We start from the raw sequence: 115,343 nt of genomic DNA on the forward strand, positions 1-115,343 counted from the left end.
TAAGACTAACTCATCGTCAGGATTCCACTTGGTGCCTTCAACCACAAAGATCACCATCGAAACATCACCCAGCGAACTGGTAGCCGCTCGGTTCATTAGGCGGTTAATTGCCCGTTGCTCTTCAATGTGCAAACCCGGCGTATCCACAAAGATAGTTTGATAAATATCATCGGTATCGATGCCCAAAATACGGTGGCGCGTAGTTTGAGGCTTTTTAGAGGTAATGCTTACCTTTTGGCCTAAAATGGAATTTAGTAGGGTTGACTTACCCACATTTGGGCGACCAACAATGGCGACAAAGCCACACCGTGTATCATAGTTCATACTAAACGCTCCAAGACCAATTCAGCCGCCACTTGCTCGGCCTTACGACGGCTAGTGCTAATACCAATAACTGGCTTATCTAAGCCTTCTACTACGCAGCTTACGGTGAATTGCTGATTATGTGCTTCGCCTTTAATTTCAACGACTTGATAGTCTGGTAAAGCTTGCTTTCTAGATTGCAGTATTTCCTGCAATCTAGTTTTAGGATCTTTTTGGCTAAGGCCCGGCTCGATAGTGTTTAGGCGATCTTTATACCAACGCAATAACAATTCTTTTGCGCTATCGTTACCGCTATCTAAATACACCGCGCCAATAATTGCTTCTACGGCATCGGCCAAAATTGACTCTCGGCGAAAACCACCGCTTTTCAATTCACCTGGTCCAAGCTTGATGTACTCGCCTAATTCAAAACTGCGGGCTAATTCAGCCAGGGTTTTACCTTTTACTAAAGTTGAGCGCATCGGGCTTAAATCGCCTTCCGATACATTAGGAAAGCGGTGATACAATTCGTCGGCAATTACCCAACTAAGCACTGCATCACCCAAAAACTCTAGACGCTCATTGTGCACACCACCGGCACTGCGGTGAGTAAGCGCTAGGTGCAATAAACTGTCGTCTTTAAATGTATACCCTATGGCACGCTGTAAGCGTTCTGGGTTTGAGCTAATCATCATCTACCTACTTGATCGCGCCAATGCGATTAAAGCGAACACCTGTGGGTATCCATCCCGGTAATATTGAATCCTCAGCACGCTCAAATTCAAAGCTAATCCATATTGCTACAGCTTTACCGACTAAGTGATCTTCAGACACAAACCCCCAGTAGCGACTATCGGTACTGTTATCACGGTTGTCACCGAAGGCTAAATAGTGGCCTTCTGGTACAATCCACTCATCTTTAGCCGTGCCCGGCTGTTGATAAAAGTATTGCACACGATCTGGTGCAGCAGGATTTATCAAAATCTCGTGTTCAACTTCTGCTAGGCTCTCTCTATAATTCTCTAGAGCCATTGGACCTTGTTTAAAGCGTCCAGACACTTCAAAGTCTAGCGGTACCGGTTTTAGCTCAGGACAAGGTTTTGCTTCACACTTCGGCTGAATAAACAGCTGCTTACCGCGATAAATCACTCGGTCACCAGGTAAGCCAACAATGCGCTTAATATAATCAATACGGGTATCTTGAGGGTATTTAAATACCGCAATATCACCACGTTTAGGTGAACCAGTTTCCACGATAGTGCTGCGAGTCACTGGGTCTTTTAGGCCGTAAGCGAACTTCTCTACCAAGATAAAGTCACCCACTAACAAAGTTGGCATCATAGAGCCAGATGGGATTTGGAAAGGCTCATAAATAAACGAGCGTAATACCATTACAATGGCGATGACCGGAAATACCGAGCGACCATTCTCAATCCAGCTTGGCGGCGTTGTGATTTTCTCTTCGGCGTCATTAGGCAATTCGCCGCCCGCAGCAGTACGGGCGCTTTGCAGTTTAAGTTCGCGTTGCTTTTCCCAATGAAACTTGTCTAAGGCCCAAATTATGCCCGTGACAAAGGTAGCAATAACCAGGATTAGCGGAAATATAGTGGCCATGTTAATCCTTACCAATATGAAGTACGGCTAAGAAGGCTTCTTGAGGCACTTCCACGTTACCTACTTGCTTCATGCGTTTTTTACCTTCTTTCTGCTTAGCTAACAGCTTTTTCTTACGGCTCACATCACCGCCGTAACACTTGGCAATAACGTTTTTACGCAACTGTTTAACCGTAGAACGGGCAATAATATGCATGCCAATTGAGGCTTGAATCGCAATATCAAACATTTGGCGAGGGATCAGCTCTTTCATCTTATCAACCACCTGACGCCCACGAGATTCAGAATGATCTTTGTGAGTAATCAAGGCTAGAGCATCAACTCTATCGCCGTTAATCATGATATCTACACGCACCATGTTAGCAGCATTAAAGTATTTGAAGTTGTAATCCAAAGACGCATAGCCACGGCTAGTAGACTTAAGCTTATCGAAGAAATCTAATACTACTTCGGCCATTGGAATTTCGTAAGTTAAGGCAACTTGCTTACCGTGATAAGCCATGTTCTTTTGCAAGCCACGTTTCTCAACACACAGGGTAATTACATTACCCAAGTATTCTTGAGGTACTAAAATATTTACCTCGGCGATAGGCTCACGAATTTCAGCAATATTGTTGGTAGGCGGCAGTTTGGCTGGGCTATCAACATAAATAACCTCACCTTTGTTCATCTCTACTTCGTAGATTACGGTAGGTGCAGTGGTAATTAAATCAAGGTCGTATTCACGCTCTAAACGCTCTTGAATAATTTCCATGTGCAACATGCCTAAGAAGCCACAGCGGAAGCCAAAGCCCAGTGCAGTAGAGTTCTCTGGCTCATAAAACAATGATGAATCGTTAAGGCTTAGCTTAGCAAGTGCATCACGGAAGTTTTCATACTCATCAGAGCTGGTTGGGAACAAGCCCGCATAAACCTGTGGTTTTACCTTCTTAAAGCCCGGCAGCGCCTCGGTAGCACCGTTTTTCTGGGTAGTTAGCGTATCGCCTACTGGCGCACCTAAAATTTCTTTAATACCGGCGATAACGTAACCTACTTCACCGGTTTTTAGCACGCCTGTACTGGTTTGTTTAGGTGTAAAGATACCCACTTCGTTAATCACGTGAGCTTGCCCTGTGGACATTACCATCATACGTTCGCCAGCTTTTAACTCGCCACTTTTAATACGTACTAAAGACACAACGCCTTGGTAGTTATCAAACCATGAATCAATAATTAGCGCTTGAACTGGCGCAGTATCGTCACCTTCAGGCGGCGGAACATCACGCACAATGGTTTCTAGAACATCTTCAATACCAAGGCCTGTTTTAGCTGAACAAACCGTTGCATCGGTGGCATCAATACCTACGATATCTTCGATTTCTTCTGCTACGCGATCAGGATCGGCCTGTGGCAAGTCAATTTTGTTTAGCACTGGAATAACTTCTAGATCCATTTCCATAGCGGTATAACAGTTCGCTAGGGTCTGTGCTTCTACGCCTTGCGCTGCGTCAACAACCAGTAAAGCACCTTCACATGCCGCCAATGAACGTGATACTTCATAAGTGAAGTCCACGTGTCCTGGGGTATCAATAAAGTTAAGCTGATAGGTTTCACCGTCTTTCGCGGTGTAATCCAAAGTTACACTTTGTGCTTTAATGGTAATTCCGCGTTCACGCTCTAAATCCATAGAGTCTAGAACTTGCGCTTCCATTTCGCGCGAGCTCAATCCACCACAGTGTTGAATCAGGCGATCAGATAAGGTCGATTTGCCATGGTCGATATGGGCAATAATCGAAAAGTTACGAATATTCTTATTTATCAAGAGCTTACCTATAAAAAATCATCTACAAGCGAATTGGGATTCACTTTTCTTAAAAATGCAGCAATCGCGCATTATATCGTTGACGCGGATACTACCACAATCCACTCAGAACCAAAAAAAATGCAGGCTTAAATTAGCAATTGTTTTGCGTCGCCCAAAATCAAAAAACGCCCATTACAGGGCGTTTTCGAAAAGAAGTTTATTGCTTAGCATGCATTTTGGGCCGATATCGTGCCTGCCGAGAAAAATAACGAGTAAGGCCACGAACAAATAAAAAACCTAGGGCTAAACCCAATAAGGTGCTTAACGCAATAACCCATTCACCAGCAATACCTTTCATAGTGATGAACTTGCCTAGGGCCGCACCAATCATCAACATAGCGATGGGTACGAGATAAACAAGCACCGCACTTTGCAGCATGTTTTTGGCGTTCAAGGCTAATTCTATCTGATCCCCCACTTCAACAGCCTCGGTAAGCTTTACCTGAAGCTGATGAACCCGGGTCGGAAACGCTTTAGCTATGGCGCTATTGCCGCAATTATCGGCACTGGCGCAACTACCACAGGCGCTTTTACTTACGCATTCAACTTTTGCGTAACCGTCACCCACCTCAACAACCTTTGCTGTTTCAATGATTAAAGCGGGATTACTGTACCGGCTCAACGGACTTCTCAAAGTAAGGACCAATAGTCACTGAATCAGCCATTTTTGAGGCAGTTTCTGGCGGAATTTCACCAACAACGGTGATTTCTATACCTTTGCGTACCACTGTATGTAAGCTGGTAGCACCTTGGCGAACCAGTTGCTCGCGTAAGGGGTTAGTTTTACCAACGGCATTGGCATAAACCGAAATATCAAACAAGCCATCGCTAAGTTTTATGTAATCAACTGATTCTGATATCGCTGCTAAAGAATGCTGTTCTTTTTGAGCCACTTTCATACCTTTGGGTGACCACCCCAAACGCCAGTTAATTTGGTGCTCTTGTTTCTCCGCCGACTCTTTGCCCATCACCGTACTGGGTAACTCTAAGCTGGCAAGCTCTGTCATCCACTCACTGGGCTTTTCATATTCAGCCAAGGTCACGGCCATATGCTGTTCAATTAATTCACCGTTTTGATCAACTACATCTAGACGCAAAGGTAAGTGAGAAGAGTAATCAATCCAAAGATACAAACCGTATAAATCGGAAGACTTTGGCACTATACGCATCACCTGTGCGGGTCGACCTGCAACCCGGCTTTTACCGGCAATCACTAAGTCAAAATTGCTTTGTAAGTCTTCCAGTTTTACTGCCGCTAAATTGCCAAACATGCCGGGTAAGCGACTTGAAGCCAAACTGTAAGGTGATTGCCCAGGTTCAAAAAAGGCTACCGTACCGTCACGGTACACCGCTTCGTTAGCAGGGCCATTTAAGTAAACGCGGTGGGCAACTTCCACACCGTTAACTACACCGTGAATTAAGCGCACAGGCTCTATGTGCCCTTGGCGAACCACAATGTAGGAAAGCTCGTATTGGCGTTGATGAAAAGCCTGTTGGTAATTTTGTAATAAACTCACCGCTGGGCTAGTTTGGCTAACTGAGGTAGCCGAGGCATCAGAGGTGGTTACGGGGGACTCTGCTGAAACAGAAAAAGATGCCAGTAATAAGATTACTGGCATCGAGATAGTCTTTAAGCGCATAGGCTAATTATTTACTCTACAATTCGTTGCTGGAAACGATGGTCCTGTAGGTAAGCGCTAATACGCTTACGCTGTTCCATAATTTCAGCTTCACTTAGCTCACGAGGCTGAGGATTAGACTGCAAGCTAACTGGTGCTACAGATCCACCCACCGGTACTGTATTAAATACTGGTAAAGGTTGGTCAGCATCGTTGGCTTGGAATGAGTATTGCTGAACACCAATAATAGCGGCTACCGCTACCGATGCTGCAATTGCATATTGCCCAGCATATTTGAAGAATCGAACTACACGTACAGACGATTCTTTTTGTTCGGCCGCCTGAGGTTTAGGGGCTACAATCGCTGGCTCTTGTTCCAAGGCAGCAGCTACACCACTGGCAATATCTATATCGATTTGCTTGGGTGTTTCTCCGCGAAGTACATCACCAATTAGGTGATAATTACTCCACTGCTCTGCGTGCTCCGGCTCATTGGCTAACAGATCTAACAGTGCTGCGTCGGTTAATTCGTTATCAACCAGTGCGGATAACTGTTCTTTATTTGCCATAATTAGTCATCAATCCCCAAAGTTACCTACTTAAAAGCGGTTGTATTCGCTTTTCAATTGCATCCCTTGCTCGGAAAATCCGTGATCTCACGGTACCGACAGGACAATCCATTACATTGGCAATCTCTTCGTAGCTTAAACCATCTATCTCACGAAGAGTAATTGCAGTGCGCAAATCATCAGGTAGTCCTTCCATTGTAGCAAAAACTACCTCTTTTATTTCTTCGGATAACAACAAAGTTTCTGGAGTGTCTGCTTCTTTCAAAGCATCTGCGCCATCATAGAACTCTGCTTCATCAGCATCCACATCATTTGCAGGGGGTCTTCGACCTTGAGCTACAATGTGATTTTTAGCAGTATTTACTGCAATTCGGTATAACCATGTATAAAACGCACTTTCTCCTCGAAAGTTTGGTAGTGCGCGGTAAGCTTTAATAAACGCATCTTGCGTTACATCGGCTACGTCCCCGTGATTCACTATATAGCGTGATATAAGGTTTGCTACCTTATGCTGATACTTTTGTACCAACAAATTAAATGCCGCCTTATCGCCACGTTGCGTCCTTTCGACCAACGTTTGATCTGTCCACTGTTCTGACATTTGTAACTACCGTCCCCCTAATGTTTGAGATTCGGTAGCTTTTTTGGCGGCACATCTCTTCAGACTGCTTGTTTTCAAAAAAGTTCTCTTCCAACCAAATAAAATTTTTGCGCCTCTGTGAGACACTGCAAACTTGCGTAAGTTTCAGTTAAACTAGCTTATACTCCAATTTTTCTTTTAACTACGTATAAGAGCGCATCTAATGGAATACACTAGCGATGTTCTAATAATAGGCAGTGGCGCTGCAGGCTTAACTATGGCCTTAAACTTGGCTGATTATGCCAAAGTCCACGTACTGAGCAAAGGTCCTCTCAAAGAAGGTTCCACTTATTATGCTCAAGGAGGCATCGCTGCTGTATTTGATAAGAATGACAGCGTAGAAGAACATGTCAATGACACCTTGATCGCGGGTGATGGCTTATGTGACGAAGACGCGGTTAAATTTACCGCAGAAAACAGCAAGCAATGCATTGACTGGCTAATTAACTTGGGTGTTCCGTTCGACCAAGAAACCGCCACCAATGGCGAAGCCAAGTACCACCTAACCCGTGAAGGCGGGCACAGCCGCCGCCGTATTTTGCATGCCGCGGATGCCACCGGTAAAGCGGTACAAAAAACGTTAGTACGTGCGGTACTAAGCCACCCTAACATCACTTTGCTAGAGCGTTTCAACGCCGTTGATTTAATTACCGAAACAGACAATGAGCAGAAAAAAGTAGTTGGAGCTTATGTTTGGAACCGCAATAAAGAGCGAGTAGAAGTGGTTAAAGCCAAGTTTGTGGCTATGGCCACTGGCGGTGCAAGTAAGGTTTACCAATATACCAGTAACCCAGATGTAAGTAGTGGTGATGGCATTGCCATGGCTTGGCGCGCGGGCTGCCGGGTAGGCAATATGGAATTTAACCAGTTCCACCCAACCTGTTTATTTCACCCAGAAGCGCGCAATTTTTTGCTTACCGAGGCCTTGCGTGGCGAAGGCGCTTTATTAAAACGCCCCGATGGCAGCCGCTTTATGCCAGACTTTGATTCTCGTGAAGAGTTAGCACCGCGAGATGTAGTGGCACGAGCTATCGATTATGAAATGAAGCGCTTGGGCGCAGATTGTGTTTATCTCGACATTAGCCATCGTGACGATGAGTTTATTGAACTGCACTTCCCTACCATTCTAAAACGCTGCCTAGAGCTGGGCATCGACATCCGCAAGCAAGCCATTCCGGTGGTTCCTGCTGCTCACTATACCTGTGGTGGCGTAGTCACCAACCTACAAGGCGAAACCGACTTAGCCAACTTATACGCCATTGGTGAAGTGGCTTACACCGGCCTGCATGGCGCTAACCGCATGGCCAGCAACTCCTTGTTGGAATGTGTGGTATTCGCCCACGCCGCTAGTGAGCACATCAAGCAGCACTTAAACGAGGTGCAGCTATGTGACAGCATTCAGCCTTGGGATGACAGTCAAGTAAGCGACTCCGACGAAGAAGTCATCATTAACCACAACTGGCATGAACTGCGCTTATTTATGTGGGACTACGTAGGCATTGTTCGCACTAACAAACGCTTGCAGCGCGCAATGCGCCGCATTCACTTGCTACAACAAGAGATTTTTGAGTACTACTCAAACTTTAAAGTGGGCAATAACCTGCTAGAGCTGCGTAATTTACTGCAAGTCGCCGAGTTGATAGTTGGCTGCGCGATGCGCCGTCATGAGAGCCGTGGCCTACATTACAACCTAGATTACCCAGATAAGTTGGATAAGATAAAACCCACTATTCTCGACCCCAATACCTTCTATCAAGAAGAAGATAGCGAAAGGTAATCAAAACAAGGCTTACAAGAGTAAGCCTTTTTTCTAGCTATGGGTTTGGTTGATTAGAGCCTTACTTCCGCCTTAGGATAATTAATCACAAAGCACAGCTTGCGGTAAACATGCTCCGGTAAGCTGTCGGCAAAAATTAGTTTACATTTAGGCACATCTTGCTCAAATACAACCACTAAACAACAACCCATTGCGACTCGAGAATAGTTTGACCAAGTGCATTCAAGAGGTTCGCCTTGTCCTTCAAAAACCATTTTGTCAGGGCTAAAGTAGCCGCTAGGTTGGTAATACCACCAATGAGAGACAAGCACGGCACTGGTTAACAGACAAAAAACCACGAGAGGTAATAACTTAGGAAAGAGGCTTAAAACCAAGCCTTGGAACAGCACACTAGCAGCTACTAAATACAAGTAGCTGCGTGAACGATGGGCCGAAAAGTTACACTTTGACACGCTTAAGGATATGCTCAACCATTGCAGCTAAAGGGGCATCTTCGCATTCTTTATGGCCCATAAACCAAGCAAATAAATCAGGATCGTCACAAGCAAGTAAGCGTTTAAAGGTAAGTTTTTGCTCGTCGCTTAGTTCATCGTATGCTTCATCAACAAAGGGCATAAACAAAACATCTAGCTCTAACATCCCACGACGACAAGCCCATTTTAAACGTGATTTATTTTCCTGCATGTTGTTCCTTGTAGACATGAGTTACACTGGTCAGCATCAACTTATTTCGACTAAAAGCCTTATAAGTAGTGCTGTAAAAGTATTGACGAAGATACCATTTCAACAACAAAATTACACCCTTATAAGCTTGACTTAGCTCTCAACGGAAGCCGACTATGTCTCAACAAACTTTATGTACTCTTCCTCCATTATTGGTTCAACCTTTGGATCAGTGGCACCTAGTTAGAGTAAGTGGCGAAGACGCCCAAAGCTATTTACAAGGCCAACTTAGCTGCGATGTAAATAGCCTATTACCAGGCCAACAAAGCTTGGCTGCTCACTGTGACCCTACCGGAAAAATGTGGTCGGTATTGCGTCTACTGCGCTTGGAGCAAGACTACCTTTACTTACAACCAGCATCTTTAGCAGAGTCGCAGTTAAAAGAACTGAAAAAGTATGCGGTGTTTTCGAAGGTAAATATCGAAACAGAATCCACATTACATACAGTAGCGGTAATGGGAGCCGAAGCGCCTCACTATATTGCCGAGCAATTTGGTGAAGAAATTGCCAGCCATGGCGGCCTAATTGAGCAAGGTATTTGTGTACATATTGATGGCCCGAAACGCCGCTACTTGGTGATCACAGAAGATAACAATTGGGGGGCAGATGCTCCTAACAGTGATCTTGATGCCAATGAGCTTTGGCGCGCCTTGCAGATTGTTTCTGGTTTACCCACCATTGAACAGGCAACTCAGCAGCAATTTATTCCTCAAGCGCTTAACTTGCAGCATTTAAACGCCTTAAGTTTTTCTAAGGGCTGTTATACCGGCCAAGAAACCATTGCTCGAGCCAAGTATCGCGGCGCAAATAAACGCGCTTCGTTACGTTTAGCTGGTCACGGTGCTACTTTACCTAAAGCTGGAGATAGACTAGAACAGCAAATGGGTGACAACTGGCGCGGCAAAGGAACTGTATTACAAGCAGTTCAATTAGAACCGGGTTACGTGGAGCTATTGGCAGTGCTAAACAACGATACCGATGCAGAGGCTAAGTTTCGCTTAGCAGGCGATGAGCAAAGCTTGTATACCATCGCTCAACTGCCCTACGGCTTAGTAGACTAAACTAGTATTAAGCGCATGTAGAGATTGCCTAGCCATGGAATTACACAAACTTATTGATTCGCCCTGTATCAGGCAATGCACCCTTGACGGTGATGATGTTTGTGTTGGCTGCTTTCGCCACCTCGATGAGATTTGCGCTTGGAGTAGTTCTAACAATGCATCTCGAAAAGCGATTTTGCAGCGCTGCGAACAACGCCGAAAACTAGCGCCGCAATGGCAATTTAATCCCAGTATTGTTAAGCGCTAAAAGCCGTAGATTAGATACAAAAAAGCCGCAGAACATAGCTCTGCGGCTTTTATTTATATCTAATACTTAACCAAAATCGCCATTCACGTAGCCGCGAGTACGCTCATCCACTGGCGCATTAAATACTTGGTCGGTATCGCCATGCTCAACCAACTCGCCCATCCAAAAGAAGGCGGTTTTATCTGAAATACGCTTAGCTTGAGCCATTGAGTGCGTCACAATCACAATAGTGAATTTTTTGCGCAACTCGTCCATCAACTCTTCAATCTTGTGAGTAGCAATAGGATCTAAGGCACTGGTTGGCTCATCCATTAAAATTACGTCTGGTTGAATGGCAATGGTGCGCGCAATACACAGGCGCTGTTGTTGTCCACCAGATAAACCAAAAGCAGGGCTATTTAAGCGGTCACTTACTTCATCCCATAAAGCTGCACTGCGTAGCGCTGTCTCTACTGTTTCATCAAGGATCTTTTTATTACGAATACCTTGGGCTTTCAAGCCGTAGGCTACATTTTCATAAATGCTCATTGGGAATGGGTTAGCTTTTTGAAACACCATACCCACTTTCATGCGAAGCGCCGCCACATTGCGGTCTTGATAAATGTCTTTGCCTTCTAACTTTACGTCACCTTTAATTGTCACGTTTTCAATTAAATCGTTCATACGATTTAAGGTGCGCAATAAAGTAGATTTACCGCAGCCCGAAGGGCCAATTAAAGCGGTAACTTTCTTTTCAGGGATCGGTAAGTTAATCCCTTTAAGGGCGTGAGTGTCACCGTAATGTAGGTCTAGTTGGTTAACGTCAAACTTATTCATATCAATCTCTTAGTAAGAAGCTTTGTTGAATCGGCTAGCGATCAGCTTAGTTGTTAGGTTAATAAGCAGTACTAAAACAATCAGTACTGTTGCAGTTGCATAAGCCTGATTCCATTCATGAACAGTGAACAATTCTTGAGTTAATTTGTATAAATGAACCGTTAAAGTTCGACCTGAATCCATCACTGATTCAGGGATACGAGTTACCATACCCGCGGTTAAGAATACCGGTGCAGATTCACCAATAATTCGACCGGTACTTAAGATAACTGCAGTAACAATGCCCGGCATTGCCGACGGTAGTACCACACGCCAAATTGTGTAAATACGTGAGCTTCCCAAACCATAAGAGGCTTCGCGATAAGCTTGAGGCACCGCAATTAGCGCTTCTTCGGTAGTACGAATAATCACTGGCAAAATCAAAATGGCTAGCGTTAAGGCGCCCGACAAAATAGAGAAACCCAAACCTAAGGTAACCACAAAGAAGGTCATACCAAACAAACCGTAAATGATCGACGGTATGCCCGCTAGCGACTCAGTACAGAAGCGAATAACCTTTACTAATTTACTCCCTGGCTTTGCATATTCGGTCAGGTATAAAGCGGTCATAATGCCGATAGGCGCAGCAATTGCGATAGACAGTCCAACCATGTAAATGGTGGAAACAATCATCGAGAAAATACCCGAGGTTTTGCCAACGGTTGTATAAGCAGAGCTAATAAACTCCCAGCTAACATGGCTTAAACCGTTGCTTAAAATATGCCAAAGCATCCATACCAAGAATAAAATGGTCATGCCGGCTCCGCCCCAAATCAGGCTAAGAGCAATTCTGTCTTCAATACGGCGGCGCATTACTTCACCCTCTTACGGTTTAATACCACTAAGCTGGTATTCAAAATCATCACAAATACCAATAAAACAATACCCGTTGAATACAAAGAGCTGGCATGAATGCCTGTGGCATAAGACATCTCTAAGGCGATGTTAGCGGTTAGGGAACGGGCTGAATCTAATAGCGAACCCGGCATTGCTGTTGAGTTACCCATCACCATAATAATGGCCATGGTTTCGCCTACGGCGCGAGCAACACCTAGCACCACACCTGCCAGTATTCCCGAACGGGCGGCTGGCAACATCACCTTAAAAATGGTGAACATCGGCGAAGCACCTAAGGCATAAGAGCCTTCTTTATAAGTCCGCGGAATCGCTCTAATAGACGTTTCTGCAATAGTGATTACGGTAGGTAAAATCATCACCGCCAAAACAATGATGGCTGCTAACAAAGTACTACCAGCAGGAACATTAAACGTTGATTCAATTGCCGGAACAATAATAACCAAACCAAAGAAACCATATACTACCGACGGAATGCCAGCTAGCAGCTCTACGGCAGGGCGAATGATATTTGCCAACCATTTCGGCGCAACTTCAGCTAAGAATATTGCCGTTAGTAAGGCTACTGGCACGCCAATAACTACCGCACCTAAGGCCGATACCACCGACGCAACAATCATGGCACCAATGCCATATAAAGCTGGCGGATACCAATCTACACCAAGTAAGAAGTTGGTTAATCCGGCAAACTGAATGGCCGGTAAGCCCTCAAGCACCAAGAAGTAGCCAATAGTCGCCACCGATAGCACACCAATTAGTGCACTGACCAAAAACAGCAAGTTAAAGAAACGACCAACCCAGTCGACCTTTTGGGAAGACTGGCTAAGCGCTTCTAATAGCGCAGAATTTTTCAACTCAAATTCTTGAGTTGGAGCAGCAATCGTTTGATTCATTTTAAAATTATTCCAAAATCAACGTACAACAAAGAGGCATTAAACAATGCCTCTTTTCTTCGTTCCAAATGGGAAGCTTAATTAACTTCGATGTAGCCTTCTTCAGCAACAATCGCTTGACCATCAGTACCCATAATGAAATCTAGGAACTGTTGAGCTTCAGGAGCAGGTTGGTTGTTCACCAACAATACGAATGGACGCGCAATACCGTAAGAGCCAGATTTGATGTTGTCTTTAGTCGCTGCTGCACCTTCAATAGATACTGCTGCTAAAGAGTCATCAACCGAACCTAAAGAGATGAAACCAATAGCGTAAGGGTTGTTAGCCACTAAAGTTTTAATTGCACCATTACCACTAGCAACCTGTGCACGTGGAGAGATAGCCGTAACAGTTACATCGTTGATTTTACGAGTTAGACCCATAATGTCTTCAAATGCACCACGAGTACCCGAACCTACTTCGCGAGTAACTGCAACGATAGGTTGGTCAGCGCCACCTACTTCTTTCCAGTTATTAATCTCACCCATGTAGATTTTTTTAACCTGCTCAATGCTTAAATCTTTTATTTCATTAGCATTGTTTACAGCTACTGCAATTCCGTCCATTGCCATAACAATTTCTTGAGTTACTTCATTCTTTTCAGAATCTTTAACATCACGAGAAGACATACCAATCATGCTAGTACCTTCTTTAGCAGCTCGAATACCTGCAGAAGAACCAGTACTTTGAACTTCAACAACGTCATGCTGAGTTGCTTGGTATTTTTCAGCTAATACTTCCATGATTCCTGATACCGAAGTAGAACCAGAAACGGTAACAGTGTTACTTGCAAACGCGCTAGTAGCAAACAACATAGAAGCAGCACTTAATGCCGTGATTAACTTGGTTTTCATAACATTTCTCTTTGCAATTAAAAATAACAATCAATTTGTCTAAGTCGGGATGCATTGAAACAATCAAATATGACAGATAGATTACAAAAAGAATTAATAGGATATTTTTTGGATTTATTCTGGAGTTTTTATTTGGATTTTATATTTAAAGCGGTTTTTATGACTAAAATTTAACAAAGAAAAGGGCGAACACAGCATTAGCAATTCGCCCTAAGTATTAAGACCCGCGCCAGCTGCGCACTCTTCCAGTGTCTAAATGAATAAAATCACTAGATGGGTAATAGCCTACTCCACCAAGTTTTAGCTCAAGCGCATGTTTATGAACCTTCGCAAGAGATTGCCCCTTAACGCGCAGATCCACAGCTTGACCGGTCATATGGAAGCTTTTTTTAGCTACCCCGCCACCATTTTTACGCAGCATCTCATTGGTTGCCAGTGATCGATAGCCAGATATGATATCAAAATGCACCTTTCCACCTAAACGATCTTGCAACAAGGCCATTTGCATATATAAGGCTTTATCCATCTCAGTGGCTTCATTACGTCTAAAATCACGTAACAATTGATCCAACAGCCCTACTTCCTTGTCTTGAAACTCACCACTTTTCCAAAAACATACCTCACAGCTTTCGTTGGTATGTAAATTGGTCATGCTTAGAAAGCGCTCTCCCGGCAACTCCCTCGCAATACTAGAACTCGCATAGCTTTTTGGTATTCCAAGACCGACTAACCCAGCGCCTAACCCTAACAACAACGACCGCCGTTTTATATTTCGGTCTAACATCAACACTCACTCCAAATGGATCGAAAAACAATCAATTTGGAGAAAAATACCGACAAACAGCCTAAAAAGCAAACAAAGCTCTAGATTTTAGTCATACCATTTGGAAAAGGATCGTTTACAGATACCAGCTAGTAGTTTGTTTAAACTAGATTTTCTAGCTCGCTAAAAAAGAATCCGCAGAGGCAAAATTATAAATATCTTTTCGATAATGTAGCCCGCCACTACCATCAAACCACGAGGTAAAATACACCAAGTAAACCGGTACTTTTTGTTTCAATGGAACCCATTTAGGCTCACCTTTAGCAATCAAACGCTGTTTATACTGTTCGCTATAACCCGCCTGTTTGAGCAAAGTCTCTGCTAGGTAATCAGCCGCCTCAACCCGCACGCAGCCGGAACTAAAAGCCCGATGTTGCTCAGAGAACAATTCCGGTGAAGAAGTATCATGTAAATAAACCGCAAACTGATTATCAAAATGAAACTTATAAGCACCTAGTGCGTTACCAGGCCCAGGGCGCTGGCGCATACGATAAGGAAAAGCGCCAGTGTCTTTAACTCGTGTCCAATCGATTTGCTCTCTGGGCACGGCTTGTCCCTGATAGTCAAACAACTCAAAACGTTGCTGGTCAACGTAACCAGGGTTACGACGCAGCTTAGGAATTATGTCTTTACGAACAATGGTTCTTGGCACGTTCCAATAAGGGTTTATCACCACACTACTTATTTCACTCACCAATAAAGGCGTAGCTCGTGAAGCTCTGCCAACTACCACTTTAGATTGAAAGACCTCACTGTCTTTATCTAGATAAGTCATCTGATAAGCTGGCACATTAACCATAATACGCTGCTGATTAGAACTGAGCATAAAGCGCTCAAGTAACTGCTTACGCAGTAAGTTTCTGGCCAACATTTTGGAGCGATTCACTGGCTTAAAGTTTAGCCAATACAGGGTATCGCTCCCTACTATGCCATCAGCCTTTAAACCATGCTGCGTTTGGAAACGCTTTAACGCAATTACAGTGTCTGCGTCCAAAGTATCTAATTGCAAATCAACAAACTGATTAGCGATATCAAACTCAGCAAGACGCTGGCGAATTAAGGGTACCCGCCAGTCACGACTGTTTAAGCTAATCAGCGGTCCACTTGCAATATTCACTTGTTGTTTTCGCTGCTGTTGCACATTTAACCAATGCAAAATCTGCTGACGATAACGCAAACGCTCAATGTTCAGTTCACCGCGCATACTACTTAACTGCTGATACAAATCTGCTCGGCTTAAGTGAGCCAGCCACGGTTCATCAATTAGTATCACCAAGGGCTTAGCAGTAATGTTGTTTAAGGCCATACTTTGGGCATAATCTAAACGCATTAACTGCTGGCAAAATGCCATTAAGCCCAAAAAGGCATCGGTATATAAGGCTTCCCACTGTGGGTTATCGTTGTTTATCGCATTTATTTGCGCCAGCCAATCACTTAACTGTTTTGGGCCACCAGCTAAACTAAACTCCAACAACATCCACTGTAGTTGGTCACGGGTATTTCTCGCCTGGGGGTAACCATACCAAAGTGAATCGGGATGAAAATATTGAATGGATTGTTGAAGATCTGGATAACGAACTTGGTAGTCTTCTGCCTTAAGCACCAAGGCTGACTCTCTACTCGCTTGAACTGGCCAACTTAAGCGACTTAATAAGCGCTCTCCTACACCTAATTCACTATTTGGAGAAGTATCTAAAGCCTTAATAGCCGATTGCGAAATGTCAGTATCAAGATGAGTTTGATTGGCTTGTGTAAACACATTACTGGCTTGCTCGTTAGGCCCAAGCAAGCTTACCGCTGCATGAAGATGCAAACTAAAACAACTTACAATAATGCCCAACAACAACCTGCTCACTGGCTACTCCAACACCAAACAACACCCTTTAAGCTTAGTGTCTAACGGGTATTGGCAGCACAAAAAAACATGACAATTTTATGTCACGATTTTAAGTTATTGAGATCATTTAGAAAGAAGAGTCAGGCCCCGCTAAAAAAGCGATTTCTTCAGGGCTAGACTCTCTACCAAGTATTTGATTACGGTGTGGGTAGCGTCCAAAGCGCTCAATAATCACTTTATGCTTTAGCTCAAACTGATAGTTATTTTCTAACCCTGGTGCCTTAAACAACTGCTCTGCCTGCTGGTGAATAACTAAGGATTCGCTATGCATATACGGCATATATAAAAAGCTTCGTTGGCTTAGATTAAGCTGCTGATCAAACCCTTTTGCTACTGCTTGCTGCGAAAGGCATAGTGCTAATGAATCGTTAGCAAAAGCACCAGCTTGACCACGATGAATATTTCTTGAGAACTGATCCAATATTATGATTTCAGCTAAGCTTGCTTGCGCTTGCTCGCGCCAAGTAAATAACTCACCACTGACAGCTTGTTGCAACAAAGCAAAAAACTGACTACTAATGAGTTCATCAATCTTAGCGTCTACACTAAACCACTGTTGTGGGTTTAGCTGTTCAAACCAAAAATCTAAAACGTCTTGATAAGCCATACTTGCCTCTTTATTCATTGACTAACAGCCACAGTCGCCTTGTAAGTTCCACTGGCATTGCTGGTAGTTTTCGAAAGTGGAAATTTGACTTATATACCCTACAACTTCACAGCCTTGTTCTCCCCAAGTACAGCCAGGGCGAACTTGATTTTCTACTGTTATGGCTGTCGCTTGGTAGCGAAAATTTTGAGCTAAACTCAATCCAGCTTGGGTTAACAGCGGGCTCTCTTTTGCTCCCCATAAACTCACTAGTTTGCCTTCGCGCATCATAATGGGATGAGTTCCATCAAGAGCGGTTTGCAACACAATGTCTGGACGAATCGGAAGATTGGAAGGGAAATAGTAACTACAACCACATCCCCACCGCTGCTCAGCCACTGGAATAGCTTGCAACTCACAGGAATAAGTAACACTACTTATCATTACTAATAACGCAGTGCAGAATCCAACAACAAACTTATTCATAACCATCCAAAGGCGTTAAGGTATAGGCACAACGACGCGAGCCAGCAACAATGTGTTCGGTGCGCTCTACCTCGCATTCGCTAAACAGCTTCTGCAGCATATCAAGTTCAGAGCGGCATAACCCTTGGCATTCGGTAGCAGCTATGCAAATCGGGCAATGATCTTCAACAAACAGGTAACTACCTTGCTGACGCTGCCAATTGGCCATGTAACCTTCTTGGCTGCGCTTATTGCTCAAAAGCTCTAACTTGTCGGCAATACTGGTAATGCCATCCATCGCTTGTAGGTAAGCAGTAAAACTCTGCTGCTCACGATGACTAACCAATTGTTCTAAGCCAGATTCACCGAATACCTGCTTCACCGCACCGATAAGCTGAACACTTAAATCGCTGTGGCAATCAGGAAAACGCCCATGGCCTTTGTCGGTTAATTGCCAATAACGAGTTGGTCTACCTACTTTTACTTTTTTGTCGAAGTGTTCGATTAGCTCATCGTTTTCTAAGCTTTGCAGGTGCTGACGAACGCCCATGGTAGTGATATCAAGCTGTTCGGCTAACATCTTTACCGTAAGCCCGCCCTGGCTTTTTATTCGATATAAGATGTTATCTGTGGTTTTCATGAATTTGTCCTGCGCCTTTATTAAGCACATTATTGACATTGCGCTAGGCTTTGTAAAGCTAGCACTTTATTAAGCTAACAAGCCACTTAGTGAATACTTTTAAAAACTTTAATTCTCAGAGCTTCTAATTGCTCAAGAGCTTCAGAAGCAGTAACCCTACTTTCCAAAAACTCCACCATAATATCCATGGCTGGCAAGGCAAACTGCTTGGGGCTATCCCTATCAAAAAACTGCGAGACTCCGCTTGCTTTGTTTAATAGCTGAGTGCCTGCTTGAATGAAGCGGTCTTCACTGTTGTTGCGATGAGATAAAGGATTAATTTTACCTAATTGCTGGTTTAACTCGATTAAGGCATCACCCTTTGACAAGAAATCTAAAAACCAAAAAGCAGCAATATTGGATTGAGCTTGTGGGTGCGCCACAATGACATCAATAGGTGCTTCTTCATACCGCTTCTGCCCTTCAAGCACCGGGGGAAAAGCCGCAAAACCTAAATCATTGCGCACTCTATCGGGCACCGTAGCGAGAAAGAAGTTACCCATTAAGACTGCCGCGGCTTTTTCACGATACATCGCCGGCAGCGCTTGCTTCCAACCCAGGCTGCCACTGTTTGGCACAAAACATTGGGCATCTATCGCTTGCTGCCAATAGCTGAATATCTGCTCTACCCGCTTATCTGTATAGGCAATCTCCCCAGCCAGTAACTGCTGATGGAATGCCAAACCATTGATACGCAAATTAAGGTAGTCAAACCATGCAGCCACCGGCCACGCTTCTTTACTGCCAATTGTGACTAAGTGCTGGCCTTGTTTTGCAAAGCGTTGGCAACTTAGAAGAAACTGCTGCCAGTTATCAAAGGTATTGGGTTGATAGCGAATCATCGACTGGCGATAGTAAAAGCCCCACTGGTAGTAGTTTATTGGCAAGGCGTAATAATGTTGCTGATATTGAGAGGCGTGCTGCGCAGCCTGGCTAAAGGTATTGTGCCAGCCGGCTTGCTTCCACCAGGACGAAATATCCAGAATTAAGTTATTCTTAGCTAAGCCTCTAAGGCGTTCACCGCCAAACCAAAAAAACAAATCACCTTCACTATCATTGCTCTGCAAGATGTCTTCAATATTCTTTTTATAGTATTCGTTTTCGTAAACTAAAGTGTCTACATCTACATGAGGATAAGCGCCGCTAAAGTTTGCAATAAGCTGCTTATAAGCTTGACGTTGCTTGCCGCTACTGGGCATTAAGACCAAGGTAAGCGTATATTGACTATCTGAGTCACGCTGCGCATTGACTTGCCAAGGAACTAGCAAAACAATGCTGAGGGATAAGAGCTTTAGCCACTTAGATGGATAATTCAAGACAGCAACACTCCTTCAACAAAGCAGTGAAAAAAGGTGTTATTTACGCAATATTAAGTGCTACTAATAGCTCTTGGTGAACTTAATTGTAGACTTGGAATATATTGATTTAACTATAGTTATAGCAGCTCTTAAGTCTACGACAAGCTTACTTAAGGCAATTTTGCGATTGGAGGAGCTTTGCGACTCGTTCACCTAAATAACAAGCGGTAGCAACATCACTTGGATGAAGCTCGCCGTTACTTGATTGAGCTACTACGCCAAGCTGACAACCCAAGCGATTTAACTCACGTTCATCGTAACCACTGGCAATGTCTAAACCCACCCACAACATGCCATGTTGATTAGCGAGCGTGACTAGGTATTGCAAGGTACTGGTTTGATCGCCATTTAGCGCACTGCCGCAAGTAAAACCAGCGGCCAATTTTCCTGCCCATTGTTGCTTACACCAAAGCTCACTGGTTGCGTCAGCAAAAGCCTTAAATTGTGCTGCTACTCCGCCCATGTAGGTGGGTGAACCAAAGATAATGGCATCACAATCGACAAGTTGTTTAAATACTTCAGGAGCACAAAAGCGCCCTTCTACTATTTGCTTACCTTGAATTTGAATACTGACAACTTCTATTGAATATGACTCAGCAAGACCAGCTTGTAGGGCTTTAGCTAAAGTGCCAGTTACATCGGTTTTAGTAAAATACACCACCGCAACTTTAAGTTTCTGTACTCTAGTCACAGTAGTCCTCGACCTTAGCTTCAACTTGCTGCTGGCAGGTTTGCTTATAACGAATATCTATTTCATTAATTAAGTTGGTGTAAACCTCAAAGCTTTCTTCATAGCCTTTAAAGGCTAGATCTGCATTACTTTTATTGCCTTCACTAACGCAGGCCTCATGCACCGAATACCACTGTTCTGCGGCTTTCTCGGCATTATCTAATACTGTGTTAAGAGGCACTTGGTTAATTAAAGCGAGTTGGCTTCGCTTATCAGTAAACAATTTACATACCTTGTCGCGAGGCATGTCATAGTCCCAAGAACATATTGCCACATACTGTTTACTCAAAGTTTGAATGTCTTGGTGTATACGCTGGTTGCTGCTGGAAGCTTCGGCAAAACCTTCTTTAGAACACACACTGGCAAAAGCTAATGCTGGTAAACAGCTTACGGCAATAGCAACAAGTAAATTTCTCATTTTCATCCTTAAAGCAGAGCTTCATTTCACACTTATATTTATTAGCAAAAACTAAAACTACGCAGCACTCCAATCAAAATGCCTAGGGCTGTTTGTTTTTCGCGGTTAAATTGCTGTAAAAATAAGCTCGAAAAATAAACAGCCCCTAATACACCTTTCAAAGCATTCTATACCTTTGATTTGATAATGCTTTTCTTACAAGTGCAATAATTGCTTAAGATCGCATGTTCAATCGAGAAAAACATCAGTACAGCTCCAAAAAAACACTTTTTATCAAAAATATGCGCTGTCTCTACCACTTACCTCAACACTACGATAACAAATATAAAAACTAGCTAAACTAAAAACCAAGTTCAGAGATACTAGGTTTAACGGCAGTATTTCCCGACCTTTCATGAACACCACAAGCAGAGTATTGAACTAGGTTAAAAGCATTAGTTAAAAATTATCGACCTTCCTTTGTATATTTTACAATTCATTATCTGGTCAACCAATATTACTTATGGTACTAATTAGTCATACGAACGAATCGTAATAATTATTCCTAAAAATCAGTAAATTAGTGAACCATACTAATAACTATGGCTAGCTTTGTAGTAACTGATTTGGCTTGGGAGCAGCAGGAATACTAACAGGGATCTGTATCATGAAACTCAAAGTTGTAACCCGCACACTACTTGGTTTTGCTGTGCTACTTGCGTTGTTGTTGATTGTTGCGCTAATTGGCCAACTTAATATGCGACAACTAGAAAGCCAACTTGATCAAACCGTCAGCCGCTTAGCGCCAATGGCAGAGCAAGTGAATCAACTATCGGGATTATTGCTTAACTCGGCGCGCAAAGTTGGCTTACACAGCAATAGCCAAAACCGCCAACAAGCAGAGCAACTAGAACAGGAAGTTACCAGCCTGTTTAGCAGCTACGGCCAACGTATCGAGTCCCTCTCTCAGTTAGCCCAACCTTACCCGCAAATAGTGAGCGGTTTAAGTCAATTAGACCAAGACCTCAATAGCATTAAAACCACCAGCCAAACGCAGCTAACCTTGGCCAACCAAGCGCAACAAGCTCAACAGTTATTAACCAATCAGCGCCAAAGCTTTAATCAAAAGTGGAAAAACTTTGCGGGTGATATGGAGTTTATGATTGAAATGGTAGAAGAGAATGCCGAATGGGTTGTAACCGGCATGCAAGCCGACATAGCGGCGTTTTCTGGCGCTCTCGAGAAACTGTTTTATGCTCAAAATGCCCAGCAGTTTAACTCCCAATTTAGTGTGGTATCTAGTTATTACAAATCTCTTCAGCAAAAGCAGGAACAATTGCTCAAGTTAGACCCAGCCAGTGGAGAGGAGTTAACCAGCTATTTCGAGTTACTCAAACAAGCCTTTGCTAACAATGGCTTATTTAGCAATCTAAAAAATCAGCAATTAGTTCTGAGTCGCCAAAACGAACAACTAGTAACGCTAAACCAACAAACAGACCAAGCCCTAAACTTGCTCGACAATATCTCTGAGCAACTAAGCCAAATCATTGCAGTCGCTCACCTACAAGCTCAACAAAGCTCAAGTTCTGCGCTATTGCAAACAGGGCTCGTGCTGCTTTTATCAATTGCTATAACCCTCTTTGTAGCTTGGAACGTAAGCAGGCAAATTCGCTTACCGCTAGCAAATACCCTGGCTCAAATTAAACGCATGGTAAATGGCGACTTTAGAACAGTTGAAGGCGTAAATGCCCACGACGAATTTGGTCAAATTGCCACTCACTTACATGAGCTTAGTGCCCAAATGAACCAGGTAATTAGCCAAATGAGCAATAACGCACAACAACTTGCTGCCAGCGCCAAGAGCGGCTTAGCAACCAGTGAGCATTCACATAAAGTGATTCAAGAGCAACAAGATCAAAGCCAGCTCGTTGCCGTTGCGGTAAGCCAAATGGAAGTGGGTGTTAACGAAGTATCTGAGCAAGCCCAACAAAGCCGTGACGACATTGGCCAAGTAAACCAACTTACTGGGCAAAGCCACCAAGCCGCACAATCAACCTTAGCCACAACAAATCAACTACAAACCACCGTGGTAGATGCCAGCCAACAAGTCAGCGAGCTTAAACAACAAAGTGATGACATTAACCGTATCGTTGATGTTATCCAAGGCATCGCCGAGCAAACCAACTTATTAGCCTTAAACGCCGCCATCGAAGCTGCCCGCGCAGGCGAACAAGGCAGAGGTTTTGCGGTCGTTGCCGATGAGGTTAGAGGTTTAGCGACTCGAAGCCGCGAAGCCACGCAAGAAATTCTAACAATGATAGAGCAACTACAGAGCCGCGCTCAACACGCTATGGACATGATGGTACAAGGTGAAACCATGGTGGGAAGCTGTATCAACGAAGCCGAGCAAAGCTCTCAACAGCTAGAGCAAGTTGCTCAACTGCTAAGCTCTATTCAACAGCGTAGCGAGAACATTGCCAATAACGCCCAAGATAAACACACCGTAGCGGTACAAGTAGCAAACAACGTTGAGAAAATTGTCGAACTGAGCGAGCTGGCCAACCGAGATGCTAACCAAACCCAGCAAATTAGCGATGCACTGCAGCAGCAATCTCAGCAACAGCTAAGCGAACTATCTCGGTTTAAGCTGGGATAAACTAATCAAGTTTAAAGCTCAAGGGAACCGCGCCTTTCATTAAGTGTTTTAGAGCGCCGCGAACAAGTTTAAGCTAGGTACGTTATACATACTGGCGTAACTTAAAAGGGCTAGCGGTAAAAACTGCAGGTAAACATTATCGCTATCAAGCTAATTTTACCAAGCATCGCTATGTTCTTTCGAACCAGATGATTGGTTTAAGAGCCTACCGAGATAAAAGGCTAAAGCTGGGCAAAGCACACTGGCGCGAAGCCTTAGATACACTTCAACTGCTAAGCACTAGCCCCGTAGAAAACGAAGTTGGAAACTATGAATAATTTCGTGGGGATCCCTCAGACTCTGCCCCCCATTTATTCTATTTAACTCAATAGATAAAGTAATAACAGAAAGGTAAAAATAATAAATAGACATTAAGAATTATAAGAACAATAGAGATATACTTCATCCGCTTAGAAAGTCTGGCAGACTTCCACGTAAATAAGCTAAACAAGGAGTAACCAACCCAACCTTTCAGAAAAGAGAATTTATCAACCATCTTTAGATCTTTACAATCCTCGCGTAGTAATAATTCAAATATAGCCAGAACAATCAAATAAAATAGTATCGAAATAGTAAAAAGTAATTCCATTGTCATCGTAAACCTTCATATAAAGTATGCTTCATCAACATATGGGAAACAGAAAAGCCAGCCCTTACTGACGGAGATATAGCCACAGCTGCTTCAGGTGTAGCACCTTGGATGTAGTCAAGCTCAAAGCCTGCCTCGACAATTGAAGCATTCACCCCAGATGCCCAAGAGTACCCACCGTTGTTAGATTCAGCATTGAATGGAACAAAGCTTGCTCCAATATCAGCTCCGGTCACTCGACCAAAGCCCCTTTTTTAAACCGACTCTGACCCTACTTATTATTTATTCCTTTACTATTTTTCGGCACTTTAAGAAACTGGAATAATTAACATAGCCACACAAAGCAGATAAACAATTATATAAAAAATAAATGCTATTTTCCTCGATTCCTTATTTTCATCAGTCGCTTCTAAAGATCTTCCAAACGAAATCATCAAAGCGCGATTGTTCAAATAATCGGATATATGTTTTATGATCATTCCAGAGAATGCCAGTATAAAGACATCTGCCCCAACACGAGCTAGAGACATATCAAATAGTAAGCCTAAAAAGACAGATGCTATTAGCGCTAAAACTAGCTGTTTTACTTTCATTAATCCTCAGGAGAAAAGTCTATATTCGTATTTGTCGAAATGGTATCTGCTACAACATTAGCAGCGCTACCAGCTAAAGGTTTTGCTACACCAGCACCTTGTAAAATAGTTGTGTACTTCCAGCCAAATATATAACCAGCCAAGCCAGAATAATTTTGATCATATACAGCCTGTTCTACTCCTAGCGCTAATGATGTCCCATATAAAACTGCGGAGGTAGGGAAAAAAATTGAAGCCTTAGATACGACATTCCCCAAATCGGTTATTATGTCTCTAGCCCTATCGTTGATATAATCAACAACTGCTGAGTCATTAGAATTCCAATTCGCATTGTACAAAAGACAATCTGCACTTGCGCATTTATGTACATTAATAGCATGAATTCGGCCATTTGCCGTTCGGCTAATATAGTTTTTCTTAATGGCTTCACTTACATTTGACGCTTCATTAACGACATACTGAATAGCGCTCGTCACTGCCCCATTTGCAAACTTACCGCCGGTGATTCGAGACAGCGTTCCACCTACAGCTGCTTGTATCAAAGTACTTCCCATGACATTTTGAACTTTGCTGGCATTGTACATACCAACGCCCTTCATCACGCCTGCACTCAAAAAGCCATGCCCAAAGTTTCCACCTTGCAGCTTAGACAACACCCCACCCGCAGCAGCGTGTGCACTAACATGCCCCGCACCACCTCGCTGTAGTAAGCCACTACTCCCTCTAAACGAAGCCCCAATACCACCAAATACTGCGCCAGATAGAGCACCATATGCAGCCCCTCTAAGCGTTCCGGTGGCTACGAACCCCGAAGTTGCACCTGCTATGGCACCAGCTACTACATATCCACCAAATGACATAGTGGTAGAGGTTGCCGCAATAGAGCCACTGATAATGGTTGTGGAAGTAAAGCCCCAGCTCATTGCCCAACCACTGGCATAGCCATAACTTACAACAGCCACAACAGCCGCAACAATCGACCTCCAGTATTTCTTAAAGAACTTCTTCAAGCCACTAAAGAAATAGCCACTGGGGTCGGTATAGCTCATGGGGTTATTAAGCGCATAACTATAACGGTTATAGTTTTGTGCATTGTTTGGCGCTTGAACGTGCGGGTCGGCCTGCAAAAAACGGCCAATGTCGGCATCGTAAATACGGCCATTCATATGAATAAGTCCAACGCCTGCGAGCATTTCGTGGCCAGTATATCCGCGGTTGGTATACGCGTGACTAATATCATTTACACTGCCATAACGAGCCAAAATACTGTTTTCCCCAAGGATCATAGGCAAACTGTTGTTTTACCTTTCCGTCAAAGTCAGTAACAGCTAAGCGAACTATCTCGGTTTAAGCTGGGATAAACTAATGACTTTTACATAAACCGAGTAGAACAGCGCCAAAAACAAACATACTCCAGCTGGTATCAATAAAGAGTAAAACGCCAAGTTAGCAAAGCCAAATGCCCCTAAAGTGCCGCCGAGTATAAAACCCAAAACAATGAGTGAGAACAACAGTGCGCGCCGTTTATCAAACGGGTCACCGCGGAGAACGGCCCCCAACATAATCCCCAAATCTGTAAATATACCAGTAACGTGAGTGGTGCGGACAACCGCGCCACTGTAGGTAGTTGCCAAGGCATTTTGTAAACCACAAGCGGCGGATGCTAAGTAGATCCCATAAGAGAAATCACCGATTAGAAGATAGCTAGCACCACAAAGAAACGTTGCCTCTAAGCAAAGTAGAGCGCTGTAATTACGCCCCAACTTTAACGCTTCACCCCGTAAAAAGTAGCCAGAAATTGCAGCGCCCATAACAAAGCTAAACAACACGCCAAACAAATATAACAAGTCGTTAAAGCCAGCACTCATTGCTCCCGTGCCCAGCAAAGTGGCCGTTCCAGACAAATGGGAAACCGACTGGTGCTTAAATCCCAATAAGCCTACTGCGTTAATAAAACCCGCGTTCAACGCTAACAAAAACGTTCCATACTCAACCCAGCGAGGTAACTTAGAGATCACAGCTATTCCTTGAACTAATACGCGTTTTTAATCCTTGCGAACAAAAGTTTACCAAACAACCAGGCCTTACCGAAGTAGGTAATAAGCGCCAGAGTAGTGACAACATAAGCAACACAAGCAAAACACTTCTGCTAACTAAGGGCTTGGCAAAAATAACGCTCTTAAAATCGATGAAGGTTAAAGAAACCCCTTCGCCAAATGGGCCTTAAACGATAATTCAAAGAGCCGAACAATCCAGTAGCGAACATTCATGGCTTTGATTGTTTGGACTAAAATCCAATCTTGCTCAAGCTTTCTCGCATCGTTTCACCTGATTTCTGCAGAGCAGCTAACTCATCACTTTCAAGTGGTAGCTCAATCAATTTCTCAACCCCTTTTAAGCCAATACACGCCGGTAAACTAAGGGCTACATTGCTAAGTTGGTATTCGCCACTTAAACGCACCGATACTGGCAATACGGTTTTGCTGTCATCCAATATCGCTTCGACCAAACGTGCAATCACTACTCCTATTGCCAAGTTGGTATAGCTCTTCCCTTCAATAATTTTATAAGCGGCTTGCTTAACACTCTCGGCTAGCTCTTCTAAACGGCTTGCAGAATAGCTTATGCCAAATACCGTTTGTCCTTGAATAGCTAAGCCTCCAATGCTCACCGTTGACCATGCCGCCAACTCCGAATCGCCATGCTCACCCAAAATGTAACCATGCACCGATTGCGGATCGACTTGATAGATTTCGCCCAATAACGTTTTTAAACGTGAAGTATCTAGCATAGTGCCGGTACCAATAATCCGATGTTTAGGGCGCTGACTCAGCTCCTGCAACATAAACGTTAATACATCTACCGGATTACTGGCCACCACCACTATGGCGCTAGGCGCATAGCGGTCAAGTTGTTCGGCAATGGATTTAAATACCTTGGCATTGTTTTCTAATAGCTCTAAGCGGCTCTCGCCCGATTTTTGTCCCACTCCAGCGGTAACAACAATAACTTGGCATCGGGCCAAGTCGGAGAACTCACCCGCACTCACTTGCATCCTGCCGGTTAATCCCTGCCCATGCATTAAATCTAAGGCTTCCCCTTCTGCCCTCGCCTTATTCATATCCACCAAAACCAGTTCTTCACAAGCTTCACGTAAATACAGAGCGTAAGCTCCTGCTACACCAACATTGCCTACACCTACAATGCCCACACTGCGTGTTCGATGTTCCATTAGTCATCCTTTACTTATTTTGGCGACCGCTAGCCGCATAATATGAAATGCATTAATAATGAATTAGTGATAGTGCTAAGTGTTACTTTTAGCAAGCCTTTAAACCAATCACTTGCGTGATAAAAGGTAACTGGGTAAGGTCGGCCTACGCCATGTTTGAGAGTTAGTTATGTCCACTATTTTGTATTCTTTTCGCCGCTGCCCCTATGCCATGCGAGCGCGGTTAGCTATTGCAGTTAGCCAAACACCAGTAAAACTACGCGAAATAGTCCTCAAACATAAGCCGCCAGAAATGCTGGAAATATCCCCCAAAGGCACCGTTCCTGTTTTGCAATTAGCCAATGGTCAAGTCATCGAAGAAAGCTTTGAGATAATGCTTTGGGCACTTAAACAAAACGATCCTAAGGCTTGGCTCTCCCCTAATTACCAGAAGATGCTGGATTGGGTGCAGCGCAATGATGAGCAATTTAAGCCTTTATTAGATAAGTATAAATACGCAGTGCGTTTTCCAGAGCAAAGCCCAGAAGACTACCGCCAACAAGGTGAGACATTTTTGCAAGCGCTTGAACAACAGATTAGCCGCACTCCTTACCTAATGGGCGAGCAGCAGAGCCTAGCAGATATGGCACTGCTGCCTTTTATTCGTCAATTTGCTTCGGTCGATCTAAGGTGGTTTGAGCAAGCACCCTATCCGCATTTGCAGGCGTGGTTAAAGCAGTTTATCGACTCAGCATTGTTTCGCTCAATTATGCAAAAACATCCCACTTGGCTAGAAAGCGCCAGTGAAATCGATTTTCCTTAACCACAACTAAAAGTTCGGTAATTACCCCGTGATAGGGCGCCTATACTTGAAGTAAACCTAGTTGCTGTAAACTCAGCAGTTAGCTTTTAGCAAGTGCATTTCAGCAAGTAAACTGGAGAACACACCATGTCGAATATCGTATATATCGCCCTAAGCCTTGATGGCTATATCGCCGACAAAGAGGGAGATATAGCTTGGCTAGAAAGTGTTGCGAACCCCGATGGTGGAGACTTAGGCTTCGGCGAGTTTATGGCGGGTATTGACGCTTTAGTTATGGGGCGAAATACCTTTGAAAAGGTAGTGAGCTTTGGCATTGATTGGCCCTACAACAAACCGGTAATGCTGCTGAGTAACAGCCTAAAGCAATTGCCAAAAGGCTTTACTGGCGATGTACACATTGTAAATGGCGAGCTTGAGCAGCTGGTAACATCGCTCAACCAACAGGGCTACCATAATCTATACATTGATGGCGGCATTACCATTCAACAATTTTTGGCAAAAGATCTGATTGATGAACTTATTCTTACTCGTTTCCCTATTTTGTTAGGCGGCGGAGCGCCGTTATTCGGGGAGCTACTGCAAAGCCAAAGCTTTAAACACAAGCAAACCAAGGTCTTGCTAAATGAGCTAGTACAAAGCCACTATGTGCGTGCTTAAGGCACTATGTGCGTGCTTAAGGCACCAGAAGGCATAAAACTATCAGTAAGCTGTAAAAAGACCGCAATAGCTGCTTTAATTAGAACAACACGGATGATTAAAAAACAAACAGACATGGAGTAAATGTGCGCAGCTATTTTTATTGCTTTGTTTATGTTTGCAAAACCATCATTGTGTTTGCATTGTTAGCCCAGCCTACAAAAGCTGCCGAGCTCGTTACCCTTTCTAGTGGAGAGTGGCCCCCTTTTACGTCTAAGTCTTTAGCACATCAAGGTTTCTACTCTGAAATAGTTCGTCAAGCTTTTGCCCTAGAAGATTATGAAGTGCAATATCAATTCTTACCTTGGGCTAGAGCCTATATGTATGTTGAACAGGGCAAGGTAGATGGCTCTTTAACATGGGCAAAAACCACCAGTAAAGAAAAAGCAGTGCTATTTAGTGAGCCGGTCTTTTGGCACAACAAAGTGTTTTTTCACTTAAGCCAGCAGCCCTTTAATTGGCACAATATAGACAGTTTAAAACAGCTAACAATAGGTGCAACAGAGCAATATACTTACGGCTATGCCTTTGATCTAGCAGCTGAAAAAAGTGAATTAAAAGTAGAGTATGTTTCTTCTGATTTACTAAACCTTAAGAAACTTCTCGTCGGTAGAATTGACATATTCCCTTCCGATATTCATGTTGGCTATCAATTAATCAAGCAGCACTTTCCTGCAGAAAAAGCGGCTCTATTCACCCATCATCCTCAATCGGTGCAACAAACTTATACTCATGTGATTTTTTCAAAGAACAACCAACAACGTAGTAAACAATTGTTGGCTGCTTTTAATCGTGGACTTCAGAAACTAAAGCAATCTGGTGCTTATCAACAAATTATTGATGATGCAGCCTTACTTGAGCACAACTAACACGCTAAGCAGAGCAGCCTAGTTTCAATATCGGGGCTTATGCCATTAGCATCCGCCACCACATACCCGGTAAGGTGGTAAAACCCGCGGTATAGTGTTTTAGCTCTCCATTTTTAACCACCATCAAGGTTGGCGTTACCGAAATGCCCCACTGCCCGCCCAAGTTGGCCTGCGGATCGTTAATTACTGGGAATTGGTACTCATGATGTGTTAAATAAGCCTGTACTTTGGTTTGCTCGCCAGAACGTAATGCAACTGTCACAACATTGAAGTGCTTAGCCATGGTGTTTACCGCTGGGCTCACAAAGTTACATACGCCACACCAAGATCCCCAAAAGTAAATCAATACTGGTTCATCTTTGCTTAGCTCCTTTAGATCTATTGCCTCACCGCCTAGAGTAACTGCGCTTAAGTTGGGCAACTCACCTTCTGGTAAATCTTGTGAGCGCCAGAAATCTACACCAATGCCTACCACAGTGACAAAAAGCACCATGGTGATGAGTTGCTTAAAAACAGACCATAACTTACTTAACATGAGCGTTCCTCCGCAAAAAAGGTAGGCTTGTTAACACTTAACAGCAAGCTAGATAGCGCTAGTTTTGCGACGATAAAAATTAAAGAGTTCATAAATTTAATCCTGAAAAAGAGATGCATCACCGGCAGCTTGAGCAAGTGCTTGCTCAATCACCTGATGGCTTAAGATAACGGGGAGAGCGATACCATTTGGCGCGGCAGGGCCATAGACAATATTAAACGGCACGCCAAAACGCTGGTAACGTTGTAAGAAGGCACTCACCTCACTAGAGGGCTTAGTCCAATCACCTTTAACTAAATGCACGGTGTCTAGCTTTAGCCGGCTGTATGTTGGGTCTTGAAGCAGCACCCCCACTTTATTTGCCTTACAGGTAATGCACCAATCAGCAGTCACATCAACCAACACCACTTTACCTTGCGCCACTTGCTCGGCAATGTTGCTTTGTTGGAGAGGCTGCCAAACTAAGTCACTAGGCAATACTTTTGCCCAGCGCTCACTCGTCATTGCGCCCACTAATGCAACGCCGCCACCAAGCAACATCAAGGCACTAAAACTTATCAGCAATGCTTTAGCGCCGTATTGTTTAAGCAGTAACCAAACAAAGGTCAGCACTACCACGGCAGTTACAAGTAACACCCCAACACCAGATAAAAAATTGGCCAGTAAACTTAACAGCCATAGGCAAGTTGCCAGCAACATCAGAGCAAAAACCAGCTTTACTTGCTTCATCCATTTACCGGGTTTGGGTAAAGCTTTTGCTAATCTAGGAAATGCCGCTACTAACAGCCAAGGCAAAGCCATGCCAAGCGCTAATGCGCTAAAGATGCTGATTAGAGATAAGGGTTCTGCTCCCAGAGCGAACGCCACCGCGGTTCCCAAAAATGGCGCACTACAGGGCGTCGCTAATAGAGTGGCAAACATCCCCTGTAAAAAGTGCCCGCCATAGCTATTTCCACCGCTGGTTGCTAAACGCGTTTGCCAAGAAGCCGGCAGGCTTATTTCAAACGCCCCCAACATATTTAGCGCAAACAACGCAGTTACCAGCACCATAAAGCCGATAAACCAAGGTTGTTGAAATTGAATCCCCCACCCTACAGCCTGGCCACTAACTTTAAGCAACATAACAAAGCCAGCCAAGATCCAAAATGACACAACAATGCCTGCAGCTGATGCTAAAAATTGGCAGCGAATTCGCCCTTGGTCGACACTAGCGGCAGCAATCACCGAGCTAAGCTTCATGCCTAATACAGGAAGTACACAAGGCATAATATTGAGGATTAAACCACCCAATAGTGCAAACACTAATAGCTTAGGCCAAGCGATTGCTTCTACACTTACCTGCCCAGCAACAACCTTACTTTGGTACTCAACAGCCTGCTGCTTATCAAATATAGTTAAGTGCAATACCTTGTCGGTGAGCATGGGGGGCGCTAACCAGTTTTCAGCGCTAAAAACCGCGCTTACTTGCTTAGGCTGTAGGCTCAAATTAAGCAGTTTAAATGTGGTTTCAGGGTCACCATCTACCACTAGTTGCGGCAACTGCCATTGATGTTCACCACGCAGTGTTACCTGCAATTGCTGCTTGGTTTCATCCCATACAAAGTCACTAGCGCCTGCTTCAGCGAGTAGCGGTACCGCCATTTTTGCTTTGTTGTATAAATACATCGCTTCACTGTCTGGGCGCAGCGTTGGTAAGTCCACATCAACGGTAAAAGGGTAATCGGTGAGAACACAAACATTGGTGCAAGTAGATAGGGTTAATACCCCGCTTATACGGCCAGCATGAGAGCTAGAATCAACTCTTAGCAACATTGGAAAATCGACCGCTTGTTGGTAGCCAAAGGTTTGCAAACCCAGCAATGAAAAACGCTCGGGCCTCGGCCATAACCATTCAAGTGATTGAACGCTGCTTGCCTCATCCCAACGAATACTGGGCGCAACGCCGCCTTCTCCTGGCGAGCGCCAGTAGGTTTTCCAATCGTCTTCTAACTTCACTTGCAACACAGCAGGCAAAAGCTTGGTTTGCTGATTAAACTCACCAGTAAGCATAAGCCGAACTTGCGCAGGTGGGTGTTGTTGATGAGTTAACCAGCCCGTGCTTTGGCTAAGCGCCAAGCTCGGCGTTAAGCTCAATAACAACAGCCAAGGTAATAAATTTTTCAATATCATCTCCAATAAATAAATATTAACGCAAAAGGTTGCCGTTAGTTTCTATTCTCGAAAATGACACACCGAGCGATGCATTCGCCGAGGAGGCGGAATGGTAGGTTTAAGAAAAGTTTGAAAAGCGCTTAAATGTGGCAGCATTGCCAGCGCTAAAGCTGCAAATAGCACCACTACAAATACTTGCTCTAAGCTTTGAACGTATTGCTTAAGTAAATGTTCAGTAAAGTGACAGCTTTGCTCATTTAAAACCTGGCTGGAAAAGGTTTGTTCATCCGCTAAATGCGCACTGGGGCAAGAGACACTCAAGCCAAGGTTTTTTGCTAAACAGGTAGCCAATAGCACTGCCAGCAGCAGTAAAGTAGTTTTAGCTTTAAAAGTAGTGTGCTTAAAAAACATGGCTTGGGATTAGCAAAATGATGTTCATCTTTTACTGATACTCGCGATAAATTACAAGTAATACCACCAAAAATTGATTAACAGAATGTAAGTAGGATGGGGACTAAAGTCAGAAATTATCGCAGTAGAACAAAATGTTATACAAGGGTGCAACTTAGCAAAATTTTTTAGGTCGAAGCTTAACAACAATACCTTGTAATCACTTTTATGACACCGACTACCGCTATTACTATTGTTCGCTACCCTGGCGCCTCTCAGGCCGCCATATTTGGTTTACAAGAAATGTTTTTGTTAGCCAACAGTACCTCTCAACAGCAGCAATATGCTCATCATTTTGAATGTCAGATTGTTGAACATTACGATGTAAGGGCGCAAGCATCCTGCTTGCAAGTGGTAATCGTGCCACCCAGCATTAATCATGATTATTATCTCTCGCCAACACCAGAGCTTCTGCAATGGTTAAAGCTGCAACACCAACAAGGCTGTGTAGTAAGCTCGGCCTGTGCAGGAGCATTTATATTAGCTAAGGCAAATTTATTAAACCAACGCCCAGTAACTACTCATTGGGCCTTAGCTGAAGACTTTGCTAAACGCTTCCCTGATTGCCTGCTGCGCAGTGAGAAAATTCTCATTAACGATGGCGATATTATTACTGCTGGCGGTTTAATGTCGTGGGTTGATTTGGGTTTGGAGTTGGTCGCGCAATACGCTCGGCCAAGCATCATGCGCCAATTGGGGAAAAGCCTAGTTGTAGACACAGGGCCGCGCGAACAACGTTACTACCAAAGCTTTAATCCAAACTTTGAACATGGCGACAACGACATCATTAAAGTACAGCACTTTATACAAAGCCATTACCAGCAAAACATCAACGTGGCACTACTGTGTGAACAATGCTTTCTCACAGAGCGAACCTTATTAAGGCGTTTTGTTAAAGCTACTGGCCTAAAGCCTATACAGTATTTGCAAAAACTAAGGGTTCAGAAAGCCTGTGAGTTACTTGAGACAAGCCCCCAAAGTACCGAAGTCATTGCCCAACAAGTAGGTTATGAAGACGCCGGAGCGTTTAGAAAAGTATTTATAAAAATCATCGGCTTAAGCCCAAGGGACTTTCGCCGACGATTTACCAAGTAGTGATATTAGGCTAGCTAAATTGAGCCACCTGTTGCTGCAGCTCTTGCGACAGCGTTTGCAATTGGGTGGCGCTGCTGGCTGTTTGCGCCGCAGTATTTCGGCTATCACTGGTAAGGTTACTAATTTGTGAGGCATTGGCAGCAATTTCTTGCGATACTTGCGCTTGTTGCTCGGTAGTAGCAGCAATGGTTTCCGACTGGCTAGCAATACTAGTAACTTGCTCGGTAATGCCATTTAAGGCTTCACCAGTTTGCGCTGCATGCTCGGTAAAAAACTCACCGCGTTTCTGGCTCTCGCTCATCATGCTCACCGCATTGCTAGTGCTTGATTGCAACTTGGCGATAATGGTTTCCACTTCTTTAACAGATTCTTGAGTACGTTGGGCCAGCGTTCTTACCTCATCTGCAACCACTGCAAATCCGCGCCCTTGCTCTCCGGCTCGCGCCGCTTCAATAGCTGCATTAAGTGCTAATAAGTTGGTTTGGTCGGCAATATCGTTGATCATTTTAGTGACATCTTGAATGTTGTTACTTTCTTTACCTACTAACTCAATGGCCTCGGCCGAGGATTTTAATTGGTCATTAAGTAAATCAATCTCTCCCACCATTCGAGCGACCAGTTTTGCCCCTTGCTGGGTATTACCGTCAGCAGCGCGCACACTGCTAGCAATGTCTTCAACCTGTTCCGCTACCGACGCCGCAGAGGATGACATTTCCTCAATAGCCGCAGCTACTTGATCAACCTGCGCTTGCTGATTATCCAACTGGCCTAGGCTATGCTCCGCATCTTGATAAACACCGCTGGAGCGCTCTTGCAGAGCACTACTGGTGTTTCGAATACTTCCAACCAAGTCGTTTAGTTTACTGGCCATCTCTTTCGCGCCAGCACTTAACTGCTCAACTTCGTTGCTTGATTCTGCTCGGCCATCTTGAAAACTAACGCTAATTTCACCATTACCCATGCGCTGCATGTTTTCGCTTAATACTTCTAAGGGTTTAGTCATTTGTTTTAGTAACAAGGCCAAACCCAGTAATACAACTACCGCTACCGAAACCGATACTAAAGCAATTAACACCAATAAATCGCGGCTAGCTTTAGTGATTTCACTAACAAAGGTGCCACCCAGTATTTTCCAATTCCAACCTGGTACTTCGGCAAATACCAAGTATTTTTCACCCACTACACCATTGTATTCGTAGGGATAAAACAAACGACCAGAAGGCTGCTTAAAGATTTCTTTAAATGGCTGATTACCGTCGTAGTCACGGCGATCAATAATTGATTCACCTGGTTTAATTTCTGGGTGTAATAAGTAGTTACCGAGTAAATGGCTAGCATCGTTGTCTACCACAATGGTGTAACCGGTATCGCCCCATTTAATTTGTGAAAGATTATCGAAGATTTCTTCTGTGGCTTGGTCGATAGGTACCCCAATAAAACTTAAGGCAGCTACTTTGCCCTGCTGGTTTTTTATCGGCTTATAGTAAGTGAGATAGTCTTTTCCAAATAAGGTAACTTTTGCATGAAAGGCTTGGCCACTTACCAAAGTGCTATAGCCAGGGTGATTTAAACCCAACTTAGTGCCAACCGCACGCTGAGCTTGGCTATTTTTTAATGAGGTGCTCACCCGCACAAAATCGTCGCCAGAGGCACTAAACAAAGTAGCAACCGCGCCGGTATCGGCGGTAAAACGGTCCACATAGCGACTGTTATCAATCAGTGAGGCACCACGAATATGAACATCTTTAACGCTAAACTGCTCAAATTGAACAGTGCGTTCAGCCACTTCTACACCACTCAAATAGCCATTTCGAAAGGTAGCTTCTAAATCCTGAGCTCGCTCTAAATAAGACGCAAATTGCCCTTCAACCATAGAAGCAACCGCTTTTACTTTTGATTCATGATCAGCCATCGCTTGTTCAAACAGCGCTTTAGAGGCTTTGTTGTATACCAGCGCCGCCATTAAACCCAAACCTAACAAAATGATCAGGCCAATAACTAACTGCAACTGCAATGAGATACTGCGACTTTTAAACCCACTAATCATGCCAAACTCCCTTTCTTAAAATTGACCAAAAAGTCAACAATTCACTTACTAAAGCTAATTTAAGCAAAACAACCGGTCAAGTAAATATCACAAGCGCATCACAAGAGCTTTCCTTGTTTTATATCAACAAGCGCTCTACACGGGCATTTTTTGTCAATAAGTGCAATATTTTATCGGCGAGAACGCTCACAAAAACGTTTATATGACAATTGCATAAAATAACGTTTTATTAACATATTTAGGGGGGGGTAAGAACCAAAGCAGCTGGATGCTACCTTGGCTACGTAAGATAAAAGAATTAGTTGGCTGCAGCCTTACTTATTGCGGCTAGTGCACCAGAAACTTTGCCAAACACCGGATCGCAACCAGCTACTTGATGACGCTTAGCGAGATACTGAGGATCGTTATAAGAAATCCACACTTTACCGGCTTCATCTTGCCAAATAAGTGCTTTTTGCGGCAAATCTAAGGCAATCAGCTGTTGGCACTTCATTAAAGGAGAACCAACCTTAGGGTTACCAAATATAATCAATTGAGTATCTCTAAGCTCAATACCCACTTTCTCTGCGCCATCAGAATGCTTAACTTGGTTAAACACTGTCATGCCTTTTTGCTCGAGTATACTCAACATACGCTCTGTGGTTTGATTGACATCATGCTGGCTCGCCACACTGATTACGCCATCACTAGCAGCATTTGCAGCAAATACACTGCAGTACATGATCAACAGCACGCTCATCTTACTGATAACGCTTTGCCCTACTTCCTTCATCTGCCCACATCCTAATTGATTAATAAATACTGGAAAAACAAGCTAGTGGCTGTTTTACCGTCCACCATCAAGTCTAGTGCATTATTTGTTTTGTATCGCTAAAAGCTTATGGGCATTTAAGGCTGAAGTACGCACAGCAACAAAAATGAATTTCTATAATTCTCCAATTGTTCAAAATTTCGCTCTATTCTGGCGCCATCAATAACTGGTCAGCATGCTTCGGCCAGTGTTAAAAAGTCACTACTGGAGAATATAACATGGGCAAAGTACCAAGGTTTAAACACACACTAATCGCCGTAGGTTTTGGTATAATCACAGTCAGCACAAACAGTTTTGCCAGTACGCTAAGTGCGCAACTTAGCGCTGCCATTCACCACCACAACATCCCTACTCCGGTTGGTATTTCTAGCACGCTAGAGTCAGTGATTGACAAGCGCCTTGTGGGTGAAGCAATGCCAACCACACCCGAATCTACAGAGGAATGGCTAAAGGCTGTAAAGTTCGCGAATAAAGAACCTGCCCAGCTTGCATTAAAAGCGGCTAAAGAACTCGACGTAAGCTTTGAGAAAAGCTCCATTGCAGGCGTAGAGACCTTTGTGGTGACCCCTGCAACCATCAATCCACGCTATGCCGACCACTACTTTATGCATTTGCATGGCGGAGCATTTGTCTTTGGTGGCGAAGAAGCAGCCCTACGTGAAGCAATATGGATGGCAAACGGCCTAGGTGTAAAAGTGATCTCGGTAGATTACCGTAAACCGCCTCTTCATCCCTTTCCGGCAGCCATCGACGATGCAGTTGCAGTATGGAAAGATATCACCAGTAAGCAAGAAGCCAGCAAAACCGTAATATTTGGTACCTCGGCCGGCGGTAATTTAACCCTAACCACCACTTTGCGGCTGAAAGAGCAAGGGCTACCTATGCCTGGAGCACTCTTTGCTGGCACTCCCGCTACCGATCTTGCACACACCAGCGATAGTTGGTTAACCCTAGAAGGGCTAGATCCACTAGGTCGCCGCGCAGGTCTGCTTCAAAGTACTTTCGACTTGTATGCCGCTAACAACAACTTGGAAAACCCTTTGATATCTCCCGTGTATGGAGAGCTAAACAACTTTCCACCAACGCTGCTAATTTCAGGCACTCGTGATTTACTGCTTAGCGATACCGTTCGCATGCACCGCGCGCTTCGTGCGGCCGGAGTCAGCGCCGATTTGCATATCTATGACGGGCAGTCTCACGCCGACTACTTACTCGGGCTAGCTCACAACTTGCCCGAATCAGATGATGCGTTAGCCGAACTAAACGCCTTTTTTAGTACACACCTTAACTAAATAGCTATCGAGCCCCGTAAGGGGCTCGCCATTACCTGTTACAAAGGACATTGCTTAATATGACACGCTTAATATTGGTTTTTGCTTTAATAGGCCTTTCATTTTCGGCAATGGCAACTGAACCACAGAACCCAACGCAACGTAGTATCGATTTGTCATCACCTCAGCAAACTGTAGACAGTTTTCTCAACAGCTCGAAACAAGTCATTAGCGCTTGGCGAACCGAACAGTTCAACTCACTAGAAGGGCAACTAGCCTTTTATCAAGCCAGTAAAACTCTCGACTTATCCAGCACTGCCAATCGTAATCGCAACGTGGTAGTGATGGAGAAAATCGTACTATTGAGGGAAATACTTAACCGCCTTGAATTAAATGAATCTACAAAATTTACCCCCTTGCCCGTTGATGAGGTCGGGCTAAATTCTCGCTGGCGTATTGGCGGTACTGACCTAGTCATAGAAAAACAACTTGAGGGAGTAAGAGCAGGTCAATATTTATTTTCCGCCTTGTCGGTGAACCGCTTATCACATCAGTACTACTTGTTTACCATTAGCGAACAACAAGTCTCCAATCATCACGACCTCTATGAAGAGTTCATTTTGAACCCAGGCCCACTCATATCGCGTAGTGTTATATCGGCCCTCCCTATGTGGAGCAAAGAGCTATTCGCAGGGCTTCCAGCATGGCAATGGATGATGCTGCTAGGCTTATCGTTAATTAGTATAAAAGTCACCAAACTAAGTATTTTGTTTGGCAAATGGTGGAATGCCCGATTTGATGATACAGAGCGTCATTGGCAATTTGGCAAGCAACTAGCACTAATCTTTAACATCCTGTGGATGATGCTCTTTAGTAAAATAATAGATGATGGGATTTGGCTATACGGGATAGTGTATCAGCTTAGCTCAAGCTTAATACTTATCGTTCAGTTCGTGTTTGTTGCTTGGTTTATCTTGTCTATTTTCATCTATATCGCAATCCTTATCACCACCAAAAAGTATCAAGATACGCCATTAGAATCATCCCCAGATTCTTCACTCATTTTGGTGCTAGCTAAAATTCTAGGTGGCATAACCATTGTATTGCTTGGCTTGTACGTCTTGGAGTTTATGGGCGTATCTATATCTCCACTGGTTGCTGGTTTAGGTGTCGGTGGCTTAGCCATTGCCTTAGCCATTCGCCCACTACTTGAGAACTTAATTAACGGCTTAACTCTATACGCTGATGGCGGCATTAAAATTGGCGAGCTATGTCGCTATGGAGACAAAAACCTTTACGGCGTTATCGAAAATATTGGCTTGCGAGCTACTCGAATTAGGACTTTAGAGCGCTCGGTCATTACCATACCTAACTCTGAATTTGCCAATATGGAAATCGATAACCTAGAACGTCGAGATAGGCGCCGTATGGAGCACGTACTTAGACTTCGACCCGAAATAAGTGTAGAGCAACTGCAAGTATTGCTGGTGAATTTACGGCGCGATTTTTTGCGCCACCCCAAAGTAGAAGAAGAGCCAACTCGCGTTAGATTTATGGGTTTAGGAAGCTATTCACTTAAAGTCTCGATCGTACTGTACATTCGCTGCCGCGATCACGATGAGTTTATGGCATTACAAGAAGATTTATTATTTATGTTGTACAAAGCTGTTGATCAAGTTGGCGCAAAACTGGCCTTTTCAACTCAGCACCAATATGCCGGTAAGCTTAAAACTATAGACTCTGAACAGGTACTTAAAGCTCAACAAACCGTGCAAAAGTGGCATGAAGAGGAAAGCTTCCCCTTCCCTAACTTTAGTTACAGCTACCGTTATGAAATTAAAGACACCTCTATCTTTCCTGTCCTCACATCGGCAGTAAGAAAAGACAGCCAATTCAACTAAATATGTAGGCAAAGACGAGTATATGAATTGCTGAAATACATATACTCATTGCCCCATATAGGCAAAATAGAAGTCAAATATTTATCCTTAACTTCTATTTGGAACAACACCATGACAGCTTTCTTGAAACGCGAACACATACTAATTTTTGGGATGCTACTTGTTGCTTTTCTTAAGCTAGGTGGCGACAGCTTTCTGGCCCCCACTAGCGGCATTGTTGCTTACTCGTTCACTACACTTATTCTGTTCGGTATTGTATTGGCAGCCATCTTTGCGGTCGTTCGTCACTCAGATGCCTTAGCCATAAAACTAGGTGACCCCTACGGCACCTTATTGCTGACTCTCTCGGTGATTATTCTTGAAGTTGTGATGATTTCATCGGTGATGCTAACCGGAGATGCTAACCCGGTACTCGCCAGAGACACCATGTTTGCGGTGATTATGGCGGTACTTAATGGCTTACTCGGTATTGGCTTAGTGCTAGGCGGGCTGCGTTACCATACTCAAACCTTTAGCCGAGAAGGCATTACTTCATACATGGTGGCCATTATTCCACTATCGGTTTTGTGTTTAATTTTGCCTAACTTTATTCCCACTAACAGCGCAGGCGCCATGCCACTCATTTTCACCATCGCACTGATTGTGGTGTCGGTCGCCTTGTATGCTGTTTTCCTCTACACCCAAACTAAAAGTCATAGCTACTTCTTTGTTGATGCTAAAAATGAAGACGAGCACGAAGCGCACGGCCCACTAAAGAGCAATCTCTATCACTTCTTACTACTCGTGGGTTATCTAGCGGTGATTATCTTACTGGCTAAAAACTTAGCCATGCCTATCGACCACGGCATTAGCAACCTTGGCGCGCCAGCAGCACTAGGTGGTTTAATTGTTGCGCTGTTAGTGCTTGCGCCAGAAGGCCTTGGTGGGGTTAAAGCCATTATGAAAAATCAATTACAGCGCGCCATGAACCTATTCTTTGGTTCGGTACTGGCCAGTATTGCCCTCACGGTGCCTACAGTATTAGTGATTTCAAGCTTGATGGCTGAGCCAATTACTCTTGGTTTAGGGGCAATTGATACTACCTTGCTTATTGCTACCTTGTTAGCTACTTCTGTGAGTGTGGTGAGCGCCAAAACCAATGTACTTAATGGCGTTTCTCACTTAATACTGTTCAGCATGTATTTAGTACTGATTTTTGTATAAGGAGAGGTGCTAAATGCTTGAATTATTGTCGATGATTTATAACAGCGACTTTGAATCATTACGCGATATGAGCTCAACAAACTGGTTATTGTTTTTGCTGTTCATGATCTTGTTTATTGAATCTAGCTTTGTATTTCTGCCACTACCCGGCGATAGCTTAGTGCTATTTGCTGGAACCCTTATCGGCTTAGGCATACTGGATTTTACCAGTACCTTTGCATTACTAAGTTTAGGAGCAGGTTTAGGAACCTGCATAGCTTACTTACAAGGTCGTTACTTGCAAAAAACCAAGCTAATGAGCCATGCTAAGCGAGCAGTTCCTAGCGATACCATGCAGCGGGCAAATACCTTGTTAAGGCGTTTTGGTTTTATCGCCCTGCTGGTTTCTCGCTTTATTCCTTTTGTACGCGTGGTCACTCCCATGTTGATGGGAGCAGCAAGGTTTAAATCGTCAAAAACTGTGTTGATGAGCTTTACCAGTGCCTTAATGTGGGTTTGCCTGCTGCTCCTAGTGGGCAAATGGATCACCATTAACCCACTCGTAGATGCTTACCAACATCTACTCACTCGGATCTTTATCCTCAGTAGCCTAGTGCTTATGTTAGTAGCCATAGCGGGTACACTGTATCGCCTAAGCAGCCGAGGTAAGCGGATTAAGTCTTTGTAAAAGCTATTGATAGCAAGGGATTGCTTTCCTCTTCTTCCTATTCCACTAGCATTGCTAAGCTGTCTATTCGTGTTTATTATCACCCTATTGCGCTAACATTTTTGTAACCAGCAGGGTAAACATGGATAAACAACTGGCCGATCTTGATTTAAACCTCATAAAGTTGCTCAAGGTAGTTGTAGAAACCAAGAATACCCACCAAGCAGCCAAAGTTTTAGGCATTTCTCAGCCCAGTGTCAGCCGAGGTTTAGCCAAATTAAAAGAAACCTTCGGCGAGCAATTAGTAATAAGAAAAGCCCACGGTATAGAACCCTCTGAGTTAGCCGAAAAGTTAGCTGAAGCCGCCGATGACATGCTGCTACCGATCAGTAAAGTTATACAAACTTACCAAAACTTTAATCCTTTGGAGTTTGATGAAGAGGTAAGCATAGCCCTTACCCCAACTTTGTTAGAAGTATTTGGCTCTGAGCTCTATCAGGCTTTAGAAAACGCTCTGCCTAAAGCAAAATTTAAGCTAGTTTTTATTAACTCAAATAGCTTAAATTACCTGCTCAATGGCAAACTAGACTACATTGTCCAAATCGGCGAGCTCAGCTTACCGCAAGAGGTATACTCCCATGCTTTAAAACGCGTTAAATTAGCGATTGTTGCAAGAGAAGCTCACCCTGTACTCAGCCAAAGCTCGGAACTTGCCGATATTCACCACCTGCCTGTTGTACGTATGGCTCCAGAAAATCAAGGCTCAAAGCGCTCTGCTTTACATGAGTATTACGCAGCAAAAGGCTACTCAGCTCAGGTTATCTTAGATACTCATGAAATTGAGTTAATCACCGAAAAACTGAAGCGCTCAGACGCCATAACTTACTCTAGCAGCTTTATCACTTACAATAACCCTAAGCTAAAATGCTATCCACTTCCTAGTAATACTCCTCATAGCCAACGCGAGATATCAATTGTGGGGAACTACTTGCAAACCCGACGCGGCTCACCACTTAGCCAACTAATCCATCAGATACTTAGCAGCTGTTTTAATAGTTTTGAGCAACCCGAGAGCTAAATATTTTTTCAGCAAACACCACAGCCAAGGCTTTAACTATTCACTTGCTAGATCTTGTTTTCTGACAAAAGACACCTGGTATACAAAGCTATAACTCGCCCAGCTAACTAAGGTAAATGAATCACTGTAATTCATCGCCTCCGCGCTTATCCCTCAATACACTGCTTATCAACTAAACGGGAATACTCTTTCACCTGTATCCCAATTTACCAACGCAATATAGCGGCAGTTGCTTAAGCCTTATCACTTAACGCTGCTCTTGGATATGACAACATAATCAGGTTCTAGAAAGATGAAGATAACAAAGGCTGTTAAACCAATAAGTGCCAGCTTAATCAGTTTGGCTATTGCCGGGGCAGTGTCTGCTGCACCTAATCAATACGGCATGTCTCTGCAACAAGAGCTTGTGACTACCGACAATGGCGCTATTACTGCTCGCCCACAAGCCGCGGTGAATACCGCTTGGAATGTGGCCGAGAAACAAGTAGATCAAATTAGCGAGGGCGTGTATCGCATCGCCGGTTGGGGTATTGGCAACATCATTGCTTTAGAAGGTCCTAAAGGGTGGATCATTATAGATACCGGAGACAACATTCAATATGCAAGCGAGCAACGAGCAGCACTAGAGAGAAAAGTAGGCCAGTCAATTAAGGTAGCCGGCATTCTCTACACCCACTCTCATTATGTACATGGTACTGAGGTATGGCGGGATGAAAACACCCAAATTTTTGGCCATGAGGAACTCACCACGAACTTACGAGCAGATGAGGGCATAAACATATTAAGCGGTAACTTTAAAACCAGAGCCGCTATTCAGTTTGGCATGCTTCACCCTCTTGAGGGTAAAGATGCTTTTCCCAGCGTGTTAGGTTTTAGTCCAGAGAAACTTAGTGGTGAATCCGGGTTTATTCCACCTGACATAACCTTTAAGGACGGCGCAATTGAAACTTACTCCATTGCAGGCCTTGAAGTAGAAGTATTGCCAAGCCAAACCGACGTGCTCGATTCTGTGGCATTCTATTTCCCACAGCATAAGTTGCTGGTGTCTAATGCGATGAATGATGACAGCCTATTTAATCTTTATACTCTGCGAGGCGATATCTACCGAGATCCTATGCGTTTAGTCAACGCGGCTGATTTAGCCTTAAGTCGCGATATAGAGCTACATATAGACATTCATGGAGCAGCTAACATTGGTAAAGACAAGGCCCGCCAAGCACTCGAGTATTTTAGAGACAGCATGCAACTCATCCATGACCAAACCTACCGAGGCATTGCCATGGGTAAAGATGCCCAAGAGATTGCAGAGTGGATCTATATGCCCAAGCGCTTACGTGCTAATCAAGAGACCTATGGCCAGGTAGAAAGCTACGCCAAGCAAGTATACAACGCTCGAATTGGCTGGATGGGTTGGGATGTCTACGAAATCAATCCACTGCCCAAACAGCTACAAGCGCAGAAAACCGTTGAAGCAATGGGCGGTGTAGATGCAGTTATTTCCATGGCACAACAAGCCCAGGCCAAAGGCGATATAAACAGTACACAGTGGAGCTTGTTTTTAACCACGCAGTTGCAAAACATGGGAGCATTAACAGAGCTGGCCAAACAAATCCGAGCCGATAGCGCCCGAACACTTGGCCAACATACTAGCTCAGCTAACGCTCGTGGCTTCTACATTTCCGAAGCCTTATTACAGGAAGGAAGTCTTAGATTTGGTAAACACACCATCACAGACTATCAACAACTCAGTGATAGCTTCGCAGCATTAGATGCGCAAAAGCTCGCCAGCTCCCCATTAGATGATAACGTTCACTACCTACGTTACATGCTTGATACCCGCTTAGCCGAAGATAAGGCGCTACAGTTTAATCTACATTTTGTAGATGAAGATGCGCATTATGCGATTGCGCTAAGAAATGGAGTGATTGCTATTACCCAACAAGCGAATAAAGGCAAAACCTTTGAGCTAACAAAACAAAAGTGGGATCAAATGCTACTGGGTGAGTTGACTTTCTCGCAGCTAGATAAAGAGCTAAAACTCGTTGACCAGGTTATCGGTCGCTAAGCCTTACTCGCCAATTTATACTGCCTCCTTGCCCAACCCACGCGGGCAAGGAGCTTAGCCCTCCCCGTAAGCGGAAACACTGCTTCTTTGCTACAGCTCGATTCAATCACTTAAGTTTAATGCCTTGCACTAAGCGGCTCTATCCCATCTAGCCTCGCCCTATGAAATACAGATATGAATTTTTGATATACCTGTGAGATTTATGACTTAGTTACTAAAATTCTCTTCTTTTTATTAAGAGGAGAAACCATGATAAAGCCTGTTGCGGCGGCCCTTGCCTTAACATTTAGCACCACTAGTTTTGCCGAAAGCAGTTCAAGTAATCTATTTCCCGAAGTTACCTTATTTAATGCTGCAAATGGCGAAGACCAAGAGCGTCTATGGTCACAAACTAAGTTAATGTTTGGGCTTGGAGCAGGCGTAATTGGTGCTTTATACCTAATGCCAGAGTCCGTGACCAACTGGGATAAATCAGAAATAGGCCGCGGCAACATGGCGCAGAAATGGTGGGACAATGTAAGACAAGGTCCGGTATGGGACGACGACCATTGGGCAATAAATTACATTGGCCACCCTTACTTTGGCGGGGTGTATTATCAAGTAGCCCGAAAAAGCGGTTACGACCAGTTCAACTCCTTTCTCTACACCACTCTCATGAGCACCTTTTACTGGGAATATGGCATTGAGGCCTTTGCCGAAGTACCGTCTATTCAAGATCTAATTGTTACTCCCATTGGTGGCTGGTTATATGGCGAATGGGCCTTCCAAACCGAACAGCGCATTCGCGCCAGTGGCGGTGAAGTAATGGGTTCGACTAGGTTGGGGAACGCTTCCTTGTTTTTACTGGACCCTGTAGAAAGTATTGCTAAGGGTATTAACCGAGTTACCGGGAATGACACCATAAAAACAGGCATTACTTTTAACACCAGCAATCCAGTGCAAACGCCAAGTGAGGTTCGCGCTAAAGAATCCTACTACGGCTTCACCCTACATTTTCATTACTAATTAGCACTAGCCATCTAACAGTCACGGACGACTTAAGTTCACTTTTCTCCACCTTCCTTTGGTAATAAAGCCTAAATGAACTCGGCCTCTTTGCTTGCCAATGCCATTACTTTCTCACTCATTTAAACAAGCTCGCTTTACTTTCAACTAGGCGTACTACAGCTAAGTAATACCCAACAAAAAACGACACCCAAAGGGTGCCGTTAATGAAAGAGTCTAAGCCTAGTTAAAACTAGCTTTCTTGAATTAGCTCAATGCTCAACTCATTACCTAGGCTAGGGTCAGGATTGACTAAAGAATGCGTCAGTCTTGGTAACACAATAAAAAGTAACAACATAAAGGCAATAAAATAGCTTTGTTTCATCATTTATCCTCCAATCTTTAGCCAACTCGGCCATTTCTAGTTGGCTCTATAAGCTGATAGTCAGACGCTTGCAAGCCCAATACTTTTGGCAAGGTGGCACCAATACCTACCGAGGAAAAGGTGCCAATAACAATCCCGCTAAATAAGGCGATAGCAAAAGCTTGTAGTGGAGCGCCAGCCAATAACCAAATACAAGCAACGGTTAACAAAGTAGTACCAGATGTCACCAAGGTGCGGGTCATTGTCGACGCCAAAGCACGGTTAATTTGGGTATCGAGTTCTATTTTGCTGCTGGCCCGTAAGTACTCTCTTATCCTGTCGCCAATCACTATCGAGTCATTCAGGGAGTAGCCAATCACCGCCAGAACAGCTGCCATTACCGTTAGGTCGAATTCAATCTGTAACCAGGCAAACAAACCTAATACCAGCAATACATCGTGAAAAAGCGCAATCACTGACGCTAAGGCTAGTCGCCACTCAAAGCGGAACGACAAATAGATCATCATAGCCAGCAATGAAGCAAAAATTGCCAATCCGCCCATTTCAAACAACTCGCTGCCCACCTGCGGACCAATAATCGAGCTCCCCAACAACTCTACTTGCCAAGCATCAGGTAACTGGCTGTGCCAATTGGCAGTAACCGCTTCACTCATCTCTAAACCCTGCCGAACAATCCAATGATTGGCGCCAGAACGACTCATTGAATAGCCATCTACCAATAATAGATCTAACTGCTCGGCCATTTGCTCTTGCTCCGGCGGGTAATGAGTAGCTAATTCGGTCACTACTCCGCCAGTAAAGTCGACGCCAAAGTTAATCCCTTTTGTGACCAACCCCACGACAGAAGCCAGTACCAAAACCACCGACAGGTTCAAAGCCCCTTGGCGCAAAGCCGTAAGCGAAAAACGGTTTATCCAAGCTTTCATGATGCAAGCTCCTGTAGTTGTCTTAGCGCAGCTTTTCGACGCCAAGCAAGTTGTAAATTGACCAAAGAGCGCGACACATACACGCCGGTAAACATGCTGGTTAACAAGCCAAGGCCGAAGGTAATGGCAAAGCCTTTAATCGGGCCAAAACCTACCGAAAACAAAATTGCTGCAATAATCAGTGAGGTAAAGCTGGCGTCAAAAATAGTGCTAAAAGCATTTTTGTAGCCATGATGTACCGCCATTTCTTCACTTAAACCACGGCGCCTTTCTTCTTTTATTCGCTCAAAAATGAGTACGTTGGTGTCGGTGGCCATACCAATAGTAAGCACAAGGCCCGCAATGCCCGGCAAAGTGAGTACAGCCCCCGGCACCAAAGAAAGTAAACCAATCAAACAAACTAAATTAAGCACCAAGGCGATGTTTGCAATTAAGCCAAGACCTCGATACCACACCAACATAAAAGCCAGCATTAAGCCCATACCAAGGGCGAGAGCCGCAAAGCCATTGCTAATATTTTGCTCACCTAAACTGGGGCCCAATAGCCGTTCTTCGACAATTGAAATAGGTGCCGACAAACTGCCAGCTTTAAGCAATAAGGCTAAGTCTTGGGTAGCTTGTACACTGTCCATACCGGTAATGGTAAACCTAGAGCCTAAATGCGCTTGAATGGTAGCAACACTAATTACCTTACTATGTCGCTCCAATACGCCAGCTTCATTTTCTAGGTACTCGGTATAGAGCGTGGCCATTGGCTGACCGATATTTTGGCGGCTAAAGTCAGACATTTGGTTGCCACCAGCACTGTCCAAATTAATCAACACTTCAGGCATGCCAAACTCACCAAACTGAGCGCTAGCATTAGTAATTTTTTGGCCAGTTAAAATTGGCCTAGCATCGATGCCAACGGGGTCGCCAGAAGCATGTTGATGAACATCGCCGTTAGCACTAAGTGCGTGAAAGCTAATGGTAGCAGTGGCACCGATAACGCGTTTTGCTTGCGCTGGGTCTTGTACGCCAGGCAACTCAATTCTTATAAAGTTATGGCCCTGGCGCTGCACTACTGCCTCGGTGATGCCAAGGGCTGCAACGCGATCTCTCAAGGTTTGCAAATTTTGCATCATCAGCGCTTGATGAAAATCTTGATGACCAGCTAGGTTAATGGTGAACAATCCCGCTTGCTGCTGTCTCACTTCATGCTCTGGGAAGTTACTTTGAAAGGCATTAAGTGCTGCCATAGTCTGCTCTGCCACTCTAACAGGGAAGCTTAATTCAAGTTGTTGCTGGTCATTACTTAATACTCGTGCGCCACGCGCACCTTGTTCTCGCAGTAGCGTATTTAGTTCACCTCGTTGCTGTGCTAAAGACTCATTAATCGCTTGTTGAGTATCAACTTCTAGTAAGAATTGCACACCACCACGTAAATCCAAGCCAAGCTGCAACGGTGATAAACCTAAGCGCGCTAACCATGCTGGCCCACTAGACTGCATAGCAATAACTACTTCAGCTTGCTCTCCAAGATGCTTGTTTAATACTGCTTGGGCATGCTGCTGCTCGCTGGTATTGGCCAGAGTGAGCGTGGCCTGGCTATCACTTACTTCAGCAAAACTTATCTCTATACCTTCCTCATTCAACCACTGGTAAAGCTGAGTCCCCACTAGCTCGCTAGACGCCACTTGCGGATTAGTACTGACTTTAATCACTGGCCGTTCGGCATAAATATTAGGTAAGGCATTTAGCATCAAAAAGCCAAGGCTAATTAAGATGACCAAGTAGTGCCACATCGAGTAGCGATTAAGGGCTCTTGTCTGTCTGCGCATTTAAATCTCAAAGATTAAGAAGTTGATATGCGGCCAATTTATCGCTAACAAGCCGGATTGAAGAGGTATTTCAGTGATTCATTAATGTTGCTTTTGCTGCGGAGTCCTTACCTAGAAGGTGAACAAAAACGAATCACTCAAATACATCGAGTTAAGCCAGAAATTCATCAACAATGCCTGCAACACGGTGGCTAACTCACCTAAACCTTAACGCAATCAACCCAAAGAGACTGATATGCAGATTGAAACTATTTTTACCGTAGCTGGCTTAACCATGCTGGCTTTGCTCCCCATGGTTAACCCTCCCACCTCGGCCACCCTATTGCTGGGTTTAAGTAAAGGGCATGGTAAAAGCTATCTGTCGCGCCAAGCCAAGCTGGCCAGTTTGTTTTTGTTTATCGCCTTAACCGTTACCTTTTTTATCGGTTCTTCTATCTTGGAATTATTTAGTATTTCGATGCCTAGTTTACGTTTAGGCGGTGGACTGATTATTGGTGCAATTGGCTTTAAGATGCTATTCCCAGCACCACCAGAAAAAATTGAGCTGCCCAAGCAAGACTCCATTGCATTTGTACCGCTCACCATTCCGTCTATGTGTGGCCCAGGTACCATGGCGCTAGTGATTAGTGGCGCGTCTGAAATTGCCAGCTTACCTGACGATGTAAGCAAACCTAGCGTTTACTTAGGCAGCTTAATAGGCTTCGCCGGCGTGGCCTTGGTTGCTTGGCTAGTACTTAGCATGGCTTATCCAACACTTAAATTACTAGGCAAAAATGGCATCGACGCCTTCACCCGTATTATGGGCTTCTTGTTGGTGTGTATGGGTGCTCAGTTCTTGGTTAACGGCCTCACCGAAGTTTATCAAACCATGGAGCTGGTGCTGTAAGCCTTACTCGCCCGTCAAATAAAGAGATAGCCAATGAGCATAAAAGTAATTAAAAAAACGGCCGGTGTGTATAAACAATCGGGCCTTGAGCTAGTCGCCAGCTTTAACCCAGATGTAGATGAGTTTTTGTGGATAGATATTTCGGGTGACGTATCTAAGGAGCTGCAACAACAATTGGTTCACCTTGGTTGTCATGAGCTGGCGCTTGCCAGCTACTTCCAACAAAAACAAACAGCCAGAGCTGAAGCATTTCCCGGCACTACCTTAATCTTGTTTAAAGAAGCAATTAGCCTAGCCGATGACTATGAACTACGCGCACAAAACATTGGTATAATTTGTAAAAGCCAAATAATTGTTAGCCTACACCCGCAGCCCTCGCAAGCCATTGAAATACTGCAAGCTAGCTTAAGCCAAGAGAACAGCAAAACTACCGAGCACTTGGCAGTTGCTCTGATGCAAAACGTAGTGAAAAACTACTTACATAGATTATTAGATTTTGACCAAGAAATCGAACGAGTAGAAGATGAACTGTTCGCCGGCGATAAAGTTAACAGCCTGAAAAAGCTGCTTAATTATCGATACCATTTCCGCAAACTTAATCGCGTTTTAGAGTTTAATCAAAATGTTGTAGAGCGCCTAAGCTCCGATGAACTGGTGTACTTTTCGATAAAATCAACTAAAGATCAACATGAATGGCTAAAACTATGTGAGCGCAGTAAGCGCATATATGGTTTGTCTAAAATGTATTACGAACTGTGTGGCGACTTGTTAGACGGACATATTTCCATTAGCACTCACGACCTAAACAACACCATGAAAGTACTCACCATGATTACCGCCATCTTTGTTCCCTTAGGTTTTATCGCAGGGATCTACGGCATGAACTTTGAGAACATGCCTGAGCTCGCGTTCACCTATGGTTACTACTTCACCTTAAGTGGCATGGCAGTGATTGCCGCATCATTCTTTGCCATTTTTAAAGTGAAGAAATGGATCTAAGGCGGTACTTGGTCAACAAAGTGCAGCTTAAGTCATCTGGTTTAGATTCCCCACCATCATCTTTGCTAGCTTCTCAAATTCCTCAATTTGCTGATCGCTCAGGTTTTGACACATTTGGCTTTGCACTTTGCTTTGGGTCTCTTCAATTAAGCTTGCCAGCGCTTGCCCCTCATCGGTGAGAGACAAGAGCTGGCTGCGTTTATCTTCTGGGTTGGCGGTTTTTCTCAGCCAATCTTTTTCAATCATTTCTTTTAGCAAACGGGCGATTTGCGCTTTATCGCGAGAAAAGTGATTAACAATGTCGTTAGCCGTGCAATGGTGACTCGCGGCAATAAAACTTAAACAGCTCACATGCATGGCATTTAAGCCGAGTTGTTGGGCTTTTAAGCCAGAGCGCATAGCAATTCGATATGCTTGAACCAGAGCAAAAACCGAATCAGAAATTGATTGCTGTTTCATAAGACCTCAAATAATAGTTGACTAAGTCTACCTTAAAAAATATAGTTGATTTTATCAACCTATTAAACAATGTACAAGTCATTAGGAGTAACGATGAAGCCAAAAATGTATCCCGTTCAGGTATCACAGCTTATCCCACTCTCTCCTCACCTACTGCGGATTGTAGTGAAAGGCAGCAGTCTTAAACGCTTTCCTGAATCTAAGGAAGGGGCGCACGTGAAGGTGATATTGCCAAACAGCGATAGTTCAAAACCTAAAATGCGCTCCTACACCATTCGTTGGTTTAACTCGTCGAGCCAAGAGCTTGCTTTAGATTTTGTAATAAATCGGCACAGCGGGCCAGCGACTAACTGGGCGAGCCAAGCAAAGCTAGGTGAGCATTTAAGCATTGCTGGTCCTGGGCAACTCAAGCTGACCCAGTTTAATCATCACAGTTATTTGCTACTGGGGGATATTACCTCGGTTAACGCTATTAATGGCTATGTGCCAAGGCTTAATCCACAAGCTGAATTAAGGGTAGTAATCGCCGTTCCCACTCGCGCCGACATCATAGAACTAGACTATCACGCTGCGGAGAACACCCACTGGCATGTTGAGGATGAAGCAAATATTAGCTTTGCAGAGCAAGTGCAAACAATCGCCGCAGGTATGGTTAGCGATAGTCATATATTTATGGGCTTAGAAGCCTCGCAGATCCGCACTTTACGGCCAATGTTGCAGCAAGACTTAGGTTTTGATCGCCTAAATACCTTTGCAGTAGGTTATTGGAAACAAGGCGTAGATGCTGATCGCTTTGGCGCACAAAAAAAAGCGGCTCCTTTGTAGCCGCTTCCTTTTACTCTATTGAAGTTATTCACTGAGCCTGCGAATTGATTACTAGCGCTTAGGGCGATTTACAGCTTTCTTCTAAGGTATTTGGCAAGCGGTAGATACGTGATGAATCAACGTCGAGCCCATCCCCCACTATCAGCCAGCCACTTTCAACAGTCACTAACTTCCATTGTATTTGTTGCCAACTTAACCAGCGTGGTGGCTGCGTAAGCGCTTGCTTAGCATCTTCTGGCAGGGTTTGGGCGAGTTGTAATTCCAACTGCTCAAATGAGTAAGCGCTTAGCGCTTGCTCCACACACTGCAGAACAGCATCGCTTACGCTAATAGCAACAGCATCAGACATCTCATCACTAGGTAAAGATGAAAATGTAGCTGGTTGCTCCTCAAGAGCGTAATGCTGCTCAGCAGACTTGGCAGCAATCTCTGTTTGCCTTTGTATTGTTTCAGCCTGCATAGTTGGTTTTTGCATAGCCTTCTGTTTGGCTAACTCTCTGCGCTCTCGCTCAATTGCTTGGGTATCTAGCTCTCGCTTACGCAATAGCTTTTCTGCTAGCTGCCGTTTTTGCTGGTCGAGCTCTTCGGTCGCCGGGTCATTAGCCTGTTGCGACGGGCTAATTAACTGCACATTGCTTTGATAACTTATTTCACTTGGTGGCACACTAATTTCGGTAACTAACCACCAGCCTAGCACTCCCACACAAGCCAAAGACGCAGCGCTCGCCCACCAAGGTGCAGCCGCCCAAGAGTAAGATTTAGCTTTACTATTTTGCTTTGCCTGCTGCTTAGCCAGATTTTGAATACGTTTATCTAGCAGTTCCGAGGGTTCAAATTGGTTTAGCGCTTGCTGATAAGCGTGATCAATTTGCTGATCGCTGGGCGCATTACCTTTAGGTGTATCAACCATGATGTTTCTCCCAGCACTCTCGCAATTGTTGATAAGCAACCCGTATACGACTTTTTATGGCATCAAAAGATGCATCAAGTACTTGGCTCATCTCGGCCACAGCTAGGCCCGATTGTTTTAGCATAAATACATCTTGTTGCTTACTAGGCAGTAACTCCACACAGCGTAATATCACTTGCTTATCAAGGCCTTGCTGATGCTCTTTCTCGGGGTTTGAAAGAGATTCCAATTCATCTACTTCTTGTTCGTCGTTATGGCTTTGCTTGCCTTGCGAGCGCCAGTAATCGGCAATTCGGCGGCGTGTAATGGTATAAAGATAGCCTCGAAAGTGCGCGATATTTTGCTCGTCATCACTAGGTACCTGGTATTGGCTAGCTTGACTAATTATCGATTCCCAAACTTCTTGAAATACTTCGTTACAGGCAGCCTCTGCCATCTTTTGCCGAATAAAACCAAACAAGGGTTTGCGATAGCGTTGATAAAGCTGGTCAAACGCGGCTACGTCACCACGCTGACCATAATCAAGCATCAGTTGTTCATCACTGACTAAGCTCTTCATTGTTCGCATCAATCCTTGCGGGTAAGGTTACCGGTAATGGTTGCACTGCATACTCTAACTCTGGCAATTGCTGCGGCTGTGGCATAACCGGCGATTGCAAGGCTAAGGTATTGGTTAATCGCGCTAATTTAACAAACTCTGCGCGATAACCAAACTTATCTTGACCTTTTGCAGCATTAGCCCAATCAATAATTTGCTGATAAGCAAGCTCATCCAACTGCTCATTGGCACGTAATTTTTGGCCAAAAGCTGCTACAGCAATCGCAAAGCGGTCGTCATTGTTAGCTAGCTCAAAATCAACCAAATCTTGGCTAAATACCCGCTGCACGTACTTTTCGGAAGCTTGCGATTGCGCTTTTTTGTAACGCACTCGCACTTCGGCTAGCGCTTCATTCACCTGTGGCTTAGCCATTTTGTTTTGCTTCTGCTGCTGAAATACCAAAGGGTCAATTAAACCCGGTTTACCCACTGGGGTTATCTCATAAATAGCCGTTACACTGTGCCCCGCTCCCATGTCGCCAGCATCTTTTTTGTCATTGTTAAAATCGGCGCGCTCAAGTTGGCGATTCTCGTAACCCAGTAAGCGGTATTCCGAGACCATACGAGGATTAAACTCTACTTGAAACTTCACATCATGCGCTACCGTATGCAAGCTGCTACCTAATTGATCCACCAGTAGTTTTTGCGCCTCGTGCAGAGTATCAATATAACCGGCTACACCATTGCCATTATCAGCCAATTGCTCCATTAAATGGTCATTGTAATTGCCTGTTCCAAAGCCAATGGTAGAGAACTGCACACCTGCTTTACGCTTTTGAGTAATGCGATGTTTAAGTTCATCAATGTCGGTGATGCCTACATTAAGGTCACCGTCTGACATTAAATACACATGGTTAATGCCGCCTTCAATAAAACCTTGCTGTGCTTGATTGTAGGCCAACTCTATGCCTGCAGAACCATTAGTTGAACCACCCGCTTGCAAGCCGTTAATGGCCGCTACAATTTTGTGTTTATCTTTTACGCTAGTGGCAGGTAGAGCCACACCAGTACCACTGGCATAAGTCACAATCGCCACATTATCGCTGGCTTTTAGGTTATTAAGCATCAATAACATTGATTGCTTTAACAGAGGCAGCTTTTCTTGCGATTGCATCGAGCCAGATACATCCACCAAAAACACTACATTAGCAGCTGGGCGAATATCGGTGTCGGGCTGGTAAGCACTAACACCTATTCGAATCAGTTGATTGTTGCTGTTCCAAGGAGAAGCGGTAAGTAAGGTATCAATCGCAATAGGCTGCTCAATGCTCAAAGCTGCATCGTTGCCAGTCGCGTAATCGTAAGAAAAGTAGTTAATAAGCTCCTCTACACGCACCGCATCTTTTGGTGGAAGTTGGCCATTGTTGATAAAACGGCGCATGTTGGCGTAACTAGCGCTGTCGACATCGGCACTAAAAGTAGAAACCGGTTGTTCTGCCACAGCCACTACCGATAAATCGGAAAACTTTTGGTAGTTTTCGTTGTTGCCCTGCTCGTAGTAATACGAAGAGTCGGCAAGCCCCTGCGCCGCCGCAAAGTTAGATGTTCTTGCCATTTGCATTTGGCTAACTGCGCGCTTTTCTCGCTGATGCTTAGCGATTGGGTGCACAGCCTTAATAGATTGGTCTTGCTGCGGCCGCTGGGCTGGCTTGGTTTGCTTAACAGACTCATTCTGCTGTAGTGGTTCTACTCGATCAACATTGGCCTGCTCATCAGCACTATATTGGCCACAGGCAACTAATGAAGAAAGGGTTAAGCCCACAAGCACTGCACGAGCAATAGGTGAATATGAAACATGTAACTTTTGCATTTTGAATACCTTGTTTAAATCAATCTCACACAGGTAATCGCAGCTAATAAAAAAACGAGGCTAAAAACTTGTCATTATTTTTAACTACCTAAAATCATTACCATTTCATTAAGTAAGAAACACCAATAGTTAAGTCACTCATTCAACACCCCCACAAAAGAAACATACCAGCAACACTTAAGCAACCATCTATTGACATAGTGCTTTATATTTAGCGAAGGTCACTTTTTTGAAGATCCAATTACGACCTGCTTGGTTTACTAATTTGACACAAAGAGATTCACGGATGAATAACCAACTTAGCACTCGCGGCGAGAGAATTACCTACGCAATAAAGGTTACCAATACCAGAAAATTATCGGCTTTAGCTTTAGAACTTGGGGTTGATGAAAGTGCAATTAGCCGTTGGAAAAAAAATGGCAATATTACTTTAGATAATGCGGGGTTGTTTTGTCACACTCTAGATGTATCGATGGATTGGATTGTGTTAGGTCGAGGACATTGCTTCCAACATAGAAAACAAGCCACTAATTACACTGAAACAGATTTGTTATTAACGCTTAGACTACTAAATGAAGATACGATCAAACAATTAAACGCATTTCTTAAAAACCTTATAAATCAAGATAACACTTAACTTTTGCTGCGTAGCACGCAAGTTACTCATCACTATATGCACCCCACACAATAGACTTATTTGTCAATATTGCTTTGCTATCTCATGCTCAAACCTCAGTAACAAACCAATCAATAGCTGCTTAACACTGGTAACTCTTGTTGCTAATTGTCGCTGAAAAACACCTGCGAGAAACAGCTCGCAAGAACGGATAACTCACTAGAAACCGGAGTTCAACATGATGACCTACGATGCACAAATGGCAAACTATTACCAATCTCCATATTCACCACAAGGCGTTTTTGGCAACCTATTAGGCCAAGTAGCCCAACCTGCGGGAGGCTTTATTGGCAACTACTTAGGTAACCAACAGATGGGTTCTGACATTGGTAAAGCTGTGGGCAGTGTCGCTCACTACCTCCCCTTCTCAGCGGCACCGCAATATGCACCACAAGGGGTCTTCGGCAACCTATTAGGCCAAGTAGCCCAACCTGCCGGTGGCTTTATTGGCAACTACCTAGGCAACCAACAGATGGGTTCTGACATTGGTAAAGCTGTGGGCAGTGTTGCTCACTACCTACCCTTCTCAGCGGCACCTCAATATGCACCACAAGGGGTCTTCGGCAACCTATTAGGCCAAGTAGCCCAACCTACGGGAGGCTTTATTGGTAACTACTTAGGCAACCAACAGATGGGTTCTGACATTGGTAAAGCAGTGGGCAGTGTTGCTCACTACCTACCTTTTTCAGCGGCACCTCAATATGCTCCACAAGGGATATTCGGCGACATCATAGGCGCGCTAGCGCCTGTGGCCGGCAGCGTAATTGGCGGATTAGCAGGTAACCAACAACTTGGGGCAAACATTGGCAATGTGGCAGGCCAGGTTGGCTCCTTATTGCCATTTAGCACGGCCCCACAGACAGCGCATCAATATGCTCCACAAGGGATATTCGGCGATATTCTCGGAGCTATAGCCCCTGTGGCAGGCTCAGTCATTGGCAGCGTCATTGCCCCTGGTGTAGGTACTGCTATTGGTGGTGCTATCGGAGGTGCGGCTGGGCAAGCTGCGCAACTGTTACCTTTTACGGCGACTCCACAAATCGCCCCGCAAGGCGCTTTTGGTAACCTAATTGGTCAAGTTGCTCAACCTGCTGGTGGTTTCATTGGCAACTACTTAGGCAATCAACAAATGGGTTCGGCAATTGGCAGTGCTGTTGGCAACGTCGCCCAATACTTGCCTTTCAATGCAGCGCCTTACGGCGTTGCCGCCTACCACTAGAACTAATCATTGATGCATAAACTGATGCCCATAAACCCGATTATGGGCATCAAAACCCAAATAAGGATCGGAAAAATGAAAAAGCCAAATACCAAAGGACATACCTTGTCTGACAGCGCCACTAAAGCCAAACGTTATTTAGTCACCACTAAGCGCGGCTCTTTAGCTGCCCAGTCTGGCCTAAGGCCACTGAGCTCCTTTGACCTAAAGAACCACCTACAGCAATTTCCTGATCTAAGCCTTAAGCGTACAATTAATCACAATAAAGGTTTGTCTCCCTTATCAACGGGCCCAAACGAGGCTAATGAAATTCATCTAGTAGAAATGGACGAGCAGGCCTATAAACAATTTTGCGCAAGTTCCCCTAATCAAGTACTTATTGAAGAAGAACAGCCATTAGACTTTCTAGACAACCGTTTTTCCCCCTCTTCTTTTCCAAATCGAACAAGTTCGGTTCGCCAGCTAATGACCACAAGCGAATACAAGCTGAAAGTACTGGGAGAAAATGAGCAAGGCCTTGAAGGCGTGAGCATCGCCATTGAAAGTGATGAAAACAAAGCTGGCGGTTTAACCGATGCAAGCGGTGAATTAACTATCAATTTAAGTCGCTTACCGACAAGCGAAATCAACTTCATATTTGCCAAAGCAACGCATAGTTATTGGGATTTTTATCTGAAAGCACCTGACTTGAAAGCTGACCAAGTAAACATCATTAGAATGAAATCACTTAGCGAAACTATTAAGAACTTTCCGCAAAGCTATGCGCGAGGCTGGGGTGAACAATTAATGGGCTTTGATGGCAGTCACTTAACCCTGAGCGGAAAAGGCACCAGAATTGCCATTATAGATACCGGTAAAGGCAGCCACCCCCTGCTTGAACATGTTAGTGCAGGCATTGATCTTACAAACAACGGCGATACCAAAACCTGGACGAATGATGCCGAAGGCCACGGGACTCACGTTTGTGGGGTGATCACAGCTAAAGGGGATGGTAAGCAATTTACAGGCTTAAGCCCAGATGCTGATGTACTCATTATAAAAGTCTTTCCTGGTGGCACAACTAGCTCTCTGGTGGAAGCATTAGATATTTGCATCTCAGAGAAAATTGACGTAGTAAATATGAGTTTAGGCACTCAACAGGTATCACCTGTTGTAGATCAAAAAATTGAAGAAGCTGTAATGTCGGGAATTGCCTTGATTGTTGCCGCCGGAAATAGCGGCGGCGCAGTACAGTTTCCTGCCAACTCTCCAAATACATTAGCGGTGTCGGCTATAGGTAGTACCTCTACTGTACAAAAAAATACCTTTGATGCCAGTCAAATCAGCCCTCAACTTACCGCATCCAACGGAATATTTTCACCGTTATTTAGCTGTTTTGGCCCCGAGGTAGATGTCACTGCACCAGGGGTAGCCATTATATCTACCGGCCCTGATGGTAGTTTCTTTCCTGATAGCGGAACCTCGATGGCTGCGCCACACATAACGGGTTTAGCTTCCGTATTGCTGGCTCACCACCCCGTCTTTAACAGCCAATTCTCGACCCGCAACTACCAACGTGTATTTGCCTTATACGATCTACTCAAAAAAATAAGTATTCCGATCAATTTTGGACCTGGCCGTGCAGGCTCTGGCTTACCGTGTGTTAGCCCAGTGGTTCACCAATTGAACATTCCAAAACAACAATAATTGCTCAAGATTACACTTGCTAAATTGAAGGAGAATAATATGCCTTGGGAACAAAATTACTCTGGTCCAAAACCGAATTGTATTCATAGGTTTTATGAGTCACCTACTACGATGGTAGCGACTAATACTTACTTTAAAAATGGAATGTCTGCGACCATTTTTCAATGCAATAACTGCGGTTCACGTTACTGTACGCTTTGGAATGATAACTAAAAGCAACTACTTAATGTCAAACGTAAAAAACCAGCCTACACAAACAGGCTGGTTTTATTTTTGACAAAAGCAGGGGTTAAACTTTCGTTAACCAAGCGTGGCTGTCTGCCGCTTTACCCCATTGAATATCGTTAAGCGCTTGGCGCAACTTCAACGTGGTTTCACCGGCTTCGCCATTACCAACGGTGTGTTCTTTACCGTTGTGGATAAGCGTACCTACTGGCGTTAATACCGCAGCAGTACCCGATAAAGCCGCTTCACAACCTGGCTTAGCTGCACGCTCTAATAGCTCGTCAACAGTAAGCTCACGTTCACTTACTTTTAAGCCCAAGTCACGCGCTAAGGTTAGAATGGAGTTACGAGTAACCCCATGTAAAAAGCTGCTGTCGAGCGCTTTAGTAATTAGCTCGTCGCCATCAATTAAAATAAAGTTGGCTGCACCCGTTTCTTGTACGTCGCCACCTGGGCAAAACAGAACTTGGTCGGCATCTACTTCAGTGCGCGCTTGGCTAATTGGCCCTAAAGCACTAGCGTAGTTACCGCCCGATTTAACCATACCCATGTGTGGTGCACAGCGCATGCCGTTTTCTTCTAACAACAAACGCAAAGGCTTAGCACCTACCGCAAAGTAATCACCCACTGGCGATAGCAATACGTAAAGCAATGCCGAGCTAGTTGGCGCGGCCGCTTTGCCAATGGCAGGCTCGGTGCCAATAAAGGTTGGGCGAATATACATAGATCCCGGAGCAGCTGGCACTTCATCGGCAAATTTTGCCACAATGTCTTTAACCATTTGCTCTAATAATTCGGGTTTAAAAGCAGGTAAGCTTAGTAACTCAGCAGATTGCGCCATACGTTTAATGTTGGCGTCCATGCGAAAAATATGCACGCTGCCATCTTCGTGACGAAAGGCTTTAAGCCCTTCAAAACAAGTGCTTGAGTAATGAAGTACGTGCGCGCCAGGGTGCAAGCTAATACTGTCAGACGAGACAATTTCACTATCACCCCATTGCTGATCTTCGTATTTTGCTAATGCCATTTGTGGCATAAAAACCGTACCAAAAGCTGCCATGTTGTGTTCCTACTTATGTTGGGGCTTTAAGCCCTATTCTTTATTTTGATTGTCTGTTCTTTAGCGAAGTAGAAAACTGGTGGGACTGAACGAGTTCGCGCTTTTATCAAACCGAGGTACCTGAACGACCAATGCCAATTTTTCCATAAACTGGATTCGCAGAATGGTAAAAGAGTATGTGGTCTTATGGCACTGCGATCAAGCTTAAGAAACCCTCAATCTGCAAATATTCTGCAATAAATGTGTATGCGAAGAGATTTTGGCTGCCAACAAAGCAAATTTGTAAACTGGCGTTGCTTAAACTTACCCATAGCCCACCAGCAATCAGTAGCAAGAAAAAAGGCAAGGCATAGCATTAGATAAGGGCTTCATTTTGCTTGTAGCTGTACTCTGTCAATCACAACTACCGCAAAACTACTCGTAATTTAGGCATCACCTAAAAATAGGAGATGCACTTTGTTGGTAACGCTTCAAACACCGTCTTGGTGAAGTCGGTGATGTTTTTGGAGCAAATATTTGACTGACACATAACGCTTGTTGCAGGGGCGACCGGCACTCGCGACGGGAGTCCAGCCGCGTTTTTTGCGGCGTGCCTGGCTGCACTTGTTATAGCTCGCCATGATGAAGGCTTAAGCTACAGCTCTGACAACAATGTGTGCCAACACCCATAACAACTTTTGAATTGGTTCCGAATGGTTCGTTACATCTCGGACAGCTAGTTTTGGCAGCGAGCCACAAGCGGCGATAGAAGACTGCAAAAGCAGCAATTCCAAAAAACGGTGCTAAGAACGAAGCATAATTTCCAGCAACCACCCCTGCCACCAAGCAAACAACTATGGCTGGCGATAGTTTAAAAGCATCCCTTCGAGCCTGTACGATGGCTTCCAATTCCTTCCTGTAATCCATAACCTCGTTGATTACCTTATAGAGCTATAGACATAATGATCCCCGGTGAAAGTGCCGACCTCCTGCGTTTATCGTGGGTTAGTCAAACTAGAGCCACACTGTTAGATGCAAAGTCTTAACAGAACAGGAGATCGACATGTCTAAATCTAGCACGTTTTTCATTGGACTAGATGTTCACAAAGAAACCACAGATGTCGCTTATTGTGTTGATAATTCGAGAGATGAGCCTGTATTTCATGGCACCATTCCCACCAATATTCGTTCTATCAACAAACTTATCAAAAAATACAAAGGCTTGGCTACTCATCTCTGTTTAGTTTATGAAGCCGGGCCGTGTGGATTTTGGCTGTATCGCCATTTAATTAAACACGGTATTGAATGCTGGGTAGTGGCTCCCGCCCTTATCCCTAAAGCACCCAGTGATAAAGTAAAAACCGACAGGCGCGATGCCATCGCTTTAGCGAGAATGGCGCGAGCTGGATTAGTTCATTCTATCCATGTCCCCAATGCTGATGATGAAGCGGTCAGAGATTTAATCCGTTGTCGTGAAGACGCCATGCTCGATTGTCGCCAAGCGCGGCAGCGTTTAAAGCTGTTCTTGTTACGCAATGGTCACCCGTGTTCGGGGCGGCAAGCCTGGAATGAGGCCTACAAGCGACACTTAGCTGATATTCATTTCTTAGAGCCTGCTAAAAAACTCACCTTTCAGCACTACATCAACATTGTTACCGAGCGCTATGAGCGGCTTCAGCGGCTTCAGCATCTTGAGCAAGAGCTACAAATGATTGCCCAAGACTGGTCCTGGTATCCACTGGTGCAATATTTAACGGTACTCAGAGGCATACGGTTTTTATCGGCCATTACTTTAGTGGCTGAACTCGGTGACATGCGCCGTTTTGCTAACCCGCGTTCACTGATGAACTTTGTGGGCTTAACGCCCTCAGAATACTCCAGTGGCAACCGGCAAAAACAAAGCACTTAAGGCTGCCAGAGTAAAAACGCTTATTCGTAAACCCATCACTTGCCATACCTTGCGCCACTCTTTTGCTACGCATTTATTGCAACGAGGTACCGATATTCGCACCATTCAAGCTCAGTTAGGTCACAGTGATATTAGAACCACTCAGATCTATACCCATGTACTTAATATGGGGGCCGATGGCGTGGCTAGCCCACTAGACATGGTTTAAGGCAAATTATGCAAAGCCGGTGAAAACTCTGCATCTGAGTTTTGTACTAAGGTAGGCGTGGTTAAACTTAAGCATTGCTCAATGCTGACTTGTACAAAACGTTGTGCGCCCGGATAAGCTTTTACCTGCGACACATCCCAAATGATTGATGCCTTACCTTTAATCCAAAAACTACAGCCGGTTTCAAAGTCTGGTATGTACAAACCTACTCTTGGGTCGGCCACTATATTACCAAGGGTATTGAATAAATTGTTGCCCGAAAAATCGGGGAACACCAAGCTTGGCATTTTACCGGTTTTGCCCTTAGCCACATCAATAAAACCCGGCTTACCGCCGCGGTGAGAGATATCGACTCCATCGCTATCTTCACTATTTAGCGCGGCGGCTCTAGAGGCAATAAAAAAGGTGTCGCAATGCTTTAGTACCTGCTCAAGCACTACATCATTTGCTGCCAGCTCGCGAAAGTCTGCCGCCTTAGGCACAAAAGCATGGTTAAACACACTTGGCTTTAACTCGCGCTTTTGAATGTACTTGGGACAATTGCCAAAGCTTTGCTGTACCTCAAAACGCAGCGCTTGCTCACTTGAATATGCAAGCAAACCATTTACGCGATTACGCCTACGAGTAGTAAACTCCAAGCCCAACAAGCCTATGCTGTCACCCACCGACAATTGAGCAACTTGCGCGTATTCGATTAGCGCTCTGGCCTCGATAGACAAGGTGGTAGCATTGGGCGAGCTAACAAAACCCTGCTCGCCCAAAATAGGCGAAGCCCAAGGATGCCCTTGATTGTCTAGCACGCCGGCATACAACAGAACTTGTTGGCTAAAAAACTCACGATGCTGCTCGGGCATATAGTTGCGAATGGCTTTATCACCAATGGTTTTAGCGATATCGGCCACGCCAACTCGTTGCTGTACGCTTAGCTCACCCTTGTGAAAAACAGCCATAAACTCACCCTCTCATGCTTTGGGCTATAGCTACCACAGCCAAAGCCCCACGTTGCAATACCACCAACTCACCCGATAACCAACATCATTAAACCTGAGCAATACACTTCGCCCCTGCTTTGTTATAAACCCAAGTCACTCAAGCTTAGGTGATCGTCTGGCCTGCGCCCTTGCGGCCAATGAAACAGCCGTTCTTCTTCACTTATTGCTAGGTCATTAATGCTGGCATGACGGCTTTGCATTAAGCCATTTTCATCAAACTCCCAGTTTTCGTTGCCATAAGCGCGATACCATTGGCCAGCTTTGTCCTGCCACTCGTAGGCAAATCGCACCGCAATACGATTACCGCTATAGGCCCATAACTCTTTAATCAAACGGTAAGCTTGTTCTTTTTCCCACTTTTCACTCAAAAATTGTTGAATTTGCTCGCGGCCCTTAATAAAGCTATCGCGGTTTCTCCACTGGCTACCTTTGGTATAGGCTAAAGCCACTTTTTCTGGGTTGCGTGAATTCCAACCATCTTCAGCCATGCGCACTTTTAGTGCAGCTGTGTCGGCATTAAACGGCGGTAATGGAAGGCGTTGCTCTATGGTCATACTGTTTTCCTATGTTTGAGTCGTAATTCATTGAATGCGTTCTGTTTAAGCAATTTTTAGGCTAGCTCGGCGTTTACATCGCTAAACGCCGAGCTATTTGCGCTAACTTAAACGGCTTCTTTTAAGGGTGTTTTTTGCATTGCAACAAATCCATCAAGCGCTTCTACATTCGCTAACCAGCGCAAAATATTTGGGTAAGCATCTAACTCAACCTTGCCTTCTGGTGCATGAGCGATGTAGGAGTAACAGGCTACGTCGGCAATGCTAGCTCGCTCCCCTACCATCCAATCTTTACCTTCAAGCAAACCATCAATAATCGACAGCATTTGATGGCTGGCTTCAATGACTGCCTCTTGATCAAACTTGGCGCCAAATACCGTAATTAAACGAGCGCGAGCTGGCCCTTCGGCGAGGTTGCGTGCAGCTAGCGCCAACCATTGTTGAATTTGCGCTTGTTGTTCGCTGTTTTTCGGGTTCCAGCTCGGCGCATAGGTGTTGGCAAGGTGAATGATAATGGCGATGGAATCTCGAATCACCAGGCCATCGTCGTCAAGTACCGGTACTTGAGTAAAAGGGTTAATCGAGCGAAAAGCGTCTTGTTTGTGCTCTCCTTGCGCTAAGTTAACTGGAATTTTTTGATACTGCAGTTTTAGCAAAGCCAGCATCAATCTCACTCGATGGGCGTGACCAGACAATTCGAAATCGTAAAGCTTTAACATAACCTTATCCTTAGTTGATTAAACATTCTTGGCTGACAAACCTGATGACTTCGCCTTAGCAAAGTAAACAAGTCTGTCTACTTGCCATTTAAATTAGGAGACAGATCTGTCTATGTCAATAAAAATATCACCCAAAGAGCAGCGACAAATTTGAATGGTAAGCTAACAGTCTGTTTTAATTAGAGAATTAAAATTTGAAAAATTTTTGAACCAGAGAGTTTGCCGAATCAGGAGACAGAGCGGTATACTTAACACGAAGCAATCAGGAAACATTATGGCCAGTACTAAACGCGATTTACTTATCGACACCGCCCAAGGGCTGTTTTACCAACACGGTTTTAGAGCTACGGGTATTGATACCATTTTGGCTGAATCAGGTGTGGCAAAAAAAACCTTGTATAACCATTTTAAGTCGAAAGAAGATCTTATCGTTGCTTGCTTGTATCGGCGTGATCAGCAGCTATTGGAGCTATTAGAAAACAGCATTGAACAGCTTGCTCCCCAGCAACAGTGCCAGCCACAGTTTGCCCGCATCATGGCCTTTTTTGATGCCCTTGATAGTTGGATTAACTCAGATAACTTTTTTGGCTGCATGTTTATTAATGCCTCTGCCGAATACCACCAAGCGGATAATCCGGTACATATTGCCTGCACCGAACACAAAAATTTGGTGATTAAACTTATCGAAAAGCAGTTATGTGAGTTAGCACTTACCCAACCTTTAGAGACTGCCAAACAGCTCGCTATTTTAGCCGACGGCGCGATAGTAGGCGCTCACACCACTAACGATTCGGCATCAGCAAAACACGCGAAAGCAGTGGCTGAAGTACTGTTAAACAGCTATGCCGAAGCGGCTTAACAGTTGCGGTAAAGAGTTATGCCAGTAATTACTAAATTTGATATATTGCCATTTTTCATGGTGACCACAGTGGTAAATAATGCCTACATTTCAAGCTAGTAAACTCCCTCTTCCCCGCAGTGACGACGAATTTGAAGACTTGGTTACAGCTGTTTATAACAGTTCACAGACAGCTGTTTTTCCAACATTTCAGCGTAATGGGCGTAATGGGCAGAGGCAAGATGGGGTGGATATTTATTGTACTGAAACTAAAACGGCAATACAGTGCAAATTATTAAGCAGTATTATCACTCAGCAAATTATTGATGCTGAACTAATCAAGTTTAAGGATGGTCGTTTTTGGCCTGAAGATGACCAGAAAAAGTATCGTCATTATGTGTTTGCAGTAGGCCACGATAGAGACACACATATACAAACCTATATTGAATCTATATCTAGCCTAGAGCTATCTATCAGCATTGTTTTTTGGCCAGAAATTCAAAATAAGATCACTCAAAATAAACCCTTACTTAGTCAATTTTACCCTGAGCTCTCATGTTTGAACCAAACCGCTCAAACCCAGCTATCGGCCAATGATGAACAATGTATAAGCCAACTAATTGATGCTTTAAGTGCCAACCGAAATAACTCTGAACAAGCAAGCTTATTTATTACCGAAAATGCTTATATCACTAAGCAGTTTAGCTATGCATTTATCGACAGTATCTCTCAAATTATTTGCCAGCCGCTATCTTTCCAAGATTCAAATTTAGAGAACTTAAAACGCAACTTATTCCAACAGCTTTCGTCATTTTTACGCATATTTGGCCAATGCTACTCACGCAATAAGTTATCAAACTATTCTCGTATTCAGCCGATTAACCCTCAAGATTTTGAGATAATAGCACGAGCCACTGAAGAGTTATTAGTTGCGGTCGAACCCGCCAGGCTAAGCTTCAATGCTCTGTTGGTTAACACTGCATGGCAAGGCTCTGCCAGTAGCCAAAATATCTGTCGATACTATGGCTTAGACTACACAAGGGCTTTATGTTGAAAAGCTGATTTAAGGCACCGCCAATGGGCTAAGCTTGTAGATATTGCCGCTATCACCACTAAAATAGATGTTTCCTTGGCTATCGCTAAGTAGTGCGCGCACCCGTTCATTCAAGTCTTCAAGTAAACGTTCTTCGCCAACTGGCATGCCGTTTTCATCCATAATGATGCGGTTAATATGCTGTAGTTTTAATGCACCACTTAGTAAGTCACCTTGCCAAACCGGAAAAGCAGCGCCGGAGTAAAGCATTAATGAACCAGGCGCAATAGAAGGAACGTACACTTTTAAAGGTGAGTTTATGCCTTCTTTTATTTCTGATTCGCCTACCTTTAACGGCCCCCAATATTCCTTACCATGAGAGGTGATCGGCCAACCATAGTTAGCGCCTGCTTCAATTAGATTTAGCTCATCACCACCACGCGGGCCATGCTCTATAGCCCATAGGCGCTGGTGTTTTGTATCATAAGCGAGACCTTGAGGATTACGGTGACCGTAACTATATATAGCGTCGGCTACTTTATTATTAGCTACAAAAGGGTTGTTGATTGGTAGGCTACCATCAAGATTTAGTCGAATGATGCTGGCCGCATGGTTAGCGGTATTCTGGCCATTGTCACGCTCTCCCCTATCACCAACAGAGAAATACAAATAAGAGTCATCGAACGCAATTCGACTGCCGTAATGACGATTAGTTGAGCCTGCAGAGTCGGTAACGAGTAAATCTTGCCAGTTACTCATCATCACTTGGCCGAATTCATTTTGCTTAATTTGCGCTTTAGCTAGGGTTGTTACGCCGCTGCCATTGAGTGGCTTGCTATAGGTAAAATAGAAGCTTCCATCGGGTCCACGTACAACATCTAACAATCCACCTTGACCCTGCGCCCAAATTGCCGGTAAACCTGCAATGCTCTTCCAGGCTTTCTTCCCTTGTTTAGCTTGAGTAAGGTTAACACTTACTAACTCACCATGGCGCAAAGTAACAACCAATGTATCGGCACTAAGCCAAGCCATGCCCCAAGGCACACCAGGCAGTTGAGTGAGAGCCTCTACGTGTAAGTTGTAATCTTGGCTGGAGTGTTGAGTCGGCTTAGCATTAAGCTCACGAGTAAAAAGCATTGCTGCAAGTACACCACCCAAAAGCCATAAAAAACTTATACGATTACTTAGCTTGCTCATTAGTTTATCCCTACGCCGAACCAATTGGACAAGCTAACTATAAGCAAATTTAGAGGTTTTCTACAGTTTAATATCTGCTCATTTAAGTTAGATAAGTCAAACAAAAAAGCCGACTAAGGTCGGCTTTCAAGGCTGCAATTTTACCTATTTACGCGTTTACAAAAACACACTTGGGATTTCGTTTGGATAACGCTCTTGAGCAGGCTGGTTGTAGTCAATGTCAGACACACCCAGTAAGTTAAGCACTTGGTACAGCGTTTTAGCTACATGGCCAAAAGCAATACCGGCGTGGTGCGGATAGCGTTTCTCAACCAATACATGGCGGTAGAAACGTTGCATCTCAGGAATGCCAAAGGCGGCAATTGCACCAAACGATTGTGGGTCGACATCTAAGATATCACCTTGAGCCACATAAGCGCGAAGCTTGGTGTCGGCAGTTGACTGCAAGCGGAATAAGGTTACTTCACCCGGTTTAATTTGACCTTCTAGGGTACCGCGAGTGATATCCGGCTCTTTGCCTGGCTCCATCAAGCTATGCATAATTTTTTGGAAACGAAGTTGCGAATTTTTCATGCAGCTTGGCGCAGTATTACCACAGTGGAAGCCCATGAATAAATCTTTCGCCGTATAGTTACCCATTACCGCTGCGTTAGCCTCAACCATGTCTTGTGGCACAGTGTTGTTAATGTCTAACAAAGTGGCTGGGTGATTAGTGGCACAGGTGATCATGTACTCAGACAGTGCTCCGTAAATATCCACTTCACATGCAACCGGAATACCGCGCTGCGCTAAACGTGCATTTACGTAACATGGTACAAAACCAAAGAACTTCTCAAACGACGGCCAGCACTTATTGGCAAACACACCAAAGGTAGACGCCCCCATATTAGCCGCATGAAAATCTAACAAGGCCGCTTCATACTGAGCAAGCTTAGGTAACAAATCTGGGTATGGGTTGTTATCACCAAGTTCTGCTTCCATCTCGGCAACAATTTTAGGAATGTCAGCGTGGCCTTCGGCAGCTTGATAGATATCCAGTAAATCAAGCTCACTGTTTTCCATGATCTCTACGCCAAGATCAAACAAGGCTTTTATAGGCGCATTACAAGCTACAAAATCTTGTGGGCGCGGGCCAAACGAGAAAATCTTAAGCCCTTGCAAACCCAAAATTGTGCGAGAAACCGGAACAAAATCGCCAATCATGTTGGCTACTTCACTTGGCGTGCCAACTGGGTATTCTGGAATATGCACAGCTAAGTTGCGCAAACCAGCACTGTAAGAAGCATTTAATACGCCGCAGTATGCATCGCCGCGCGCATCTTTAAGCCCCGCAGTGGCTTCTTCGGCGGCAGCTACAAACATAGTTGGGCCAGCGAATCGCTGCGCCATAATGCTTAGTGGGCCTTCTGGGCCAAAGTTGCCTAAATAAATAACCAGTGAATTAATGCCTGCTTGCTCGGCTTCAGCTAAGGCTTTCACTACGTCGTTTTCATTTTCGATAATGGTTTGTAGCTCAACTACTTCAATGTCTTTTTCAGTGCACGCTGCAGCCACTGCTTTGCGGCGCTGCTCAGACAATGAAAGTGGGAAACAATCGCGGCTAACCGCAACAATACCTAATTTTACTTGTGGGATATTTATCATCACTCGCTCCACGGGTGTTTGGTCTTTGACCTTGGTTTTAGCTTTTGTTTTATAGTTGCCCTAGTGTGAATGAGAGCGGTGCAGTAGATGAATTGATACGGATCAACAAAGGTTTCGCTTGCGAAATAACGAAATACTCATATTAAAAAGCGTTAGTGAGGAAAGTGGTTTACGACATACCAGCAACAAATTTGTTAAGGCCAATTACGACGCCTAGCCACCTAAAAAATAAGCCTAGCCCAAAGACGATACTTATCTCTAATAGCAGTTTATTTGCTAATATTGGCGGGTAAAAAGTACGGTTATTTTAGCCGTCCAAATTGATTCAAGTACTCTGAGAAAATAATGATTGTAGAAAATGTGCGTGCTGAAGATTACCCAGAAATGCTTAGTCTTTGGGAAGACTCAGTGAGAGTAACTCACGACTTTATTACAGAAGATGATATTGAGTTCTTTAAACCTATCATCCTTGAGCAGGCCTTTCCTGCTGTAGCCCTGCGCTGCGTTAAAGATGCCAACGGTGCTATTATTGGCTTTATTGGCGCTAACGATGAAAAAATAGAAATGCTGTTTATTGCCAACTCTGCACGTGAGCAAGGCATTGGTAAGCTGTTGCTGCAATATGCTATCGACACCTTAAACTGCACTAAAGTAGATGTGAATGAACAAAATCCAGCTGCGGTAGGTTTCTATCAACACATGGGACTTAAGCTTGTATCTCGCTCTCCGCTTGATGACATGGGAAAGCCTTTCCCCATTTTGCACTTAAGCCTTTAACTCATTAACTCAAAAGCTCGTAACGCTCTGCAGATCCGAAAAGCCCCGCAGCAACTTTACTGCGGGGCTTTTTGATTAAGCACTTTGCTTAATAGACAAACAAGATGTGTAGCGCGTAGCTAGCTACATCGTTAGCACAATTTTACCTAAGAATTTTTTCTCTAAGAAGGTGGTTTGCGCAGCCACTATCTCTTTTAATGGATAGGTATGCGCAACGAGCGGCGCGATATCTTCCCGCTCAATGTGAGCAATTAAGTTACCAAAAACCTCCGGCTCTATCACCGTACAACCAAAAAAACTTAAGTCTTTTAAGTACAAAGTGCGAACGTCTAATTCCACCATGGCTCCGCCAATCGCACCCGATACTGCATAGCGGCCTTTTGGCCTTAGAACCTCAAGCAACTGAGGGAACAAACTACCGGCAACTAGGTCAATGACTACGTCGACACTGTTCGCGGACATCACATCGCTAAGCTTGTCGCTGCGCAGTACCACTTCATCAACGCCAAGTTCTTTAATCATTTGCTGCTTGTTTGGGCTAGTGAGCGCAAGCACATACGCACCACGTGCTTTAGCCAATTGAATGGCCGCCGAACCAACACCGCCGGAAGCACCAGTAATTAATACCTTGTCACCCTGTTTTACCTTAGCGCGGGTCAGTAAGTTTTCTGCGGTAGAGTAAGAGCAAGGAAACGACGCCAGCTCTGCATCACTATATTTGCTGGTTATTTTGTAAGCATGGTTAGCCGCCACTTTAGTGTATTCGGCAAAGCCGCCATCACACTCCGAGCCAAAGTACCAAGCTTGCTCTAGCGCTTTGCCATTCGCTTCCGTTAAACAAGGCTCAATAAGCACCCGCTCTCCTACTCTACTTGCATCAACCTGCTCGCCTACCGCCACAATGTAGCCACACACATCGGCACCTTGAATACGCGGAAACTGCAAAGCCTCACTCGACCAAGAGGCGTCATCGGCCTTGTCACTTTTCGAATACCAACCAATGCGGGTATTAATGTCGGTATTGTTTACCCCGGCGGCCGCTACTTTAATTAATACATCACGCGCGCCAATAATCGGCATTGCTACATCGCTGCGATAGCTCAGTTTATCGGTATCTCCGTGACCGGTCATATGCACCGCACACATTACATTTGGAAGAGTTGTCATTACGAATTACCTAAAAGTTGTTCTAAAGTGAGTTGAGCAGCTTCAAAGCTGGGAGCACCAATTACCGGCCAAGCAGCGCTTACTCCCTCGTGCAGCAAAAAGATTTGCATGGCTAGTGCTTTATCGCCACAGCACGTTTCAAACAGGGCTAACAAATCTTGCTTATGTTGCTTTACTGCCTCGCTAATTAAGGTGTTATCTGGATACGCTGCCAAAGCACTCATCGACATGCACCCACTGGGTGCTTGAGATTGCATCCACTGTTCTAGTTGCCTAAATATTGCCAACAGATTGTCTTTTCGCGAGTTTGTTTGCTCAGCTGAAAGCAGCTCAATATAACGAGCATGTCTATGCTGCAAAGCGCCAATTACCATCGATTCTTTAGAAGGGTAATAACGGTATAAGGTTCGCAAGCTTACCCCAGAGGCTTTTTGCAATTTAGCAACACTAGGCTCGGTAAACCCATAGTCACTAAATGCCCGCTCAAGTTGTTCAGCAATTTGTTGTTCAAGCATTGATGTTCTCAAGTAGAGTGTTCATTCTACCCGCAATGGTAGAATAAACACTCTACCCAGGTCAACTGATCGTTCGCAAAGCAATGGCAAAAGAGCAATTAAAACGTAAGACTCTCAGCTCTAAGCATTAAAAAATCACATAAAAACAAGCAATTGCGAAGAAACACGGAAGTGAAGTAAAGCACTGAAAGAGCTTAAAAAACGAGCTACGGCTTAGGGTTTGATCTTAAGAAGGTAAATGCTAGTTAAGTAGGAAATGTAAGCCACAGTGCTAGTTGCGCTGTGGCTTGAGGCAAAAAGGCTTATTTATAAAATGCTTCCACTTCGCCTTTAAGTTTAATGAGCATTGGCTGGCCAAAACGGTCTTTAGCTTTAGGTGAAGGGATTTTTACCCAACCTTGGCTAATGCAGTATTCTTCAACGTCGGTGCGCTCTTTGCCATTAAGTTTAATGCCAATATCGTGCTCAAAACACTCTGCAACATGGAAAGGGCTGCGAGGGTTGCCCGCAAGATGATCTGGCAAAGCAGGTTTAGCGTTATTTTCGCTCATGTTAACTACCTGAAATACGTAAAAAGTGCGTCATTGTAGACAATGCCAGCGCTAGACTCAATAAATGGAAACATCACGCTAAGCTCTCTTGCCAGTGCTAGCTACCAGACTCTGACGCTAAGGAAGTTGGGTTACTAGAAGGTTTTTTAGCTGCAAAAAAATCGCAGGCTTGGCGATCAGCCATGGTTGGCTGTTCCCATGCTCCGCAAAGATCTTTTTGGTTTTCACGTGTTCGGGTAAATTGCCTACATTGTCCACACTTGTTCATACTCTATTCCTTGAGGTTAAAACACCCCAAGAGGCTAAGTAATAAAGCGCAATAAGCTTTTGATATAAATCAATATACCCTTACTCAAGCAAGAGCGATTTAAGCGCTTTGCGAATAAGTGTGTCGGTTATTTCACTGCTTACTACACGTGCAGCTAACAAACCCAGTACACCTGCTATGGCTAAGATCCAAATGGTTAAACCAAAGAGTAAATAGCTGCCACCAAGCAATAGCAACAATAAACCTAAACGCACTAAATGAGTAATTAACGGAAAAACTGGCAAAGAACTGGAAGCATTAACCTGCTCACAAGCCTGCTCTAACAAGTCAAACTGCTTATCTCTTTCTAGATGAGCAATTTCTTCGAAATAATCTATGTAAGGTTTAACGTCCATGTTTACTCTAGCGATAGGGGTATAGAACCCATTTTACAATAAACTACGAGGTTTATCGCCGCCTACGATTAATGTGTAAAAAGCAGTGTAGATGGTTACACTTGAGTAAAATTTTTTACCAGCCTGTTGGTATCTAGTCACAGCCTAAACTAAGGCAAACAAGGCAAACAAGGCAAAGGACTAAGCTTTGCCTCCCGCCATAAAATCACTTCTGGGTTTGATACAAGGCAACTCGTTGCTCCAGCGAAAGCATGGTATTAGCGACTTTTTCAGCGGTGTCGGCAAGCAACTGGCTTTGCTCAATTAACACGGTATTTTTGTCTCTTATTTCGTTAATACTTTGTTCTATCTGGTTACAAGCATCGGTTTGTTCGGTGGTGCTATTAGCTATTTGGGTATTTACATCGCGCATATCACTTACGCTCTGATTAATTTGAGAAAGAGTGCTACCGCCAGACTCAATTTTGGCTTTAGATTCATCGGAATACACCAGCCCTTTTTGCATTGAATCCACCACTTGCGAAGCGTTAGTTTGCAAGGTATCGATGATTTGATTAACCTCTCCAGTCGATTGCTGGGTTCTGGCTGCCAATGCTCGCACTTCATCAGCCACTACCGCAAAACCGCGCCCTAACTCGCCTGCACGGGCGGCTTCAATGGCTGCGTTTAAGGCCAACAAATTAGTTTGTTCCGATATCGCTTTAATCACTTCGATAACTGCATTAATTCCCTGCACATTTTCATTAAGTTGGCTGGTATAAACTTCTGAATCACTAAGCAAGCTATTTAGTGTTTGCGTGGCAGCTACCGATTCATCTACATCTTTTGAACCAGACTGAATTTGTGTCTCTACAGATTCCGCCGCATTTGCCGCATTGCTGGCATTGTCAGACACGTTACGCGCCGAATGAGATAACTGCACAGAGGCGCTAGCAACAGAATCACTTTGCTGCATTTGCTGCATAACAATTTCTTTGGTTTCGCTACTTTGTTGGTTAAGCCCACTCACTAAATCATTTATATCCACAATAGATTGTTTTAAGTCGCTAAACAGCTCATTGAATTCGGTTATTAAAGTATTAAAGGCAATCACCGTGGGGTGCTCAGTATTGCTGGTAATAGTGGCGGTAAGGTCTTTATTTTCGGCCAACTTATCGACGGCCAAAATAACCGAATTCGATACCTTCGCATCCTTAGCCATGTTGATCGCGTAAAAAATCAGTACCCCGCTTTCTACCACCACAAAAGCTGCATGCACAAAAGCCGTTCCCCAGGAACAACCGGTGCTATATAAAATCACTGGTATACCGCCCAAGCTCGCATCATTTAGCTGCAAAGCAGTAAACACCAAGTGATGCACTGCAATTAGTCCAGCTGCAGCCACCACCGGTAACCAATCTTTGTAGATCAATACAAAAGCTAGGGCCGCAAAGATATGAAAATGCATTTCTAATCGGCCCAATTGAGCCTGAATCATTACCATGGAATACACCATCAGCAACATGGCATTTATGCAAGAAGACAGGCGAGTGCCGCGCATATACGTATAGTTAAGCAAGGCTACAATAGAGATGAGCACCGACATGGTTAGCGCAAAAGAATGGCTTGCGTAACCAATAGGTACCAGCAGCCCTACTACTGGTAAATGAGCCAACAGAATATACAGCACCTGCTTGTCGGCTAGCTGTGCAGAGTTAGAAATCATAATAAATCACCTTGTTGCAATAACTTAAAATCGGTAACTACCTGGCCAATATCAAGGTTTTGCTGGGTATACACCAAGCTCACTTCACCTAAAGGATTAAGCAGGTACAAGTATGCTGAGTGGTCAACAACCTGCTGGTCGAAACTGGTTGAGACATAACCCGGAAAGCGTTGTGAAACCTCGATAGATTGCTGAAAATCAGCAACCTGACGAAACTCCACCTTGTTTAACATCGCAGAGCTAAAGGCCTGTTGAGGGGCGGACATCACTAAATCAATATACAAAAACTGGGCGCCTTGTAATGCCGTATCATCGGCTAAGGCTGCTAAATTGAGTAACTGGCGAGGGCAAGCCTGACTACAGCCCTGAAAGCCCAAAAACAAATAAGTATATTTGCCATGGTAATCACTAAGCTCACCCTGCTGATTTAGCAAAATATTGTAAGCCTGCGCTTGGCTAAGTTGCCCATAAAAATCGCCAGTTTGGGAAACTGGTTTTACAAATGGCAAAGCAAAAGCAAACATAACTGGGCAAACAAACAGTAAAAGTGCCCTAAATTTAACGAGATACTTGTTCATCATTTCAGCTTAGTTGCAGCCAAGCTAGTAACCCAGTTATCAGTAATCGAGTTTTTGAACTGTCTCTCATTTTTTAGCGAGGCAATAGCCATGCGAATAAAGGCCATAGAGAAAAGAAAAAGCGAATGCCCAGCACTCGCTTGTTAATGGAGACGTTGATTTAAACTATACCTGCCAAGCACCTGCTGCATGAGCTTCAGCTGCATAGCTAGAAAATGATTTAGGTTTGCGCCCCAAAGCTTGCTCTACCCCCTTGCACAAATGGCTATTTCGACCATCCATTACCGACCCAAATAACTCCTTCATTAGCCATAGCATATCTGCTGGCATGCCTTGTTTTTTTAGCGCTTCAACAAACTGACTTACGCTAATTTCGATAAACTCAATGGGCTTATTTTGCGCTTGAGCAACTTGCGTCACGCAGTCGCGCAGGGTTAATAATTCGGGGCCAGTTACTTCAAACAAAGTATTTCCTAAAGCGGGTTTAGTTAAACAAGCTACTGCTACTTCGGCAATGTCGTCTACATCAACAAAAGGTTCGAGCACGTCTGCGGCGGGTAAAGCTACTTGCCCGGCTAAAACAGACTCTATTAAAAAGCCCTCGCTAAAGTTTTGCGAAAACCAACTGGCTCGCACTACATTCCACTTCAAACCGCTATTAATGAGTTGCTGCTCTGCCTGCTCGGCGCCTTGCTCACCTCTGCCCGATAGCAACACTAGGTGTTTTATGCCGGCTTTTTTAGCCTGTACGATAAACTCCGCAATGTGTTGTTTGGCGGCGGGAACCGCCAGATCGGGTTGGTAAGTTACGTAAGCAGACTCGCAACCCTGCATTGCCTCTAGCCAAGTATCTGGTTTGAGCCAATCAAAAGCTGGAGAGCTTGAGCGGGAAACACCGCGAGTACTAATGCCTTTAGCTTGCAGTAGTGATTCTACGCGACGTCCGGTTTTACCTTTTGCGCCAATAATTAAGGTGGTTGCTGTCATCTTGTGCTCCTAAATATCTGTTAAAGACCTGGTGTGTTAATCACCTATTTAGTATTTGATAAAGCAACTGGATGTTTAATACCCCTAAAGCTACAATTTTTAACTATTCGTCCAAATTAACGAGGTTAAGGCTTATGTCCATCAATCCGGTATTTTTTCCTACAGCCAACGACCCTTTGGGAGAAACGTTGCATCAACTGCGGGTAGATGGCGGATTGTATTGTCGCTCGGTGTTGCGCGGGGACTGGTCAATTTCTATGCCTCTTTTGCCAGGCAAGTTGATGTTTCACATAGTGACTAAAGGCCAGTGCTGGTTGTGTATTGCCAATCAAGCCCCGCAACAACTAAAACAAGGCAGTTTGGTATTAATACCGCATACACTTGGTCATACCTTAACGAGCAATCCTCAACTAAGCCCCACCCCATTGTTTGAGTCAGGAGTAAAACGCCTAAGTGAGAGATACGAAACCTTAGAGATTAACCAAAGCGGCAAGTTAACAGAGGTAACCTGTGGCGTGCTCGGCTTCGACCAGCTGGCGGCGCAACAACTCATTCAGCAATTGCCGCCAGTATTAAGCCTGCACCAAAGTGAGTTAGAGCACCCACAATGGCTTACCAGTACCCTTGACCTTATTACCGCTGAAGCGCAGCAACTTAAACCTGGCGGGGAAACCATCATTACCCACTTAGCCGATATTTTGGTGATACAGCTCATTCGCCATTGGCTTGAACAAGCGCCACAAGCCAGTGAAGGTTGGTTGGGAGCATTACGCGATAAACAAATAGGCATCGCCTTACGGGCGATTCACCACCAACCAGAAAAAAGCTGGACAGTGGCAAGCCTAGCCCAAGAATGTGGTATGTCGCGCTCGGGGTTTTCTGCCCGCTTTAGCCAACTCATTGGCAACAGCGTTAAAAACTACCTCACTCAATGGCGAATGAACCTCGCTCATCAGCGCTTACAGCAACAGCATATTCCGTTAATAGAACTGGCCGAAGAACTCGGCTATAACTCTGAAGCGGCCTTTTCTCGGGCATTTAAGCGGGTAATTGGTGTCTCTCCCGGTAAAGTGCTTTAACTAAGTAAGGGGTTGTTGACTCTAGTATTACGTCACACTATCGCCAGAGATTAGGCAGGTTTACACATCTTTACACTGCAGCTGTTAGTTTAAAAAAAAGGAATTTTTAAGGTACACGTCAGTGATGATAAAACAGTTTACGACTCAACTTGGTTTGGTACTTTTACTCAGTGCTTGTGGTGGCGGTGGTGAAACAAGCTCAAGTGGTGACAATACCGAAGTTGCCCCTCCTATCACCGAGCCAGAATCAGCGCTAAACTTACCCGAAGAGCATTTTAATTACGCCAATATTGCCCTACCCTCTCACTACACTGAAAACAACTTTCCGGCGCAATCTCAGTTTCAACATGCCGCCATCGAGTTTGACAATACACCAGTAGACAACCCCGTTACCGATGCTGGCGCCACCTTAGGCCGAGTACTTTTCTACGATAAAAAGCTAAGCGCCAACGGCACCACAGCCTGCGCATCTTGTCACTTAGCGGAACATGGCTTCTCAGACCCGCGAGTGCAAAGCATTGGTTTTGATGGCGAACTAACCCGCCGTCATTCAATGAGTATTGTTAACGCGCGTTTTTATTTTAGTGGCACGTTCTTTTGGGACGAGCGAGCAGCAACTTTAGAAGAACAAGTGCTTATGCCATTTCAAGATCCGATAGAAATGGGGCTGATCCTCGCAGAGCTAGAAGAAATAGTTTCCAACCAAACATACTACCCTGCACTGTTTAACGATGCCTTTGGTGATGAGAGCATTTCCAGTGACCGTATTGCTAAAGCCTTAGCCCAATTTGTAAGAAGCATGGTAAGTACTACTGCCAAATATGATGTAGCCAGAAGTGAGGTGCTATCACCACGTGTTGATTTCCCAGGTTTTAGCGCCCAAGAAAACCTGGGTAAAGATCTCTTCTTGTTACCAAGAGAAAATGAAAATGGAGATAGTGCCAATTGCGCGGGTTGCCATGTTAGTGAGGCATTTGTAGGCCCAATACCCAATGGCCCAGTACTTAGAACTACCGCCACGGTAAACGGACTAGATGCGATATCCACCGATGATTTAGGTATTGCAGAAACAACCGGCAACAGCAACGACAGCGGAAAATTTAAAGCACCTTCACTGCGCAACATTGCTATTCGTCCGCCCTATATGCACGACGGTCGTTTTGCCAACTTAGAGCAAGTGATAGATCATTACAGCAACGGTATTCAACTACACCCAAACCTAAGACCCCCACTGTTAGACTCAAATGGCCAAGCCTTCCAATTCAACTTTAATGAAGAGGAGAAGCAAGCTCTCATCGCCTTCTTAAACACCCTTACCGACCATGAGATGTTGGCCGATGAAAAATACAGTGACCCTTTTAATTAGGCACTAAATGTTTACATGGTGCGCATTGTAGATATAAGCATTCTGGTATTCACAACATCACTCACTGCTATATACTGCGCGCCCTTATTGATTGACAACTGCCTTGGTAAAACAACTTATAATACCAATGCAGCTAATGGAGATTTACCTTTGAAAAGATTCATTTCAGCTATCGCGCTTAGCGCCCTAATTTCTGCTCCTGCCTTTGCCGAATCCCCCGTAATGTTCTCAACTATTAACGGCTACAACGCGCCTGATTCAGATGCTGTTGGCGGCGTACGTTTATCAGTACTTCATGGTCAAGTAGACGAAGTAAGAGGTGTAGACTTCTCGGTATTAGGTATGTCTGAAACCAAGCGCACCACCGGCATCAACTTTGGACTATTTTTTGGTGGCGCTAAAGTAACCGAAGAAATGAAAGGAGCATCTTTAGGTTTATTTAACTGGAATACCGGCTCAACTACCGGTGTTAACTTGGCCGCAGTAAACATTACTAACGATGTAAACGGCCTAAACTGGAGTGCGGTAAACGTATCAGAAGGGTACACAAAAGCAGACTTAGGCTTGGCCAGCATTTCAGAAAAGTCTAACTTCCAGTTAGGTGTATTTAACATGACCAAAGAAATCGACGGCGTTCAAATTGGCCTAATCAACTGTGCCGACAATGGCTTCTTTAAGTGCTTCCCAATTTTGAACTTTGCTAAATAAACTCTGCAAAGCTTAATTGCCAAGGTTAATCCTAGGCCAGCCTATTTGCTGGCCTTTTTATTTCCGCAAACTTCACATCACATAATCCAATAATATTCTGTATTACTTGTATTCCAATCAGTAACATACACGCTTGTGTAAACTAAAAACAACCCTCACTTGCCTAAGCACTAAGCGCCTTAGGCTCGGATAACGGCCAGCATGTACTTACACTTAGGGATTAAGAAACGAAACACCAAACGGATTGGCTACAGCCGAGATTACTGTAATTACTGTGAGAAACCAGTGATTGCCGAGCTGTGGCGTTATCGCGCTTGGCTAGGTTTGTTTTGGATCCCCATTTTACCGTTAAACAAAAGGCAGCATTGGCTTTGTAGCGAATGTAATAATCAAACCGATAGCCGTTACACCAATGGATTAGTCTCAAAAGTGGTGATTTTGTTATTTTCGCTGATCGTAACCGGCCTACTATTTGACCCAGAAGCATCGCAATACAGTGACTATATTTGGTGGCTGCGTGGCTTAAGCTTTGCCATCAACATCTTATGCTTTGTTTGGTTACTTAAACACAAAAAGCGCCCTAGCCACAAACAACGGCGAGCCAAGCTAGAACCACTAAAGGCTGCCCATTGCCACTTTTGCCAAGGCCCTTTGTACATTGGTTTAGAAACCCGCTGTGATACTTGCCAACTAAAGGTTTACAAAACCGTTAAAGACGCAACAAACTTAAGTGCTAAGCGCCCTTATTAAACCTGCTTAACAACACTTACAAAGTGACAATTGTTACACACTTCAAAGACTAGGCTTTGCTATTCTAAGCACTTGAAGTCATCGTTATATGAGCAGCACTATCAAGCTTATATTGGGCTTAAACACGCAGTACAAAATAGTTAGCGAAACGCTGGCTACAACCAAGGCTCAGCAATGCAAACGCAAACAAACAACCATGCGCACAACGCCACCCCAAACTCTGCGCAGCCACAGAAAAAAGCTAAAAACCTGCGCATTTTATTTGAGTTAATGGCTTTTATTCGCCCCTATAAAGTGAAAGTAGCAGCGGCATTGCTAGCACTTATTTTTACTGCGTCACTCACCCTCTCGGTGGGCTACGGGGTGCGCATTTTAATTGATGAAGGTTTCGCTCAGCAGTCGCAACAAGAGCTGGGTAATGCTATTCAGTTTATTCTTGTGGTCACCCTGCTCATTTCTATTGGAACCTTTTTTCGTTTTTACTTAGTGTCTTCGGTGGGAGAGCGAGTAAGCGCAGACATAAGGTTAGCCGTGTTTAATCACGTAATTACCTTGCACCCAAGCTACTTTGAAACCAACGGCAGCGGCGACATTATGTCACGCATCACCACCGACACCACCGTATTGCAAAGCATTATTGGCTCGTCATTTTCCATGGCTATGCGCAGTGCCTTAATGTGTGTGGGCGCAATAATCATGCTGTTTGCCACCAATATAAAGCTCACCCTTATTGTATTAGCCTCGGTGCCCTTTATCTTGGTTCCTATCCTGATTTACGGCCGACGTGTTAGAGCCCTCTCACGCCAAAGCCAAGATTCTATGGCCGATGTAGGCAGCTACGCAGGCGAAGCCATTGAACAAATAAAAACGGTACAGAGTTACAGTAACGAAGCCCAAGAAAGTGCGCTGTTTTCAAAAGAAGTAGAAAAGGCCTTTGAAGTAGGCAGACAGCGAGTTAAACAACGTGCCATCTTAATCTCCAGCGTCATCGTGATTGTATTTAGTGCCATTGCCGGCATGTTGTGGGTAGGCGGAAGCGATGTAATTAACGGCGTGATGTCGGCTGGAGATTTAGCCGCCTTTGTGTTTTATGCCATTATGGTTGCGTCTTCCTTGGCGACCATTTCAGAAGTATTAGGCGAATTACAACGCGCCGCAGGTGCCACCGAACGTTTGATTGAAATTCTACAAGTAAAAAGCCACATTACCGCACCTAGTCAAGACCTTACCTCAGCTAACGGGTTAAGCGCCGAAGTGGCCTTTAAAGATGTCACATTTCACTACCCTTCTAAGCCCGATATTGCAGCAACAGAGCAACTCACATTAAAGGCAGATAAAGGCAAAGTACTGGCACTAGTTGGGCCATCGGGCGCTGGTAAAACCACCCTGTTCGAATTGCTGCAACGCTTTTACGACCCGCAAATAGGCGAGGTAAGTTTAGGCGGCGTAAACATTCGCCAACTAGAACCTGCAGCGCTGCGCCAACACATGGCTCTAGTGCCACAACACCCAGCCCTGTTTAGCAGCGACGTATTCCACAACATTCGTTATGGCAATCCCGATGCCAGCAACGAACAAGTAATAGAGGCAGCTAAAAAAGCCCACGCCCATGAATTTATTAGCCAATTACCACAAGGCTATAACAGCTTTTTGGGTGAGCGAGGCGTGCGATTATCTGGCGGCCAACGCCAGCGCATTGCTATCGCCAGAGCCATATTAAAGAACCCAAGTATATTGTTGCTGGACGAAGCCACCAGCGCCCTAGACAGCGAAAGCGAACACCACGTTCAGCAAGCCCTGCAAGAGTTAATGAATAAGCGAACTACCTTAATTATTGCTCATCGCCTCTCAACCATTCAGCACGCCGACAAAATCGCAGTAATGGACCAAGGCCGCTTAATTGATGTTGGCGATCACCAATCTCTGCTGCAAAGCTGCCCGCTATATCAACGCTTAGTGGTGTTGCAGTTTAAGCACAATTCTTAGTCTTTTAAGACATAGCCCCAAAGAGTTTCACAAGCTCTATAAAGCAGCTCACCAAAAATCACTTCACTGCATATTTTTATTTGTCACCTAGCAAAACACTACAGTTACAAGCACTCAATTTACAAAGGTTTTTGCTCACAGTTGCTATATTGTTACGCACCGGCCAGATGTTAATTAATTGTTTCATTTCGGTTGCGGTCGATTGGCAGTGACAACAAAAGTGCTATTCTTGCCTTTATTGAAAGGGTAGATAAAAAGACAGCCTACTTAATTGAAAGGGTAGATAAAATGGCAGCCTCCTTAATCAAATAAAGGAGTTCCTCAACAAGCTGATAAAAACTACACGGGGAAGTTATGATAAGGGTCAATAAAATAGTCGAAAGCGTGTTTAGAAGGTTCAACCCTAATACAAAAAGCGTTGATTTCATCATATGCGGTACTCAAAAAGGAGGTACTACAGCCTTGGATATTTACCTCAGGGAGCATCTTGAAATTTGTATGGCAGCACGAAAGGAAGTGCATTTCTTCGATAATGAAGACAATTTCGCTAATGGAAACCCAGACTATTCAGAGTATCACCGTTTTTTTAAGCCAAAGAAAACACACAAATTATTAGGGGAATCTACACCTGTATACATGTATTGGAATGAATCCCCGAAACGGATATTTGAATATAACCCCAAAATGAAGCTTATTATTATCTTACGCAATCCTATTGAGAGAGCATACTCGCATTGGAATATGGAAAGATCTAGAGGAGCTGATAGCTTGTCTTTTAGTGAAGCGGTGAGTTCTGAAGAAGAAAGATGCCGAGCCGCACTGCCCTATCAACACAGACTGTTCTCCTATATTGATCGGGGACACTATATTGATCAACTGCGTACTATTTGGAAATACTTCCCCAAGCAAAATGTACTTGTTTTAAGAAATGAAGATTTAAAACAACACCCCAAAGACACTCTGAATAAAGTGGCTGATTTTTTAGAAGTCGCTCACTTTAACGATATAGAGAATAAGGATATTCACTCAAGACCTTATGTATCCCAAATCGATGTAAAAGAAAGGACTTTCCTTAAGTCTATTTTTGAAGCCGGAATAAGGGAGCTGGAAGCGGAGCTTCAGTGGGATTGTAGTGATTGGCTTGAATGATAACGTTATAATTTGCTAGGGGTATTTGTTCTGCGCAACTAAATCAGGGGACTTTGCTTAAGGAACGTTATTCATATTGTAACTGTTAAAAGTGCACCGAGAAACAAAGCAGACGATGATTTTTCGATTCATTTAAATCTAAGAAACGCTAAAGGAGAACTTACTTTAGAGTGTTTAAGCCAATAAAATGAAGCGCAAGCGAATAAGTCTCAAGTTATTCGCTTGCATAGCCGCATTCTAATTACAAGCTCACCTCATCTATCAAGTACAATATCGATTGATACACCACACCGCTGTGTTGTGATAAGCCTATTTCGCAGGTTCGGCTATTGCTGTAGCCACGGATGCAGCCTTCTGGTACTTGTGCTTTAAGTGGGGCTAGCGCGGCTTGGTTTAACTCGGGAGTAGTAAAGCCTTTGTCGCCTGCCCAGCCGCAGCAATAGATATGCTCAGGCAGTACCGCTTGTTTAGCACAGCGCTTGGCAATGCTTAACAAGGGATCGTGCATGTCCATTAGCCGTGAACTACAAGTTAGGTGCAGCATCACGGGCTCATCGAGTTGGGCAATCTTTAACTTGTCTAGCGCGTGCTGGTGAATAAAACCGATGGGTTCGTGAATATCCAGATTACGCTCAAACTTTTCTTTACTGCGTTTAGCACAAGGGCTGGTGTCCATAAGTACTGGCCAACGGCCATGTTCACTTAACTGCCATATTGCGTCTTCTAATTGCTGTGATTTACTGCTAGCAAGATCAAACATGCCTTTGCTGTGATAAGGCATGCCGCAACATAGCTCGTCACCATTACCGGGAATAAGCACTTCAAAGCCAGCTTTTTCTAGCACGCTGCATGTCACTTCCAGCAAGGGGCGCGGGTCGATAGCATTGGCGGGCGGTGCCATAGTGCGCGAGGCACAAGACGGAATATACACCACCTTTTGTTTATGAAAGCGTGCTTGAGGTGGTTGATACTTGGCCCGACGCGGAAAACTAGAGTTCCAAGTAGGCACCTTACCCGCCGATACCTTAGTAATGCCTTTGCTAATGGCACCTAGGGCTTTGTCGCCCAGTATTTTATGGCCAAGCTCTGCAGTGCCTAAACCCAAGCGTGTCATTGTAGCTACGCTAGAAAAATGCTCCGCTGTCCAACGGGCAATGTTTTGATGTTTAGCATAGTGTTTTTCGCGCAGTTTACGCACTAAATCGCCGGTGTTAATGCCAACAGGGCAACGGTCGGCACACAAGCCTACTGCTGCACAGGTATCTACGCCCTGGTACTTAAAGTCTTTTTCTAGCTCGGCCAAACGCAACGGCTTATCGCCAGTTCGGCGTAATTCGCTTAATTCTCGGTACAAAACGATGCGTTGCCGCGGGCTTAAACTTAGGCTGCGCGAGGGACAAACCGGTTCACAAAAGCCGCATTCAATACATTTATCCACTAAGTCATCGGCGGCTGGCATCGGTTTTAAGTTTGCTAAGTGGGCTTGGCCATCATCATTAAGAATAACACCGGGGTTAAGCAATCCTTGTGGGTCAAACAGTTGCTTAATTTGTTGCATGAGCGCAATGCCCTCGGCGCCCCACTCTAGCTCAACAAAGGGCGCCATGTTGCGGCCAGTGCCATGCTCGGCTTTTAGCGAGCCTTGATATTTAACCGCCACCAGCTGGCTGACTTCATCCATAAAACGGCCATAACGTGCCACTTCATCGGGGTCTTCGAAGCCTTGGGTGAATACAAAATGCAGGTTACCAGCTAGCGCGTGGCCAAAAATAATCGCTTCGTGATAACCATGTTTGGTGAACAATGCTTGCAGCTCGTTCACGCCATTGGCTAGGCGCTCTACTGGAAAAGCCACATCTTCGATAATTACCGTTGTGCCGGTTTCTCGCACTGCGCCCACGGCAGGAAACATGCCTTTACGAATGGCCCACAAGGCAGCCGTTTCTGAAGACTTAGTGGTAAACGCAACCTCACCGATGCGGGGGAAATTAAGCAAACTGTCCATCACTTGTTGGCATAATTGGCTTAATTCATCGGCTTGGCTACCACGCGTTTCCACGAGTAAAGCGCAGGCTTGATTATCTAGGTCGGCGATAAACTTGGGCATACCCGCTTGGTTAGCCACCGATGCTAGCGCGCGGCCATCCATTAACTCCACTGCCGCAACCGCTTGCTTGGCGAGTACTTCTACTGCTTTACAGGCCACATCACTATTTTCAAACACCAACAACGTTGAGGCTTTATGTGGATGCTCCACTACAGTGTTGTAGGTAAGCTCGGCGATAAAGGCCAAGGTACCCTCTGAGCCAATCATCAAGTGCTGCAAAATATCGAAAGGGTCGGTAAAGTCCACCAGCGCGTTTAAGCTATAACCCGTGGTGTTTTTTAGCCGGTATTTATGGCGGATTTTGTCGGCTAAAGCGGTGTTTTGTTGGGTGGTTTGAGCCAACTCGCTCAGCTGATTTAACAAGCTAGCATGGCTTTGCTTAAAGGCCGCTACACTTTGTGGGTCAGCGGTATTTAGCACCGTCCCGTCGGTAAGCACCAAGGTAATAGATGCCATAGTGTGATAAGAGTTTTGTGCGGTGCCGCAACACATGCCCGAGGCATTATTGGCCGCAATGCCACCAATTTTACAGGCATTAATCGAAGCCGGGTCAGGGCCGATTTTTCGCTGAAAAGGCGCTAAATAACGGTTGGCGTCGGCGCCTATCACCCCTGGCTGCAGGCTAATCTTATTGCCATTATCCAATATTTTATGAGAGCGCCAATCATCACTAAGCAGAATAAGCACAGAATCACTGATCGCTTGCCCCGACAAACTGGTGCCTGCAGCACGAAAGGTATAAGGCAGCTGCAAATTAGCACAACTGGCCATTACTAATTGCAGTTGCTCTAAGGTGTTAACTTTAACCACCAGCTGCGGAATTAGGCGGTAAAAACTGGCGTCGGTTCCATAAGCTAAAGTTTGCGCTTCACTTGTCATTAGCTGCTCGGGAGCAAGCGTAAGTGACAAGTGCTCAAACAATTGTTGGTAAGGTCCGTCTAACTCGTTATGTGTTTGAGTCATGTTTTTGGCTGCTCCACTGCTTCTGCTTGGTGTTAAAAATTGGCTTAATCTCGGCTATTCGCCGTTTATCACAATCACAATTAGCTGGCAGGGGCCGTGTGCACCATAAGCTAAGGTTTGCTGAATATCAGCGGTTTTAGACGGCCCCGATATCAGCACTACGTTACTTGGCAATCCTTTATGCCAATGTTGCTCGCTGATTAATTGGCTAAGATTATCGACAATTTGGCTGGCTTTAATCACGGCCACATGACACGGCGCAATCAGCGATAAACTACGGGGCTCATCGGCACTGGGTTTAAGCACTAAAGTGCCGGTATCGGCAATACCGGCGGCACAGCCAGTAAAAGTGACATCGGTACTATCAAACAAGGCAGTTTTGAGCTGCTCAAAAGGCTGCAAAAAGTGGTTTAGTTGTAAGTGTTCGGCAAGCGCTAAACTAAAAACTTTGCTCCATTCGCCACCTTCCCCATAAAGTGCAGTTTGCCATTGATGCTGTTGCTGTAACTCCAGCAAACAAGCTGATAATTGCTTGGCATTTTCTAGGATAATTACATCAGCATGGGCGGCCATTAAGCTTTGTTCAAAACGGGCTAAAGCCTGCTCTGGTGAAGAAGCCTGCCAGGCATTAGCACTGGTTTGGTTTGTTGGCGCTAAGGCCGAAACTGCGGCCAAGCGCTGCATAATGTTTTGCTTGGCATTTGAGTTACTCACCGCCATTAGCGTCCTCCACCAGTTGCTGAACGAGTTAGCGACTTGCTAGCGCGGCGCTTCATTGTTTGGTGAAAGGTTTGGCTGGCTAACTCAGGTTTATTGCGACAACGCGTCCACTCTCCCATTGGCATAGGCAAATATTTCGCAAGCTTTACACCAACAGCCATAGCCCAATTGTAGATACTAGGATGAGTACTCAACCAAGCCCACATTCGCCACGCGGTGTGCTCTGTCCAACTTGCGGCGCTCGCTTGACCTTTCAAACTTGGCGTCTGCTCGGCAGCGGGCAGCTTTGCATCATGGCGCAAGCGCTGCAACAAACTAGGAATGGGGATCTTAACCGGACACACTTCTTCACAGGCACCACACAAGCTTGAGGCGGTTACAAGGTCACTGGTTTGCGCTAAACCCTGTAAATGGGGAGAGATTATTTTCCCAATAGGGCCTGGGTAAGTGGTGCCGTAAGCATGGCCACCAACACGGGTATACACTGGGCAATGGTTCATACAGGCACCACAGCGAATACACTGCAGGGTTTTACGCAAGGCTTCGTCGGCATAGGCTTGTGAGCGACCATTATCGAGCAATACCAAATGTACTTCGTTTGGCCCGTCTCTCTCTGGCGCACGCCGCGGACCAGAAATCATATTGAAGTAAGTGGTAATATGCTGGCCCGTCGCCGAGCGAGTTAAAATGCTAAATAATGGTGGCACATCACTTAAAAACTCCACCACCTTCTCAATACCAGTAACCGCAATATGCACTGGTGGCACGGTAGTGGTCATGCGGCCATTACCTTCATTTTCAACCAAACATAAGGTGCCCGTTTCAGCCACCGCAAAGTTCACCCCAGATATGCCCACCTCTGCTTGCTTAAACTTGGTGCGCAAGGCCTCGCGGCCGGTTTGGATTAGCTTGTCTACCGATAAGGTGTAATCGAAGTCTTTAATATGTTGCTGAAATAAATCGGCTACTTGCTGCTTATTTTTGTGAATGGCCGGCATAATAATGTGAGAGGGCGTTTCTTTGGCCAGCTGCACAATGTACTCACCCATATCGCTCTCTACACATTCAATGCCAAGGCCTTCTAGGTGTTGGTTAAGCTCGATCTCCTCGGTCACCATGGATTTGCCCTTAACGACTTTAGTAGCGCCTTGGCTTTGAATTAATTCGGCAATTAGCTGTTGAGCTTGCTTGGCATCTTCGGCCCAATGCACTTGTATGCCATTAGCTTGGCAGTTTTTCTCTAACTGCTCTAGTAGCTGCGGTAACTTGCTTAAACAGCGTTGGCGAATGTTCTCAGCGTGTTCACGCAATTGTGCGAGCTCTTGCGGGTCGCTAAAGGCATCTTTGCGCTTTTGTTGCAAATAATCCATAGCACCGCGAAAGTTACTGCGTAAGGTTTGATTGGCTAAGGCATCGCTAGCTTGTTGTTTAAACTGGCTAGCTTGGTAATGCTGTACACTCATGCTTTAGCTCCCTTGGTGCGTTGCCATAAAAAGCTCGCGAGGTGCTGGCCATTAAAGCGACTGGCTTCTCCTCTATAGGCCAAATGCCCATTAATGTTAGCTAAGCAGCCCCAATCGGCACTAACTAAATAACTGGCACCAGAGCCTTGCAAATGCCTTGCTTTGTCTTCCACCATGGCTTGGCTTATCTCACTATGGCGCAGTGAGAAGCTGCCGCCAAAACCACAACATTCGCTTTCGTATTCGGCTTTTTTAAGTTCTACTTTATCTAGCTGTGACAGCAAAGCCTGCGAGCTGGCATGGATCCCCAACTCTCTTCGCCCGCTGCATGAGGTGTGTAACACAACCGAGGTTAAGGGCCCTTGGTCGTGTAATTTTGCCCGGCAAATATGGGCTAAAAATTCGCTAAACTCAAAAACTCGTTCAGCAAATGCTTCCGCTTGGTCGGCGTAAATATCATCATTAGCAAATAAGTGGGGATAGTGTTTAAACATCATTCCGGCACAAGAACCCGACATCACGACTATTGGATAATCTTTCGGAAATAGCCCCATTTGGCTTAAGGCAACGGTTTTTGCTTGTTCTTGGTAGCCAGAGGTATAGGCAGGTTGGCCACAGCAGCTTTGTTTTTCTACCCAAATAACCTCTACCCCTTCTCGTTCAATTAGTTCTATGGCGGCAAGGCCACCATCGGGATCGAGCAGGTCTAGCAAACAAGTTGCGTAAAAATACACCTTACTGGGTTTGCTGGGGTATATCCTTAATCCCGTTTCACTCATCCCTTTCCCTTACTAATAAACAACCAGCTATAAAACAAGGTTTAGCATTTCAGCTTTGATTTTAGTTAATCCTGCTCCAGCGGAAATCAGACCTTAGTGCAAGTAAACCGTGAAGTACCAAGCAAGCCTTAGCTAAAACCACACTTTTAATTAACATTTACTTTACACTTTGGTGATTTATCCATATATAGAAACAAAGAAATTAATTATTTCCAAAAAATGCCAAATGTAGATGATTTGATTTTATTTGCCGACGTGGTTGAGCAAGGCTCGTTCTCTCGGGTTGCAGAACAGCGTGAGTTAACCAATTCGGTAGTGAGCAAGCGCGTGGCTCGTTTAGAGCAGCAACTGGCGGTACAACTGCTCTATCGCACTACCCGAAAGCTTTCGCTCACCGAGGCCGGCCAAGCACTATATAACCAAGCCAAACACATTGCGCTTAGTGCACAAGAAGCCTTTGCCGAAGTAGGCGAATATGGCGAAAGCCTAAGCGGCAAGATCCGCATTAGTGTGCCAACTATCTCGGGGGAGCTGCTGCTTGCCGAAGCCTTAGCAGCATTTAGCGAACAACACCCAGAAATTAGCATTGAGATGTCGATGGATAATCGCTTTGTAGACTTGCTAGAAGATGGATTTGATTTGGTGATTCGCACCGGTAGCTTGCCTGACTCATCGTTAATTGCCAGGCATATTATCGACTCGCATTGGGTGGTGGTAGCCAGCCCAGCTTACTTAAAAAAGCATGGCACTCCCAAAGCCCCAGATGAGCTTAAACAACATCGCTGCCTAAGTTATAGCTATCAGGAAGGTGGCGCGGAAGACTGGTTATTTAAAGTGAAAGAGACCACTCAAGCCATTCGCATTAACAGTGGCTTTAGCACCAATAACGCACGGGCATTACGCAAAACCGCATTAGCAGGGTATGGTTTAATTTATGTGCCTCGTTGTTTGGTGTACCAAGATTTAGCCAAACAAGACTTACATGAAGTACTAACAGGCCAAGCCGCAAAGGTGCTAGGCATTTACGCCATGTACCCTTTTACCCGCCAGCAACCGAAAAAAATCAAATTGCTGATTGAACATATTCGACAGCACTACCTAGCCATTTCGGAGTATTTTTAGGCATTAAGCACAAAATGATCAAATAACAACCAGCGTTATTAAAATGCCCTCTATACTTTGCTTAAGCCAATAAAACGCTTGAGTAATAATGCCAACTCGATTGTTAATACTAAGCTTTTTGTTCACACCTTTTTTCATTAATGCAGCGGCATTGATGAAAGTAGCCGTGCTCGACTACGACCTTGACTCCGGCGAAGATGAGCCCGGTTTAGATTATTTGGTAGAAGCCGCCGCGCAAATAGATATTGAGCTGGAACTTATCCCTCTGCCGGAAGCGCGCGCCCACCGCTTAGTGCAAAATGGTGAGTTAGACGGCGAGGCTTTCCCCTACGAAATTGCTACTCGTGATTCCAGCCACATGATAAAAATAGATGTGCCCATCGAGAGCTCATCATTATGGATTTGGGTTCCGCACGACCAAAACTGCGTGAATGACCCAAACCAGCTAAGTAACTTTAAGCCGGTAGGTTTAAATGGAATACCCTACTTTGATATCTTTTATCAATTATCAGAAATGGGGTTTGAGAAAGTAGCTACTCCGCACATAATGGTGGAAATGCTTCGCCGCGGCCGCGCAGATTATTTCCCAGCAACCAAACGCTCCGTAGAGTTTTTGCTTGATGAAACCGACCAGACGCTAATAAAACCTTGCTTTAATGAACCCTTCATTACCATAACCAGCTACTTCTACTTGAACGAAAAACATCACGCTATTGCCGAGTTGTTTCAACAAGAACTCGCGGAGGTAGTAAGCCTTCACCCCGACGATGACGACGATTAAACACTTAAGCTAAGGCGCTAATTCCTTTTAGAAAAACAAGTAAATACCGCGCAAGACTAGAGCCTAAGCAAAAGTACTGGTAGTGTTCGTTTAAGCAATCACTTAACCATGCAGGAGCTTAGGTTTTGAGCCGTTCTTCATTCCAACAGTTTCATTGGCAGTCCCAGCAGTTTGGCTGTGCCAGCAATGACATTGATAGATTCTATTCATTACTTCATGAACAAATGCAGCGTTTAGGCATGCGACAGCAAACACTTGGTAAAATTGAAAGCTACCCTGTTGATTTATATCGCTCTGCGGCGTCCAAGCAACATTTACCAAATATTCTTATTAGCGCGGGCTTTCATGGCGAAGAAGCAGCTGGACCATGGGGAATGCTAAAGTTTCTTAGTCAGCTTAACAATGATGTATTTCTATCTGTAAACCTAAGCCTATTGCCGCTAGTAAACCCTACTGGATTTAAAGCCGGACATCGCTTTAACCAATATGGCGAAAACCCCAATCGCGGTTTTGGAGTAACCGATGGCACTGCGCTTGAAACCGAAGAAAGCTCTAAAGAAGGTAAGCTGCTTATTAAGCAACAAGCGCTGCTAAAAGCACTAAGCAGTGACGGCATACTGACCTGCCACGAAGATGTATTGCAACACCACTGCTATGTGTATTCTTTTGAACCAGAGCAAGATGCAGGGCCTTTTAGCCAAGGTTTGCGAGATAGTTTGGCGCAGTACTTTAAGGTGGCTGAGGACAACAGCATTGACGGTTGCCCACTGGACAATGGTTTGATTCACAACCATTACGACAGCTCCTTTGAATCTTGCTTAGTGCGTATTGGCGCTAAACGCGGCGCGTGCAGCGAAACCCCAGCACTAGAAGATTTTGACCAGCGCATTAATGCTAACTGCGCTGTGATGCAACAATTTGTTAGTGCAAGCCAATAACTAAAAAGCTGCTAACTAGCAGTCTGTTGATCTTTGCTGATGGTTTTTGCAGTTATTTATTAGCCATTTAGGCAAGGCAGTGAGTGTGCAGTTAAGTGGGCTTAATAATCACTCGCTAACGCTGAATAAATGGCTAAGAAATGCTGCCCGAAAGGTTCGGATAAGCGAACTTTACTCTTTGTTAAGCACTTCTTGCTTAGCCCACTAGGCTTCTAAGTGCCCGCCGCGATTAAAGCCCGCTTATCTCGAACAAAATTTCAACACCAAAGATCAACAGACCCTAGCCTCTGCTGGGGGATTGTTTTGTAGCTCAAGCTGCATTTCAATGACCCCATCTTCCAATTCAAACTTCACTTTAAAACCAAGGTGTTTGGCTAAACCCGCCATGCCACGGTTTTGGATCATGGTCATGCCACTTAAGGTTTGGGTGCCCATTTGTTGATAGTAGCGAATCATCTTTTGCAGCAAGTGTTTACCTAAACCTTGGCCTTGCAAATCGCTTCTCACCACCATGGCAAACTCGGCATCTAAGTTGTCGGGATCGATGCTGGCGCGCACTACTCCTAGTATCATCCGGTCGTCTTCGGCTTGCTCATCCACCGCAATAAAGGCCATTTCTCTGGCGTAATCAATCTGAGTGAGCAAAGCCATTTCTTCATGGGTCATTTGCCCACGCGCGCCAAAGTAACGCTTGTAGCGATCTTCTTCGGTAAGTGATGAATCGAAGGCTAAGTGGTTAGGCTCGTCTTCTGGCAAAATTGGGCGAAGCAATACCTTTGTGCCACTTTTAGTCTGGCAATATTCTTCCAGCTCTTTGGGATAAGGGCGAATAGCAAGACGCTGGCTTGAGCGCTGATCGGTTTTTTGCAAACGCATATTCACGTCAAGCAAGGTTATGTTATCGCCAGCGGCCAGCACCGGATTAAGATCTAAGCGGGCAATCTCTGGGCAATCGATAATCAAGTTTGATAGCCGGGTTAGCATGGTACAGAGCGCCTGCATTTTTAATCCGTTAGGTAAGCGCCTGTCTCGTATTTTTTCAGCTTTAAGTGCCGAAATAACTAAATAACGCGCCAAACTCATATTAAGTGGCGGCAGGGCCACCGCTGCATCTTGGGTTTCGTCCCACTCAGAGCCGCCTTCGCCCAAGAAAATAGCAGGGCCAAATACTGGGTCATTAATTACTGCCACACGCAGCTCTTGTGCGCCAGCAGTTAAGGCCATTCGTTGCAGGATCATGCCTTCAACCTTGGCTTGTGGATAGGCTTGCTTGACCCGGTCGAGCATCGATTCTGCAGCTATTTCTAGCTCATGCTGGTTATTAATATTTAAGCTCACCCCATGCACATCAGATTTGTGCAGTATATCGGGCGACTGAATTTTTAAGGCTACCGGGTAGCCAATTTTGTCGGCACAGCTGATGGCTTCTTCTACGTTATGCACAAACCAGGTATCGATAGTCTGCAAGCCATAGGCATGCAACAAGGGCTTGGCATCATGAGTTTCCAGCACAAGTATGTCTTTAGCAATCGCTTGCTGGAGCACTTGCTTGGCTGATTGATCAACTAAGGTTCTATCGGTAGTGCTGGGGGTTTCCGACAATAGTTTTTGGTTACGGCGAAACTCCACCATATGCATAAATGCTCCCACTGCCCCCTCGGGGGTACGGTAAGTGGGAATACCCGCTTTGGTGAAAGCCAATCGGCCTGAATAGGCAGTTTCTTCGCCCATCCAGTTGGTAAGAATATTTAAACGGCGCGCCTTGCTGTCTTGCTTTATCACATTGATTAAGGCGTCGGCAGTAGACTCGGCGCCAGCTAAGGCCGAAGGTGCATGCATTAATAGCAATGCGTCGGCTTCGCCGGAGCTGGCAACAATGTCTAAGGCTTTAGCGTAACGACTTGGATCCGCATCGCCGACAATATCCAAGGGGTTTTGCCCTGACCAAGCACTGGGTAGCACCTCGGAGAGCTTAGCTAGGGTTTCTTGAGAGAACTCTGCCAGTTTCCCCCCGCGCTCCATCAAGGCATCTACCGCTAACACAGCTGGGCCACCGCCATTACTTAGTATGGCTAGGCGTTCACCTTGCAGAGGGTTGGCGTAAGTTAGCGTTTCTACCGCCGCAAATAACTCGTGGAGATCTTTCACGCGCAACATACCAGCGCGCTTAAAGGCTGCATCGTATACCGCATCGTTACCCACTAATCCGCCAGTATGCAACGCTGCGGCTTGCGCGCCTAAGCGGCTGCGACCGGATTTAATCACTAATATGGCTTTGTTACGCGAGGCAGCTCGAGCAGCCGACATAAAGCGCTGGGTATCTTTCACTGAGTCAATATACAGCATAATCACTTGGGTTTTGGCATCTCTGGCTAAGAAGTCCAGCAGCTCGCCAAAGTCGATATCTAAGGCATCCCCCAACGAGATAAAAGAAGAGAAGCCAATGCCCTTGTTATTTGCCCAATCTAATACCGTTGTGCACACAGCAGCAGATTGCGAGACAAAGGCAATTTTTCCGGGCTGACTATTAGCATGAGCAAAGGAAGCATTTAAGCCTATGTTAGGCAGCATTAAGCCCAAACTGTTTGGCCCTAGAATACGCATGCCATAGCGCTGGCCAAAGGCCAGAACCTGCTCTGCAACGCTTTGCTCTTGCCCTTCCAAGGTAATATCTAAGCCACCGGCAGTAATAATCGCCGCCTTACAGCCAAATTGGCCGAGCTTTTCCACCACCTCAGGCAAGCGGCTAGCGTTAACACAAATAATGGCGAGATCTGGGCGCTGAGGGAGCTTCTCAATACTTGGATAAGCCAATACACCTAACACCGCTTTATATTTAGGGCTAACCGGCATCACGGGGCCATTAAAACCAGCACTCATCAGGTTTTTCATTACCACATTGCCAGGGCGTGAGGCACGATTAGATGCGCCAATAACCGCGATAGACTTTGGCGAAAACAAATCATGCAGCTTGCGTTGACTCATTAGCGGGATCTCTTTGGCTGAACTTAAGCAAATAAACTCAAGTGTAACGTGTATCGGCTAAGACTAAAGTATTCATTGTTCACACAATTTACATCGCTAGACCAAGGTAGTAGTTAGCTTAAGCTGAACAATTAGAGTGGCCAAGTACCTATTAATCTAATTACCCACAAAAAATACGACTATTGAGCAACATTACAACTACAATTAATTCAAAGTCACCCTGTTTTTTGTAACTCGCACTAGTTTTTTATACAAACAACTGGACAAAAAGCGTTTTTTTTATTCATATCTTAAAGAAACCCTGCAATTTTAAGGAAGAAAGTATGCCGTTAACCTCTATTCGTGCAATTGACTACATGACCAAAAATCCGGTTACGGTTACCCCTTCAAACTCATTATTTGAAGCTATCGACATCATGCTTACCGCCAAGGTTTCTGGCGCAACCGTCATCAACGAGCGACGCGAAGTCGTGGGTGTTATTTCTGAAATTGATTGCTTACAGGCAATTCTAAAAGGTACATATCACGGAGAGATTGGCGGCTCAGTAGCAGATTACATGACCGAGGAAGTGGATATCATCGGCACCGACATGGATATTCTAGCCGTAGCGGAAAAGTTGATTAAAGAAAAACGCCGCAGAATGCCGGTGGTGCAAAATGGCAAGTTTATTGGTCAATACAGTATTCGAAGCATTCTTAATGCAGTGAAGGAATTTAATCTTAAATAGCGACTTCACCGTTCGTTACTCACTAAAAAAGGGCAGCCTGCTGCCCTTTTTTGCTGTTTACAGTTTATTCTAGTGAACTTGGTTTACCACCATCTGAGCTTGCAAACCTTCAATCTCGGCAATAATCCCAGCGGTGTTTTCACTGTCTGGCACCATGAGATCAAGTTCAGCAGTAAATACACTGCCGCCAGCTTCGGGCACGCTCATTCGATGACATTCAAGCTTATTAACATTAACCCCATGTCCCACCAGCAAACGGGTTATGTCGTTAATTAGGCCAGGGCGATCTTCTGCATCAATCACCAAACTTAATGACTCACTTTGAGATAAGTGAGCGGGTTTGCAGCCGTTAATGCTTAAGTTTAAGTCGTCTACCGCGAGCAGCGCTTGCTGCAAGGCCTGAGTGTTTTTTTGTGGAACCTGCACTTTGAAGATACAAGCCACTTGCCCATCTAAATTTACAACCCGACTACTTAACCACTTTCCTTGATGAGAGTGGGTAATATCGGCCAAGCGATTTAATGTACCGGGTTTATCTTCCCCGGTGGCAGTAACTAAAAATAGATCGCTCATACATCTACCCCTTTATGCTAAAACCTAATTTAAGTTTATACCACCCAGCAGCAAAGGGTGTGACAAGACGCAGGGTTTGAGCGGGTCATCAGTAAAAGCTTGCAAAAATGCTAAGTGGGTAGAAAAGGCATATTTTTTAATAAGTTTGCGTAATAAGCCCTATAAAAAAAGCCGACTTTCGCCGGCTCTATTCATGCTTATTTGTTACTATAAACACCGACATTTTTGAAGCCAGCATCTTGCAAATACAAAGCCTGCAATTTACTCATTACTCCGCGGTCACAATACAGCATGTAGTGCTTAGATTGGTCTAAATCGCCAAACTGGGTTGATAGTTTAAAGAATGGAATATGCTTCACTTCAACACCGTCAATAGAGAAAGGTTGTTGCTCCTGTTCTTCTATCGAGCGAATATCTAATACTACTGCTTCTTTGTCTTTCGCTAACTCTTCTTCGCTAGCGACTTCGGTCACTTGTTCGTCAGCTTCTTTAGTCACGTCGCGAATATCAGTAATACGGCAGTCTTCGACTACTTTATCGAGTATTGCGAAATCGAAATTTTGCTCTTCAGCAAGTAATTTCGACTCAACCGCTTTCACTGTAGGTTTATTAGAAATAACGCCACAGTATTCCGGCATAGTTTCGGCAAAATCATTAGTGCCGATATGTTTAGCCGTATCAATAATGTCTTGTTTGTCGGTGGCAATTAGCGGGCGCAGAATCAGGGTTTCTGAGACTCGGTCAATCATGCTTAAGTTAACCAAAGTTTGACTAGAGACCTGCCCTACTGCTTCTCCGGTTACTAATGCAGGAATATCCAGCTGCTGCGCTACTTTAGAGGCTGCTCGCACCATCATACGCTTGAGTACCACGCCCATTTGGCCGTTATCAACGTTCTCAAGGATTTCGTTGACGACTGGGTCAAAGTCGATTGCTACAAATTTAACGCGGTGTGATGAGCCAAAGCGCTTCCATAGGTGATGCGCCACTTGCTTCACGCCCAATTCATGAGCTCGGCCACCTAGATTAAAGAAACAATAGTGTACTTTAGCGCCACGCTTGATGAGTTGATAACTCGACACGCCCGAGTCAAAACCGCCAGAAATAAGCGACAATACACTTTCTTGGGTGGCGATAGGGAAGCCGCCTAAACCAGGATGCTTCTCTTGCACCAAATACATTACGTCGTCAGCAATCTCGATTTTCACCGTTACATCAGGATTTTTTAAACGCACCCCATTGCTTTCACAATGTTGGTTTAAGCCTCCACCTACATAACGCTCTACCTCAATAGAAGAGAAATCATGTTTACCGCTGCGTTTAACTCTTACACAAAAGGTTTTGCCTTCTAAACGATCTTTCCAAGCATCAAAAGTTAGTTCATAAATGTTATGCAAATCGGTATAGCTATGCTGTTTTACTTCTAAGAAGTGCACGATACCAGGTGTTGAAGAAAGCGCTTGAATCACCGCTTCGCGATTTTCTTCGCTGTCGTTACGCGAAGTAACCACCATGCGGTCCCAGTCTAAACGCACTCGAATAGTTTCATCGATTGGACTAATTACATTACGAATATTGCTTTGAAGAATTTTACTGAAGCGCTTACGAACCGGCTTACTCTTCATGGCAATTTCTGGAAATAGTTTAACGATGAACTTCATAACTCAAGGGCCTTGATAAATTTGGGCGCGAATTATACCGCGAGTTAAGGCGGTGAGCCAATACTGTTTAGTTTAGCTCGCTTTGGTGCTTATTTATCAAATGAAAAAAGAAGGAAGTGAAGTAGAAAGGAAGCTAAGCTCGCTTAACAGAGTTAAGCGAGCTGGTTTATTTACTCTTCTCCAGATACGGCAATTTCACCAGATTGAGAGGCCTTACCTTGCATAATGCCAATTTCTACCCGGCGATTACGCCGACGGTTCTCAAGGGTGTTGTTTTTCAATAGCGGTTGAGTATCGGCTAAGCCGCTCACAACAAGTCGTTCTTCAGCAAAGCCGCGTACTTTAATCAACTCATGAGCCACCGACACGGCGCGCTGGCTGGATAGATCCCAGTTAGAACGGTATAGCTCTGACTCTGCTTGCTGGTTATCGGTATGGCCAGACACGGTAACAATGCCAGGAATGTCTTTAATCACCTCACCGACACGGCGAATAACCGGACGAAACTTAGGTTGTAAGAAGGCGGAGCCTGAAGGGAAGGCGCCTTTTTCTCGCACCCGAATAATTATTTGCTGACCAAGTGACTCCACTTCAATAGCGCCATCTTCAATCTGATCGCGAAGTTGCTGGGCAATTCGCTTAGCCGTTTCATTTTGTTGGGCTTGGGTTTCTGATTGGCTTTGTGAAGACTGCGCTTGAGTTGCAGAAGCTCGGCCACCGGTTTGCTGACCAGCCGCTTTTTGCTGACCACCGGCGTCGGCTTCTTCACCATCATGAAACTCAAGCTTAGCCTGAGTCATATCAATGGTTTGCTGCATGATGGTTTCAATAGGTGTTGGCTCAGGACGGCCAGGTCTAAACTCTTGCGCAATCACCGAGGTCCCTTTTGGAATGTCTTTTACTTCCAGTAGGTTTTGCACACCGAAGGCGTACTTCATTGAACCGGCAATTTGCTTAAACTTTAATACGTCCATTTCCGAGAAGGCCAACAGCAATACAAAGAAGCACATCAACAGAGACATGAGATCGGCGAAGGTGCCCATCCATGCGGGCAGTCCTTCGGGGGGGCACTTGCAAGGTTCTTCCATACTGCGCTACCTACTCGTCTGTTGTGCCTAGTGAGCGCTTGCCTTCTGGCAAGTAGTTTTTCAACACGCCTTCAATCACCCGTGGGTTCTGGCCATCTTGAATGCCCAAAACTGCATCTAGAATCAAACTGCGATTAAGTTTTTCTTCGCCAGCACGCAACAGCAGTTTTTCGCTAATAGGAATGGCCACCATGTTGGCAAGAATTGCACCATACAAAGTAGTCAACAAAGCTACCGCCATGGCAGGACCAATGGATTTTGGGTCATCCATGTTCGATAACATGGCTACCAGACCAATCAAGGTACCAATCATCCCCATGGCTGGTGCTACGTCACCTAAGGCCTTGAAAATACCAGCTCCAAATTCATGGCGCTCCGAGGTAAGCAAGATATCCTTTTCCATAGTGGCGCGCACTACGTCTGCGTCGTGGCCATCCACCAGCATATCAATGCCTTTTTGCATAAAGGGGTTGGTGATCTCGGCTTCTTCTAGGGCCAAAAAGCCACCTTTACGGGCGGCGTCGGCCATTTCTACAGAGCGTTCGATAAGATCATCGGGCTTATCGGCTTTAAACATAAAAGCCTTAGCCGCAATTTTAATCGCTCCCAAAAACTGACCTAGGTTGTATTTCATCAATACAACAAACAAGGAGCCACAAAAAACAATTAGTACCGAGGGAATGTCGATAAAAATCTCAATTCCGCCACCCATCACCATCGCCATAACAACAAAGGCGAAGGCGCCGATAATCCCAATCAGCGTTGCTAAATCCACTGCTTTTTCCTTTTAACCTGTAGCCTAGAGATTCTAATTAAACTAATACTAGTCTACTCGCAAAACAGAATCGAAGGTAATTTTGTGTTCTCATTTCAATATCTTGACCTACCAAGCTCTTCTATATTTATCGGCCAATATTAAAATACTTGAGTCGCAAGTTTGACCTACCCATACGGCTAAGGTAACTTTGCGCCAGAATACGCTTGATAGAGGCTCTAGCATGGTTGCAAAAAAACCAGAAAAGATGAAGTTTGAAGAAACCTTAAATGAACTTGAAGACATTGTTCAACAGCTTGAACAAGGTGAGCTAAGCCTCGAAGATTCTCTTAAGCAATTTGAACGTGGTATCAGTTTAGCCAATGCTGGCCAAGCAAAACTGCAACAAGCTCAACAACAAGTAGAAATACTTCGCCAAGGGCCAAATGGCGATTCACTAGAACCTTTAGTGCAGGAGCCTTCTGAGTGAATTCTAGTTTAGCTAGCACCATTGCTGACTACCAATCCCAAATAAACACCCATTTAGACAGTGTTTTAGCCAATCAAGTTGTTAATGACCCAAAGCTACTGGCAGCCATGCGTCACGGCCTACTGCTAGGCGGTAAGCGAGTTCGCCCGTTGTTAGTTTATTTGGTAGGGCAATTAAACAATGCGCCCAAAGATATGCTTAATGCAGCGGCGGCGGCGGTAGAGTGCATTCACGCCTATTCGTTGATTCATGATGACTTACCCGCCATGGATGATGATGAGCTGCGCCGTGGTCAACCTACCTGCCATATCGCGTTTGATGAGGCCACCGCTATATTAGCGGGAGACGCCTTACAAAGCCTCGCCTTTAGCTTAATTGCCGAAGCCCCCGCTAGCGATGCCCAAAAAGTGGCGATGTTAAAAATACTAAGCCAAGCGGCCGGTTATAACGGTATGTGTGGTGGTCAGGCATTAGATATTGCAGCTACCAACCAACAGGTTAGCCTTGAGCAGCTAGAAAAAGTGCACCAACATAAAACCGGTGCCATTATCAAAGCAGCGGTAATGTTAGGTGCGGTTTGTGGCAACATTGATCAAGCAAATGAGCAGCAGGCTTTAGCTCGTTATGCAGATGCATTAGGCTTAGCCTTTCAAGTTCGTGATGACATTTTAGATATAATTAGTGATACCGACACTTTAGGTAAGCCACAGGGCTCAGATCAGGCCCTAAATAAAAGCACTTACCCTAGTTTACTGGGCCTACAAGGCGCCATAGACAAAGCAGAAAAACTAGGTGAAGAAGCACTTCAAGCCTTAGAGAGTTTGCCTTACAATAGTGAGTTGCTAGCCTTATTAGCTGATTATGTCGTACATCGAAACAACTAGTCGTCAACAATAAGAATAATGATAAGCATTTTATATGACACTGAATATTAAAGATTACCCTACACTTGCTCTGGCTGACTTGCCTCCGCAACTTCGCCAGTTAGAGCAGCAACAGCTACCAGAGCTGTGTGATGAACTTCGCCAATACCTTCTTAACAGTGTCAGCCAATCGAGTGGCCATTTAGCATCAGGTTTGGGTGCTGTTGAGCTCACCGTAGCCTTGCATTACGTATATAACACCCCATTCGATAAACTGGTTTGGGACGTAGGCCACCAAGCTTATCCGCACAAAATTTTAACTGGTCGCCGTGAAAAAATGTCGACCATTCGCCAGTTTAAAGGCTTACATCCTTTCCCATGGCGTGGCGAGAGTGAATACGATGTACTCAGCGTAGGCCATTCAAGCACTTCTATTGGTGCCGCCTTAGGCATGGCAATAGCTGCAGAAAAAGAACAGCAAGGCCGTAAAGTAGTGGCAATTATCGGTGATGGCGCAATGACCGCAGGCATGGCCTTTGAAGCGCTAAACCATGCAGGTGCGATTCACAACGACATGTTAGTGATTCTTAATGACAACGAGATGTCGATTTCTGAGAACGTTGGCGCACTGAACAACTCTTTAGCCAATATTCTTTCTGGCTCTTTGTACTCGTCGCTACGTGAAGGTGGTAAAAAAGTACTGAGCGGTATGCCCCCCATTAAGGAATTAGCGCGTCGCGCCGAAGAACACCTTAAAGGCATGGTAGTACCAGGCACCTTATTTGAAGAGTTTGGTTTTAATTATATTGGCCCAATTGATGGTCATGATGTAAAAGGCTTAGTGCGCACGCTAAGCAATATGCGCGACCTAAAAGGTCCGCAAATTTTGCATGTGATGACTAAAAAAGGCAAAGGCTACCTGCCTGCTGAGCAAGATCCCATTGGCTATCACGGAGTGCCTAAATTTGACCCGAGCCAAGACAACTTGCCTAAAAGCAAAGGCGCCGCCCCTACCTTCTCTAAAGTTTTTGGTGACTGGCTATGCGATATGGCAGCCAAAGACAAAAAGCTGATGGGCATTACTCCAGCCATGCGTGAAGGCTCAGGCATGGTGCGCTTTTCTAAAGAGTTTCCAGAGCAATACTTCGATGTGGCTATTGCCGAACAGCACGCGGTAACCTTTGCAGTAGGCTTAGCCATTGCAGGCTACCAGCCAGTAGTTGCCATTTACAGTACCTTTTTGCAGCGTGCCTACGATCAATTAATTCACGATGTGGCGATTCAAAACCTGCCGGTTTTATTTGCCATTGACCGCGCTGGTATTGTGGGTGCCGATGGCCCTACTCACCAAGGTGCCTTTGACTTAAGTTACTTACGTACCGTGCCAAACTTAGTGATTATGGCACCAGCCAATGAAGATGAATGCCGTCAAATGCTATACACCGGCCACCTTCATCAAGGCCCGGCAGCGGTTCGCTACCCGCGTGGTGGTGCCGACAATACTCCAGTAAATAGCGAAATGACCGCTATGGAAATTGGTAAAGCTAGAGTCATTCGAGAAGGGAAGAAAGTCGCCATTCTTAACTTTGGTAGTTTACTGTGTAAAGCTGCACCAGTAGCTGAGCAACTAGATGCAACCTTGGTTGACATGCGCTTTGTTAAGCCTCTAGATGAAGCTTGTATCAAAGCCTTAGCAGCTGAGCACGATGTGCTAGTGACCCTAGAAGAAAATGCCATACAAGGCGGTGCTGGCTCTGCTGTAAACGAGTTTTTGTTTGCTCAGCAGCTTAACCAAGTAAAAGTTTTGAACATTGGCCTACCCGACAACTTTGTGGAGCAAGGTAGCCAAGAGCAAATCTATGACTTACTGGGTTTAGATAGCAAAGGTATTCAGCATAAAATCGAAAACTTCTGCCAAGCTTAAGCGGCTATTCGAGTACCTGTAGCTGCTCAAACAATGGGAATGGACTAGCCCGATTCATATTCTTAATATCAATCCGCTGGTTCAATGCCCAAACTTTTCGCTGCCAGTATAAAGGCACAAATACCGCTTCTTGATAGATTTGCTGCTCTAGATACTGAATAATCTTAATCCGTTTTTCCTCATCTAACTCTTGCTCACCGGCCAGAATAAGTTGGCTAATTTTGTCATTTTGATAGGCCTTACACGGCCCACCCTCATCGGTAATTGGCTCACCTTCACTGAGAAACATTGCCCGCGCAATCGACAATACATTGCCCGCATCACCTTGCCTGCGTGTTAACACTAAGTCACTTGAACAGCTATCCAGCGCTAACTGGTAGTCTTGCTCGTTTAACCATTGCGGCTGCAAGGAAATATTCACTCGGTCCAGCATAGACACCAGTTGAGAAACCACTTTAGATTGGTCACCAAATAATGACTCTGGCACCGCCATGGTAAGTTTAAAGCCTTTTTCATATCCAGCTTGCTGCAATAGTTGGTGAGCCAACAGCAAATTATAACGCGGCAATAGATCAGCATTGTAACTGGCTTGCCCGGGAATACTTAGCTGGGTAGACGCTAAGGCGTAAGGCCCTAAGACTTCGGCCAAACGAATATTGTCTATGGCGAGATTTAAAGCTTGGCGAACCCGCCGATTATCTAAGGCAGGGTTGCGCTGATTCAATTCAATAGCTAACCACTTTAGCCCTTCAGTTTGAATGACCGACAATTGCTTATCTTTGTTGAGCAGCTCTACGTAGTTCTCTGGCACGTGATCAACGATATCTACATCGCGAGAAAACAAGCTAGCCATGCGCATCTCAGCTTGTTTAATCGGCACCACTTTAATCAAACTTACGTTACTGCGATTGGTGCGCCAATAGGGTTCATGAATCTCAAACTCGGTAACTATACCCGGCACATAACGGCTCACTTTAAAAGGCCCTGTTCCCGATACTGCAGTTGGTGAGTTTAAGTTTTCTTCAGCGGTGTAAAACTGCTTATCCGCTGGGAAAATAAAACTTAAGCGTTGAATCAACTCTGAAAAAGGCCGATAAGTGCGAACTTCAAACTGCAGGGTATTGAGCGCCTTGAGACTTTTAATAGGCGCAAACAAAGCATGTAAATGCGCTTGCTGAGAAACTTGTTGGAAGGTCCACTCTACATCTTCCGCAGTAAGTGGATTACCAGAGTGAAACACTACGTCACTACGTAATTCAAATTGGATTTGAGTTGGTGAGATAATTTTCCACTTGGTAACTAAGCGCGGCGCAATACGCCCTTGTTGATCCAAAAGAAACAAGGGGTCAAACAACAAGTGATTAATAAAGTTACTATTTGCATCCAGTTCATCAACAAGTTGCTGCGGCTCGGCGTGAAAAGCGGTTCCCCAAACCAAAGTATTCGCCTTAGCTGATTGCCAAGCGCCAAGGCTTATAAGCAACAACAAAGTAAAAGGCAGGGATTTAATTTTCAACTTTCCTAACAACGCCAACGTCTTGAACCTTAAAACGATTAATGCTGCTAACTTACACGTGATGGCGCAATAAAAAAAGCGGGACAAGCCCGCTTTTTGATTGGATAGCATGCTAGTTAAGCGATTCGCCCTTCTTCTCGAGCAAAACATGCAACTTGCGCATTAGCTTCACTAACTAAAACGGGTTGCTCTTTATCGCATCGCTCATTGGCATAACGACAACGCGCATGGAAAGCACAACCTTTTGGAGGATTAAGCGGGGAAGGCAGTTCACCTTCTAGCTTAATTTTCTCACGACGATGGCTAGGATCTAAGCGAGGAGTGCTCGATAAAAGCGCTTGGGTATAAGGATGTTTAGGGTTAGCAAACAGCTCCTCACAAGACGCGTATTCAACCGCCTTACCTAAATACATCACCATCACTTCATCGGCAATATGCTCTACTACTGATAAATCGTGCGAAATGAAAATGTAGCTTAAGCCCATTTCATCTTGCAGGTCCATCATCAGGTTTAGTACCTGAGCTTGCACAGACACGTCTAGCGCCGATACTGGCTCATCGGCTACCACAACCTTAGGGTCGAGCATTAAACCGCGTGCAATAGCGATACGTTGACGCTGACCACCGGAGAACATGTGTGGGTAGCGATCGTAATGCTCGGGGCGCAAACCCACTTTGGCTAACATGGCTAAGGCTTTTTGCTTTCGCTCGGCCTTGCTCATATCGCTGTTAATCACCAAAGGCTCTTCGAGAATTGAGCCTACTTTTTTACGCGGATTTAACGAACCGTATGGGTTTTGGAAGATGATTTGGATTTTTTGACGCAGCGCCTTAGCCGCATCTTTACCCAAGCTCAGAATGTCTTCGCCATCAAAACACAACTCACCTGCGGTGGGCGTTTCGATCATAGTTAATACCCGAGCTAGGGTCGATTTACCACAACCGGACTCCCCTACTACCGCCAGAGTCTTACCCTTCTCTAACTTAAAGCTCACACCATCTAAGGCTTTAACCGTAGCGTCTGGTTTAAACATACCGGCTTTTACGTGGTAGTGTTTTTTAACACCATTCACTGCCAATACCGATTCTTGGGTAGTTTCTTCTACTGGAGCAGCATCTAAAGCCGCTGCTTTCATAATGCTATCACTCATGCGCTTGGTCTCCCGCTTTCATCCAGTGGTGTAAAGCATCGCACTTGACGCATTCCTTCTCCCTGCATTGCAGGCTGTTCGTTTTGACAACGCTCAGTCGCATAAGGGCAACGCGGGTTTAGCAAACAACCAATCGGTCGGTCAAACGCTCCTGGTACCACTCCTGGTAAGGCGTCTAAACGCTCTTTGCCTGCAGACGACTCCGGTAATGAGCGCAACAAGGCTTGGGTATAAGGATGTTTCGGCGTTGAGAAAATCTCTTCGGCTGGACCCGTTTCTACCACTTGTCCTGCGTACATCACAATCACTCGGTGAGCCGACTCAGCCACTAGTGCTAAATCGTGAGTAATCAACACCAAGCCCATGTTTTTCTGCTTTTGAAGATCCAATAACAAATCGACGATTTGTGCTTGAATGGTTACATCCAAAGCGGTGGTTGGTTCATCGGCAATCAATAGTTTTGGATCACAGGCAATCGCCATGGCAATCATCACCCGCTGACTCATACCACCGGATAACTGATGCGGATACGTTTTTAAGCGCGATTCAGGGTCAGGAATACCCACTTGTTCAAGTAATTCAATTACCCGCTTACGACGCCACTTTTTATCACCGCTTTGGTGAATTTTAAGCGCTTCGCTAATTTGGTATTCAACGGTATAACACGGATTTAAGCTCGACATTGGCTCTTGGAAAATCATCGCGATTTCAGCACCAGTAATCGCGCGACGTTTATCCTCTGGCATGGCCAATAGATCTTGCCCTTCAAAATTAAGGGTGTCGGCACTCACTTTTCCCGGGTAGTCAATCAACCCCATAATGGACAAAGAGCTAACACTTTTACCTGAGCCTGACTCGCCTACAATACCTACAATCTCGCCCTTTTCTACGCTGTAACCTACTTGGTCCACCGCACGAAATGGATTATCTCCATCACCAAACTCAACAGTAAGGTTTTTCACTTCTAATAAAGACACAAGGCTTCTCCTACTGCTTCAACTTGGGATCAAGGGCATCACGTAAACCATCGCCCATTAAGTTAAAGGCTAATACCGTTAACAGAATCACTAAGCCTGGGAAGGTAACTACCCACCAAGCACGTTGCACAAACTGCAAGGCATCGGCCAGCATGCTTCCCCATTCTGGCGTTGGAGGCTGAGCACCTAAACCAAGGAAGCCCAGTGCGGCCATATCCAAAATAGCGTTAGAGAAGCCCAAGGTAGCCTGCACGATAAGCGGTGCAGTACAGTTAGGTAGAATTGTAATAAACATTAAACGCAGTGAACCAGCACCGGCCACCCGCGAAGAGATCACGTAGTCTTTGTTCAACTCGGCGATGGTTGATGCGCGGGTTAAACGCACATAGTGCGGCATAGATACAATGGCAATTGCCATGGCTGCGTTAAAAATGCTTGGACCTAAAATAGCCACAATCGCGATTGCGAGTAGTAGGCTTGGCATGGCCAACATAATGTCTACCGCGCGCATGATGATGGTTTCAACATAGCCGCGGAAGAAGCCAGCGACTAGGCCTAAAATCACACCAATGCCCAAAGATAGGGTTACGACCAAGCAACCAATAAATAGTGATAGCTGCGCACCATGAATTAAGCGCGATAAGATATCACGGCCAACATCGTCAGTTCCCAATAAGTGAGCGGTAGTGCCACCTTCTACCCAAAATGGCGGTAGCAGTAAGGCATCACGATATTGTTCAATAGGAGAATGCGGCGCAATCACACTGGCTAATAAAGCCACCACAATCATTGTTGCGATAAATACCAAGCCAATCACAGCTCCGGTATTTTGACTAAAGTAGCCCCAAAATTCTTGTAACGGCGTTTGTACTTGTGGTCCAGTGGTGGCTGGAGTCGTTGTTTGTTCAGTCATTATACACTCCTCCTTATTTGCCGTGACGGATCCGTGGGTTTACCACGCCGTAAAGAATATCGACAATCAAATTCACCACAATAATAATGGTAGCCACGATCAGAATGCCCCCTTGTACCACTGGGTAGTCGCGTCGGCCAATAGATTCAATCAACCATTTACCAATGCCCGGCCAAGCAAAAATTGTCTCGGTAAGAATGGCACCCGATAACAAAATGCCCACCTGCAAACCAATAACGGTAATCACCGGAATAAGCGCGTTACGCAAAGCGTGCACTACAATTACTCGCATTGGCGCCATGCCTTTTGAGCGAGCGGTACGAATGTAGTCTTCGCCCAGTACTTCTAGCATTGAAGAACGGGTCATTCGAGCGATCACCGCCATCGGGATGGTTCCCAACACAATACTTGGCAAAACTAAGTGATGTAGTGCAGATAGAAATGCGCCGTCTTCGTCGGAGAGCAGCGTATCAATCAACATAAAACCGGTGACCTCATCTATCCAGAAGGTCACATCGAGCCGCCCGGAAACGGGGGTTACCCCCAAGTTTACCGAGAACACCAGCATTAACAGCAAGGCCCACCAGAATATGGGCATGGAATAGCCGGTGAGAGAAAAAGTCATGACCGAGTGGTCAAATAAGGAACCCCGTTTCACAGCAGCAATAATCCCGCAGGGCAAGCCTACTAATATCGCAAAGATTGCTGCGCAGGTAGCCAACTCTACAGTGGCAGGAAACAAGGTCATAAATTCTTCGGTTACAGGCGTCTTGGTGATTAATGAACGTCCAAGATCGCCACTCGCAATATTCTTCACATAATCAAAGTATTGGACCAACAACGGTTGGTCTAAGCCCAACTCGGCACGCAAGGCTGCGTGACGTTCAGGAGACACGCCCCTTTCACCTGCCATTACTTCTATTGGGTCGCCAGGAATCAAGCGAATCAAAGTAAAGGTTAAAAGAGTAATGCCGATGAAGGTGGGTATCACCAACATCAATTTTTTTATAATAAACTGGAACATAACTACAGCTCTGTGTCTGAAGGAAGGAAAGGGGCTGTTGCCAGCCCCTTAAGTATATTTATTTTAGCGACACGCCATAGAAGTGGTGACCACCTAATGGATCAATCTTAAAGCCTTGAACTTCTTTACGAACTGGCTTGTAAGCCACTGAGTGAGCAATTGTTACCCACGGAGCTTGTTCTTTAAAGATTAACTGTGCTTCTTCGTACAGTGGTGCACGTTCAGCTTGAACAGAAATCTGTTTAGCTTTAGTGATTACGTCGTTAAATGGCTTATGACACCACATAGCACGGTTACCACCACCAACAGCATCACAGCCTAGCAATACGCTTAGGAAGTTATCTGGGTCACCATTATCACCGGTCCAACCAAGTAACACGGTATCGTGCTCACCTTGCTTAGAACGCTTAAGGTACTCACCCCATTCGTAGCTAACGATTTCAGCTTGTACACCTACTTTTGCCCAATCAGCTTGAATCACTTCCGCCATACGACGTGCATTAGGGTTGTAAGGACGCTGTACTGGCATTGCCCAAATGTTGGTCTTAAGATCAGTTACACCTGCTTCAGCCAGTAAAGCTTTTGCTTTAACCGGATCGTAAGGGTAATCAACGGTATCTTCGTTGTAAGACCACATTGTTGGTGGAATTGGGTTTTTAGCAATTTTACCGCTGCCTTGGAATACCGCGTCAATAATCGCTTGCTTGTTAACCGCTAAGCTAAGTGCTTGACGAACTTTAACGTTATCAAATGGCGCTTTTTGGGTATTAAAGGCCAAGTAACCTACGTTTAAGCCCTCTTGACTCATTAGGTTGATGTCAGCATCTTTTTGCATTTGCTCAACATCAGCTGGGTTTGGATAAGGCATTACATGACACTCGCCTGCTTTTAGCTTGGCGTAACGTACTGATGCATCAGGTGTAATTGAGAATACCAAACGGTCAATAGCTGGAGCGCCTTGCCAGTAATCTGCATTACCTACGTAGCGAATAATTGAATCTTTTTGGTATTGTACTTTTTGGAAAGGACCAGTACCCACTGGGTCTAAGTCTAGTTTCTCAGGCGTACCTGCAGCTAGCATGGCATCGGCTTGCTCAGCAGAGAAGATAGATGCAAAGTCCATCGCCATGTTTGCAATAAACGGAGCTTCAGGTTTGCTTAGTACAAACTTAACCGTGTAATCGTCAACTTTAACGATTTCTTTTACTAGGTCGTTCATACCCATACCACTGTAGTACTCGTAAGAACCACCCGATACTTTGTGGTAAGGATGCTCTGGATCATCTTGGCGTTCAAAAGTGAACACTACGTCAGCAGCATTAAAGTCGCGAGAAGGTTTAAAACCTTTCTTCTGACTGTGGAATTTTACGCCTTTGCGTAAATGAAAGGTGTACTCTAGGCCATCTTCAGAAACTTCCCAAGACTCTGCCAAACCTGGAACAACATTGGTTGTGCCTACTTCAAATTCAACCAAACGGTTGAAGATGGTCTTAGAAGACGCATCAAAAGTGGTTCCTGCTGTATATAAGCTTGGGTTAAAACCTTCTGGACTGCCTTCTGAACAGAAGACAAATGTTTGCGCTTGAACGCCCACAGCTACCGCACTAGCTACAAGTGCAAGTGACAGCTTCGCCAATCCTTTCTTCATTATGATTCTCCGTGTGACATCTTGTCATGTATGCAACCGTTGTGGCTGCATTTCCGGTGTGTTTGCGAATAGACTAATAATTATTGTTCTTGATAAATCTAGACCCTGTACTAGCAAATGTCGCTATTCAAACAACAATTGTGAACTGAGTAAGACTTAAACAAGCCTGATCCGCTTTTTGCCCGTAATAAATTAGTATTTTTATCTGCCACTGTAAATAGCATAAACAGGATTTTATAATCCAAAAAACACAGAATACAGTGATAGTGATTAAGGATTCGATATATCGTCATATTTATGCAATAAAGAATAAGCTTATGCAGTGCTTGCATAAGCAGATTTAACTATATTTTGGGGAGAACAAATTTGGCAAGCAGAGAGAATGCTCTGTTAAGCGAAGACAAACAGCACAATTTGCAACGATATTGCGGCAAACACCCCAGCTAATACGTCATCTATCATTATACCAAAGCCACCATGGACTTTTTTATCTAAAACTTTGATGGGCCAAGGCTTCAATACGTCAAAAAAGCGAAACAACACAAAACCGAGCAAAACGTTAAGCGGTGATAGCGGCACCATAAACATGGTAATCCAGTAGCCAACAAACTCATCCCATACAATGCCACCATGGTCATGTACACCCATCGCATCGCTGGCTTTTTGACAGCACCAAACACCAAAAACAAAGCTTACCAACACTACTGCCACATAGGCCCAAACAGGTAATGGCGCTAGCAACAAATACAAAGGAATAGCAGCTAAGGTGCCAAAAGTACCTGGCGCTTTGGGGGCCAAGCCACTACCAAATCCAAGTGCGCATAAGTGCAGAGGGTTACGTAAACTTAGTTTGGCTAAAGCCTTATCCATTACCTTTCTCGCTACTCGCTAGGACTAATTGAAGTGATCCCACCCAGTGGGCTCGATTTGATAGGGTTTATCTTGATATTTTAGCTTTATCTCGCCGTGGCCAGGCGCCAGTTGCCCAATACAGGTATAAGACACGCCACTATAAGATAAGGAGGTATCAACCGAGCCTTTATTTGACTCTGGCACGGTAAAGCATAGCTCGTAATCTTCGCCGCCATTTAAAGCTAGCGCGATACTTTGATCCACACCAACCGCTTCGTTCATGGTTTCTGAAAGCGGCAGACTGTCTAACTTTAAGGTCGCCGAGCAATGGCTCTTTCTGAGGATATGCTGTAAATCGTTGTATAGACCGTCTGAAATATCAATGGTTGCAGAGGCTATGTCACGCAAACCATAGCCAGCAAGCACTCGTGGTTGCGGGTAGTAGTGCTGCTTTAAGCTTAGCTCTAACTGCTGAGGGTTTAAGCTAATTTTGTCTTGAAGATGCGCCAGTGCAAGGCCAGAGTCACCAATATTGCCAGTAACATATACCCAGTCTCCGGGCTTTGCCCCATCGCGACGCAAGGCTTTGCCATTGGGCACTACACCATGAACCGTCACGGTAATACTTAAGGGGCCTTTAGTGGTGTCGCCACCAATTAAAGCCACATTAAAGTATTCGGCTAAGTCATAAAAACCTTTGCTGAATTGGGCTAACCACGCTTCGTCAATTTCCGGCAAAGTGATCGCTAAGGTTACCCATCGCGGCTCTGCGCCCATGGCGGCCATGTCACTTAAATTAACGGCAAGCGCTTTATGACCAAGCGCGCGAGGTGGGATATCAGAGAAAAAGTGTACGCCTTCTACCAAGGTGTCGGTAGAAATAGCGATTTGGTTATTCTCGGGAATAGTTACCAGCGCTGCGTCATCACCAACACCCAGTAATACATCGGGGCGTGAAGCACTGCGCTGGAAGAACTTTTCGATGATATCAAATTCACCCAAAGGAGGCAGAGATGACATTTAACTAAGACTTAAACTGCTGTAAACGTAGTACTTTATCTAGCACGCCATTAACAAACTTGTGGCTATCTTCAGCGGCAAATGACTTAGCTAATTCAATCGCTTCGTTAATCACAACTTTAGGTGGTACATCGCTCACCATTAATAGCTCGTAAACACCAATTAATAAGATTGCGTGTTCAACAATATCCAATTCTTCTAACTTACGAGAAAGCGAAGAGCTCATCGCTGCATCTAGCTTTTCACTGTTTGCTACTACGCCAGACAGCAGAGTAGAAAAATATGGAACATCGGCTTTACTCATATCCTGTTCGGTTAAGAACTGATGCTCGATGTTAGCAACGCTGTCCTTGGTCACCTGCCATTGATAAATTGCTTGAGTAGCAAATTGCCTAGCTTTACGACGTGCAGCTGGTTTCACAGAGAATTCCTCAAATTAAACTTCTATCTGATCAATCAAGTTGATCATTTCCAAAGCGCTTAGGGCAGCTTCGGTACCTTTATTACCCATTTTCGTGCCAGCGCGTTCAATCGCTTGCTCGATAGACTCAGTAGTAAGCACGCCAAAGGTGACTGGAATATCAAATTCCATCATAACTTGAGCTAAACCTTTATGGCATTCGTTGGCCACTAGTTCAAAGTGATAAGTACCACCACGAATTACCGTACCTAAAGCAATAATAGCATCGTACTTTTTGCTTGCTGCAATGCGTTTAGCAGCCAGTGGGATTTCTACTGCACCCGGTACGCGAACAACAGTAATGTTGTCATCGCTAATTCCACCTTGGCGAGTCAGGGTATCCACTGCGCCAGATAACAAACTTTCATTAATAAAGCTGTTAAAACGAGCGATAACAATAGCCACTTTAGCGTTTGGTGTAGCTAAATTTGCTTCAATTACTTTCATACTTAATTCTGCCTTTTCTTTGAGTCCATCAAAAAAATCGCGCTATTCTAGCACAACTAATCTGCTAGGCCCTTAATAAAATTATTTGTCACTAAATCTATAACTATTCTTGGTCGATGTACTCAACCACTTCCAAGCCAAAGCCCGATAAAGCATGGTAGCGTTTCGGCGAACTTAACAAACGCATTTTACTCACACCCAAATCGGCCAATATCTGCGAGCCCACACCCACGGTACGTGATGCGCTTTGCGCTTGTTTTTGCGCTGGGGTTTCACCACGATCTTGCAAAGCAAAGGCTTTAACTTGGTCAATCAAATTATCAGCTTTATCATCGGTACTAAGTAGCACCAGCACGCCATTTTCTTGAGCAATTTTTTCTAGCGCTTTATCCAGCGGCCAGCTCATCTTCCCAGCCCGGTCACTACCTAATAAATCACTAAAGGTATTATGCAAGTGCACACGTACCAGAGTGGCTTCATCTTCTTTTATCTCACCGGCTTGCATCACAAAGTGAACTTTTTCATCGATGGTATCGCGGTAGGTAATCAGCTTGAAATCACCGTGGCGGCTAGGCATTTTACATTCTGCTACTCGCTCAATAGTGGTTTCATTGTTATTACGGTATTCGATGAGATCGGCGATAGTGCCCATCTTTAACCCATGTTCTTTACAAAACACCTCAAGATCAGGGCGACGAGCCATGGTGCCGTCTTGATTAAGGATCTCAACAATCACAGCTGCTGGTTCTCGACCAGCTAACCTTGCCAAATCAGTTCCCGCTTCAGTATGTCCAGCGCGAGTAAGTACCCCACCTTCTTGCGCCATTAGCGGGAAGATATGCCCAGGCATAACAATGTCACTAGGCTTAGCATCACGGGCAACGGCTGCTTGCACAGTGCGCGAGCGATCTGCTGCAGAAATTCCGGTAGTCACGCCTTGCGATGCTTCAATAGATACCGTGAAATTAGTAGCAAACTGCTCGGTATTTACATCTACCATCAGCGGCAACTTTAGTTGCTGACAGCGCTGTTTAGTCATGGGTAAACAAATCAATCCACGCCCATAGGTAGCCATAAAGTTAATGGCCTCTGGTGTTACCATATCGGCTGCCATGATGAGATCGCCTTCATTCTCTCGATCTTCATCATCCATTAGCACCACCATTTTTCCATGGCGTAAATCTTCAATAATTTCTTCGATACTGCTTAGTGACATAGCAAAACCTTTCTTACCTTTGGGGATAGTATTTATTGTTATTAGCGCATCTTAATTGGGCGAGCTATTTCATAAAGCCGTGCTGCGCCAAAAATGCAGTAT

The 115,343-nt window shown here is 44.8% G+C and carries 112 protein-coding genes and 2 pseudogenes (2 of these 114 running past the window's edge); 40 read left to right on the forward strand and 74 right to left on the reverse strand.

Annotated features, from left to right (window positions below; translation table 11 throughout):
* From era to rpoE, 8 genes are all read right to left on the reverse strand, one after another.
* A protein-coding gene (era, locus tag K5609_RS14705) for a GTPase Era (RefSeq protein WP_221074301.1) crosses the window boundary here: on the reverse strand, nt 1-324 show its 5' portion. The gene continues 576 nt to the left of window position 1, outside the view; 324 of the gene's 900 nt are visible here — the first part of the coding sequence; its start codon is at nt 322-324; its stop codon lies off the left edge, out of view.
* The gene (gene rnc / locus K5609_RS14710) at nt 321-995 is read right to left on the reverse strand and encodes a ribonuclease III (protein WP_221077277.1); all 675 of its coding nucleotides are present in this window, start codon (nt 993-995) and stop codon (nt 321-323) included. Before rnc ends, era begins: the two co-directional genes overlap by 4 nt.
* Before the next feature lie 7 nt (nt 996-1,002).
* Nucleotides 1,003-1,917 (reverse strand): signal peptidase I, encoded by a 915-nt coding sequence (gene lepB / locus K5609_RS14715; RefSeq protein WP_221074302.1) that lies wholly within the window; start codon nt 1,915-1,917, stop codon nt 1,003-1,005.
* Nucleotide 1,918: 1 nt separating this feature from the next.
* A complete protein-coding gene (gene lepA / locus K5609_RS14720) occupies nt 1,919-3,718 on the reverse strand; it encodes a translation elongation factor 4 (protein ID WP_221074303.1) in 1,800 nt (599 codons plus the stop codon).
* A gap of 199 nt (nt 3,719-3,917) precedes the next feature.
* Nucleotides 3,918-4,382, reverse strand: a complete 465-nt coding sequence (locus K5609_RS14725) for a SoxR reducing system RseC family protein (protein WP_221074304.1) — start codon at nt 4,380-4,382, stop codon at nt 3,918-3,920.
* Entirely contained in the window at nt 4,366-5,379 is a 1,014-nt protein-coding gene (locus tag K5609_RS14730) for a MucB/RseB C-terminal domain-containing protein (RefSeq protein WP_221074305.1), read from the reverse strand. Before K5609_RS14730 ends, K5609_RS14725 begins: the two co-directional genes overlap by 17 nt.
* A 32-nt stretch (nt 5,380-5,411) precedes the next feature.
* Complete coding sequence (locus K5609_RS14735; RefSeq protein ID WP_221074306.1) at nt 5,412-5,948, reverse strand: sigma-E factor negative regulatory protein; 537 nt, start codon at nt 5,946-5,948, stop codon at nt 5,412-5,414.
* A 22-nt stretch (nt 5,949-5,970) separates the two neighbouring features.
* Nucleotides 5,971-6,549 (reverse strand): RNA polymerase sigma factor RpoE, encoded by a 579-nt coding sequence (rpoE, locus tag K5609_RS14740; RefSeq protein WP_016402860.1) that lies wholly within the window; start codon nt 6,547-6,549, stop codon nt 5,971-5,973.
* Between the two features lie 202 nt (nt 6,550-6,751).
* Between rpoE and nadB the strand changes: the two genes are divergently transcribed.
* Nucleotides 6,752-8,365, forward strand: a complete 1,614-nt coding sequence (gene nadB, locus K5609_RS14745; protein WP_221074307.1) for an L-aspartate oxidase — start codon at nt 6,752-6,754, stop codon at nt 8,363-8,365.
* A 53-nt stretch (nt 8,366-8,418) separates the two neighbouring features.
* Here nadB and K5609_RS14750 read toward each other — a convergent pair whose 3' ends face one another.
* Both K5609_RS14750 and K5609_RS14755 read right to left on the reverse strand, forming a co-directional pair.
* Nucleotides 8,419-8,817 (reverse strand): hypothetical protein, encoded by a 399-nt coding sequence (locus tag K5609_RS14750; RefSeq protein ID WP_221074308.1) that lies wholly within the window; start codon nt 8,815-8,817, stop codon nt 8,419-8,421.
* Nucleotides 8,804-9,049, reverse strand: a complete 246-nt coding sequence (locus K5609_RS14755) for an FAD assembly factor SdhE (RefSeq protein WP_016402863.1) — start codon at nt 9,047-9,049, stop codon at nt 8,804-8,806. Before K5609_RS14755 ends, K5609_RS14750 begins: the two co-directional genes overlap by 14 nt.
* A 155-nt stretch (nt 9,050-9,204) precedes the next feature.
* Here K5609_RS14755 and ygfZ point away from each other — a divergent pair, with 155 nt between their 5' ends.
* Nucleotides 9,205-10,149, forward strand: coding sequence for a tRNA-modifying protein YgfZ (ygfZ, locus tag K5609_RS14760; protein WP_221074309.1), 945 nt, complete (start codon nt 9,205-9,207; stop codon nt 10,147-10,149).
* A gap of 34 nt (nt 10,150-10,183) precedes the next feature.
* Nucleotides 10,184-10,396: a DUF1289 domain-containing protein gene (locus K5609_RS14765; RefSeq protein ID WP_221074310.1), complete on the forward strand. Its 213-nt coding sequence runs from the start codon at nt 10,184-10,186 to the stop codon at nt 10,394-10,396.
* A 66-nt stretch (nt 10,397-10,462) separates the two neighbouring features.
* On the opposite strand, the gene pstB is transcribed toward K5609_RS14765, so the two are convergent.
* From pstB to K5609_RS14825, 12 genes are all read right to left on the reverse strand, one after another.
* Complete coding sequence (pstB, locus tag K5609_RS14770) at nt 10,463-11,212, reverse strand: phosphate ABC transporter ATP-binding protein PstB (protein WP_016402866.1); 750 nt, start codon at nt 11,210-11,212, stop codon at nt 10,463-10,465.
* 9 nt (nt 11,213-11,221) lie between these two features.
* Nucleotides 11,222-12,064 carry a phosphate ABC transporter permease PstA gene (pstA, locus tag K5609_RS14775; protein WP_016402867.1) on the reverse strand — a complete coding sequence of 281 codons (843 nt, stop codon included), beginning with the start codon at nt 12,062-12,064 and terminating at the stop codon, nt 11,222-11,224.
* Nucleotides 12,064-12,999 carry a phosphate ABC transporter permease subunit PstC gene (pstC, locus tag K5609_RS14780; RefSeq protein WP_152781663.1) on the reverse strand — a complete coding sequence of 312 codons (936 nt, stop codon included), beginning with the start codon at nt 12,997-12,999 and terminating at the stop codon, nt 12,064-12,066. Before pstC ends, pstA begins: the two co-directional genes overlap by 1 nt.
* A gap of 77 nt (nt 13,000-13,076) precedes the next feature.
* Nucleotides 13,077-13,892, reverse strand: coding sequence for a phosphate ABC transporter substrate-binding protein (locus K5609_RS14785; protein WP_152781665.1), 816 nt, complete (start codon nt 13,890-13,892; stop codon nt 13,077-13,079).
* A 217-nt stretch (nt 13,893-14,109) separates the two neighbouring features.
* Nucleotides 14,110-14,676 (reverse strand): peptidoglycan L,D-endopeptidase MepK, encoded by a 567-nt coding sequence (gene mepK / locus K5609_RS14790; RefSeq protein WP_484765267.1) that lies wholly within the window; start codon nt 14,674-14,676, stop codon nt 14,110-14,112.
* 154 nt (nt 14,677-14,830) lie between these two features.
* Complete coding sequence (locus K5609_RS14795) at nt 14,831-16,570, reverse strand: L,D-transpeptidase family protein (RefSeq protein WP_221074312.1); 1,740 nt, start codon at nt 16,568-16,570, stop codon at nt 14,831-14,833.
* 109 nt (nt 16,571-16,679) lie between these two features.
* Nucleotides 16,680-17,219 (reverse strand): DUF924 family protein, encoded by a 540-nt coding sequence (locus K5609_RS14800; protein WP_221074313.1) that lies wholly within the window; start codon nt 17,217-17,219, stop codon nt 16,680-16,682.
* A 21-nt stretch (nt 17,220-17,240) separates the two neighbouring features.
* The gene (locus K5609_RS14805; protein ID WP_221074314.1) at nt 17,241-17,684 is read right to left on the reverse strand and encodes a hypothetical protein; all 444 of its coding nucleotides are present in this window, start codon (nt 17,682-17,684) and stop codon (nt 17,241-17,243) included.
* Nucleotides 17,677-18,303 carry a helix-turn-helix transcriptional regulator gene (locus K5609_RS14810; protein WP_221074315.1) on the reverse strand — a complete coding sequence of 209 codons (627 nt, stop codon included), beginning with the start codon at nt 18,301-18,303 and terminating at the stop codon, nt 17,677-17,679. The genes K5609_RS14805 and K5609_RS14810 overlap by 8 nt, the downstream gene beginning before the upstream one ends.
* Before the next feature lie 86 nt (nt 18,304-18,389).
* Complete coding sequence (locus tag K5609_RS14815) at nt 18,390-19,658, reverse strand: ABC transporter substrate-binding protein (RefSeq protein WP_221074316.1); 1,269 nt, start codon at nt 19,656-19,658, stop codon at nt 18,390-18,392.
* 148 nt (nt 19,659-19,806) lie between these two features.
* Nucleotides 19,807-20,391 carry a flavodoxin family protein gene (locus K5609_RS14820; RefSeq protein ID WP_221074317.1) on the reverse strand — a complete coding sequence of 195 codons (585 nt, stop codon included), beginning with the start codon at nt 20,389-20,391 and terminating at the stop codon, nt 19,807-19,809.
* Nucleotides 20,384-20,848: a hypothetical protein gene (locus K5609_RS14825; protein WP_221074318.1), complete on the reverse strand. Its 465-nt coding sequence runs from the start codon at nt 20,846-20,848 to the stop codon at nt 20,384-20,386. Before K5609_RS14825 ends, K5609_RS14820 begins: the two co-directional genes overlap by 8 nt.
* A 646-nt stretch (nt 20,849-21,494) precedes the next feature.
* Between K5609_RS14825 and K5609_RS14830 the strand changes: the two genes are divergently transcribed.
* Both K5609_RS14830 and K5609_RS21785 read left to right on the forward strand, forming a co-directional pair.
* A complete protein-coding gene (locus tag K5609_RS14830) occupies nt 21,495-23,483 on the forward strand; it encodes a methyl-accepting chemotaxis protein (protein ID WP_221074319.1) in 1,989 nt (662 codons plus the stop codon).
* Nucleotides 23,484-23,581: 98 nt separating this feature from the next.
* Nucleotides 23,582-23,800 (forward strand): annotated as a pseudogene (locus tag K5609_RS21785) (hypothetical protein); the annotation flags it as partial.
* A 313-nt stretch (nt 23,801-24,113) separates the two neighbouring features.
* Here the strand turns inward: K5609_RS21785 and K5609_RS14835 are convergent.
* From K5609_RS14835 to K5609_RS14855, 5 genes are all read right to left on the reverse strand, one after another.
* Complete coding sequence (locus tag K5609_RS14835) at nt 24,114-24,347, reverse strand: hypothetical protein (RefSeq protein WP_221074320.1); 234 nt, start codon at nt 24,345-24,347, stop codon at nt 24,114-24,116.
* Between the two features lie 72 nt (nt 24,348-24,419).
* Nucleotides 24,420-24,704, reverse strand: coding sequence for a hypothetical protein (locus tag K5609_RS14840; protein ID WP_221074321.1), 285 nt, complete (start codon nt 24,702-24,704; stop codon nt 24,420-24,422).
* Nucleotides 24,704-25,990, reverse strand: a complete 1,287-nt coding sequence (locus K5609_RS14845; protein WP_221077278.1) for an RHS repeat-associated core domain-containing protein — start codon at nt 25,988-25,990, stop codon at nt 24,704-24,706. The genes K5609_RS14840 and K5609_RS14845 overlap by 1 nt, the downstream gene beginning before the upstream one ends.
* A gap of 51 nt (nt 25,991-26,041) precedes the next feature.
* Nucleotides 26,042-26,722: a YoaK family protein gene (locus K5609_RS14850; RefSeq protein WP_221074322.1), complete on the reverse strand. Its 681-nt coding sequence runs from the start codon at nt 26,720-26,722 to the stop codon at nt 26,042-26,044.
* A gap of 269 nt (nt 26,723-26,991) precedes the next feature.
* On the reverse strand, nt 26,992-27,936 hold the full coding sequence (locus K5609_RS14855) for an L-lactate dehydrogenase (protein WP_221074323.1): 945 nt from the start codon (nt 27,934-27,936) through the stop codon (nt 26,992-26,994).
* A 169-nt stretch (nt 27,937-28,105) separates the two neighbouring features.
* Here K5609_RS14855 and K5609_RS14860 point away from each other — a divergent pair, with 169 nt between their 5' ends.
* The 3 genes from K5609_RS14860 to K5609_RS14870 all read left to right on the forward strand — a co-directional run bounded on the left by K5609_RS14860 (nt 28,106) and on the right by K5609_RS14870 (nt 30,303).
* The gene (locus K5609_RS14860) at nt 28,106-28,738 is read left to right on the forward strand and encodes a glutathione S-transferase (RefSeq protein WP_221074324.1); all 633 of its coding nucleotides are present in this window, start codon (nt 28,106-28,108) and stop codon (nt 28,736-28,738) included.
* A gap of 126 nt (nt 28,739-28,864) precedes the next feature.
* Nucleotides 28,865-29,395, forward strand: a complete 531-nt coding sequence (locus tag K5609_RS14865; protein WP_221074325.1) for a dihydrofolate reductase family protein — start codon at nt 28,865-28,867, stop codon at nt 29,393-29,395.
* Between the two features lie 125 nt (nt 29,396-29,520).
* On the forward strand, nt 29,521-30,303 hold the full coding sequence (locus K5609_RS14870; protein WP_221074326.1) for a substrate-binding periplasmic protein: 783 nt from the start codon (nt 29,521-29,523) through the stop codon (nt 30,301-30,303).
* A gap of 37 nt (nt 30,304-30,340) precedes the next feature.
* Here K5609_RS14870 and K5609_RS14875 read toward each other — a convergent pair whose 3' ends face one another.
* The 3 genes from K5609_RS14875 to K5609_RS14885 form a co-directional block, all read right to left on the reverse strand.
* Entirely contained in the window at nt 30,341-30,838 is a 498-nt protein-coding gene (locus K5609_RS14875) for a protein disulfide oxidoreductase (protein WP_221074327.1), read from the reverse strand.
* Nucleotides 30,839-30,934: 96 nt separating this feature from the next.
* Complete coding sequence (locus K5609_RS14880) at nt 30,935-33,007, reverse strand: protein-disulfide reductase DsbD family protein (RefSeq protein WP_221074328.1); 2,073 nt, start codon at nt 33,005-33,007, stop codon at nt 30,935-30,937.
* 42 nt (nt 33,008-33,049) lie between these two features.
* The gene (locus K5609_RS14885; RefSeq protein WP_221074329.1) at nt 33,050-33,400 is read right to left on the reverse strand and encodes a hypothetical protein; all 351 of its coding nucleotides are present in this window, start codon (nt 33,398-33,400) and stop codon (nt 33,050-33,052) included.
* Nucleotides 33,401-33,607: 207 nt separating this feature from the next.
* On the opposite strand from K5609_RS14885, the gene K5609_RS14890 reads away from it, so the two are divergent.
* The gene (locus K5609_RS14890; RefSeq protein WP_221074330.1) at nt 33,608-34,534 is read left to right on the forward strand and encodes a GlxA family transcriptional regulator; all 927 of its coding nucleotides are present in this window, start codon (nt 33,608-33,610) and stop codon (nt 34,532-34,534) included.
* Nucleotides 34,535-34,544: 10 nt separating this feature from the next.
* Here K5609_RS14890 and K5609_RS14895 read toward each other — a convergent pair whose 3' ends face one another.
* Nucleotides 34,545-36,581: a methyl-accepting chemotaxis protein gene (locus tag K5609_RS14895; protein WP_221074331.1), complete on the reverse strand. Its 2,037-nt coding sequence runs from the start codon at nt 36,579-36,581 to the stop codon at nt 34,545-34,547.
* Nucleotides 36,582-36,879: 298 nt separating this feature from the next.
* A complete protein-coding gene (locus tag K5609_RS14900; RefSeq protein ID WP_246611865.1) occupies nt 36,880-37,353 on the reverse strand; it encodes a DUF302 domain-containing protein in 474 nt (157 codons plus the stop codon).
* Between the two features lie 257 nt (nt 37,354-37,610).
* Here K5609_RS14900 and K5609_RS14905 point away from each other — a divergent pair, with 257 nt between their 5' ends.
* The 7 genes from K5609_RS14905 (at nt 37,611) to K5609_RS14935 (ending at nt 46,561) form a co-directional block, all read left to right on the forward strand.
* A complete protein-coding gene (locus K5609_RS14905) occupies nt 37,611-38,684 on the forward strand; it encodes an alpha/beta hydrolase (protein ID WP_221074332.1) in 1,074 nt (357 codons plus the stop codon).
* Between the two features lie 59 nt (nt 38,685-38,743).
* On the forward strand, nt 38,744-40,564 hold the full coding sequence (locus K5609_RS14910) for a mechanosensitive ion channel family protein (RefSeq protein WP_221074333.1): 1,821 nt from the start codon (nt 38,744-38,746) through the stop codon (nt 40,562-40,564).
* Nucleotides 40,565-40,675: 111 nt separating this feature from the next.
* A complete protein-coding gene (locus K5609_RS14915) occupies nt 40,676-41,767 on the forward strand; it encodes a calcium:cation antiporter (protein WP_221074334.1) in 1,092 nt (363 codons plus the stop codon).
* Between the two features lie 13 nt (nt 41,768-41,780).
* Nucleotides 41,781-42,434 carry a DedA family protein gene (locus K5609_RS14920; protein ID WP_221074335.1) on the forward strand — a complete coding sequence of 218 codons (654 nt, stop codon included), beginning with the start codon at nt 41,781-41,783 and terminating at the stop codon, nt 42,432-42,434.
* Between the two features lie 121 nt (nt 42,435-42,555).
* A complete protein-coding gene (locus K5609_RS14925; RefSeq protein WP_016402902.1) occupies nt 42,556-43,491 on the forward strand; it encodes a LysR family transcriptional regulator in 936 nt (311 codons plus the stop codon).
* 292 nt (nt 43,492-43,783) lie between these two features.
* Nucleotides 43,784-45,556 carry an alkyl sulfatase dimerization domain-containing protein gene (locus tag K5609_RS14930; RefSeq protein ID WP_221074336.1) on the forward strand — a complete coding sequence of 591 codons (1,773 nt, stop codon included), beginning with the start codon at nt 43,784-43,786 and terminating at the stop codon, nt 45,554-45,556.
* Between the two features lie 249 nt (nt 45,557-45,805).
* The gene (locus K5609_RS14935; RefSeq protein ID WP_221074337.1) at nt 45,806-46,561 is read left to right on the forward strand and encodes a DUF3943 domain-containing protein; all 756 of its coding nucleotides are present in this window, start codon (nt 45,806-45,808) and stop codon (nt 46,559-46,561) included.
* A gap of 232 nt (nt 46,562-46,793) precedes the next feature.
* On the opposite strand, the gene K5609_RS21865 is transcribed toward K5609_RS14935, so the two are convergent.
* The 3 genes from K5609_RS21865 to secD are packed head-to-tail and all read right to left on the reverse strand — an operon-like array spanning nt 46,794 to nt 49,671.
* Nucleotides 46,794-46,928 carry a hypothetical protein gene (locus tag K5609_RS21865; protein WP_256469280.1) on the reverse strand — a complete coding sequence of 45 codons (135 nt, stop codon included), beginning with the start codon at nt 46,926-46,928 and terminating at the stop codon, nt 46,794-46,796.
* A 14-nt stretch (nt 46,929-46,942) separates the two neighbouring features.
* Entirely contained in the window at nt 46,943-47,854 is a 912-nt protein-coding gene (secF, locus tag K5609_RS14940) for a protein translocase subunit SecF (RefSeq protein ID WP_425514840.1), read from the reverse strand.
* Nucleotides 47,848-49,671 carry a protein translocase subunit SecD gene (secD, locus tag K5609_RS14945; RefSeq protein ID WP_221074339.1) on the reverse strand — a complete coding sequence of 608 codons (1,824 nt, stop codon included), beginning with the start codon at nt 49,669-49,671 and terminating at the stop codon, nt 47,848-47,850. Before secD ends, secF begins: the two co-directional genes overlap by 7 nt.
* A gap of 235 nt (nt 49,672-49,906) precedes the next feature.
* Between secD and K5609_RS14950 the strand changes: the two genes are divergently transcribed.
* A complete protein-coding gene (locus K5609_RS14950; protein ID WP_221074340.1) occupies nt 49,907-50,557 on the forward strand; it encodes a MarC family NAAT transporter in 651 nt (216 codons plus the stop codon).
* A gap of 33 nt (nt 50,558-50,590) precedes the next feature.
* A complete protein-coding gene (locus tag K5609_RS14955) occupies nt 50,591-51,556 on the forward strand; it encodes a magnesium transporter CorA family protein (RefSeq protein WP_221074341.1) in 966 nt (321 codons plus the stop codon).
* A gap of 27 nt (nt 51,557-51,583) precedes the next feature.
* Here K5609_RS14955 and K5609_RS14960 read toward each other — a convergent pair whose 3' ends face one another.
* Nucleotides 51,584-52,015, reverse strand: a complete 432-nt coding sequence (locus K5609_RS14960; RefSeq protein ID WP_221074342.1) for a MarR family winged helix-turn-helix transcriptional regulator — start codon at nt 52,013-52,015, stop codon at nt 51,584-51,586.
* A gap of 93 nt (nt 52,016-52,108) precedes the next feature.
* On the opposite strand from K5609_RS14960, the gene K5609_RS14965 reads away from it, so the two are divergent.
* Nucleotides 52,109-52,840: a siderophore-interacting protein gene (locus tag K5609_RS14965; RefSeq protein WP_221074343.1), complete on the forward strand. Its 732-nt coding sequence runs from the start codon at nt 52,109-52,111 to the stop codon at nt 52,838-52,840.
* A gap of 58 nt (nt 52,841-52,898) precedes the next feature.
* On the opposite strand, the gene K5609_RS14970 is transcribed toward K5609_RS14965, so the two are convergent.
* The 3 genes from K5609_RS14970 to K5609_RS14980 are packed head-to-tail and all read right to left on the reverse strand — an operon-like array spanning nt 52,899 to nt 56,158.
* Complete coding sequence (locus K5609_RS14970) at nt 52,899-53,750, reverse strand: hypothetical protein (protein ID WP_221074344.1); 852 nt, start codon at nt 53,748-53,750, stop codon at nt 52,899-52,901.
* The gene (locus K5609_RS14975; protein ID WP_221074345.1) at nt 53,743-54,309 is read right to left on the reverse strand and encodes a sigma-70 family RNA polymerase sigma factor; all 567 of its coding nucleotides are present in this window, start codon (nt 54,307-54,309) and stop codon (nt 53,743-53,745) included. The genes K5609_RS14970 and K5609_RS14975 overlap by 8 nt, the downstream gene beginning before the upstream one ends.
* Complete coding sequence (locus K5609_RS14980) at nt 54,290-56,158, reverse strand: vWA domain-containing protein (RefSeq protein WP_221074346.1); 1,869 nt, start codon at nt 56,156-56,158, stop codon at nt 54,290-54,292. Before K5609_RS14980 ends, K5609_RS14975 begins: the two co-directional genes overlap by 20 nt.
* Before the next feature lie 286 nt (nt 56,159-56,444).
* On the opposite strand from K5609_RS14980, the gene K5609_RS14985 reads away from it, so the two are divergent.
* The 3 genes from K5609_RS14985 (at nt 56,445) to K5609_RS14995 (ending at nt 59,739) form a co-directional block, all read left to right on the forward strand.
* A complete protein-coding gene (locus K5609_RS14985) occupies nt 56,445-56,795 on the forward strand; it encodes a helix-turn-helix domain-containing protein (RefSeq protein WP_221074347.1) in 351 nt (116 codons plus the stop codon).
* 217 nt (nt 56,796-57,012) lie between these two features.
* On the forward strand, nt 57,013-58,053 hold the full coding sequence (locus K5609_RS14990; protein ID WP_221074348.1) for a hypothetical protein: 1,041 nt from the start codon (nt 57,013-57,015) through the stop codon (nt 58,051-58,053).
* Between the two features lie 75 nt (nt 58,054-58,128).
* Nucleotides 58,129-59,739 carry a S8 family peptidase gene (locus K5609_RS14995; RefSeq protein ID WP_221074349.1) on the forward strand — a complete coding sequence of 537 codons (1,611 nt, stop codon included), beginning with the start codon at nt 58,129-58,131 and terminating at the stop codon, nt 59,737-59,739.
* A 289-nt stretch (nt 59,740-60,028) separates the two neighbouring features.
* Here K5609_RS14995 and K5609_RS15000 read toward each other — a convergent pair whose 3' ends face one another.
* Nucleotides 60,029-61,024, reverse strand: coding sequence for a branched-chain amino acid aminotransferase (locus K5609_RS15000; protein WP_221074350.1), 996 nt, complete (start codon nt 61,022-61,024; stop codon nt 60,029-60,031).
* Between the two features lie 1,042 nt (nt 61,025-62,066).
* Between K5609_RS15000 and K5609_RS15005 the strand changes: the two genes are divergently transcribed.
* A complete protein-coding gene (locus tag K5609_RS15005; protein ID WP_221074351.1) occupies nt 62,067-62,912 on the forward strand; it encodes an IS110 family RNA-guided transposase in 846 nt (281 codons plus the stop codon).
* A pseudogene (locus tag K5609_RS15010) lies at nt 62,902-63,120 on the forward strand (tyrosine-type recombinase/integrase); the annotation flags it as partial. The gene K5609_RS15005 and the pseudogene K5609_RS15010, both read left to right, overlap by 11 nt.
* Here the strand turns inward: K5609_RS15010 and K5609_RS15015 are convergent.
* From K5609_RS15015 to K5609_RS15025, 3 genes are all read right to left on the reverse strand, one after another.
* The gene (locus K5609_RS15015; RefSeq protein WP_221074352.1) at nt 63,117-64,070 is read right to left on the reverse strand and encodes a PNPOx family protein; all 954 of its coding nucleotides are present in this window, start codon (nt 64,068-64,070) and stop codon (nt 63,117-63,119) included. The pseudogene K5609_RS15010 and the gene K5609_RS15015 sit on opposite strands and share 4 nt — an antisense overlap.
* A 122-nt stretch (nt 64,071-64,192) precedes the next feature.
* Nucleotides 64,193-64,666 (reverse strand): nuclear transport factor 2 family protein, encoded by a 474-nt coding sequence (locus K5609_RS15020; protein ID WP_425514824.1) that lies wholly within the window; start codon nt 64,664-64,666, stop codon nt 64,193-64,195.
* A 107-nt stretch (nt 64,667-64,773) separates the two neighbouring features.
* Nucleotides 64,774-65,385 (reverse strand): glutathione S-transferase family protein, encoded by a 612-nt coding sequence (locus K5609_RS15025; protein WP_221074353.1) that lies wholly within the window; start codon nt 65,383-65,385, stop codon nt 64,774-64,776.
* Between the two features lie 274 nt (nt 65,386-65,659).
* On the opposite strand from K5609_RS15025, the gene K5609_RS15030 reads away from it, so the two are divergent.
* Nucleotides 65,660-66,244 carry a TetR/AcrR family transcriptional regulator gene (locus K5609_RS15030; protein ID WP_221074354.1) on the forward strand — a complete coding sequence of 195 codons (585 nt, stop codon included), beginning with the start codon at nt 65,660-65,662 and terminating at the stop codon, nt 66,242-66,244.
* Between the two features lie 79 nt (nt 66,245-66,323).
* On the forward strand, nt 66,324-67,277 hold the full coding sequence (locus K5609_RS15035; RefSeq protein WP_221074355.1) for a hypothetical protein: 954 nt from the start codon (nt 66,324-66,326) through the stop codon (nt 67,275-67,277).
* A 9-nt stretch (nt 67,278-67,286) separates the two neighbouring features.
* On the opposite strand, the gene K5609_RS15040 is transcribed toward K5609_RS15035, so the two are convergent.
* Nucleotides 67,287-68,453 (reverse strand): PQQ-dependent sugar dehydrogenase, encoded by a 1,167-nt coding sequence (locus K5609_RS15040; RefSeq protein ID WP_246611866.1) that lies wholly within the window; start codon nt 68,451-68,453, stop codon nt 67,287-67,289.
* Between the two features lie 156 nt (nt 68,454-68,609).
* Nucleotides 68,610-70,097, reverse strand: coding sequence for an L-fucose/L-arabinose isomerase family protein (locus tag K5609_RS15045; protein ID WP_221074356.1), 1,488 nt, complete (start codon nt 70,095-70,097; stop codon nt 68,610-68,612).
* Between the two features lie 345 nt (nt 70,098-70,442).
* Here K5609_RS15045 and K5609_RS15050 point away from each other — a divergent pair, with 345 nt between their 5' ends.
* A complete protein-coding gene (locus tag K5609_RS15050) occupies nt 70,443-70,874 on the forward strand; it encodes a GNAT family N-acetyltransferase (protein ID WP_221074357.1) in 432 nt (143 codons plus the stop codon).
* 123 nt (nt 70,875-70,997) lie between these two features.
* On the opposite strand, the gene K5609_RS15055 is transcribed toward K5609_RS15050, so the two are convergent.
* The 8 genes from K5609_RS15055 to K5609_RS15090 all read right to left on the reverse strand — a co-directional run bounded on the left by K5609_RS15055 (nt 70,998) and on the right by K5609_RS15090 (nt 77,040).
* Nucleotides 70,998-72,041, reverse strand: coding sequence for an alcohol dehydrogenase family protein (locus K5609_RS15055; RefSeq protein WP_221074358.1), 1,044 nt, complete (start codon nt 72,039-72,041; stop codon nt 70,998-71,000).
* Entirely contained in the window at nt 72,041-72,556 is a 516-nt protein-coding gene (locus K5609_RS15060; protein ID WP_221074359.1) for a TetR/AcrR family transcriptional regulator, read from the reverse strand. Before K5609_RS15060 ends, K5609_RS15055 begins: the two co-directional genes overlap by 1 nt.
* A 302-nt stretch (nt 72,557-72,858) precedes the next feature.
* Nucleotides 72,859-73,107: a DUF3297 family protein gene (locus K5609_RS15065; protein ID WP_221074360.1), complete on the reverse strand. Its 249-nt coding sequence runs from the start codon at nt 73,105-73,107 to the stop codon at nt 72,859-72,861.
* Between the two features lie 97 nt (nt 73,108-73,204).
* Entirely contained in the window at nt 73,205-73,375 is a 171-nt protein-coding gene (locus K5609_RS15070) for a hypothetical protein (RefSeq protein WP_221074361.1), read from the reverse strand.
* A gap of 80 nt (nt 73,376-73,455) precedes the next feature.
* Complete coding sequence (locus K5609_RS15075; RefSeq protein ID WP_221074362.1) at nt 73,456-73,770, reverse strand: hypothetical protein; 315 nt, start codon at nt 73,768-73,770, stop codon at nt 73,456-73,458.
* A 205-nt stretch (nt 73,771-73,975) separates the two neighbouring features.
* Complete coding sequence (locus K5609_RS15080; RefSeq protein ID WP_221074363.1) at nt 73,976-75,475, reverse strand: methyl-accepting chemotaxis protein; 1,500 nt, start codon at nt 75,473-75,475, stop codon at nt 73,976-73,978.
* The gene (locus tag K5609_RS15085) at nt 75,472-76,053 is read right to left on the reverse strand and encodes an SCO family protein (RefSeq protein WP_221074364.1); all 582 of its coding nucleotides are present in this window, start codon (nt 76,051-76,053) and stop codon (nt 75,472-75,474) included. Before K5609_RS15085 ends, K5609_RS15080 begins: the two co-directional genes overlap by 4 nt.
* A gap of 165 nt (nt 76,054-76,218) precedes the next feature.
* On the reverse strand, nt 76,219-77,040 hold the full coding sequence (locus K5609_RS15090) for an NAD(P)H-binding protein (RefSeq protein WP_221074365.1): 822 nt from the start codon (nt 77,038-77,040) through the stop codon (nt 76,219-76,221).
* A gap of 134 nt (nt 77,041-77,174) precedes the next feature.
* Between K5609_RS15090 and K5609_RS15095 the strand changes: the two genes are divergently transcribed.
* The 6 genes from K5609_RS15095 (at nt 77,175) to K5609_RS15120 (ending at nt 84,078) form a co-directional block, all read left to right on the forward strand.
* Nucleotides 77,175-78,119, forward strand: coding sequence for an AraC family transcriptional regulator (locus K5609_RS15095; protein WP_221074366.1), 945 nt, complete (start codon nt 77,175-77,177; stop codon nt 78,117-78,119).
* A gap of 124 nt (nt 78,120-78,243) precedes the next feature.
* Nucleotides 78,244-79,485: a cytochrome-c peroxidase gene (locus K5609_RS15100; RefSeq protein WP_221074367.1), complete on the forward strand. Its 1,242-nt coding sequence runs from the start codon at nt 78,244-78,246 to the stop codon at nt 79,483-79,485.
* Between the two features lie 150 nt (nt 79,486-79,635).
* Complete coding sequence (locus K5609_RS15105; RefSeq protein ID WP_016402721.1) at nt 79,636-80,193, forward strand: VC2662 family protein; 558 nt, start codon at nt 79,636-79,638, stop codon at nt 80,191-80,193.
* A 201-nt stretch (nt 80,194-80,394) separates the two neighbouring features.
* Nucleotides 80,395-80,943 (forward strand): hypothetical protein, encoded by a 549-nt coding sequence (locus K5609_RS15110; protein ID WP_221074368.1) that lies wholly within the window; start codon nt 80,395-80,397, stop codon nt 80,941-80,943.
* A 270-nt stretch (nt 80,944-81,213) separates the two neighbouring features.
* Nucleotides 81,214-82,929, forward strand: coding sequence for an ABC transporter ATP-binding protein/permease (locus K5609_RS15115; protein WP_246612003.1), 1,716 nt, complete (start codon nt 81,214-81,216; stop codon nt 82,927-82,929).
* A gap of 354 nt (nt 82,930-83,283) precedes the next feature.
* A complete protein-coding gene (locus tag K5609_RS15120) occupies nt 83,284-84,078 on the forward strand; it encodes a sulfotransferase domain-containing protein (protein WP_221074370.1) in 795 nt (264 codons plus the stop codon).
* A 241-nt stretch (nt 84,079-84,319) separates the two neighbouring features.
* Here the strand turns inward: K5609_RS15120 and K5609_RS15125 are convergent, their stop codons facing one another.
* From K5609_RS15125 to K5609_RS15140, 4 genes are read right to left on the reverse strand one after another with little or no spacing between them, the layout of a single operon-like run.
* Nucleotides 84,320-87,148: an FAD-binding and (Fe-S)-binding domain-containing protein gene (locus K5609_RS15125; RefSeq protein WP_221074371.1), complete on the reverse strand. Its 2,829-nt coding sequence runs from the start codon at nt 87,146-87,148 to the stop codon at nt 84,320-84,322.
* Nucleotides 87,149-87,202: 54 nt separating this feature from the next.
* Nucleotides 87,203-87,868, reverse strand: a complete 666-nt coding sequence (locus K5609_RS15130; RefSeq protein WP_246611867.1) for a LutC/YkgG family protein — start codon at nt 87,866-87,868, stop codon at nt 87,203-87,205.
* Nucleotides 87,868-89,331: a LutB/LldF family L-lactate oxidation iron-sulfur protein gene (locus tag K5609_RS15135; protein ID WP_221074372.1), complete on the reverse strand. Its 1,464-nt coding sequence runs from the start codon at nt 89,329-89,331 to the stop codon at nt 87,868-87,870. The genes K5609_RS15130 and K5609_RS15135 overlap by 1 nt, the downstream gene beginning before the upstream one ends.
* The gene (locus K5609_RS15140; RefSeq protein WP_221074373.1) at nt 89,328-90,110 is read right to left on the reverse strand and encodes a (Fe-S)-binding protein; all 783 of its coding nucleotides are present in this window, start codon (nt 90,108-90,110) and stop codon (nt 89,328-89,330) included. Before K5609_RS15140 ends, K5609_RS15135 begins: the two co-directional genes overlap by 4 nt.
* 219 nt (nt 90,111-90,329) lie before the next feature.
* On the opposite strand from K5609_RS15140, the gene K5609_RS15145 reads away from it, so the two are divergent.
* The 3 genes from K5609_RS15145 to K5609_RS15155 all read left to right on the forward strand — a co-directional run bounded on the left by K5609_RS15145 (nt 90,330) and on the right by K5609_RS15155 (nt 92,951).
* Nucleotides 90,330-91,232 carry a LysR family transcriptional regulator gene (locus K5609_RS15145; RefSeq protein WP_221074374.1) on the forward strand — a complete coding sequence of 301 codons (903 nt, stop codon included), beginning with the start codon at nt 90,330-90,332 and terminating at the stop codon, nt 91,230-91,232.
* Nucleotides 91,233-91,320: 88 nt separating this feature from the next.
* The gene (locus K5609_RS15150; protein WP_221074375.1) at nt 91,321-92,013 is read left to right on the forward strand and encodes a type 2 periplasmic-binding domain-containing protein; all 693 of its coding nucleotides are present in this window, start codon (nt 91,321-91,323) and stop codon (nt 92,011-92,013) included.
* A 125-nt stretch (nt 92,014-92,138) separates the two neighbouring features.
* Nucleotides 92,139-92,951 (forward strand): N-acetyl-ornithine deacetylase, encoded by an 813-nt coding sequence (locus tag K5609_RS15155; protein WP_221074376.1) that lies wholly within the window; start codon nt 92,139-92,141, stop codon nt 92,949-92,951.
* 270 nt (nt 92,952-93,221) lie between these two features.
* Here the strand turns inward: K5609_RS15155 and K5609_RS15160 are convergent, their stop codons facing one another.
* A complete protein-coding gene (locus K5609_RS15160; protein ID WP_221074377.1) occupies nt 93,222-95,936 on the reverse strand; it encodes a bifunctional acetate--CoA ligase family protein/GNAT family N-acetyltransferase in 2,715 nt (904 codons plus the stop codon).
* A gap of 323 nt (nt 95,937-96,259) precedes the next feature.
* Here K5609_RS15160 and K5609_RS15165 point away from each other — a divergent pair, with 323 nt between their 5' ends.
* On the forward strand, nt 96,260-96,664 hold the full coding sequence (locus tag K5609_RS15165) for a CBS domain-containing protein (RefSeq protein ID WP_221074378.1): 405 nt from the start codon (nt 96,260-96,262) through the stop codon (nt 96,662-96,664).
* Between the two features lie 69 nt (nt 96,665-96,733).
* Here K5609_RS15165 and K5609_RS15170 read toward each other — a convergent pair whose 3' ends face one another.
* The 4 genes from K5609_RS15170 to pomA all read right to left on the reverse strand — a co-directional run bounded on the left by K5609_RS15170 (nt 96,734) and on the right by pomA (nt 100,761).
* Complete coding sequence (locus K5609_RS15170; RefSeq protein ID WP_221074379.1) at nt 96,734-97,237, reverse strand: glycine cleavage system transcriptional repressor; 504 nt, start codon at nt 97,235-97,237, stop codon at nt 96,734-96,736.
* 197 nt (nt 97,238-97,434) lie between these two features.
* Nucleotides 97,435-98,898 carry a tRNA uracil 4-sulfurtransferase ThiI gene (thiI, locus tag K5609_RS15175; RefSeq protein ID WP_221074380.1) on the reverse strand — a complete coding sequence of 488 codons (1,464 nt, stop codon included), beginning with the start codon at nt 98,896-98,898 and terminating at the stop codon, nt 97,435-97,437.
* Between the two features lie 170 nt (nt 98,899-99,068).
* Nucleotides 99,069-99,986: a flagellar motor protein MotB gene (locus K5609_RS15180; protein WP_163130971.1), complete on the reverse strand. Its 918-nt coding sequence runs from the start codon at nt 99,984-99,986 to the stop codon at nt 99,069-99,071.
* Between the two features lie 10 nt (nt 99,987-99,996).
* On the reverse strand, nt 99,997-100,761 hold the full coding sequence (gene pomA / locus K5609_RS15185; RefSeq protein WP_221074381.1) for a flagellar motor protein PomA: 765 nt from the start codon (nt 100,759-100,761) through the stop codon (nt 99,997-99,999).
* Between the two features lie 223 nt (nt 100,762-100,984).
* Here pomA and K5609_RS15190 point away from each other — a divergent pair, with 223 nt between their 5' ends.
* Genes K5609_RS15190 through dxs form a run of 3 tightly spaced genes read left to right on the forward strand, consistent with a single transcriptional unit; the run spans nt 100,985 to nt 104,017 of the window.
* Nucleotides 100,985-101,230 carry an exodeoxyribonuclease VII small subunit gene (locus tag K5609_RS15190; protein WP_016402704.1) on the forward strand — a complete coding sequence of 82 codons (246 nt, stop codon included), beginning with the start codon at nt 100,985-100,987 and terminating at the stop codon, nt 101,228-101,230.
* Complete coding sequence (ispA, locus tag K5609_RS15195; protein ID WP_221074382.1) at nt 101,227-102,114, forward strand: (2E,6E)-farnesyl diphosphate synthase; 888 nt, start codon at nt 101,227-101,229, stop codon at nt 102,112-102,114. Before K5609_RS15190 ends, ispA begins: the two co-directional genes overlap by 4 nt.
* Nucleotides 102,115-102,148: 34 nt before the next feature.
* Nucleotides 102,149-104,017 carry a 1-deoxy-D-xylulose-5-phosphate synthase gene (dxs, locus tag K5609_RS15200; RefSeq protein ID WP_221074383.1) on the forward strand — a complete coding sequence of 623 codons (1,869 nt, stop codon included), beginning with the start codon at nt 102,149-102,151 and terminating at the stop codon, nt 104,015-104,017.
* Between the two features lie 4 nt (nt 104,018-104,021).
* Here the strand turns inward: dxs and K5609_RS15205 are convergent, their stop codons facing one another.
* From K5609_RS15205 to K5609_RS15260, 12 genes are all read right to left on the reverse strand, one after another.
* Complete coding sequence (locus tag K5609_RS15205) at nt 104,022-105,533, reverse strand: ABC transporter substrate-binding protein (protein ID WP_221074384.1); 1,512 nt, start codon at nt 105,531-105,533, stop codon at nt 104,022-104,024.
* A 116-nt stretch (nt 105,534-105,649) separates the two neighbouring features.
* Nucleotides 105,650-106,684 (reverse strand): peptide ABC transporter ATP-binding protein, encoded by a 1,035-nt coding sequence (locus tag K5609_RS15210; protein ID WP_221074385.1) that lies wholly within the window; start codon nt 106,682-106,684, stop codon nt 105,650-105,652.
* A complete protein-coding gene (gene dppD, locus K5609_RS15215; RefSeq protein ID WP_221074386.1) occupies nt 106,681-107,661 on the reverse strand; it encodes a dipeptide ABC transporter ATP-binding protein in 981 nt (326 codons plus the stop codon). The genes K5609_RS15210 and dppD overlap by 4 nt, the downstream gene beginning before the upstream one ends.
* A 10-nt stretch (nt 107,662-107,671) precedes the next feature.
* Complete coding sequence (dppC, locus tag K5609_RS15220) at nt 107,672-108,574, reverse strand: dipeptide ABC transporter permease DppC (protein ID WP_221074387.1); 903 nt, start codon at nt 108,572-108,574, stop codon at nt 107,672-107,674.
* 13 nt (nt 108,575-108,587) lie between these two features.
* Complete coding sequence (locus tag K5609_RS15225) at nt 108,588-109,598, reverse strand: ABC transporter permease subunit (protein WP_221074388.1); 1,011 nt, start codon at nt 109,596-109,598, stop codon at nt 108,588-108,590.
* A 58-nt stretch (nt 109,599-109,656) separates the two neighbouring features.
* Nucleotides 109,657-111,246 carry an ABC transporter substrate-binding protein gene (locus K5609_RS15230; protein WP_221074389.1) on the reverse strand — a complete coding sequence of 530 codons (1,590 nt, stop codon included), beginning with the start codon at nt 111,244-111,246 and terminating at the stop codon, nt 109,657-109,659.
* A 390-nt stretch (nt 111,247-111,636) separates the two neighbouring features.
* On the reverse strand, nt 111,637-112,116 hold the full coding sequence (locus tag K5609_RS15235) for a phosphatidylglycerophosphatase A family protein (protein ID WP_221074390.1): 480 nt from the start codon (nt 112,114-112,116) through the stop codon (nt 111,637-111,639).
* A gap of 24 nt (nt 112,117-112,140) precedes the next feature.
* Nucleotides 112,141-113,118, reverse strand: coding sequence for a thiamine-phosphate kinase (gene thiL, locus K5609_RS15240; RefSeq protein ID WP_221074391.1), 978 nt, complete (start codon nt 113,116-113,118; stop codon nt 112,141-112,143).
* A 4-nt stretch (nt 113,119-113,122) separates the two neighbouring features.
* On the reverse strand, nt 113,123-113,539 hold the full coding sequence (gene nusB, locus K5609_RS15245; protein ID WP_221074392.1) for a transcription antitermination factor NusB: 417 nt from the start codon (nt 113,537-113,539) through the stop codon (nt 113,123-113,125).
* Between the two features lie 15 nt (nt 113,540-113,554).
* On the reverse strand, nt 113,555-114,025 hold the full coding sequence (gene ribH / locus K5609_RS15250; RefSeq protein ID WP_220718617.1) for a 6,7-dimethyl-8-ribityllumazine synthase: 471 nt from the start codon (nt 114,023-114,025) through the stop codon (nt 113,555-113,557).
* A 103-nt stretch (nt 114,026-114,128) separates the two neighbouring features.
* Nucleotides 114,129-115,241 (reverse strand): bifunctional 3,4-dihydroxy-2-butanone-4-phosphate synthase/GTP cyclohydrolase II, encoded by a 1,113-nt coding sequence (ribBA, locus tag K5609_RS15255; RefSeq protein ID WP_221074393.1) that lies wholly within the window; start codon nt 115,239-115,241, stop codon nt 114,129-114,131.
* 64 nt (nt 115,242-115,305) lie between these two features.
* A protein-coding gene (locus K5609_RS15260; RefSeq protein ID WP_221074394.1) for a riboflavin synthase crosses the window boundary here: on the reverse strand, nt 115,306-115,343 show its 3' portion. It continues 619 nt past the right edge of the window; only the last 38 of its 657 coding nucleotides appear in the window; the start codon falls outside the window, past its right edge; it ends in the stop codon at nt 115,306-115,308.

It is taken from the genome of Agarivorans aestuarii, from assembly GCF_019670125.1.
In the GTDB taxonomy this organism is placed as follows: domain Bacteria; phylum Pseudomonadota; class Gammaproteobacteria; order Enterobacterales; family Celerinatantimonadaceae; genus Agarivorans; species Agarivorans aestuarii.

Coding starts and splice junctions, on each gene's coding strand:
- K5609_RS15210 (WP_221074385.1), bottom strand. CDS start 106,684: ATGAGTGATAGCATTATGAAAGCAGCGGCTTTAGATGCTGCTCCAGTA.
- dxs (WP_221074383.1), top strand. CDS start 102,149: ATGACACTGAATATTAAAGATTACCCTACACTTGCTCTGGCTGACTTG.
- K5609_RS15130 (WP_246611867.1), bottom strand. CDS start 87,868: ATGGCGGTGAGTAACTCAAATGCCAAGCAAAACATTATGCAGCGCTTG.
- K5609_RS15055 (WP_221074358.1), bottom strand. CDS start 72,041: ATGACAACTCTTCCAAATGTAATGTGTGCGGTGCATATGACCGGTCAC.
- K5609_RS14915 (WP_221074334.1), top strand. CDS start 40,676: ATGACAGCTTTCTTGAAACGCGAACACATACTAATTTTTGGGATGCTA.
- K5609_RS15140 (WP_221074373.1), bottom strand. CDS start 90,110: ATGAGTGAAACGGGATTAAGGATATACCCCAGCAAACCCAGTAAGGTG.
- K5609_RS15180 (WP_163130971.1), bottom strand. CDS start 99,986: ATGGAAGAACCTTGCAAGTGCCCCCCCGAAGGACTGCCCGCATGGATG.
- K5609_RS14995 (WP_221074349.1), top strand. CDS start 58,129: ATGAAAAAGCCAAATACCAAAGGACATACCTTGTCTGACAGCGCCACT.
- K5609_RS15005 (WP_221074351.1), top strand. CDS start 62,067: ATGTCTAAATCTAGCACGTTTTTCATTGGACTAGATGTTCACAAAGAA.
- K5609_RS14975 (WP_221074345.1), bottom strand. CDS start 54,309: ATGAAGAGCTTAGTCAGTGATGAACAACTGATGCTTGATTATGGTCAG.
- K5609_RS14800 (WP_221074313.1), bottom strand. CDS start 17,219: ATGGCTTATCAAGACGTTTTAGATTTTTGGTTTGAACAGCTAAACCCA.
- K5609_RS14855 (WP_221074323.1), bottom strand. CDS start 27,936: ATGGAACATCGAACACGCAGTGTGGGCATTGTAGGTGTAGGCAATGTT.
- lepB (WP_221074302.1), bottom strand. CDS start 1,917: ATGGCCACTATATTTCCGCTAATCCTGGTTATTGCTACCTTTGTCACG.
- K5609_RS15135 (WP_221074372.1), bottom strand. CDS start 89,331: ATGAGTGTACAGCATTACCAAGCTAGCCAGTTTAAACAACAAGCTAGC.
- K5609_RS14845 (WP_221077278.1), bottom strand. CDS start 25,990: ATGATCCTTGGGGAAAACAGTATTTTGGCTCGTTATGGCAGTGTAAAT.
- rpoE (WP_016402860.1), bottom strand. CDS start 6,549: ATGTCAGAACAGTGGACAGATCAAACGTTGGTCGAAAGGACGCAACGT.
- K5609_RS14970 (WP_221074344.1), bottom strand. CDS start 53,750: ATGGTTGATACACCTAAAGGTAATGCGCCCAGCGATCAGCAAATTGAT.
- K5609_RS14930 (WP_221074336.1), top strand. CDS start 43,784: ATGAAGATAACAAAGGCTGTTAAACCAATAAGTGCCAGCTTAATCAGT.
- thiL (WP_221074391.1), bottom strand. CDS start 113,118: ATGTCATCTCTGCCTCCTTTGGGTGAATTTGATATCATCGAAAAGTTC.
- K5609_RS14960 (WP_221074342.1), bottom strand. CDS start 52,015: ATGAAACAGCAATCAATTTCTGATTCGGTTTTTGCTCTGGTTCAAGCA.
- K5609_RS15190 (WP_016402704.1), top strand. CDS start 100,985: ATGGTTGCAAAAAAACCAGAAAAGATGAAGTTTGAAGAAACCTTAAAT.
- K5609_RS14825 (WP_221074318.1), bottom strand. CDS start 20,848: ATGAGAAATTTACTTGTTGCTATTGCCGTAAGCTGTTTACCAGCATTA.
- K5609_RS14840 (WP_221074321.1), bottom strand. CDS start 24,704: ATGAAAGTAAAACAGCTAGTTTTAGCGCTAATAGCATCTGTCTTTTTA.
- K5609_RS14735 (WP_221074306.1), bottom strand. CDS start 5,948: ATGGCAAATAAAGAACAGTTATCCGCACTGGTTGATAACGAATTAACC.
- K5609_RS15025 (WP_221074353.1), bottom strand. CDS start 65,385: ATGTTAAAGCTTTACGATTTCGAATTGTCTGGTCACGCCCATCGAGTG.
- mepK (WP_484765267.1), bottom strand. CDS start 14,676: ATGTTAGACCGAAATATAAAACGGCGGTCGTTGTTGTTAGGGTTAGGC.
- K5609_RS15100 (WP_221074367.1), top strand. CDS start 78,244: ATGATAAAACAGTTTACGACTCAACTTGGTTTGGTACTTTTACTCAGT.
- pstA (WP_016402867.1), bottom strand. CDS start 12,064: ATGCGCCGCCGTATTGAAGACAGAATTGCTCTTAGCCTGATTTGGGGC.
- K5609_RS15090 (WP_221074365.1), bottom strand. CDS start 77,040: ATGACAGCAACCACCTTAATTATTGGCGCAAAAGGTAAAACCGGACGT.
- K5609_RS15060 (WP_221074359.1), bottom strand. CDS start 72,556: ATGCTTGAACAACAAATTGCTGAACAACTTGAGCGGGCATTTAGTGAC.
- ygfZ (WP_221074309.1), top strand. CDS start 9,205: ATGTCTCAACAAACTTTATGTACTCTTCCTCCATTATTGGTTCAACCT.
- K5609_RS15165 (WP_221074378.1), top strand. CDS start 96,260: ATGCCGTTAACCTCTATTCGTGCAATTGACTACATGACCAAAAATCCG.
- thiI (WP_221074380.1), bottom strand. CDS start 98,898: ATGAAGTTCATCGTTAAACTATTTCCAGAAATTGCCATGAAGAGTAAG.
- K5609_RS15000 (WP_221074350.1), bottom strand. CDS start 61,024: ATGGCAGCTTTTGGTACGGTTTTTATGCCACAAATGGCATTAGCAAAA.
- K5609_RS15110 (WP_221074368.1), top strand. CDS start 80,395: ATGTACTTACACTTAGGGATTAAGAAACGAAACACCAAACGGATTGGC.
- K5609_RS14730 (WP_221074305.1), bottom strand. CDS start 5,379: ATGCCAGTAATCTTATTACTGGCATCTTTTTCTGTTTCAGCAGAGTCC.
- K5609_RS14830 (WP_221074319.1), top strand. CDS start 21,495: ATGAAACTCAAAGTTGTAACCCGCACACTACTTGGTTTTGCTGTGCTA.
- K5609_RS14985 (WP_221074347.1), top strand. CDS start 56,445: ATGAATAACCAACTTAGCACTCGCGGCGAGAGAATTACCTACGCAATA.
- K5609_RS14965 (WP_221074343.1), top strand. CDS start 52,109: ATGAAGCCAAAAATGTATCCCGTTCAGGTATCACAGCTTATCCCACTC.
- K5609_RS15145 (WP_221074374.1), top strand. CDS start 90,330: ATGCCAAATGTAGATGATTTGATTTTATTTGCCGACGTGGTTGAGCAA.
- K5609_RS14910 (WP_221074333.1), top strand. CDS start 38,744: ATGACACGCTTAATATTGGTTTTTGCTTTAATAGGCCTTTCATTTTCG.
- K5609_RS15020 (WP_425514824.1), bottom strand. CDS start 64,666: ATGACCATAGAGCAACGCCTTCCATTACCGCCGTTTAATGCCGACACA.
- K5609_RS15095 (WP_221074366.1), top strand. CDS start 77,175: ATGTCCATCAATCCGGTATTTTTTCCTACAGCCAACGACCCTTTGGGA.
- dppC (WP_221074387.1), bottom strand. CDS start 108,574: ATGACTGAACAAACAACGACTCCAGCCACCACTGGACCACAAGTACAA.
- K5609_RS14925 (WP_016402902.1), top strand. CDS start 42,556: ATGGATAAACAACTGGCCGATCTTGATTTAAACCTCATAAAGTTGCTC.
- K5609_RS14935 (WP_221074337.1), top strand. CDS start 45,806: ATGATAAAGCCTGTTGCGGCGGCCCTTGCCTTAACATTTAGCACCACT.
- K5609_RS14755 (WP_016402863.1), bottom strand. CDS start 9,049: ATGCAGGAAAATAAATCACGTTTAAAATGGGCTTGTCGTCGTGGGATG.
- K5609_RS15070 (WP_221074361.1), bottom strand. CDS start 73,375: ATGAACAAGTGTGGACAATGTAGGCAATTTACCCGAACACGTGAAAAC.
- K5609_RS15065 (WP_221074360.1), bottom strand. CDS start 73,107: ATGAGCGAAAATAACGCTAAACCTGCTTTGCCAGATCATCTTGCGGGC.
- K5609_RS14980 (WP_221074346.1), bottom strand. CDS start 56,158: ATGCAAAAGTTACATGTTTCATATTCACCTATTGCTCGTGCAGTGCTT.
- K5609_RS15160 (WP_221074377.1), bottom strand. CDS start 95,936: ATGAGTCAACGCAAGCTGCATGATTTGTTTTCGCCAAAGTCTATCGCG.
- K5609_RS15120 (WP_221074370.1), top strand. CDS start 83,284: ATGATAAGGGTCAATAAAATAGTCGAAAGCGTGTTTAGAAGGTTCAAC.
- K5609_RS14950 (WP_221074340.1), top strand. CDS start 49,907: ATGCAGATTGAAACTATTTTTACCGTAGCTGGCTTAACCATGCTGGCT.
- ribH (WP_220718617.1), bottom strand. CDS start 114,025: ATGAAAGTAATTGAAGCAAATTTAGCTACACCAAACGCTAAAGTGGCT.
- K5609_RS14890 (WP_221074330.1), top strand. CDS start 33,608: ATGACACCGACTACCGCTATTACTATTGTTCGCTACCCTGGCGCCTCT.
- ribBA (WP_221074393.1), bottom strand. CDS start 115,241: ATGTCACTAAGCAGTATCGAAGAAATTATTGAAGATTTACGCCATGGA.
- K5609_RS14785 (WP_152781665.1), bottom strand. CDS start 13,892: ATGAAAACCAAGTTAATCACGGCATTAAGTGCTGCTTCTATGTTGTTT.
- K5609_RS15125 (WP_221074371.1), bottom strand. CDS start 87,148: ATGACTCAAACACATAACGAGTTAGACGGACCTTACCAACAATTGTTT.
- K5609_RS14875 (WP_221074327.1), bottom strand. CDS start 30,838: ATGTTAAGTAAGTTATGGTCTGTTTTTAAGCAACTCATCACCATGGTG.
- K5609_RS14810 (WP_221074315.1), bottom strand. CDS start 18,303: ATGAAAACCACAGATAACATCTTATATCGAATAAAAAGCCAGGGCGGG.
- K5609_RS15085 (WP_221074364.1), bottom strand. CDS start 76,053: ATGAACAAGTATCTCGTTAAATTTAGGGCACTTTTACTGTTTGTTTGC.
- K5609_RS14895 (WP_221074331.1), bottom strand. CDS start 36,581: ATGATTAGTGGGTTTAAAAGTCGCAGTATCTCATTGCAGTTGCAGTTA.
- K5609_RS15030 (WP_221074354.1), top strand. CDS start 65,660: ATGGCCAGTACTAAACGCGATTTACTTATCGACACCGCCCAAGGGCTG.
- K5609_RS14860 (WP_221074324.1), top strand. CDS start 28,106: ATGTCCACTATTTTGTATTCTTTTCGCCGCTGCCCCTATGCCATGCGA.
- K5609_RS15015 (WP_221074352.1), bottom strand. CDS start 64,070: ATGGCTGTTTTTCACAAGGGTGAGCTAAGCGTACAGCAACGAGTTGGC.
- K5609_RS15050 (WP_221074357.1), top strand. CDS start 70,443: ATGATTGTAGAAAATGTGCGTGCTGAAGATTACCCAGAAATGCTTAGT.
- rnc (WP_221077277.1), bottom strand. CDS start 995: ATGATTAGCTCAAACCCAGAACGCTTACAGCGTGCCATAGGGTATACA.
- K5609_RS14990 (WP_221074348.1), top strand. CDS start 57,013: ATGATGACCTACGATGCACAAATGGCAAACTATTACCAATCTCCATAT.
- K5609_RS15035 (WP_221074355.1), top strand. CDS start 66,324: ATGCCTACATTTCAAGCTAGTAAACTCCCTCTTCCCCGCAGTGACGAC.
- pstB (WP_016402866.1), bottom strand. CDS start 11,212: ATGAATAAGTTTGACGTTAACCAACTAGACCTACATTACGGTGACACT.
- K5609_RS14920 (WP_221074335.1), top strand. CDS start 41,781: ATGCTTGAATTATTGTCGATGATTTATAACAGCGACTTTGAATCATTA.
- K5609_RS15235 (WP_221074390.1), bottom strand. CDS start 112,116: ATGGATAAGGCTTTAGCCAAACTAAGTTTACGTAACCCTCTGCACTTA.
- K5609_RS15170 (WP_221074379.1), bottom strand. CDS start 97,237: ATGAGCGATCTATTTTTAGTTACTGCCACCGGGGAAGATAAACCCGGT.
- K5609_RS14880 (WP_221074328.1), bottom strand. CDS start 33,007: ATGATATTGAAAAATTTATTACCTTGGCTGTTGTTATTGAGCTTAACG.
- K5609_RS15150 (WP_221074375.1), top strand. CDS start 91,321: ATGCCAACTCGATTGTTAATACTAAGCTTTTTGTTCACACCTTTTTTC.
- K5609_RS14885 (WP_221074329.1), bottom strand. CDS start 33,400: ATGTTTTTTAAGCACACTACTTTTAAAGCTAAAACTACTTTACTGCTG.
- K5609_RS14765 (WP_221074310.1), top strand. CDS start 10,184: ATGGAATTACACAAACTTATTGATTCGCCCTGTATCAGGCAATGCACC.
- pstC (WP_152781663.1), bottom strand. CDS start 12,999: ATGAATCAAACGATTGCTGCTCCAACTCAAGAATTTGAGTTGAAAAAT.
- K5609_RS15075 (WP_221074362.1), bottom strand. CDS start 73,770: ATGGACGTTAAACCTTACATAGATTATTTCGAAGAAATTGCTCATCTA.
- K5609_RS15225 (WP_221074388.1), bottom strand. CDS start 109,598: ATGTTCCAGTTTATTATAAAAAAATTGATGTTGGTGATACCCACCTTC.
- K5609_RS14905 (WP_221074332.1), top strand. CDS start 37,611: ATGGGCAAAGTACCAAGGTTTAAACACACACTAATCGCCGTAGGTTTT.
- K5609_RS14805 (WP_221074314.1), bottom strand. CDS start 17,684: ATGAATAAGTTTGTTGTTGGATTCTGCACTGCGTTATTAGTAATGATA.
- nadB (WP_221074307.1), top strand. CDS start 6,752: ATGGAATACACTAGCGATGTTCTAATAATAGGCAGTGGCGCTGCAGGC.
- K5609_RS14865 (WP_221074325.1), top strand. CDS start 28,865: ATGTCGAATATCGTATATATCGCCCTAAGCCTTGATGGCTATATCGCC.
- K5609_RS15045 (WP_221074356.1), bottom strand. CDS start 70,097: ATGATAAATATCCCACAAGTAAAATTAGGTATTGTTGCGGTTAGCCGC.
- K5609_RS15115 (WP_246612003.1), top strand. CDS start 81,214: ATGGCTTTTATTCGCCCCTATAAAGTGAAAGTAGCAGCGGCATTGCTA.
- K5609_RS14900 (WP_246611865.1), bottom strand. CDS start 37,353: ATGAAGGAAGTAGGGCAAAGCGTTATCAGTAAGATGAGCGTGCTGTTG.
- K5609_RS15230 (WP_221074389.1), bottom strand. CDS start 111,246: ATGAAGAAAGGATTGGCGAAGCTGTCACTTGCACTTGTAGCTAGTGCG.
- K5609_RS14955 (WP_221074341.1), top strand. CDS start 50,591: ATGAGCATAAAAGTAATTAAAAAAACGGCCGGTGTGTATAAACAATCG.
- K5609_RS15040 (WP_246611866.1), bottom strand. CDS start 68,453: ATGAGCAAGCTAAGTAATCGTATAAGTTTTTTATGGCTTTTGGGTGGT.
- secD (WP_221074339.1), bottom strand. CDS start 49,671: ATGCGCAGACAGACAAGAGCCCTTAATCGCTACTCGATGTGGCACTAC.
- K5609_RS21865 (WP_256469280.1), bottom strand. CDS start 46,928: ATGATGAAACAAAGCTATTTTATTGCCTTTATGTTGTTACTTTTTATT.
- K5609_RS15080 (WP_221074363.1), bottom strand. CDS start 75,475: ATGATTTCTAACTCTGCACAGCTAGCCGACAAGCAGGTGCTGTATATT.